Origin of the sequence: Flavobacterium oreochromis (assembly GCF_019565455.1) — a bacterium.
GTDB classification, from domain to species: Bacteria; Bacteroidota; Bacteroidia; order Flavobacteriales; family Flavobacteriaceae; genus Flavobacterium; species Flavobacterium oreochromis.
The window spans coordinates 2,024,414-2,139,756 of the sequence record NZ_CP067377.1 but is presented as its reverse complement, the minus strand read 5'-3'; the positions used below and the strand labels follow the sequence as shown (position 1 = coordinate 2,139,756).

The window sequence follows — 115,343 nt, the reverse complement described above, 5'->3', positions numbered from 1 at the left end:
GCTGTCGATTTAGGCTTTTGTTCTTTCTAGACTATTTCCTTTGGATAATACTAGCGCAATATCATTAAGCTAAGAAAGCAATGACTACCGAAGTAAGATCGTAATCTTGTTTCATGAGACCTAACCGATTTTAAAAACCTGTTAGGTCTGAAAAAGGAAAATAACATTTACTTTTACAAGAAAAAGGCATTGCTCTTAAAAACATCTTTTGAGGACTAAACAAGCTGGATATTAAGAAAGAATATTCAATTTTAATTGAGACAAGGAAAAATATAAAACATGTCATTAACAAAAGTTTCTTTAACAGAATTAGATATTAAAATTTTAAAAAAAAGGAAAAGAAGTAAAAACAAAATCAGGCTCTTAATCTTAATATTTTCAATATCTGTATTATCAATCATTCGTTATTATTCTCCAAATGAAACTTATGGGTTCACTAAAATTGCAATGTTAATTATATTTTCAGGATTAATTATAGGCTCTTTAATTGATACAAATATTGACAATGATTTAAAAGAAAGAATAAAACTGGTAGGAGATATCAAAATAAAAAAGAAAGAACATTATCATGATGCTGATAACAATAAAAATCATTTTATCATAACTTTTGATGATTGGAGAATTGGCGATCGAGAAGTAGAAGAAGAATTTTGGAATAAAACGAACGAAGGAGATGAATTTTATATAGAACAAGCCGCTAATTCAGGATATGTTTTGCAATTCAAAAAAGAAAGTATTGACATTTTGAATGAAATTTACAACTAACCTATTATATATTTAGTAGATCCTGGCATCAAATCTCCTTAACTTTAAAAGGTCTAGACTAAATATAAGATTAAGCGAATCGATATAACTTTTCATAATTAAACAAAACTTTTCAACCGCTTCTCTCCCCTTTTAAATAAAAGTTCACTAATCCTACACATTATAACTTCCAAGAATATAAATTTTGGCAAGATTATTGAACAAAAAAATTACTAAACTTAGAGATTATATTATGAAAAAAATTGCTTTTATTTTTCTAGCTACTGGAGCTTTATTTTTGACCAACTGCAAAAGAAACGAAACTGGCGTTTCTACCTCTACAGATACAGTAACTGCTGAAACCGATTTCATCGGTATGTATAGCGGAACTATACCTTGTGCTGACTGCATGGGTATTTACACTCACCTAACTTTCAAAAAAGATGGTAAAATAGCCAAAAGCACCCTGTATTTAGATAGCGATGGAACTTCCTTGAATGAATACGGTACTTGGACAAAAACCAACGATATCATAGAAGTAAAAATAGCAAATACACCTACTGAATATTATACTGTTAAACCCAACAACACTTTGGTCATGCTAGATTCGGATAAAAAAGAAATTACGGGCGAGTTAAGCAAAAACTATATTTTTGAAAAGACAGCAGTATATACAAGCGCACAATTAAATGGAACGTATCAAACAGAATCTTCTGGCAAAGGTTATAATCAAATTTTAGAATTAAAAGCGGATAACGATAGTATTTACAATGTAAAAGTTTCGTTTACAGGCGCATCTAAAGGTTGTACTTTTGAAGGAAAAGGTCAATTAATTAACAATCAAATTGACATTGAACTCAACAAAATAGAAAAAGACTTAAAAGGAACAATGACCATTGTATTCAAAGATCAAAATAAAATGGCTGAAATTTTCACTTCTAAGTTTGACGATCGCCTAGCATTGAATTACTTCTGCGGTGGCGGTGCTAGCTTAGCTGGTGATTATACTAAAAAGTAATTGTTTATAATTTAAGAGGCTGTCCTAAAAGTAAAAAATCAACACACAGTTTGTCACTCCTACGCAAGGAGGAGTCTCATAATCAGCACTATGTAATTTCTCCCTTTGGTAGAAATGACAAGATTTCGGACTTTTTGGAGAGCCTCTTAAAATTTTATTCTACTTAAGCACTACATGTTCAGGACAGTCCATTCTAATATCCGTTCTTTCTAAAGGTGTTTTGACAAGATTACAAAAATGTACTTCCTCTTTTTTTGAATAAAATTTACAACTAAAACACATTCGTTCTACTGAAACAACGTCTATTTGAGATAATTTAAAAATTAGTTTTGACAATAGTTCCCAAACAATTTCTTTATCGGGCATTTCTTGCTTTTCAAAAAAAAGCTTGCAATGGTTGAGCAAAATCTTCTGCTTTTAAAACCATTTCAACGCCATTCGTTGTTAATTTCATAGAATAACTTCTAGAATCATTAACATCTTGTATTTTTTTAATTAATCCTTTTTGCTCTAATATTTTTACTGCATCACTAATCGTTGGTTTTGTTACACCAAATTCTTTAGCCAAATAACTAACTGTAGAATATTTTTCGTTGTGATATTTAATAAAAATAAGGATCTGAATTTGAATAGGACTTAAAGCTAACTTTTTAGATTGTTCCCAAATTAGGTAACGGTGTACGGTAGCTAGCTTATCTAAACCTGCTACAATTTTATTGTCAATTGATAAATTTTGGAATTTAAGATTAAATGCACTTTTCATAAAAAAGTAAATCAGGAATTAGCCTTAGCTGGCAAAATTAGTAATACTATTTTTCTAACCATGTATAAAATGACAAAATAAATCCTTAAAACAAAAATAATCATTATTCAAAAACCCTCGGTTTTCTATATTTTTATTCGTTAAACAGGATTAACACATCAAATTTACTTAAACATTTGTTTTCTTTTCCTGTTTTTAACATTACGTAGATGATTTAGTCTACAACTCTTTATTTTTCTTACATCTAATTTTGGCTCTTAATAGTCATACTTTTTTATTAAGTATGTAACAAACCTTCTGATTTTTAAACTAATTTAAAGACGGATAGAATAAGAATATTTTGATACATTAGCTATAAAAAATATGATTGACAATAACCCTCATTTTAGAACCTTTAAAAGGTTATTTTAGATAATTAAATGGATAAAAGAACACACTATACTTTATCAAAAAAACAATGAAAATCAAGCAATTAAATAAAAAAGAACCATTTAAAATTAAAAAACAAACATACAATGAATTTAAAAAACATATTACTGTTATTTTTTACCCTGTATCATTCTATTCTTTTTAGTCAACAAAAATTTACTGTAAGTGGTACAATCTCAGAAGCAAAAACCAATGAAACGATAATAGGTGTGAACTTACAAATTGAAGGAACTTCCATAACCTCATCTACCAATGAATATGGTTTTTTTTCTATTACCTTACCTGAAGGGGCTTATAATCTAATAGCTCGTTCTGTTGGTTTTAAAACAGAGTATCAAAAATTTGAATTAAAAGGCGATATTAAACTTAATTTTCGATTAGAGGAAGAGAATAAGCAGCTAAAGGAAATTATAATAACGGATACTAAGCAAAAAGCTAATATTCGCAAGCCTGAAATGAGTGTTAATAAATTAAACATTCAAACAATTAAGCAAATGCCTGCTGTATTAGGAGAAGTTGATGTAATCAAATCACTCTTATCATTACCTGGCGTAACAAATGCAGGCGAAGGACAATCAGGTTTTAATGTTCGAGGTGGTGGAGCAGATCAGAACTTAGTTTTATTAGATGAAGCCACAGTATACAATGCGTCCCATGTTTTTGGATTCTTTTCAGTTTTTAATCCAGACGCTATTAAAGATTTAAAACTATACAAAGGAGGTATCCCTGCAAAATATGGTGGTAGAGCATCATCTGTATTAGACATTTATCAAAAGGATGGTAACAGTAATCGTTTTTCGGCTAATGGAGGGATTGGTCTTATTACAAGTAGACTTTTAGCAGAGGGACCTATTGTAAAAGAACGAGGCTCTTTCTTAGTAGGCGGACGATCTTCATATGCCCATTTATTTCTAAAATTAAGTGATAATAAAAATGCTGCTTATTTTTATGATTTAAATGCAAAATTAAATTATAAACTTAACAATAACAATAATCTATTTCTATCCAGTTATTTTGGTCGTGATGTGTTTGAATTTAGCAATACCTTTCATAATACATATGGAAATACAACTTTAAATATAAGATGGAACCATTTATTTTCAGATAAATTATTTTCGAATCTATCTTTAATATATAGTGATTATTATTATGGCCTTCGATTAGATTTTGTAGGCTTTAATTGGAATTCTGGTATCAAAAATTACAATATAAAATATGATTTTAAACATTACATAGCAGATAAGTTAAAATTAAATTATGGTTTAAATGCTATATATAGTGATTTTAACCCTGGCATTATTGAACCTACAGATGAAAAATCACCTATAACTTATAAAAAATTAGACAAAAAATATGCTTTTGAACCAGCTCTTTATCTAGATATTGAACAAAAAATAGGTCAAAAAATAGGTGTTTCTTATGGATTGCGCTATAGTCAATTTTATCGTTTAGGGAATTCTACTATTAATTTTTATAAAAATGATAATCCTGTGATTTTTGATGAAGAATCAAAAATTTATGAAAAAGCGACTCCTATTGGTCAAAAAACATATAGTTCTTTCCAAAAAATAGCTTTTCACAATTATTTAGAACCTCGCTTTGCAATCGCATACGAGTTAACTCCTGAACAGTCATTAAAACTAAGTTATAATCGTATGGTGCAATATTTACAACTAGTTTCTAATACTACTTCCCCGACTCCTCTTGATGTTTGGACTCCTAGTGACAATTATATTAAACCCCAAATTGCAGATCAGGTAGCTATGGGTTATTTTAACAATTTCAAAGAGGATATGTATACTCTAGAAATTGAAACTTTTTACAAGAAAATTCAGAATAGAATGGATTATATTGATGGAGCAGATCTAATAGCCAATGAAGCAATTGAGCGGGTTGTTTTAAATGGACAAATGCGCTCATATGGCTTAGAACTTTTACTCCGAAAAAACAGTGGTAATTTAACTGGCTGGTTATCCTATACTTTATCTCGATCTGAACAACAAACACCAGGAAGAAACAACCTAGAAACGGGTATTAATAATGGTAATTGGTACCGTTCAGCTTTTGATAAAACTCATAATTTAGTTTTTACAGGAGCTTATAAATTAAATGAAAAATGGAGTTTTGGAGCTAATTTTACAGTTCAATCAGGACAACCTATTACTTACCCAAATGCTCAATATGTATACCAAGATTTAGTTGTTCCTAGTTATGGAGTAAGAAACGAAAATAGGCTTCCTACCTATCATAGACTAGACGTATCTGCGACTTTAAAACCAAGAAAAAATCTTAATAGAAAATGGCAAGCAGAATGGGTTTTTAGCATTTATAATTTATACAGCAGAAGAAATGCTGCCTCAATAAGTTTTAGACAAAATAGAGATACCGGAATTAATGAAGCTGTTAGATTATCTATATTTGGCATTATTCCTTCTGTATCCTATAATTTTAAATTTTAAGCTAGATTTCAAATAACAGATAATTTAAAACTATTAAATCGTTTATTTCAAAAAATCATTATTTAACAAATGTGATTGTATACGCGATACTAAATTTATATATATATGAAAAAAATATTTTTATTCCTATATAGTGCGATCATAATATTATTCTTTACAAATTGTGAAGACGTAGTAAATATTCCACTAGAAACGGGTACTCCCAAACTAGTAATTGATGCTAATCTAAAATGGTTACCTAATACAACAGGACAAAATCAAACAATTAAACTGAGCTTAACGAATAATTTTTATTCTAATGAAATTGTACCCGCTCATAACGCTATCATTACAATACAAGACACTAATAATCAAATTTATAATTTCAATCAAGTAGGAAACACAACTGATTATGTTTGTAATAATTTCGCCCCTGTAATAGGACAAGCTTATACTTTAAAAATAATCTATCAAGGAGATACTTATATTGCTAGTAATACTTTACTTGCAACTCCAAAAATTATTGAAATTAAACAAGAAAATGAAAAAGGAATAAATGGTAAGGATCAAATACGAGTTAAGGGTTTTTTCCAAGATAATGGAAATGAAAAAAATTATTACTTATTAAAAATTGACAACAGTAAAATTGCTTTTCCTGAGTATCGATTATTAGATGACAAATTCTCTCAAGGAAACATCATGTCAGGTATTTTTTACAATCAGATAGAAACAAATGATAAAATAAAGATCAGCTTACAAAGTATTTCTGAAAAACATTTTTTCTACATGAATAAATTACTAAGTATTTCTGGACAAAATGGAGGGGGACCTTTCAGTACTCCTCCTGCTACTTTGCGTGGCAATATTATTAATCAAACGAATAATGATCATTTTCCTTTTGGATACTTTAATTTAAGTGAATTGTCTACTCAAGATTATACTGTAAAATAAAATTTACTGATTATTGCCCTACATTTTAATCAAAACCACCTTTTTATTTTATTAAAGGTGGTTTTTTTATAAATAATTTAAAATTATAATTACTCTAAAAGCTTGCTATGATCTCATTTAAAACTAGATGATCTATTGAGTGCTTGCCACAATAAGAGATTATTTTAAAACCTTGATTGGATAGTTCTTTTTTCAATTTTTCTTGCCGTTCAGACTTAAAAAATGGATCATTATTACCTATTACAAAAATTTTCTTTAGATGAGAAGTCTTATCATTAAAAACACTTTCTAATTCATTAGGAAAATCACTAGCCCATACAATGAGACCGTCTATTTTATTAAAAAATTGATAGGCAAAACGAATAGCTGTAGCTCCTCCTTGCGAAAAACCTAATAAAATAACTTTTTCAAATTTTTCTTTAAGTTTAAACTCGCTCCATACTTCTTCTAAATAGTCTAAGTTATCCTTAATATCAGTATTTCTTAACTCTTTAGTCATCCAAGAAGCTCCCACCTTCCCTGAGAAACCTTCTAAATAAAATCGATTTAAAGCTTCTGGTGCTAACCAAAATATCTTTGAATCTATTTGTATATTTTTCAAAAAAGTATTACTCATTTCTCCATACCCATGTAATACAACAACTGCTATTTTTGCTTGATGATTTCCTGCAATTATAATTCTAGCAGTTTTTTTTATTGGTATCAATCGTTCTTCCATTCTTTGTTTTTTTATCAAACCTACTAATTTATTGAGTGTTCTTTTTATTTTTGCAAAAAAAAATGTCCTCACATCATATTATTCGAGATGATCAAGAACCTGCTTTAATAATTGCTAATGGAGCAGAGTGTTCTCGTGAATTATTAGATGAATTACTTGAATGGTCTCCATTAGTAATTGTATTAGATTCTGCAATAGAACGAGTTATTGAACTAGGTATTAAAATAGATGTTTTATTAGGTGATTTTGATCGTGGCTTTTCCCCTGAATACTACAAAGAAAAACAATACCCTTTAGAAATAGTTCATACTCCCAACCAAGATAAAACAGATTTAGAAAAGGCTTTTGATTATTTAATAAGCAAAGGACATAAAGCCGTTAACGTTGTTTGGGCTACAGGCAAACGAGCAGATCATACGATAACTAATATAACGAACATTACTAGTTATAAAAAAGAATTAAAAATTGTAATTCTTGACGATTATTCAAAAATTTATTTACTTCCTAAAAAATTTGAAAAGTGGTATACTAAAAACACTATTATTTCACTTATCCCTATAGGAGAAGTTAAAGGTATTAAGTCTAAAAATTTATTTTATTCTTTAAATAATGATACTTTAACTTTGGGGGTTAGAACTGGCAGTAGTAACTTTGTAACAGAAGATGGAATTGTAATGATTGAACATGAAGAGGGAAATCTACTTTTAATGGAATGTTTTGATTGAATCCTATAAATTTTATATGTTTTTATGACCTTATTTATACAATTCCTTAACTTTAAATTTTGTAAATATAATTTTAATCTCCAATGAAATTCCAAGTTGTATCTAATTTTGCTCCTATGGGAGATCAACCTCAAGCTATAAAAAAATTGGCAGAGGGGATTCAAAATGATGAAAAATATCAAACGCTATTAGGTGTAACAGGATCTGGTAAAACTTTTACAGTGGCTAATGTTGTACAAGAAGTACAACGCCCTACTTTAGTACTTGCGCATAATAAAACATTAGCTGCTCAACTATATTCAGAATTTAAGCAATTCTTTCCTAATAATTCCGTACAATACTTTGTATCTTACTATGATTATTATCAACCAGAAGCTTATATTCCTGTAACAGGAACTTATATAGAAAAAGATTTATCTATTAATGATGAATTAGAAAAACTGCGTTTAAGTACAACTTCTGCTCTACTTTCAGGACGCAGAGATGTTTTAGTCGTAGCCTCTGTTTCATGCCTATACGGAATTGGGAACCCTATTGAATTTCAAAAAAATGTTATTTCAATTGAGCGAAATCAGGAAATTTCAAGAACAAAATTTTTACATCGTTTAGTTCAAAGTTTATATGCTCGGACCGAAGCTGATTTTAACCCTGGTAATTTTAGAATAAAAGGAGATACTGTTGAAGTTTTTCCTAGTTATGCCGATGATCCTTTTAGAATTCATTTTTTTGGTGATGAAATTGAAGAAATCGAAGCTTTTGATGCTAAAACATCTAAAGTAATAGAACGTTACGAAAAACTAAATATTTATCCTGCTAATATGTTTGTAACTTCACCAGACGTATTACAAAATGCTATTTGGAATATTCAACAAGACTTAGTTAAACAAGTAGATTATTTAAAAGAAATTGGCAAGCATTTAGAGGCAAAACGTTTAGAAGAAAGAACTAATTTTGATCTAGAAATGATACGTGAATTAGGTTATTGCTCTGGAATTGAAAATTACTCCAGATACCTAGATGGTCGTGAAGCAGGCACCCGCCCTTTCTGTCTATTAGATTATTTCCCAGATGATTTTTTAATGGTTGTAGACGAAAGCCATGTAACCATTTCGCAAGTACATGCTATGTATGGAGGAGATAGAAGTAGAAAAGAAAACTTAGTTGAATACGGCTTTAGATTACCTGCTGCTTTAGATAACCGTCCTCTTAAATTTGAAGAATTTGAAGCACTTCAAAATCAGGTGATTTATGTATCAGCTACGCCAGCTGATTATGAATTACAAAAATCAGAAGGAATTTATATAGAACAGGTAATTCGTCCAACAGGCTTATTAGATCCTATTATTGAAGTGCGTCCAAGTGCTAATCAAATAGATGATTTAATTGAAGAAATTCAACAACGTTGTGAGGTTGATGAACGAGTTTTAGTTACTACTTTAACTAAACGTATGGCAGAAGAATTAACTAAATACCTAACGAAGGTTTCTATACGTTGTCGTTATATTCATTCTGACGTGGACACATTAGAACGTGTCGAAATAATGCAAGATTTACGTAAAGGTATCTTTGATGTTTTAATTGGAGTTAATTTACTTCGTGAGGGCTTAGACTTACCAGAAGTATCTTTAGTAGCTATTTTAGATGCGGATAAAGAAGGTTTTTTACGTAGCCATCGGTCTTTAACACAAACTGTTGGTCGTGCTGCTCGTAATATTAACGGTAAAGCCATTATGTATGCTGATAAAATAACTGATTCTATGCAACGTACAATTAATGAAACCAATTACCGTCGTGAAAAACAAATCAATTTTAATACAACTCATAATTTAGTTCCAAAAGCTTTGAATAAAGCTATTGAAAATCATTTATCAAAAAATTCAGCAAATAATTATCAGCATGAAAATAGTATTTCTAAAGCTGCAGAACCAACAACAGAGTATCTAAGTAAACCTGAAATAGAAAAACGAATTCGTGATAAACGTAAAGCAATGGAAAAAGCGGCTAAAGATTTAGATTTTATGCAAGCAGCTAAATTGCGTGATGACATAAAAGCTTTACAAGAAAAATTAGTTTAATTTTTCTTGTTTTTTTTACTTATTCTCAACTTTTAACCCTTATTAAGAATATTTCTCATATAGTATATCTTTTTTTAAACAATATTTATTAATTTAATATCGTTAATTAACTAAAAAATGTAAGATGAAAAAAACTTTTTTAACAATTATTACTTTATTAGGCATTACAGCTACAAGTATAGCGCAAGAAAATGCAATAGGTATACGTCTTAATGAAAACAATGGTTTTGGAGCTGAAATTACGTATCAAAGGGACTTATCAAAAGAAAATAGAATAGAGGCTAATCTTGGATTTAAAAATCAAGGTTATTCAAGGTATGGAGCTTATAGCTATGATCAACGTGAAGTTAAACTAACAGGATTGTATCATTGGGTATTTGATATAAAAGATGGCTTCAGATGGTTCGTTGGACCTGGAGCGGGTATAGGATCTTGGAAGGCTTCCTCATATTATAATACAAATAATGGTAGATATGAAGACCGAAACGGATTGTATCTAATTGTTGCAGCTAATGGAGGTATTGAATACAACTTTGATTTCCCTTTAAGATTAGCTGTAGATGTAAGACCAGAACTTTATATTAGCTCTGAATACAAAGATATAACAGATAGAGGATTTGGTCCAAATGTAGGAGTAAGTGCTCGTTACCGTTTTTAATACAAGAGAGGCTGTCCTAAAAGTCTAAAATCTTATATCATTCCAACCAAAAGGAAGACCCAAGGGCTCTTCCCGAAGAAGTGAAGCAAATCACATAATATTGATAATACTCCTTCCATCAGTCGGAGTGATAAGCTGGAAGTAGATTTTACTTTTTGGACAACCTCTTTTTTTATTATTACATTCTTTCTGGAACTTGGATTCCTAATAAACTAAATGCCAATCGGATAGTATCTCCAACTAATTTAGCCAGCTGAACTCTAAAAATCTTTTTATTCAAATTTTCTTCACCCAAAATTGATACATTTTGATAGAAGGAATTAAATTCTTTTACTAAATCATATGTATAATTAGCTACTAAAGCAGGACTATGATTAATTGCTGCATTTTGGATAATTTCTGGAAATAAAGCAATTTGCTTGATTAACTCTTTCTCTTTTTCCTGTAATTCTTCTAAAATAATATCTGCTGAATAATCAAAATCTGCTTTTCTTAAAATAGATTGAATACGAGCATAGGTATACTGAATAAAAGGACCTGTGTTTCCATTAAAATCAACTGATTCTTCTGGATTAAACATCATTGTTTTTTTAGGATCAACTTTTAGCATATAATACTTAAGTGCTCCTAAACCAATTATTTTATATAAGTCGGTCTTTTCTTGATCAGTATAACCATCTAATTTCCCTAACTCTTCTGAAATAGATTGAGCAGTAGCTGTCATTTCAGCCATTAAATCATCCGCATCTACTACAGTTCCTTCTCTTGATTTCATTTTTCCTGAAGGTAATTCTACCATACCATAGGATAGATGGTACAATTGTTCTGCCCAATCGTAACCTAATTTTTTGAGAATTAAAAATAAAACTTTAAAATGATAGTCTTGTTCATTTCCTACTGTATAGACCATTCCTCCCACATCAGGATTATCTTTTACACGTTGGATAGCTGTTCCTATATCTTGTGTCATATAAACAGATGTTCCATCGGCACGTAAAACTAATTTTTCATCTAATCCTTCAGCAGTTAAATCAATCCAAACAGATCCGTCTTCTTTTTTATAAAAGACTCCTTTTTGCAGTCCTTCTTCTACCACGTCTTTTCCTAGCAAGTAGGTATTACTTTCATAATAATACGAATCAAAATCAACACCTAAATTTTTATAGGTAACACCAAAACCATCGTATACCCATTGGTTCATTTTTTTCCATAAAGCTACTACTTCTTCATCTCCTGATTCCCACTTACGAAGCATTTCTTGAGCATTTAAGATAGATGGTGCTATTTTTTTTGCTTCTTCTTCAGTATGACCTGCGGTGATTAATTCTTTTATTTCATTTTTATATTGTTTATCAAATTCAACATAAAAATTACCTACTAACTTATCTCCTTTCAAGCCTGTAGATTCAGGTGTTTGATCTTGTCCAGATTCTTGCCATGCTAACATAGATTTACAAATATGAATACCACGATCATTTACAATTTGTGTTTTATACACTTTTTTTCCTGATGCTTTTACTATCTCCGCTACTGCATATCCTAATAAATTATTACGAATATGACCTAAGTGTAATGGTTTATTCGTATTAGGTGAAGAATATTCTACCATAACAGCCTTATCATCAGGGGTAGATGTTTTAAAACCAAATTGTTCAATTTTTCTAGCTGTATTAAAAAAATCTACGTAATAACGATCTGTTACTACTAAGTTTAAGAAACCTTGTACAACGTTAAACTTTTCTATTTCGGCTACGTTTTGAACTAAATAATCACCTATCTTACTTCCTATTTCCACAGGATTTCCTTTTATTAATTTTAATAAAGGAAAAACTACCATGGTGATATCTCCTTCAAATTCCCTACGGGTAGCCTGAAATTCTACTTTATCAAGTGAAACCTCAAACAATTGCGCAACGGCAACTTTAATTTTTTCCGTAAGAATTTGTTGTAATGTCATAATTAATCTTTTTTAAGTGTACAAAGATACTATTTAAATAGAAATTCACTAAATTTATATAGCGAGTAGAATTCAAAGGGTTAAAAAAATAGTTCCAAAACAATTTAAACTATTAGGAAATGAATTAATCTTCTTTTTTAATCAGTTTTTTCTTATTTTTATTATGTTTACCGTCTCATTTAAAAGAATTGTACCATGCTTAAGAGATACCCACTTTTATTAGTCTTTTTTATAGGCTTTTATTCTAATGCTCAATTCATTTCAGTTGAAACAAATCGTACTTCAGATGATTTAGTACGCAATATCTTAACTCAATCAGTATGTATAAATGTATCTAATGTTAAGAGTTCTACTGGAACAAATTTTGGATCAACAAATGGAATTGGTTATTTTAAAAATACAAATCCATCTTTTCCCCTCAGTGAAGGGGTTATTTTGAGTACAGGAGATGCTATAAAATCTATAGGACCTAATACATCTAGGCTACAAGATGGTTCTGACACATGGCCTGGAGACAATGATTTAAGAACTATTTTTACGACAGATCCTGCCTTTCCTCCCAATTTTGTAAATGCAACAAAGTTAGAATTTGATTTTAGTACATTGAGTTCTTATGTAGAATTTCCTTTTGTATTTACTTCTGAGGAATATGGAACTTATCAATGTAATACTTACGACGGAGTTGCAATATTACTTACACATCCTGATGGTCGAGTAGAAAATCTTGCCGTAGTACCTAACACAAATACTCCTATTTCAGTAGAAAGCATTCGAAACAATTTATATAATTCCAGTTGTAATTCAGCTAACTCTACATTTTTTGGTAGTTTTAATGGAGGGATCAACTCTACTACTTCTGCAATCAATTATAACGGGCAAACGACATTATTAAAAGTTAGTAAAAATGATTTAATACCTGGAGCTACTTATCATCTTAAAGTCGTTATTGGAGATCGAAATGTAACCAGTGATGACTCTGCTATTTTTTTAGGGAAAGCTAATTTTACTTTAAATACTTCTCTTTTAGGACCAGATCTAACACTATGTACTAATGAGGGTGCAAACGAATCTTACACATTACAAACTGGATTAAATCCTTCTGCATATGATTTTGAATGGAAAGATCAAAACAACAACTCTATAGGAAGTAATTCACCTGATTTAACTGTAAATCAAGCAGGAACTTACCGTCTTACTTATTATATAAAATCCACTCCTTGTATTGCTGGACAAGATGATATTAAGATTAGTTATCAGTCATCTTTTTCTAGTATTACTCCTAAAAATTTATATAAATGTGATACAAATTCAAGTAATTATGATTTTGATCTAAGTTTTAACCAATCTTTATTAAACCCAACTGGAAATTTAAAAATTAGTTTTTATGAAAGTCAATCAGATGCCCAACAAAATATAAATCCTATACATAACAACTATAATGTTCCTACAAATATGCTTCCAAAGTCTATTTGGGTAAGAATTGAAAATCAAAATGGTTGTTATAATACAAAATCCTTTGACTTATTACTTACAGCTAGCCCTTCTTTAATACAGCCTGCAGATATTACAAAATGCGAAAATATTATGGGAACTGGAGAAACTTCTATTTCTAAACAAGAATTTTTAATTCTTACAAATAATTTACTTAATGGATTATCAAATTCTATTTATCAAATAAATTATCATTTAAAAGCTGATTTCAGCGATGCTCCCATAGATACTTCTACTTCTTTCTTTACAAAGAGCACTACTATTTATATAAAGTTATTTGTAAAAACAGAAACTAATTGTTTTGTATCTCAATCATTTAAAATAACTACAATTCCTAGACCTACATTAAAAATAATAAAGGATCAATATGTTTGTAGTCTATATACTTTACCCATAGAATCAAATGGTACGCAATATTGGTCAGGACCTAACCAAACTGGAACGAATTGGCCAGCAGGAACAGACATAACTGTTGACGGAACAGTGGTATATCAATATCTTAACAACAGTACCCTTAGTGATTGTTATTCTGAAAATTCTTTTATAGTACATATTGTAAAACCAAACCAGCTAACCCCTTTAGTTTTAACAAGCTGTGATAGCTACGTTGTTCCTGCTCCTAGAGTCCCTGGATCAAAATATTATTTAGACAGTGCATTAACTCAAGAAATATCACCAGGAACTAATATTACTACAATTGGGGAAACGACTTTATATGTTAGTTTTGCTTTTTCTGATCCTAGTTGTCCTCCTATTATTACTAATTTTAAAATAAATATCTCAAAAAGTCCAACAATGAGTAACAGTTTTACTAATTTATTTAGCTGTACTCCTATGGATAATCTACCTGTACTAACTACTGATATTGGAACAGCAAACTATTATACTTATGATAATCAAACTGCTACTTACACATTATTACATTTTCCTATTACACAAACAACTCATGTATATGCTTACGCTAGTAATAATAATTGTAAATCAAACATTTCTGATTTTTGGGTTTATATAGGAGATATTGGACTAAAAAACATTGATTCATGTAGTAAGTCTTATATTTTAGATAAACCTATTTTAGGTGAGTTTAGAGATGCTCCTAATGGAGGTGGTAACTTAATAAGTACTCCTAAAACTATTACCAAAAACACAACTATCTATCATTATATTGCAGGAGCAAATTGTACATATAATACTTCTTTTAATATTAATTTTCATCAACCCTTTTTAACAAGCCCTCCAGAAGTAAATGCTTGTATAAATTATATTTTACCTACAGAAAATCAAGGTGGAAGATATTTTATATTACAAGGAGGACCTAATACCCCTGGAAATATTGAATTATTCCCTAATAATGAAATAAAAACTAGCACAACACTTTGGATTTACAAAGAATCAAATACAGCTCCAAGTACATTAACTACTAAATGTTATAATGAAGTTCCTTGGAAAATTACTATATTTAGTAAACCTGCCATTGATGTTCGAGGTGATCAAATTACATGTTTTAAATATGAATTAACTCCTTTAAAAAATGGTAAATATTACCAAGATCCTAATGGTCAAAACCTTATTACTAATTTAACAATAGATAGTAGTGACCTAAGACCTGGTATAGAACAAACAACTAGAATAAAAACGATATATATATATTCAGTGAATCCTGTGGTATCAAATTGTTTTAGTGAAAGTTCATTTACTATAACTTTTGATAGCTTAGAAGTTCCTGCCCAAACAGATAAATTAGTTTGTAATTCATATACTCTTCCAAATCTTCCAACAAATATGCTATACTATGATAGTCCTATGGATCCTGCTCATCCAGAACTACCTCATCCTGGCAAGATGATTCCTCCTGGAACTACCTATAATGCTCTAAATGTTATAAGCCCTATTTATGTGTATACTAGTACAAACAATAAATTAAAATGTATAGATGAAAAGAGCTTTAAATTAACTATTATACCTCAACCTATAGCATCTAAAAATGTTAAGATGATACCTGCTTGTGATGAATTTCAAGATCCTTATGATGGCATATATGAATTTGATTTAAGCAAACTAAACTCACAAGTCTTAGGAAATAGTACTTCACCTAATGATTTAAAAGTTGAATATTTCAAAAGTTTCAATGAAGCAAATGATATAAATGCAATTGCTTTAAATACAACATATAAAAATGAAATTCCTTTTACCCAATCTATTTGGGCGAGATTATCAAGTACTAAAATAAAATCTTGTTTTGATGTTAGTAATGAAATAAAACTAATAGTTAATCCATTACCAAAATCTGATCTACAACCAGAATATATTATTTGTGAAGATCATGAGACAGGTACTTTATACAATCAGGCTGTTTTAGAAACAGGCTTATCATCTAATGATTATAAATTTCAATGGAGTTATAACGGTACTCCTTTAAGCAGTAAAACGTCCTCTATAACTACCTCTCAAGATGGCAATTACAGTGTAACAATAACCAATAACAATACAAATTGTACCAAAAATTATACGACAAAAGTAACGAAATACACTCCTTATTTAATCTTAGAATATAGTAATGCTTTTGAAACTCCATCTTATATTAGCGTAACGGTTTTAGGCAATGGTTCAGGCAATTATAGTTATCAACTAGATAACGGTAATTACCAAGATAGTAACCTATTCTATAATGTTAGTTCTGGAGAACATAGTATTAGTTCAAAAGATAATTTAGGACATTGTAGCCCTGCACCTATTACAATTTCAATAATTAATCACCCAAAATATTTTACTCCTAACGGTGATGGCTATAATGATTATTGGAATATTACTGACTTAAGAATAACAAATCCTACGGCTTCTATTCAAGTTTTTGATCGTTATGAAAAATTAATCCAACGTTTTACTCCCAATTCTAAAGGATGGGATGGAACATACGAAGGTATTCCTCTCCCTGCTGATGACTATTGGTTTACTGTAGAATACGATGAAAAAAACTACAGAAAAATCTTTAAATCTCATTTTACTTTAAAAAGATAATTATTTAATCCCGAAAAATTTCGGGATTTTTTTTATTGTAACAAAAAAGATATTTTACGTCTTATCTCATAGAATTGATTTTATTTCCAAAAGTACCTTGTTTTACATAGTATTTTTATATTAAATCCATTCAATCATCATCAATCAAAATTATTATCAAAATGAAAAGAAAAGCAATTTTAGTTTGCTTATTAGCCGCTATGACTACTATGCAAGCACAAACTCCAGTAGTTTCAACTAGTAATAACACTGCTATTAATACCAATACTACAGGAAGTATAACAGGTAAGGTAATTGATAAAAAAAACAATTCTCCACTTTCTTATGTTTCAATAGCCATAAAAAACGAAGGAAAAATAATATCTGGTACAATTACAAAAGAGAATGGTTTATTTACTATTTCTAATTTACCTATTAAAGATTTAGTGATAGAAGTTGCTTTTATGGGATATAAAAAACATACAACTACAATAGCATTAACTAAAGACAATAAAAATATCAATCTAAAAAATATTGTATTAGAAGAGGAATCGAAACAATTAGATGAGATAAGTATTACAAAAGAAAAATCTTCAATAGAACAGAAGATAGATAAAAAAGTAATTACAGTTGGTAAAGATTTACAAACAGCGGGAGCTACCGCAGCTGAATTAATGAATAATATTCCAACTGTGAGTGTTGATATACAAAATAACACGGTAAGTCTAAGAGGTAATGAAAATGTAAAAATTTTTATAGACGGAAAGCCTTCTAACCTTTCTGCTGCTCAGGTTTTACAACAAATACCTTCAACAGCTATAAAACAAGTAGAATTGATTACAAACCCCTCAGCTAAATACAATCCTGAAGGAATGAGTGGCATCATAAACATTGTACTCAATAAAAATTCTAATTTAGGCTTCAATGGAAATATAAGTACAGGAATAAACTTTGGAATTACTCCTAAATTTAATGGTTCTATCGACTTAAACTATAGAGCTAATAAGTTTAATTTTTATACTAATTATTCATTAAATCATGGTAAAAATACCAATCATGGATTTATAAATTGGGATAAATACAATAGTACAAAAGATTATGATCTTACATTTGATATAATTCAATTTAGAAAAAACAATTTCACTAAAATTGGAACTGATTTTTATATCAATGATAAAAACTCACTTTCTTTCTATACTATTCAAAATTTTGATAATAGAACTGTTGAATTTAAAAATGACATCAATTATTTAGATAATAATTTAAAAGATTCGCAAAAACAAGAATCTAATGGTTTGGAAAAGAATCAAACTTATAATCTTGCTTATAAACACAAATTTGACAAAGAAAACAAAACACTTGACATTGAATTAAATTATAACCTTAATGATGATCCAGAAAATAGTATTTTTAAAGATGGTAACTATACTATCAAATCTACTAATGGTATTCAAAAAAACGGAAAAAACTTTATTGGTAATATTGATTTTGTAAACCCTATAAACGAAACCTCTAAAATAGAACTAGGTTTAGAAACTCGATTGGATGATACTAATAATAAAATGGAAATTAATTCTGTTTTTGATGCAGATTTTAATTTTAAAAGAAATATTCATTCTGCTTATAGTAATTATAGTAAAGAATTAGGAAAATGGAATTATCAATTAGGTATTAGATTTGAAAGCTATGAAGCAAAAGGTTATTTTCAAAAAACAGGAAATGCAGACAAAACATTTTCGGATTATATTTTTACGGTATACCCTTCTGCATTTTTAACTTATAATCCATCAGAAAACAACTCATTTAATCTTAATTATTCTAGAAGAGTTGACAGACCTAATATGGAGCAAGTAAATGAAATCCGACAATGGAATGGTCTTACTATACAGCAAGTAGGAAACTCTAAACTAAAACCTGAATTTACTAATTCCATTGAATTAAATTATACCCGTAAATTAAAATTAGGCTCTATTACATCTGGTGGATTCGTACGTTTTATACAAAATCAAATTGATCAAATTATTACAACAAATCCTAATGAACCTACAAAACAACAATTAACCTTTACTAATTTTAATCACAATACTGAATATGGTATTGAATTATCAGGTAATCTTGATTTTAAAAAATGGTGGAATGTAAATTTTGGAACGGACAGTTATTTTACAAATTCAACAGGTATGATAGAAAAAAGGGATGGTAATGTATATACACAAAGTATAAATGCAATTCTTTTTAATAGTAGAATGAATCATACTTTTAAATTAACGAAAGATTTTCGCCTCATTTGGTTTACAATGTATAGAGCAGGTCAAAACGGCTTGCAATTCTCAAATCGAGATATGTGGAAAACAGATTTAGGAGCTCGATTAAATCTATTAAATGGCAAAGCTTCTTTAAGTATCCGATACAATGATATTTTTAATAAAATGAGAGCCCGTTTTTATAGTAATGAACCCGCTCAAATCAACGGAAATTTTAGATGGGAAAGTCAAACGATAAATATCAACTTCAATTATCGTTTTGGTAGTGGAAAAAATAAAGCCTTAGATAGAAAAGAAAGAAATAAAAATGAATCACAAGGAGGAGGAATATTCTAAAATCCTAAATTGATTAAGTTAAATGAGGCTGTCCTAAAAGTAAAAAATCAACACACAGTTTGTCACTCCTAAGTAAGGAGGAGTCTAATAATCAGTACTATGTAATTTCTCCCTTTGATCGAAATGACAAGATTTCGGACTTTTTGGACAGCCTCTACATAACTAAAACTTTTATTTGTAAAAGGGAGTACCTTAAAAGTCCTCAATCTTATCATCCTACCAAAATTGAAGACTTAAGAGTCCTTACTTGAACAAGAAGTATAAAATCACATAATATTAATTATAGAACTCCTCCTGTTTACATCAGATTGATAAATAACAGATTTTTTAACTTTCAAGACACTCTCTTTTATATTTTAACCCAGATTACGCTATAGACTTTATAATAAATATGAAAAAGAGCAGAAAGATAAAATGCACCAAAATTTTTTCTCGCAGCTGTAGTTTTACTACATCGAGGATAAAAAATGGAGTACTTTTTTAGATTCCAATTCATTTTTAGCTGTAATAAATTCCTAACGTTTCATTTGAGTTTTATCTATAAAATCATATTTAAAGTAAAATTAAAAAATGATTTTTAGTCCATTACGATTCAAAATCTTACCTATTTCTTATAAATTGTAATATTATCATTATTTACTTTTAACAAATAAGATCCTGTAGGCAAGTTAGACATATCAATTGTATTTGTGTTTATTACAACTAAATGAGTTAAATCTTGCCCTTGCAAATTATATAATTTAGTATTCATTAAATTCATTTGAACATTATCAACACGTACAACAGTACTCGTTGGATTAGGGTATGCAAAAATAGTTTTTGTAGAATTTTTATTATTTAAAGAAGTACCAATTCTTGGACTTGTTAAAGTTACCGTTTTTTTAAAAGTAGCTTCAATAGGTAAACCTTGTTTAGTTAAAAATCTAAATGTACTACTAGTTGAATTTGAAGATACTAATTGAATATTTTTATTAGACATCGATAAATTCCATTCTCCATCAAGTGTAATTTCGATAGGTTGAACTTTAAATGAATCAAAACTTCTTTTATCTGGAAGACCTAAATCGGGATTTGATAAACTCAATGTCATTTCTGAATTAGAATTTAAAGGCCCATACATTATCAAACAAGGTTGATCATTTGAAATAATACTTGTCCCTCCTGGAAGATGTGTATTAGCCTCAAAAGAGCAAAAGCATATATTCCTGATGCTGTATGCTTAATAATATGCGATTTACTATCCTTATTTAGTACCGTATAAGGCTTCGTATTAATATTTTGGAATAAATTAGCTAAAGATTGCATCTCTGAAACATTCGTATTAGGAATCACTACATACTCATATTGGGCATTACTAGGAGCTTTACCATGATCAATAAATCCAATAGCTGCTTCCGCAGTGGGATTTAAAATCATAGGGTTATTTTGATTATGCGATGGTGTTTGTTGATTCTTACGTTGAATTTTTAAATCATTATTTCCATTAACCAAATAAAATCCTGTATTAAAATTATCGAGAACCCAGTTTGCAGTGGTTCCTGAATAAGTTGATGTTACACCTGTTAAATTATATCCAGTATTATTTACAATAACATTCTTTGGAGATGTTACATTTTGATATAAAGAAGTAACAGTCGTATTATTACTATCATTATTAGTTATATTAGAACCTAAACAAATAATAAGATCATCAAAGAAAAATGAAGATTTCTTAAAGGTAAAAGAAGTATCATGTGTATTAGCCCCTGTTGGAGTACCTCCCCATCCTGTGTTATTTGCTTCTTTAAAATTCATAGCAAACATTCCGAATTTCCCAAAAACTTCACTTAGATATTCTTTATTTTGCAATTCATATTGCAAAGATCCCGAAAATCTTTCACTTGAATATTCATCTACTCTATGCCAAGGAACGATTAAATCACTCCAAGATAAAACTTTAGTAGTAGCCCCTGGATTATAATTCCAATTCCACTTTGTATTATCAAAACCATTTGTATTAGCTGTTCCTGGATATACGATATTCATCGCCCCATAACTCTGGTATCTACCATATCTATTACTATTACTAAAGGTTTCTGCTCCCCAAAGCTGGTTACTAAATCCTTTATTTACTATTACCGTATTCTTTGTTCTAAATATACCTGCACTTGCATGGTTATTTTGATAAAAACCATTATCAAAAAGAGCAATTGTAGTATAATTAAAAGAAGACTCCACTCCATACCTTTTATTATAGATACTTGCTAAAACAGGATCTGCTGTATTTAAACCTAAAATACTACCTCCAACAATAGCTAATTTTTTTATAGAGTTTTGATCTACTGATATCATTTCCCAATTACCACTTCTACCTGTCATAGATAACGGTATCCATCCAGCATCATTAGAAATTAATAATTTGTGCATAACAGCATCTCTAAACACTTTATAAGCAGGAGCATCTATTTGAAAACGAGTAGTACCAAATACATCAAGACAATAAATAAGTGTATTATAGGCATACATATACGTTTCATAATTATTCCAGTGATGATATCCGCTACCATCTGGTTTCAGACCGTCATAGGTTCCCTCTGTATACACAGAAGCAAATCGGGTTACAAATCGGCTCAAAGTTAACATATAACGGTACTGTTCCTCTTCAGTTGGGAAACATTTTATTAAAGGAATAAGCGCATCTAATTTATTATAAACATCATCTGTATTAATAACACCTTCTGTCGTTTGGGTCGTATAATTATAAGCTGGTTTCCAAAAAACATTCCAATCAGCAAACTCTTTTTCCATAATATAGAGAATTCTTTGCTTATTTTGAGTACTTAAATATTCTGTACAAAAAAATCCTTTTCTCGAAAAGTTCTTAAAGACATAGCCATGAGTATCAACCGACAAAGTCTTATTGCAAAGGTTTTCTGAAACCCACCATATTAAATTATTAACTCTTTCAATTACCGCAGTATCGCTAGGATTAAATTTTAAATGGTCAACAAATGTATTCAAAAATGTTAATCTATTATAATCCGTTATAGGATTACCTGTAATAGTAGTACCATTAACAACGATATTCAAATTATCATAAAGTTGGATAGCCGTATTTAAACTGCTTGTTGATGGTTGAGTCCCAGCTAATCTTTCATTTTTAGCTTTATCATAAATACTTTGAATTTCAGTTTTAATAGTTGCATCACTAGCATTTAAAGGTAAATCAGGAACAAAAGTAGGTAAACACTGAGCATCTATTCTTAGGAGGCTGAATAAGAATAGTACTGTCATTAAAATTTTTTTTTGTTTCATTAGTCTTTTGTTTTTATTAATATTAAGGCTATGCTTAATAGTATTAAATTAAGCGTTTAGCCACGATTAAGTTTTTTTATCTAATTTTCATAAAGTCTTAAATTTAACTCAATAACAATCCAAGCAACTAGTATAATTGCTACGAGAAGAGAGACATGAATAAAAATTAGATCAATTAGAAAAATTTAATATAATCTATTACCTATCTTTAAAATAAAATGGTAGAATAATGATGATTTCTAATCATCCGGCTCATTAGATTATCATCAATATATCGCTGATAAATTTCTACTGAAGTGATAGGTCTTAAGTCTAACAAGGCTAAAATATTTGCCTGTTTTACACAAATTTAGAGTTTTATTTTTAAATAAAATCTAATTCTATTTAAAATTTTTAATTTCATTAGCTTTATTTTTTCCGAAAAATGAATAATTCATTCAAGTATTGTCACTATATAAAGGTTTGTGAAGAAAAAAACTTTCAATTTAGGCCGTTTTTTTTTAGACAACGTGATTTCGACATCAAATTATTAAAAAAGTATTAGTTGTTTTGTCTACAAAATTATTTTTTAGTAATGGTTTTCTCTCTGTAAAATTATAAGCAATTAGAGCTGAAAATATGTTATTGAAGTAGTCTGTTTGAGAGTAATTTCTAGAATGCTCGACTTGAAAAATACTTTTTTAATGAGGCAGATATTCTTCCAATGATTGCTCTTTTTATAAGATGAAAAGCATCTTGAATTCGAGTTAATAATTTGATTTTTATATTCTTTTGTAACTTGGTCACAAGATGAATTCTGTTTTCAAAAAGTGATTGAAAAAGTTCTTTAGATAAATATCCTTTGTCTCCCAATAGTTTTCCGGGAAGTTTATCAATAAAACCTTTCATTTTTAGAGGATTTGTATCGTGTGCATTTGTTGGAGTAAGTGTGGGGTCTATAATTCCTCCACAATCGTTCGTTATAACATGGAGATTGAAACCCAAGAACTAATCAAGAGAGCATTGACCTCTTAGGACTATTTCTTTAAATGCTTATGTTGTCCAATTCTTCTTTTATCACATACTCTCAATGGGGTAAAATCAACAAATTTAATTCCTGTACAGTCTGCCAAACCTTTTGTTTTTAAGTAAATCATCATTGGCAATAAATAAAGATGATTTTAGTTCAACCATTCTATTATAACTCACTAAATTTAAAAATTCTTTTGTTAGAAATCTGCATACATATTCAAGATAAAATGTTTAAAATTTTTATATCCAGAAATGTAAAAAAACTTGAATTGCAATTATTTCTGAAAGAGATAAATTCGATTTTCTAATCCGTTTTTTTCATTAGAAATCATTTCATTTTTCCAGTTAGGAACAAAAAATAATTGATATTTTAGTTAGCGAAAGCATAAGCATTTTTTTTTATTCATTTAATAAACAACAACTTAAACATACCACCTTTTACTTTTTTATGCAACTATTTTATCATATTTATGTCGAACTCACGTTAATTAAGATTTCAAATGCAAGCTCCCCTTAATATCAGGAAATACATTTACTAAAATTGCATTATTTCCTTCACTTGAAAAATATCTACAAGAATGTATAAAACATAATATGGATTTGATACCTCATTCTAAGTTAAAATATTATAACGTGGCCAAATATAATTTAAGGGATTTAAGTTATATTCACTCAATGTCGAATGCACAGGAATCTGTATTTTATCCTCATTTTGATTTTTTGCTGCGGAGTAAGCTGGAGAGGTAACTTTTATTTTTTTAGTATGTTTATCTTTGGTTTTAAAGTTTTTTATTTTAACCATTCTTTCTTATAAAGAATAAAATAATTTTGATATTATAAAAATTAAATTAGCAAATTAGCTCTTGAGTCAATCTCCTAATAAAAAGTATAATGTGGTAATCTTTTTAATCAAGCTGTCCAAAAGGACTGCCTTTTTTTGGTTTTACTCAACTTTGTGGATACGGAAAAAATTCTGTCTTACAAAACAGCATTGTATTGAGATTACCGTAATAAAAAAATGAATAGCCTAAAAATATTTTACAAAGTTATTTATAAAAAAATTACTTCCTGCATATGGCGGTAATATTTTATTTTTAACTTTTTTTAAAAAAATCCATTTTTTTAATTTTTGATCGTATAGATATAAATCAGCAATAGAATTATCTTTTAAAAAAACACTTTCTATTGTACATCCATCCTTTGTATTTAAATAGTGTTTCTTTATGTGGAAAGAAAAAATAGTATATTTTTCTAATTTGTTTTTTAACAATTCAGAAATAATTTTATTTTCAGTAACCAAATCGTCATACTCATACTTATATTTGTTATGATATTCATTTTTCCAAAACCTTCTTATAGATGAACTTTTAGGTACAAAGTGTACCGTAAAGTAACCTTCTTTCTCACAATTTAAATAGCTGAATAGAGGATGATCTGATATGTTTGATTCATCTATACTTAAATTGTATCCATCAAAATATTTTTTATCAAAAAAATCAACTTTTGTTTCATTTTGTCCTAATTTTATTTCTGATAACTTGTTTTGAGCAATACTGCTTGACAAAACCAATAAAACTATTGTTTTTACGAGTAATTTTAATTTATTTAATTGATTTTCCATTTTTATCAAATTTTGTTTTCGTATAATTTTCAGGATTAACTCTTATGTTTCCCTAAAAAAAACTACGCACCTCAAAATCCCCTTACTGTGAACTATTCCGAACTAATATCCTTTCTAATATAAGAGTCTATTAATTATCCAATAAAAAAACTACAATATAATACTGTAGCTTTTTATTATGGCGTAAAGTGAGAGGAATTTACGTATCTAAACAGAAAAAACTATCTCCTATAATTTGCTAAACCAATAAATTAAAATAAACCAAAATCTTATTACTATCTCTCCATTTGATCCAATATTTCATTTTCATAGTAAGATTATTGATAAGAATCCATTCGTCATTTATCTGAAGAACTTCTATTTCATCATCAGAAGAAGGTTTTATATCTAAGGATTTTCCATTAATTGAATTGCTATAGTAAGTGGGTATGTTTTTTTTAAATTCTATACCTAAAACCTCATCTTTAATGAAATATTCCCAATCAAAATAAATTACTTTATCACTCTTTGGTAAGTAAACTACTTGTGATTGCTTAGCATAGATTTGATAATTATTTTTATCTTCTTCTAGACAATTCAAAAACAAAATACCATAATCTGTCTTATACAAGAAGGGAATAATATCTGTACCAATTAATATTTTTTTATCTATTGGTTTTGTACAATTACTATCTAAAAAAAATACAATTTCTTGAAGATTATTAATATTATTTATTCTTAGAAGCCCAGATCCAAGCTTATCTAAATATTCATCATTTTGATACTCTAAAACTTTTTTGTTAGTAGATCTATTTTTATTTACATCTACTTCTTTTTTTACTTCAAAAGATTGATGATCAGCTTTATTTATACAACTAACTAAAAATGTGAAAAATAAAAATGCAATTGTTTTTTTCATTTTATTATTAAAAAAGCTACTCTTAGGTAGCTTTAGTTTTATTCAAATTTATTTACTTTGTTTAATTCTATCCATTGATGAAAAGTCCCTTCTCCACCAATGCCTTTAATATAAAATTTTTCTCCTTCTTTTTTGATGGTGTAGTTAGAATTTACTCGTACACACCTTTCATCTTTATCTTGAATATAATAAAGTTCTAGCTTATTATCCTTCTCAATTCCTTTATAACTTCCACCGCAAAAGTCTCTATTAACCTCGTGTAAAGAAATTCCATGTTCCGAAATATCAATTTGATATTCATACATTTCCATACCATGATTTGTACTATCTCCTTCTACCGAAACTGTAAATTTACCTGTTAATTTTCCAGAAATAGATTTTACTAAATATTTATTTGTTTTGAGATAAATGTCATTTTCAATGGATTTTCTTAAATATAAATAATCCTTAGTATTACTTAAGCCATTAGGAGTCTTAGAATATGGAGCTATTTTACTCTTTTCAAATTGATATACAATCTGATTTCCACTAATAGAAGGGTTGATAAAATCATTAACTGAATAAACCTCAGAATCTGTTCTTGGTTCATTTATAAAAAAACTATTTGTAATCTTATCATCTTTAAAAATTAATGAATAATACCACGATGTCCCAATTTCAGATGTTGCTTCAATTAATATGTTATCTATATTTTTCTCTCGAAAAATTGAAATAACGAATCCTGGCCCTTCATACTCTTTACCATCAAAATCTATTTCAAATACTTTCTTATTTTTATAAATTCTTAATTTATTATTAAACTCTTTTATTTTATAATTTTCATAAATAAAAAAACCTTCTTCTTCTTTAAAATACTTAAATTTAACATTCTTAGCATCATTTTTCTCTAAATCTTGATTAGATAATAAACTATCTTTTTAATATTTTCATTTGTTGGCAAATCAATTTCATTAGTTTTTTTACAACTAATTCCAAAAAATAATATTAGAATATAAAGTGTTTTATCATTTTTATCGAAATATATATTCTGTAAATATAAATTAAATCAATCCAAACAATGCTTCAAGCAATTACCCTTGAATTCTTTCATCAAATTTTCATCTACTTTTTCAATAAAAGTTGGCTCAATATCATCTTTTGTTACATCCTTTAATAAATCCTTTTCTAAATCTATATGTAACCAAATAACTGTAGGATCATCTTTGTCTTTTGATGTAATTTTGACTGAGATTTCTTTTTTGTTGCTCTATCAATAAAAAAATCATATCCTGTTTGTTTAATATTTGGATAATTTAATTGCCATTTCCCTTTTCAATAATTTTGCCTACAATATCTACACATTGATTTTCATCATAATTAGATTGATTTGAATAAAAATTTGAAGTAAGATTATTGCTGTCAAAATCTACAGGAGAATCAACTTTTATTTTACCATTAGATAAATACACTATATTCCAGTTATTTTTAATTTTACTCTTATCTAAAAAAATATTTTCGTTTTTAAAATAAATAACTTGCGCATCTGAATCAATATATTTTATTTTTTTTAATTCCAATTCTTCGGATATACTAGCAATATAGCCATTTACATCATCAGCTATTGTATAAAAATCCTCGCCTTTTTCAGTTTTTAAAACATTAATTTCCTCTTCATTAGGTGACCAAATAATGACTGCATTTTTATCTAGTATTTTTAAAGTATCTTTTGGAGAATTTAAAATTTCGTCTTGTTTTAACTGTTTAATGTCTTGTTTTGAGCTATCATTTTCTTTACAACTAAATAATAAAAAAATGCTAATAAATTGGAATAAAAAATATTTCATAAAATTTAATTTTGCGATTCAAATTGAAAATAAATACTATTGAATTACCTGTATATGATAACAATTATTTTCAATCAAAATTTTATCTAATTCTTTTCTTTTTGACATTTCAGAATAAAAACTTTTTTTATCTGACAATTTTGAATAAGAAATGTCAAATGTATTAATAAAATTATAATCTGCAATATGTTTTGAAACAGTTGAAGGACCTAATTCTTTAATTTTATCCTCCATTAATTTAATTATTTGCGATTTAGACAATTTATCTTTTATACCTTTTGCATACACATCAATAACTTTATCCCCTGGATCTTTATATATCCCTTTTTGTGTATTAACTCCATTAGATTTTGAACAATTTTGATACATAATTCTAGCTTGATCATAAGTAGATCTTGCAGTACTAGTTATATAAATATCATAATTTTTACTCGCATTTCCAACTTCAACTAAAATCTTTTTTGTTTTTTCCGATAAAGAATTTTCAACTGCAGTTTTCCCTTCAAAATGTAATTTAACTTTTATTTCATTATTATTATTTTTTGCAATTTCAGAAAGTCCATTTTTATCAAAAGATCTTACAAAACGTGGAATAACTCCTTTCATTGATTCTCTATATGATTCTTGATTTTCTTTTTTTGTAGAATGCCAACGTGCCCAATTTCCATCATGTCTAATTATATAATCAACTAAATATAACATTGCTGCTAATACAGAAGGCATAACAACAAAATCTTTAGGTCTATCTTTAATTTGAGCATTACCTCCTTGTTTACTTATACCTTCGCCCTCATACAACGAAGTTATACCAAGTGGTTTAAATTTAGAATATTTATTAAAAAAAGTCTCCGACCAACCATAATAAGGAGCACTACCAAAAGCCTCCATTCCACCTGTACCTGCTAGTTTATATTGAGGAGATTTAAAATGATCTGTCTCGCTCCTAAAAATTTTCTCAATTATATTCGAAATATCCCCACCAAAATACTTATATATAAGAAATAATGCATTCTCTGCATCTTTTGGAGTATAATTTTTTTTAAAGGTTCTAGATAAAGTTTTATCATTATCCATCAAAAATTTTATAAAATCAATTTCTCCATTAATTCTTTCAAAACTATCCCACTTCGCTCCCACTTGCAACACCAGCGTTCTATTCTTAATATGCTTAGCAGAAAAACCTTCAATACCTGCAAAATACGTTTCGGCTTCGCCTTTTTTGAGTTGGTTAACATCTTTCATAGTAAAACCTAATTTTGCAATACCGTCTTGATTCACTTTTGCTGCAGAAAAGTCTTCTAGTGAAGAGTCTTCTCCTAATTTGTGCATCGTGAATTTTATTTCTTCCCCTGCCATATTTCGGGTATGAGCGACTAATGTTAAGGCTGTTTTTTTCTTAGCATCATACGGTACTTTATCTGTTTCTAATACTCTTCTGCCGTCGTATTCAAAGTATAAATCTAAAAGCTGTCTTTTGGTTGTTAATTTTATTTCAACATCTTTAGCACTGTATTCTGCTTCTTTGAAATTGTAAAATTGATTATCAATAAGTCCTACAAAACCAATTTTCAAAAAGGCATTTTCTCCATTGCCTAATCTAAATTCGCTTTTCAATCTATCATCAAAAACAATAGGCTTGTTAATATTTCCATTGGCATCAGTTGTCGTATCACTATAATACTCATGTGCTGCAGAATATACCTCATTAGCTGATTTTTTTACATAAAAGAAAACACGTACTTTTTGGTTACCAAAGTTGGGAATACTGGCTTTGATTATAGAAATTTCGCCTTTAAAACCTGTGGTTTCTTTTTTGTCTCCTTGGGCATCGGTCCAACTGGCTTCTGTAACTCTTGGGATTACCATTTCAATTTTATATGAATCTTTTGATTTCTTCTTATCAAAACAATAAGCATGTACAAAATATTTCCCTTCATTTTGTGGTATTTGGAAAGTGAATTTTTTCCCTTTTACAATATAGGGTTTTCCTGGTTCGTTAGCATCTGTAGTTAATTGTAATCCTTTAGGCACAATTGCACTTCCTTTTGCATTATATACTAACCATTTTACTTTAGCCACCTCATCAGGTGTAGGTGGTTCGATTTTAAATTTCTTAACGGCAAAAGTTACTTCTTGTGGCGTATCCGAATGCAAATACACATTATTAGGCTTCTTATTATTAATAATCTCAATAGCTTCTACATAGTTTTCAATGATTTTCCATTCTTTTTTGCAAGTAATCGTATATTGATCGTTACTGTTAACTAGTAAAATATAAGTTCCTAGTTGTGGCATTGCTAGATTAATCACACCATCATTAGGAAGTACTTTAGAATCAGTTATAGATATGCGTTTCTCTTTTATTTTATGTTCAATTTGATAACTTAAAACAACTGGTTGTAATGGTTTCGCTACTTTATTTTCTTTTAATTTTACCACAAATGGTTTTTCGGTCGTGAAAGGTCTTGCAAATTCTCCATTAATCGTTTGTGGTGCTGTAACTACTATTTCTTGATTAATGATGGTTACCTCTACAAAAGCAGCTGTTTTTTTAGACTTTAAAGCTCCCGATGATTTTCCATAAGCTTCAATAGTATACTTTCCAGGCTTTCCAAAATTATAACTCAAAGTGGTTCCATGATCGACAAATTTTCTATTATTCTTTTTGTTACCATCTTTATAAACTATCCAATTGATGTTTTCTTTAGCATTTTTTAGCTGATTGATAAAGGTTTCATGAATACCAAATTCTAAGGTTTCGCCCGCAATAAAAGATTTTACATCACTATTTTTAATATAAACGCCACCATGATTCACTCCTGCTCCTACATCATCATGTTTTTCACTCAATCTTTTTAAGAAAGTGTACACGGTTTGAGTCCCCAAATCAGCATACATATTATTTGGACTCAGATTAGGATAAACTTTGGTTTTTGTAAAGAAGGTGACTTTATTAGGTAATTCACTTAAGCCTTCTACCTCTTTGAGCAATAAAAACAACTCGTCATACTCCTCAAACAAGTTGGCTATATTTGTGTTAGGATCTTTTAATCTTGCTTTAATATTTGTCCAATATTGTTTTGAAGCGGCACTTATAGTTCCGCTTACTATTTTTGCTCAATAGCATTAATCATTTTTTTGCTAACTGAATCCCAATCAAAATTATATACCTCTTGTGTGGTCTGGGTAAGTGTTTTAAACAAATCAAATAATGGATGCTTCGCTATTGTATCATCTGTTAAGAGTGTGGCAACAGTGATTCCGCTTTCTATTTTACTTATAATACCATTCCAATAGGCTGTTGCCTGAGCATCATTATTTAAAATAGCTTCTTCACGTTTTTTCTTCACCGCTTCTAAAACTTTAGAATCCGTTGGTGTTGATACAGAGAGTGTTGCGGGTACTGGAATGGTTTCGTTACTCGTAATACTTGAATAAACCGAAGATTGGGCAGCTGCTGCCGTTGTATTTGCGGTTGTGGAGGTAAGGGTAGATGACGAATTAACCTGATCAGTTCCAGAGCTATTTTCAGAATCCGAATTTGAGGCTTCTGCGTCTGTAAAACCCTCTCCAGAAGTGGTAGTCCCAGTCGTAGAACTGTTAGTATTACTAGTACTAGCGTTAGTTTTACCCCCAGAAACACCCTCCATGCCCGAAGGAGTAGTGCTACCAGCAAATGATTTTTGCGCGCTTGAAGTGTTTGCGGTAGCGCCTCCTCCGGTTGAGGTTGAAGTTACTGTAGTATCTGATGATGATTCTTTGGCTAATTCTTTTAAATAAAGTGATTCTAATGATTCTTCATTTTCCCAAGTAGCAGCAATTTTTTCTAATCGTTGCATAATTGCTTCAGAAAATTCTTTAGAATCTTTGGAAGTATCAAAATGGTCTAACTGTATGGTTAAACTTTCTATATCTGTTTTTTTCATAGGTGTGAAATTTATTTGTTATAGGTCACATAGGGTATGCTTCGCCAGTTCGACTTCGTCTCGGTCGTTTTTATTTATAGGTATTTACTTACGTAAATTTCTAGTTTATGACGATTTCATCTGTCTATATTTTTTTTTATAATAGGAAAACACATCTACTTGAAGTGTTGTTTGTTTCAAAGTCTCAGAGTTACAAAATTTCGATGTTCTGCAAGTAAAAAGAAAAAACAAGACACTCAATATAGTGGTGCAGTTGTGAAACAAAAATCCTTTTGTATTTTCAAAAAATTAGAGACCCTATGACTTTTAGCTTGGGACTTCGGGGTAACTCTTACTGGTTTTAAAAAGCTATTTTTAGGAATAATTCTCGCTTCATTTTTTTGTTTATTTTCGGATGTAAAATTAACGGTTACTTATTAAAAAAATCCTCACAACCCTCTTATTTACAGTAGTTTCAGTAATTAAACCACTTACTGAAACTACTGTTTTGATAGCTTAAAAAATGATTTTATTTTCAATTCTTAAACTAATTTTACACTCTCAAAACAGTACTGTTACAACAATCAAAAAAAGCGAAATAACCAGCCTCATTTCGGCATTTATCCTTAATAAATAATTAGTGTAATTTTAAAAAATCTTCCTATGGAACATGTAAAAAAAGATTTGGGAGAAATAAGTAAAACCTTAGAAAATCCCATAGATCATGAAATGACAAAAGATAGCATTTATAAAAAAATTGTAATTCAAAATTTCAATTTTATAACGAATTCAAATAGATCAAACGAAAACATAAAAGATATTATTGAAAAAGAACGTAAAGACAGTAGTATTTAAAAAATAAAAAAAATGGAAAAAAACAAAGCATTAGAAAAATGGAAAGAAAAGGTGGGAAACATACTCAAATTCTCTACCTCTGATGAAATAGCTTATTGCCGTATTCCCACCTATGAAATATTTCTTGAATATCAAAAAAACTACAAAAATGATGTACATCAGGCCATACTAACCTTATTTAACCAATGCTTATTAACCGTTGATACCTATAGTGATGAATTTAGTCTATCCTCTGGTAATGCGTTGGTAGAAAAAATGCAACAGTATAGTGAATTCTCGATCAATCCAACTCCTTTTGAAGATGAATTTAAAAAATCAGCAGCCTTAATACGCTATATGTTTAAAGTAGATCCATATCAATTAAACATGGACGATTTTTATAAAATGCTAGAAGAAGCTCTTTGGCTACAAAAACACAATAATAACAAACTAGAAGACATCCTAAAACAAGTCATACCACAAAATTTGTATAACTATTAATACTTTAAACTATGGGTTTCAATATTGACATAAATGATATTTTAAACAACAAACAACGCGACTACAACGGAATTGATTACAGCACAACTGATTCTAAAGATTTTATAATAGATTCTAATGGTGGTGATTTTAATTTAAGAGTTTTTGCTCCCTTAATTTTTGAACCTTTAAATGAAAAAGGATATAATCTACCTAGTTTAAAAATAGATGCGGTAACGGTTAATTTGAGTCGATCCAAAGACATCAATAAACAACGAATTGAAGGGCGCGATTCTACCATAAAAGAACATATTACTAATGGTGATTTTAGTATTTCCATTGAAGGCTTAATAGCAAGTGATAATGGAGTAGAATATCCAAAAGATAAATTATTATTACTCCGAAAATTTTTAAATGCACCGTATAGCCTACGTGTAACACATGCGATCATGAATCGATTTGGAATTTATGAAATTGTGATTGATTCCTACTCTATTCCTTCTATTTCAAGCACTCGAAATATTCAAAAATTTTCGATTAGTGCTACCTCAGATGAAATTGTTGAATTAATAATTAGAGACAATGTTTAAATTAAATGCTAAAATAAAGGTTTATGAAACCTATAAACTGATACCTACTCCTAAATTTTACGAATTTAATTATGTAAAAAATGTAGAAATAGTAAGTGCTTATAATACGTTAACAGACACAGCTAAAATTGAAATGCCAAAAAGAGTTTTTAAAGACTCTAAAAACTTCAACCAAAGTGCTTTAGCTGATGTTACAGACTTTATGAAAAAAGACTCTATTCATGATTACCTAAAACTAGAAAGCTTTATAGAAATCTACCTAGGATACAACAATGAATATCGAGCAGCTTTTAGAGGTTATATAACAGGAGTTAGTGGCGATAATCCTGTAATTATTACTTGCGAAGATATTATGTATGCTCTAAAAAAAGTCAAAGCAGTAGATGATAAAGAAACCAAATCATCCAATAAAGATCAATGGAATATGATCAGTCCTAACCCTGCTATTAATATTCAGAATTTTAATCCTAAAACTTTCTTTGAAAAGAAAATAAATAAACTAAAACTTCCTATTAAGATTAACGCATTAGATGAAGACTTAGGAAATATTATGATCAACAGAAACCAATCATTAGCGCAGGTTTTTGAGATGCTCAAGGAAAAAGGAATACATACTTATTTCAAGATGGAAAAATTCAAACCTGTATTAACGATTACCAATAATCCTCAACAGCATACTGCTAAGGAAATTGGAGGATTTATTGACCGAAATTTTATAGCACATCCTATAGCTGGGCTTTTAACAAAAAAACTAGTTAACAAAGGACTTGATATTTTAGGGCCAAAACTTAATAATATAAATAAAGCCTTTAACACAGATGCTTTTTTAGGAAAAGCACGATTTAGATTTAGATATAATATTATTAACGATAATCTCACAGTAGTTCGAGAAATCACCAATAACTCAAGAATTCGTGTTGAAAAATATTTTAACGATTCGAATACACCTATCGCTGTCGAGTTAGGCGATTCTAATGGTCCTTTATTAAAAACCTATGTAATTCATAATGACGACAATAAAAACAATATATCAGAAACAAAAACACCTTTTAAAGAAAAGGTAGCCAAAATAACTGCCGAACTTTTTCAGTACGCAGCATTAAGGGCAATGGAAACAAAACCTTCTGGACTTGAAGGAACCTTTACCACATTCGGAGAACCCTTTGTTCGACCTACCGATAAAGTGATTCTAGAAAATGCAAAAGAAAAAGAAAAGAATGGTACCTTCCTAGTAAAAGCTGTAAAAAGAACTTTTGGTTCAAACGGATATAGACAAACCATCGAAATAGGCAGACGAGTAGAAGTAAATTAATCAAACAAATACTATGGGAAATATAACCAATTTAATAAAAGAAGTAGCCCGCAATAATCGAATTATAGAAACCTTTGCGGCCAAAGTGATCAAGATCAATTTAGAAAAAAATCACTACATAGTGATCAAGATGCCTATACTATTGATATTATGAGAAGCGATGGTGCAATTATCAATAATGTGCGTCTGAAAGCTGATATTCAAAACAAAGAACAAGGTATTTTGCTTATCCCTAAAAAAGACAGTTGGGTGTTAGCTTCTATCATCGAAGGCGTAGAAACAAGAGCTTTTATTTCGCAATATTCAGAAATTGAGCGAACTGTAGTCCGAATCAAAAAAGATGAAAAACAATACTTTGAAATGGAAACTGATGCTTCAAAATGCAATATTCTGTTCAAAGAAAAAAAAGATAAAAGCAATGATTCTGATACAAAACCAGAATATAATAAAAGAGCGCAATTTGAAATTGACGCTTCGACTGAAGATTCTAAAATAACCACTGCTTTTTATGATAAGGATGGAAAAGAGATTTCTAAAACGGTACAAACAGGAACACAACAACAAACGATCTTATCTACTGTAAATGGTAGTAATGTCAAAGAGCGTGTAAAATGCACACTTACCTCAGCAGGAACACCTAATTTAAGCATTCAGTTTAACGATCAAGATGCAAAAGAAAAACAAAAAGTTGTGATTGATGAAACTCATACTGAAATAACTGTTAAAGATGGTTATAAAGCAGAAATTACTAAAGACAACGTGACTTTCATGAATAATGATTTAACTTTTGAAATGAAAGATAAATTTAAAATTAAAGCTGGAGGTAAAGATTTACTATCACAATTAAATGCTTTAATTGAATTATTAAAACCTTTAACAACTAATCCAATGTCTATAGGTTCGACACCTCTTACTCCAGATAAATATAAAAAGTTCGATGAATTAAAAACCAATATCGGCAAAATATTAGAATAATAATCAACTTTAAAAAAAATCTAAAAATTAAAAAATGGCATTAAATGTAACATCATTAAAGAATAAAATTAAATCAGAATTAAAAAATTTAAAGGATGATTTAAATGACGGCAAAAATATTGATCCAACAGAGGTTTTTGCCGAAAAATTAGCTGAAGCAATTGACACTTATGTAAAATCAGCAACCGTAAATGTAACCGTGACAACAACAGGCAGTGCTAGTGCTCAAACTGGAACTGGAACTGGAACACTATCTTAAAAACAACTATTTAAAAACAATCATTATGACCGATTTTTTAAACTCAAATCTCAACTATTTATTATTAGGAATAATAGTGGTTGGTGGTTTATTCATAACCAAATATACACCTGATCTTAAAATCAAGGATAGTTATAAAATTTTATGCTCCTCTTTACTTTTTTCAATCATTTTCTATTTTTTAGATGGTTGTGGACAAAAATGTATTAACTCCTATTTGTTCACTTATTTATTTGCCACTTCATTTTATGAATTAATTGTTAAATATTGCATTGAAAAATTAAATTCAATCAATTTTGATTTTTTTAAACAATTAAAACGATAACGTTTTTTCTATAAATAAAAAACTGAAACTACTGATTACCAGACTTTAAAAATTTCTTTTTCAATTTAACCCATCGTACTTTTACACTCAGAAAAGGAATTTATTCTTTAGAATTACAAAAAGCGCACTTCAGCAATTTACGTTGCGTATCATCATTAGATTTTCCGATTCCATCTTTAATCGCTAATTTAAAAAATACAGCGACAAGATACTTTATTCATAAATCTATACAAACTAAAATCAATTTTATAACTTAACTAATATTGTATTATGATAGACATTTCAACATTAAAAAACTGGTTTAAGAAAGGCTTAAAACCAACACAAGAACAATTCTGGGAATGGATGGACTCTTACTGGCATAAAAAGAAAAAATTCCAATAGAAAAAATAGAAGGAATCGATCCTATTTTACAAACTATAAACACATTAAACGAACGTAATAATTTAATAATCAAAACAGGAGAATTACAAATATTTAAAGTCGCTCCAAATTCAAATAACAATATTTTAGAGATTGGTGACTTTGTTCAAGGATTTGTAGAGGAACAATTTATAAACGCAACGTATAATGGTGGTGATTCAACAAAATTAACAAGTTATGGAATATACAATTAAAAATAAATTTATGAAGCAATTAGTATTAAGTTGTATTGCGACTATCGTAATGATAGCAAATGCATATAGTCAGAGTGGTAATGAAAAAATAAACGCACAAATTTTTACAAAACCAATCAAACTTATGACAGTAGGAACAGGGGATATAAATGATAATTTATTAGTGCGTAGCTCAGATAATACAATCAAAGAGATATCAAGTAGTAGCATAGGTTGCATTAAAGAAGCGCCAGTTAACGGACAAAAATATGTAAGAAGTAATGGAAATTGGATTCTAGCACCGCAAGAAAATAATACGAATCTACAATCAGTAATCGCTGCTGGAAGAACCGTTATAGCTAATGATCTGTCCGATGACTCTTACTTTTCGTTTGATAACAACATAAGTGCAACCAGACAACATAAATTTAGAGCTGGTTATGATGGTTTAATCATAGGGGAGCCCTTCAATAACGGAAGGGAATCTTTTCTCAAACTAAGTCCTAGTACAGGTCTAGTATTTGGACTAGGAAATAACTTTCTTAGTATTAGAGCCGACACGTTAAACGTCCCACAAGGTTCTTATTTGTCAGTTTTTTTCCCTGCGGTAAGCGGAACAGTCGCTGTGATTAAAACCACTCCTCCAGAATCCTCTACGGCTAACGGTAGAATCGGGGAAATTAGAATTACCCCTGATTATGTATATATCTGTACAGCTACAAACAAATGGGTAAGATTTTCAGTAGCAACTTGGTAAAATTTAACATAAAAAATAATTTTAAAAACTAGAAAACAAGGTATATAGCTAGTATTTCTGTAATCTCTAATATTTTATTATTCGTAAATGATAAAACAAAATTAGTAGAATCTTTAACAGCTATTTTAATTCGTATAAACTGATTTTACCATGATGGATAGTACTAAATACGATCTAGAATGAGATTCTTTTAGTACTATTATTATCTATTTACAATCCTAAAAAATAAATACTACACAAAGATAAACCTAATGAATAGTTTCAAATAAATAATAATTTCAAAACTAAAACTCAACAAATTATTTAGTTCATTAAACAAAAGTTAAATTATAAAATCATATAAATAGATGAACATTTCTGCAAAGAACAAAAACAGTTACAGGAATATGAATGGTTTATAAGCAAACATTATTCACCTCCCCTAGCAGATTTAAAATAGGATTAATATCATTTAAAAATGATGTCTAAAATACAAAAGTTATTTTTTATCATCTTGAAATAAAAACTAGACTCCAGTCTTTGATCTAAATCTCTCTTTCAGAATAATCATCACTATCCGATATATAAAATAGCTATTTAAAAAATTTCACTTTCTAAAATCAAATTAATTTTAAAATGAAAATAACCAAAGAAAAATTAAAATCATATTTCAAAAAAGGTGACAAACCAACTGAAGATCAGTTCAGCCAATTAATAGATAGTATTTTTACAAAAGAAGAAGCTATCGAACTCTTTAAAAAAGAGGATGAGAACAAAGAGTATTCTTACCAAGAATTAAAAAATCTAATCGATACTAAAAATCTGATTGTTGGGAAAAAATATATTTTATCTGATTATCAAACAAAATATTATATCGAAGGGACAAATAGTTCTCCCATTGAAAAAACAATAACAAATCAATCAATTGTTTCCAATTATGGCTTCTTTTCTCCCCCTTTAACAGATTTAACAGATGGCTTTGAAATTGAAGTAGTAAGTCTTCCCAATAATTATATAGGAAATATACAAGTAGGAGATAAAACAACGGTAGCTTCAAATTATTCCCAAGGTTATTATTTAAAATTCTCTAATGGTCTTCATTCGATAATCGGTAGTACTTTTAAATACAAAAAACAGCGTTACAATTCAATCACTTCAAATCAAACTATTTTAGATTCAAACTTAAAAGCTATTATAAAACCAGGAGGAGTAATTAATACTGAGGTACATGATGGAACACCGTATATGCAAATGTCAGCTATTGAAAATCCAACAGTGCCTATTGAAAAAAATTTGCTTGACTGCAATTTCAAATAGCTCATTTTCTACTCAAGCTGAAAGTATAACTTTTCCTGGTGAATTTTTAGAATATGATTTTTCAAATTCAGATATTAAAAATGAAAATGATATAACGATCGGAACAAGAAATGGATTCATTACAAGACGCATTTCCAAAAACAAAAAAATTGACATTAACAAAGACTGGCGTGTACAACGATACAGACGTTATAAATTGTCTGATACTGATTGGTCAAATTATATTCTCAGTAATGCAACAGATCATTCCCTTTATAATTTAAACGATATCAATTCTTGCACCTTAGCAAACATAAAAATAACCGAATCACATAGATATATCGCTCCTTATATTGAAAATATTAACTTTTTCCAAGATTTCAGTAAATTAGGTAGCACTTTTAATCCTTTTTTAACTGGTTCTACAGCACCTAATTTCGTTTACGGAGCTATGATGGAAACTGTAGATAATAATATTTTCAAACATACTATCACTGTTTCTACTACAAATAATGGTAAAGATTTTTTTATTTTCCCTTTAGAACAATTAGAATCTATAAATTCTCTAAAAATAAACAACTTAGAAAATAGTATTTTTCTAAATCTAAATAGTCAGTATAATGAAAAAAATGCGATTGAGATTATAATCACTAATGGTATAAGTTTATCCACTTTTATGGCAGGAAGTACAATTTTATCTTCTTCAGAACATAAAATAGGTTTAATAAGAATAACTGCTATTGACAACCTTATTTTAAACAACAAAGGATTTGTTGATAGCTTACACATTCTAGCCACGTCAAAAATAAATAACAATGGTTATATGAATTGCGTAACAATTGGAGGAATGCCTTCTAATGCTACTCCTTTTGGAGTTACTTATATTAATCTAGATTTTGATCCTACTTGTCAAATTAGAAATACCATTTTTGGAGGAAAAAGAGCTGATAGGCTTTTTTTTCAACAATGTTCAAACAAATAAATGTCTTTTCTCTTTCAGTAGAGGTCAATATTTAAAATTTTCAAATAGCCTATTATACTTAACTGCATTTAAGTTTGGAGGAGATTTTTATTCGAATCTCTTATCATTAGATACAACGAAATTAAATACTAAAAAAAATAACTTAAGTGGCTATTTATATGAAGTTCCTGAAAATTTATCTGGACAAAAAATATTCACAAATACTAATAATGATTTAGTATATGAAAATTACATAACTGAAGCGAATGGTGCTTCTACTAATAAAATAATAACGTTATTAACACTTTCAAAATAATAATAACTAACGAAGAATTAATAAAATTAAATCAACTTCAAAGTGAATTAAAATCATATGAAGATCAAAACGTATTTGATAAAATGGGAATTAAAAAATTAGAAGAACTTTAAAATATTTTAATTAAATATAACTTATCAAAACAACTGAAACTACCGTTTCTTCCCTTCAAAAAACTTTAATAAACCCTTTTAAGAGATTATTTTTGTATAACAAAACCTTCAAAACGAGAGCGCTCTCAATTTTAAAACAAAACTTTAAATTCTATTAACATGAACGATTTCATTATAAACGATGATTTAAAAATTGCAGAAAACGATTTTTTAATTGATCAAGTAGAACAACAAAATATTGAATTTTTACTTCTTACTCAAAAAGGAAATTATAAAGAGTTCCCTATTCTAGGAGTTGGCATTAGTCAATATGTAAATAGTCCTGATACAACTTCAAGATTACGCTTAGAAAACGAAATTGACAAACAATTATCCTATGACAACTTCTATATCAAAACATTAGATATTAACAACTTAAACAACATTATCATAGATGGGCACTATTAGACCACAACAAAATCAAAATATTTTTGACATCGCATTACAAGAATATGGCAGCATAGAAACTACGTTTGATATCTTAGATGATAATGGTTTTTATAACATCACAAATGATTTATCTGAATATGAAGATCTCATAATTGGTCGTGAAGCTTTCAAAAAAGACATTGTTGATTATTATAAGTCTCGAAACATAAAGCCAGCAACAGGTAGTTCTAAAGAAGATGAAGACCTGATAAATGATCTGACTGGAATAAATTTCATGACTCTTGAAGATGATTTTTTTGTCTATTAACATCTTCCTTCCCTTTCTGATTAGCAAGTGCTAATCATCTATCTGATAAAAATAACGTAATAACTCATTACAGGCAAACTATACTTTGCTTGCAGGATAACTTTTAATTAAATTTTTAATATATGGCACGGACAATTGCTGAAATTCAGAATGAAATTCTAGAACAAAAAAAAGATACAATATCACTTAATAAACTTAATAACGAATCTAAAACAAGTATTTGGAAATTGTGGATTAATATAGTCGCTACTGCTATTTGGATACATGAAAAAATAGTTGAAAGAAATGCTTTAATCTCTAGACCTCATACCCTCAACTGGTATCGTGAGCAAGCATTAAACTATATACATGGTCAAAATCTGATTTGGAAAGATGGTTCTTATCAATTTGAAACGAATCCAGATAGCTTAAAAAGTGACATAGAATTACAAAAATCATCAAACACTGTGCAGTTAGTGAAGTAGAACTAGAAGCTTTAATTGGTAAAAATAACACACAACTTTTTGGTAATTCAAGTCATTTATATAACAATATAGGAGTTGTACACATGAAAGTAGCAACCGATATGGGTGAAAATATAAAGCCCATTTCAAACGATCAACTTTCTAACCTAAAAGAATATATATCAAGAATAAAAGATGCGGGGAATCAAATAATTATAGAATCATTACCTGGAGATATTTTATCATTAACACTTGATGTCTATGTTGATCCTTTAGTAATTAATGTAAGTGATGAAGATAAAATTCAAAATGACAATACAATTACAGAAAATACTCCTAAAGACCCAAAAATTGGCACCTTAATTAATTCCAATAAAAAACCTGTAGAAGATGCTATTAGAAATTATTTAAAAAACTTAGACTTTAATGGAGCATTTGTCAAAACATTCTTAATTGATGCTATACAAAAAGCAGAAGGAGTAAAAATTCCTATTCTAATAGAAGCTAGCTCAAAAGTAAATAAAACGGTAAACACAAGCGAAAATGATTCATTTAAAATTATCAAAGAAGATTTTGTAATACCTAAAGCAGGGTATTTTGACTTAGAAGATCTAAAAATGAACATTACATACAAACCTTACACTTTCTACCGAGAATATGAATCTAAATAATAAAAAATGAAGAAGTACACCACTATTGAATGGAAAAAAGCACTCCTATGGCTAATTCCTCCATTATTAAGAAAAAGAACACATTTTGACTGGTTAAACGTTTTATTAAGTCCTTTAAAAAAGATCTACGAAGAAACGCTTTACAAAATGCAACACACTGGGCAAGTTATCTATCTGGAAAAAGTTTTAAATGAAACATTTAACACATCTAAGACATATAACCCCAATTATTCTACTAAAATAAAAAAAGACAATGCTCTTATTTTTATAGATGAAACAATAAAACCTAAGCATCAATATATTTATTTACATTCTGAATACGAACAAAAAAAATATATCATTCCTCCAAAAATATATTTAAATGATGAACCTGAAAAAAATGAGCTTTTAAAACCACTATACCTTGTTCATAAAGATGACTCAAAAGTTAGATATGCGGACTTCAGAGTATTTATACCAAACAGTATCTCCTTTATGAAATCAAAATACAGAGACATTCTAGATTTTTACAAATTAGCGGGAAAAACATACGAATTCATTAAGTATACCCCAAAAAATCAATAATCAAACAATCCATACAATCCAATAGTTTTTATCATAAATTTTTTTAAACATGAAACAAATTAATTTTAATAATGCTGGAGGTTTTCCTCTAGAGCAAGAAACATTAAAATACCTCCAAACAGCCTATAGACATGAGTTATTTGAAGCAATTAAAGCTCATTTAAGCATAACTCCTGAAAATAATTACATCATTGCCGAAGACAAAAAAACAAATCAAGGTTGGCTAGTAATCCATCAAGAACTTCCTGATTTAGAAACGTCAATAAATCTTAATTCAAAAGAACCTATAAAAAAGAATATTCAAGGTATTTTATATCCTCTAAAATTAGGAAAAGGACTGAGTACTCCTACTCAATATATAAAAACTATCAGAACAACAACTCCATTAAATTTTGGTGATGGTAATTTAAAAGAAGTATATGTAGATTACCAAGCTGAATATATTATCAGTGAAAATATTGAAACTACAGAAATTCAAGAAAACAAAATAATAAATCTATATAACCTTAATAATTTTAAAAAAATAAAAGATATTAATAGTATTTCTAACGATATTTCAAATTTATTTTCCATTGTTAATACTCTTACAAACAAACTAGAAGACTTAAGACAAATTACGAATACTAAAGCAGATAAAAGCTATGTAGATCAGGTCGTAACTCAAATTAATCAATTAAACTTACAGTTCCAACAAGCAATTCAAAAACTTACTGATGAAAAAGCTGAAAAAATATTAGTAGACCAACTCATTAAAAGAATAGAAGCGTTAGAAAAACGTCCACAAGGCTCCGTTCCTATTGGCACCATCGCGTTATGGGATAAACCCGCAAATGAAATACCGCAAGGATGGATAGAATACACCCCACTACAAGGGAAAATGCCTATAGGTTTAGATGAAAAAAACAGTAATTTAAATACTCTTAATAGTAAAGGAGGTCTTTTTGAATATGAAATTACCAAACAAAATCTACCAAAAGTTGAATTATCATATTATTATCAGATACATGATGGAAATACAGATTCTTCTCCAGGAGGAGCTACTCCTTTTTATAGTACAAAGATTGGAAAAATTTTATTTGGAGAAGACAATCCAGAAAAAATAAAACTACTCCCCCTTATCGCGTAGTACATTTTATTCAATATATCGGAGGTACTGTAAAAATTGCTAATAAAACTATTAATCTTCCTATGGGACAATCTACTACTGGTGAAATAGAACTCATAGCAAGCGTTGATACTATTGTTTCACAATATGAATGGAGTTATGCAGATGGCTCTGCCTTGCCTAGCCATATCATCTCTAATCAAAATACATTAAAACTAAATGCTCTTACCGAAGGAATATATCATTATAAATTATCAGCAACCATCGGAAATGGAATTGTGATTTCTGGTACTACTAGTGTAACTGTTAAAAAAAATAATGCTCCTTCAATTTCTAACTTAGTACCGGCTAACGAAAGCATTACAGTTGATACAAATGGTATATATAAAGTCAATACATCCACCGTTGAATTTAATGCAACTCTTATTGATATAGATAATGAAACTCTTACATACAATTGGGCACAAATTCAAGGTCCAACAAACACAGGAGTTAATTTTACAGGAACAACCATTGCTAAATCTTCCAACATCATCAAACTAACAGTTAACAATCTAGAAATCAACGACTCACAAAACCCTTATATTTTTAGACTTTCAGTTACAGACCCATTTGGTAATAAAACTGAAAAAGACATAAAAATTATGATGAAAAGGTCTATAGTTAGTCAAATGATCAGTAATACTAATGGAATTTCTAATCATTTAATTACCATAACAGGTAAACCAAATGAAGAACTTGATATTGAAACAATTCTATCACTAAAAGTCACAAAAGGTATCAATAATATTCCTTATAATGCAACAATAAGTGGTCACAGTTCTCTTTACATTTCTCCTGATTTTATTCATAATCCTATTACAATATCAGCTATAGAAAAAAATAGTATATCAAAAAGTGTCAAAGAAAATGATAAAATTATAATTGGTCCTGACGGACATAAGAAATTAGAATGTATATTCTATACTGGAGCTAATTATATGAATGGAGCTTTATATCAGCCTTCGATTAATAAAGAAATATCAAAAGAAGAAGAGATGAATTTAACTTATATTCCTCCTATTGAAAACTCTATTTATGCTCTTTCAAAAGCTCTTTTTACTATTACAAATGATGGAACTAGTACTAATTTAGAATGTACATTTGATAGCAATATTTTATTAGATTAAAAAATAATATTTCTAAATTAACCCTTTTAAAAAGAGGCTGTACAAATCTATTAAACCCTATTCAGTAACTTTTCATAAAAGACAACTAGGAAAATCTAAAACTGCTTTATAATAATTTTAAAGAAGTCAACTTGGATTATACTTATCGTAAGTTAGTTCCTATTAATAATAACAAACTGAATATTATTTTTTGTACAGTCTCTCTCTTATTTCATACATCTATAAGCCCTATCATCATGCAATTATTTCAAAAAAAAATAAATTTAATAAATCTCTATAAAGAGTATTTCTTTTTTTAAATCTAAATAGTTTTTCATTTTTATCCTTCACTTATACCCTTGATCTAAAATCTAAATCTATTTTAAAAAATTACCTTCTTTCATTTGTAACTTTTTTAACAAAACATACGTACAACCTACGAATAGTTTGTAAAAATCTTTCTATAAGAAAAAAAATACATTTAACTCCAATAAATGGCAAAATTTTTGTAAGAGATTTTATCAGAAAAACTCAAGCTACTCTATTTAATAATAAGACCTTAGCATTTATTATTAATAAGATAACTTGTAAGCTAATTATTTTTTTTAAGTATTGCATTCTCACAAGAAAGAAAGATTATTTAGCCTATTTGCTTTTTAAGAATACCACTTATTTTGTATCCCCCCATAATACACTAAAGTATGATTAATAAAGCAAATTATTATATAAATGAAGTAAAAATACTACTTTACGGAGTAGTTCTTTATTTAGATTTAGATATTGAAATCGTAAAAGTGCTATTTTTTTTAATGGTTATAGATACCTTTTTAGGGATTATAAAAGCCATTGTATTAAATAATATATTTAGTTTTAAAAAATTAGCTTTAGGATTTGTATCTAAACTTGCTATTTTGTTGATTCCAGTAGCATTAGCCCTAATGAGTAAAGGTCTTAATTACGATTTTAAGTGGTTTGTAACCATAGTAATTGATTTATTAATAGTTAGTGATGGTATTTCTATTTTTAGTAATATAATTGCTATAAAAACTAAAAAAGAAATTGAAAATTTTGATGCTCTTACTCAACTATTAAAGGCAATTAGAAATTTGTTAATCAGATTTTTTAAAAAATTATTAAAATCACTTGACGCATACAAGGGACCTTGATTTTACTAAATTTTTGATTAAAACTTTAACTTATTTTTAGCCTTTTATAGATCTGGAATTAGTCGCATATAACGTTCTTAAAAAATATTTATAAAACAAACTGAACTATATAATAAAACCTTGAAACGTTTATTTAACATTAAAAAGAGAATAATTACATTGATATAAGTAACTCATGTCTTATGATCAATAATAGGCCTACACCTATGCCTTTTACATCAGAGGTATATAAAATAACTTTTAGTTCATTAGTCAATTCTCAAAAAAAATATGATCTATTTTTATGCTATGAAGAACTAATAGAGGAAGAAGAAATACAAAATTTAAAAAATAATTTAAATATTGAAATAACTGGGGATGGAAGCATTTTTGAAATTATTAATTTTACAGAAGACTTCTCTATTCAATTTGATTTAGAGGATAGTTTTTTTATAGAAAATGAATATACAAAAAACGGTTTAATTTATTTTAGAAAAACTAAAAGTTAAACCATTAGCACTTTAAAAAAGTATATACATTCATATTTTATGATACAATTGCTTCGGTTTTAATAAACCGAAGCAAAAACTAAGAAATAAACAAAATTTCTTATAGTTATAATTTAAAGCATCTTATACCAGACAAAATATAAACAGATACTCTTATTTGAGAAGAAATAAATCTTTAAATAATATTAGTTCATTTTTTTGAAGACCTAAAAAGATTTTCTAATTCATACACCTTACTCTCTAATTCATGTATTTTTTCATAAATACTAACAGGATCGGGCATTTGCTTAGAGGCATACATCTTAGCATACCATACTTCCAATACATCTTCAGCATTTATAGAATAAACAGGAAAGTTTCCATCTCGATTGTCTGATTTTAAAATCAACTTCCCACTTTCTTTTATTCTATTTAAAACTCTTTTACAACTACACCATCATACTTACTTACAATTACATAAATTCTACCATCTACTATATCCTCAAAATTTTCAACATACCTACCAAAAATATAATCCCCATCATGTATAGTAGTTGTCATAGAATTTCCTTTCACCTCAAAACACCTATACGTCCCTTCATTTAACATCGGCATACTAAAAGCAGGTAATTTCTCTATATATTCAGGATCAGCATATCCATTAAGATAGCCCGCACGAGCTTGAGCTCCAATTAAATTAATATTTTCTTTTCCATCTTCATTTATTGTAATCACTTTAGGCATTGATAAACCAAAAGTTCCATCCCCTATCACAAACATTTCATCACTCTTTTCAAATAAATAATCAGGATTAACATTACAATGCTCAACAATACTATTAATTAAATCGTAACCTGGTTTTGTTTTTTTACGTTCACCATTTTCTTGTAACCTTCCATTAGTTATACTATCTATTGTGGTGGTCGTAACTCCTATTAATTTAGCAAAGGAATTATTGTTCAGTTTCAAGGTATCAATAATCAATTTTATTTTTTCATGTATATCCATAACTAACACTTTTCATTAAGATCTTATACATATAAGAATATGTTTCAAATTTAAAACATTTTTTTTTAAAACACCCAAAATAGTTTTTATAGCATTGTTTTAAAAATGAACTACATACTTATAAAAAACGAAAAAAATAAAACATATTACTGAAATAACCGCAATATGTTGAAATTTTATTTTGAATATTAAAACATATGTAGTATATTTGTCTAACAAAATTACAACATATGATTTTAAAACATTTTTACAAAGAAAAGCTATCAATACTAAAAACGAGCTTAATAGCTTAACAAAAGAATCTCCAACGATTCATCTTTATACCGAAGATATTTTTAATAACGATATTACAACTCCTATTTTCATGTTCAAATATGACACCATAAAATGGGAATCTTCATCAGAAAAAACATATAAAGCAGATGTATTATTTAGTATCTCAATAGTTCTTCCTAAAACCCAAAATTTATTAGAAAACTATGAATTAGCATTTGATTATGCTCAAAAAATAGATACCGCTATTTTAACCAAAAATCACAACAACAAATTTATAGACAACCATTCAACCTTTAAAATAGAAGAAAAACAACATATTAACGCAAATCAAAGCCACTGGACAAAAGATAATTTTTTCATATGGGAAATAACCTATAAGACTACGTTAGTAGAAAACACATTAAAACGCAAATATATTTTAATTAACAATGGAACTTCAGATCAAGAAATCAATAATCTAGGATACACCTCTGACGATTTTATTCGTAATGAAAATCAATTAAAAATTGAACAAAACCTTGAAACTAATTCTAAAAAGAATAAATAATACCATATCTATTAAACTAAAAACAAAACTAAAAAATGAGAAGAAGTAAAACATTATTAGAAAAAAGAAGAGATTTTGTTATTGATTACTTAAATAAAAATCAAGCAAAACAAATGAAAGCAATTGTTGCTGAACTTTCTGAAACCTTATTCTTAACAGAACGAACAATCTATTCAATTATAAACGAAGGGCTTAATATTCAAACAACTGAAATCACTGATTACTAACATAGTAAAACAAAAAATATCAAAAAAAACGACTTACATTTGCCCTTATTTACCAGAAAAACAAACCTTAATAATAAAGCTTTACGCAGCTTATTTTAACACAAACTAACACTCAAAATTTATTTTTTAAAGGCAAAAAAAACAAGCTTACAAAACTTGTTAAAGTTCATCTATTGCCTTAACTGAACACGTATTTTTAACTATTAAATATTTATTTTATGAGTACATTAAACAATGTAGAAATTAACAAATTATCAGGTGGTTTAGGAAGAAGAATGCCTGAGCAAGACATGGTATCTGGTTTACTTTTTAACGGTGTAGAAACGGATAAATTAAAGCACGACACCTTATACCGTCTAGCCTCAGTAGAAGACGCAATAACATTAGGAATTACAGAAAATTATGATAAAGATGGCCAATCTGCTTTTTATCAAATCGATCAATTTTTCCGTATGAATACTTCGGGAGACTTATTTATCATGGTTGTTTCTAATACTGAAATCAAAAAAACAAATAATGTAGACTCCTCTTTTACAAGAACTTATGCAGATGTAGTAAAAAAAGCGAAATTCATGCAAGAAAAAACAAATGGAGCTATCCGCCAAATGGCAATCATCTTCAATAAAGTGAGTACTTCTTTTTCTGAAACAGAATTAGCAATTGATGAAGCACAAGTTCAAGCAAACCAATGCTTTAAAGATTTCATGCCTTTGGAAATCATTTTAGAAGGAAAAGGTTTTAATGTTAATACTGAAGATTTATCAAAATTAACAGACTTATCTACAAAAAAAGCTGAAAATGTGACCTTAGTAGTTGCTATGGATTTAGAAAAAGGACAAGAATACAACTATTCAAACACCGCAGCGGTAGGCGTATTTTTAGGCGCTGTATCTAAAGCTAAGGTTTCTGAAAATGTTGCTTGGATTGAAAAATTCAACTTAACAGGCAAAGGTTTTGCTAAAGCCGGGTTTGTAGGTGGAAAAGTTAACCGCACACAAGGAGACTTAAATACGTTAAACGAAAAACGTTATGTTTTTGCTAAAACACATACAGGCTTAGCTGGTATTTATTTTAACGATAGTCATACCTGTACTAAATCAACAGATGATTATGCCTATATAGAAAACAACCGTACCATTAACAAAGCTACTCGTTTATTACGTACGGCTTTATTACCCAAATTAGCTTCTCCCGTATTAGTAGATATTGATGGTAAATTACCACAATCGGTTTCTAAATCGTTTGAAGGCTTATGTAGAGCTGCCTTAGAAGGTATGTTAGCTAACCAAGAAATCTCTGCTTTTGATGTCTATGTAGATCCTAAACAAAACATCTTGGCTACCTCTGAATTAAAAGTAAAAGCAGAAGTTATTCCTGTAGGTACTGCTAGAAAAATTAAAGTTGACTTAGGTTTCAAAAACCCTTTCGGAATCGACAAAGCCTAAACTTCTAACAGTTACCCTTCTTCCCACGAATCCTAAAGGCTAAACAACAGCCTTTCTGAACACACAACGTTCTCAATTTCCATTCACGGAATCAACCCATTTTATCAGGACATATCGCCCCTTCGATGAAACTTTTCATCAGTTGGATGGACTACTTATGCCTTTTTTTTAACTAAATAAATTTTAAAAACCAATGAATAAATTACCATTAATTAACGGACAACAACACAGCTGGTCATCTATTGAAGTAAGCATTGCAGGAAATATTGTAACAGGTATTACTTCTATTAACTATAGCGACTCGGTTGCTAAAGAAAACCATTATGGTGCTGGCGACATGCCTGTACACCGCGGAAGAGGTAAGTACGAAGCCAAAGCATCTATTACCTTATACAACTACGAAGTTGAAGCTATCTTAGCCTCTTTACCAAAAGGGAAGCGTATGCAGGATGTTGCTCCTTTCAGTATCATTGTGAGCTACTTAGACGATAGCAACGAAGTGATTACACACACCGTTAGAAATTGTGAATTCAACTCAAACAGTAGAGCGGTTAGCCAAGGAGACACTAAAATTGCAGTTTCTTTTGACTTGATTTGTTCGCATATTGAGTGGAACTAAAAAACCATTTCCTATAAACAAACCAAACACTAACACCTTGCTAGGTCCGATTTGAAAGAGAAAAAACAATCTTCTAAGTTGCTAAACACAATAGTCCAACTGCAACATTTTTAAAATCGAGCTCTATACTAAATCTGACCTTGCAAGTGACAGAAGCTACTGCGAATCCACTGTCATTAAGTTAAGGAAAACAAATTACAATATTATTTTCTTTTCCAGGCCTAACAGGCTTTAGAAACCTGTTAGGTCTCACTTAACAGAGATTACTATCTTTTTTACAATTCTAGTTTCCTCAACACCCTACCATTGACAGCGAACCACTTTTATTCAAAGTAGCTTCTTTTTTACTACTACTTCACCACAAACCACACTTATAAAACACATTAGCCATGGCAACAGAAACACAAAGCACCCTAGAGGTAATAGACGGATCTATTACACTGGCTCAATTTAACCAGTGGAAATACAAACACAAAAAAATTATTAAACTAAGCTTACAAGATGAAGACGGCACAACCCTATTTGCTTATTTCAAAAAACCAGACATAGCCATACGCTCGGCCGTATTACAAGCTTCCAAGATGGATGAATTCAAAGCCTTAGAGGTACTCTTCAAAAACTGTTATCTGGGAGGCAACGCCGAAATAGAAACCGATGATGACTTACGATTAAACATAGCCACTTCGTTTTCGGATGCCATCCAGCCCAAACCCGTAAAAGTAGAAGTACTCTAACCCTAACAATCCGAGCGTTATGAAAAATTACACTTTGCGATTAAAAAACACTAGCGAAGCGGAATTACAACGCTTCGATCAGTTTATGCTTCAAATCCTGAGAGAAAATTATGAAAGGAAGAAAGCAAAAGCCGAACTGAATAAATTCACACCCAACTATGCGATAACCCAACACAAAACCGCTTCAAAAACCATCCAAAAAAAGGCACAACCAGCCATCCAAAAAATCAACAAAAGAGGATTTATTGTAGCCGAAAATGGCATTCGCCTACACCATACCCCTGCCGCTTACGATGCTCAATATATAAACAAAAAGGCAACTCCGCTAAGGTGTATAAACTAATGGATCGAGTAACAGTTGTACAACAAGAAGCACAAAACAAAGGCTGGTATAAGGTAAAAACGCTGGACAATCAATACGGCTATATCGAAAAAAGATACATACAAATAATCCCACATCATGCAGAATTAGATCGATACACCCGCACTTTTTTATACGTAAAAAGCAACTATACTTTTGAGAAAAACATAGCCAACTTTTTCTTCCCCAATTATCAGCATGAAACAGGTAACGACAAAAGAACGATAGCCGAAGCCTTTCATCTAATCAATACCGAAAGTCAACATAACCACGGCATCATCCTTCAAAACACCCTGCCTTCAATTGAGCTTGCCCATAAGGCAGCTGCTGACCCTAGTTTTGAAAAAGCAAGAACCTTATACGCACAACTACAACTTACCCAAGGACATATAGTACGTATTCCAACTTTAGCTTATATCAAATTACAGCAAAAAAAAGGCATTCTAAGCAAACGTTCTAAGCTCATGAATGCTACAATTAAAACAGGACGCATACTACAAGAATTTATTGACGGCGCACTTGGACTTATAGCGGGCATAATAGAAGGAATTGGAAGAGGTATTTATGATATGTTAGAAGGCCAACTTGACTCTATGAAACAAATCATTGATACCATTAAAGATCTTTTTACAGGAAAATTGTTTTCTAAGTTCACTGAAATGTACGAAAACATTCTCAATTTGTTTCAAACCATGACTCCTGAAAAAATCAAAAAACTTTTGATAGGAATGCTGGGTGGCATGGCGGAACAGGTCATGAAAACCATCAATAATTGGAGAAGTGCTTCTAGCTTTGAGAAAGGTAGAGTTGTAGGATTATTTTTAGGTAATATTTTATTAGAAGTGCTTTTGGGTATTTTTACAGGAGGCGCAGCAAACCTTACTAAATGGGTATCAAAGTTAGGAAAGTTAGGTAAAGTTATTTTAAAGGTGGTTGATTTCACCCATGACATCAAAGCAAAATTAAAAGCCAAACTTCCTAAAAAATACTTCCTAAAAGGTGATTATGATAGAGACCCTGACGATACCAAAAACTGGATGCGCTGGGCATTATTAACACAAGCTAGAGTTACAGCAAAAGCATTAGATGTAAAAGGCGCAAGCAAAGAAACTTTAATCGCAAGTTTAAAAGCACAGGCAAAAATTTACCCTAAACTAAAGGTTACATGGCAAGTTAAAGATGTTAAAGCAAACTCTTTTGATTTATACATGAAAGCCAGTGAGCCGAAAAAGGTGGTGGATGATTTTACACCAGGGAAAGTTTATAGAGCTGATGATTTTTACAAAAGTGGTGATATTGGTATAAAGCTTGGAGGAAAAGCAGATATAATGACCCCTTGGGAACATGTTAGAAGACCTAGTAAAGGAGAAACTTCACTTTTTACATCATTTTCTGAATTAAGAGGAAAGGTTTTGAAATTCACTAAGAAAGGAAAGGTTTATAGTATTGATTTTGAAGATCTTAAAAGATTAGAATTTGAAGGTTTAATTAAAATTCACACTCCAAATTCTGTAAAGCAAATGATGTTAAATAGCGCGAATAAGCGTTTATTAAAAGACGCAAATAATGTTTTTGAAATAATGAATAAAAACAAAGAAATTCTTATAGAAGGCTTAATACCACAATCAACAATAAAATAATTTGTATATTTAAAAAAAAATGACAAAATGATTTTAAAAGACGCAATGAATACATATAATCCTGCTTTAGAATTAATATTAAAAAAAGGATTTCAAATTAATATAATTGATTATGAAGAAAGCTTTGATTGGAAAGCTTCTAATGATAAAGTTGAATTAATAGCTTCAGATCCATTAAGATTATTAGCATTAATACATATTCATGAAATGAAAGGAGAAGAATGGAATGAGTATGATGAAAACTATTATGATAAAATATTGAAAGATTTTTACGGTGAATAGTTGTTTTCGTCGAAAAAAATAGTTTTTAATTTGTGTACCACACCCAGTTATTAGTTTTTAATGCTGGGTGTTTTTATTTTTGTCAAAAACAACAAAGACAAATTTGATTTTAACGGACTAGATAATGGTATTCCTGTTCATAAATACAGTAAAGAATTTAAAGAACTAGGCGGACATGGGAATCATCCAAAATACAGTGAATTAACTAAAGAGAGAATTTTGGAAATTAAGAAGAATAGTAGAATTAGTGGTGAATTTGACCAAGATTTATTTGAAAAAAATCTTCTCAAACACATCAGTGATACCCGTGAAAATATTATAATGCAGGTAATTGACGATAGCAAAAAAATAAATGATTTAATATTTTCAAAATAATGGAATTATATATATTAAAACCAAAATTTGACCCATATATTAACAGAGTAGAAACTATTTATCCTGAAGATATGGGTTGGGGAGAAAAAATTTCGTATAACCAAGAGGAGGATTTTACTGAAGGTATCAAGAAATTACAATTTAGATTAGCTTTAGATCATAATGATAAAAAGATAGGCACTATTAAATATAAAGGAACAGATTTTTATAATGGTCCTGATTTTCTAGAATCGTCAAAAGAAGGCGCGAGACATTGTTTGGATTTTTACACGGTTTCGCCTAAAATGAAAGAAACATTAGAACAGTTAAACTTACCCAAACATCGTTTTTATCCTATTATGTTAACTATAGATAAAGGAAAGGAATTACCTTATTTTATTTTGCAAATAGATTATAATATGACACCTTATATGGATTATTCTAAATCAATTTATTTTGGAGAGAATATTAAAACTGATGAGATAACTACTTATAAAATAGGAGAAATAAAAGAAGAAAATCAATTATTTAAATTTCTTAAGGATAGATTTTTTTTAAGAGAAAAGACATTGTACATCAATCAAGAATTAGATTGGGTCTATATGGCACCTTATTTTATAATTTCTGAAAAATCAAAAAAGTTATTTGAAGAACATAACCTCATCGATTTAGAAATGACTCCTTTTTATGAAATGGGTGCTGGTTTTTATAACGAATTAGGTTTTAGAAAAGAATATGGAGGTCGTGAAATCATCATCAATGGTCGTAGTACTATGGATGGTTTAGATAGCAATGATTTTGAAAAGAAAACGGAGTAAAACTCGTTTTTAATTTATGTACCACACCCAGTTATTAGTTTTTAATGCTGGGTGTTTTTATTTTTGTAAAAAACAACAAAGACAAATTTGATTTTAACGGACTAGATAATGGAATTCCTGTTCATAAATACAGTAAAGAATTTGAAGATTTAGGCGGACACGGTAATCATCCTGATTATAGTAAATTAACAAAAGCCAAAATTAAAGAAATCAAAGAAGTTAGTTTAGATAAAAATCGTCAATTTAGCCAATCACTTTTTGATAAAAATTTATTGAATCACATAAATAGAACTAGGCAGCAAATTATACAAGAAGTAATAGAAGATAGTAAAAAAATTAACAACTTAATTTTCAATGATTAATGGATTTATATGTATTAAAAGCAAAGTTTAAACCTTATTCAGATACTGTACAGGCAGTTTTTCCTGATGAAATAGGTGTTTTAAGAATTCCTTACAACAAAGAAGAAGATTTTACAGAGGATCTTAAGAAAATTAAAATTAGATTAGAATTAGATCATAACGATAAAAAATTTGCAAGCGTTAAATATATAGAGACTGATTTCTATAAAGGACCTAGTTTTATAAATAATGAAACAGGTGGATATAATTTGAGTTTTTATACTGTTTCACCTAAAATGAAAACGGTATTGGAACAACTTAATCTACCTAAACATCGTTTTTATCCTATTATGTTAACTATAGATAAAGGAAAAGAATTACCATATTTTATTTTGCAAATAGATAATAGTATGATTCCTTATACAGATGTTAGTAAATCAAGTTTTTATGGGTTAAATATTGATACAGATGAGATTTTACATTATGAAGAAGGATTATTTCAAACAAATGAAGAAATGTCTGAAAAAATACCTTCTGAAATTTTTGTTAGAGAAAAAAGTTTATACATCAATCAAGAATTAGACTGGGTCTATATGGTGCCTTTTTTTATGGTTACTGAAAAAGCTAAAAAGTTGTTTGAAGAAAATAATTTGATTGATTTAGATTTAAAACCATTGTATGAATTGAAATCCTTATTTTCAGATTTTAATGAGTTAGGTTTTAGAAAAGAATATGCAGGTCGTGAAATTATCATCAATGGTCGTAGTACTATGGATGGTTTAGATATCAACGATTTTGAAAAGAAAACAGAGTAAAACTCGTTTTTAATTTGTGTACCACACCCAGTTATTAGTTTTTAATACTGGGTGTTTTTATTTTTGTCAAAAACAACAAAGACAAATTTGATTTCAATGGTTTAGAGAATGGGATTCCAACTAAACTAATCCCACATCATGCAGAATTAGACCGATACACCCGCACCTTTTTATACGTAAAAAGCAACTATACTTTTGAGAAAAACATAGCCAACTTTTTCTTCCCCAATTATCAGCATGAAACAGGTAACGACAAAAGAACGATAGCCGAAGCCTTTCATCTAATCAATACCGAAAGTCAACATAACCACGGCATCATCCTTCAAAACACCCTGCCTTCAATTGAGCTTGCCCATAAGGCAGCTGCTGACCCTAGTTTTGAAAAAGCAAGAACCTTATACGCACAACTACAACTTACCCAAGGACATATAGTACGTATTCCAACTTTAGCTTATATCAAATTACAGCAAAAAAGAGGCATTCTAAGCAAACGTTCTAAGCTCATGAATGCTACAATTAAAACAGGACGCATACTACAAGAATTTATTGACGGCGCACTTGGACTTATAGCGGGCATAATAGAAGGAATTGGAAGAGGTATTTATGATATGTTAGAAGGTCAACTTGACTCTATGAAACAAATCATTGATACCATTAAAGATCTTTTTACAGGAAAATTGTTTTCTAAGTTCACTGAAATGTACGAAAACATTCTCAATTTGTTTCAAACCATGACTCCTGAAAAAATCAAAAAACTTTTGATAGGAATGCTGGGTGGCATGGCGGAACAGGTCATGAAAACCATCAATAATTGGAGAAGTGCTTCTAGCTTTGAGAAAGGTAGAGTTATAGGATTATTTTTAGGTAATATTTTATTAGAAATGCTTTTGGGTATTTTTACAGGAGGCGCAGCAAACCTTACTAAATGGGTATCAAAGTTAGGAAAGTTAGGTAAAGTTATTTTAAAGGTGGTTGATTTCACCCATGACATCAAAGCAAAATTAAAAGCCAAACTTCCTAAAAAATACTTCCAAAAGGAGATTATACCAATGACCCCGACGACACCAAAAACTGGATGCGCTGGGCATTGCTAGCAGAAGCTAAAATTACAGCCCAAAAACTAGACGCTAACGGTGCCACAAAAGAAGCCCTCCTAGCCAAACTAAAGCGACAAGCCAAAAAATACCCCTCCCTAAAAGTAAAATGGAATGCCAGACACACCCTTGGCAACACCTATGCGATAACCATGACTGCTAGTCCTACTAAAACGGTGGATGCGCAATTTACAAGTGGGAAGAAGGATCGGAAAAATAATAAGGAACAAACAGATCTTACAAAAGAAGAAATCGATAAAATTCAAAAAATTGATGGACAATACCCTATAAATTCTTTAGATTTTGCAGGAAGAACTTTTGATTTTAATCTTGACAAGAATCCTAGAATGAAAAAAATAATGGAAGAACGATGGAAAAAACAAGGTTTGTCAGTTGCAGAAAAAACAAAAGAATTTGAAAATTTGTTTAAAAAATATCCAATGGTCTTAAATTTACAGAGCAAGGATTCCTTGATTTAAATCCTTATGTTTTAAAATTTAAAGGAGAAAAAATACAGGTTACATTAGATAAATTAAATCCAAGAAAAGGAGGAAGTAAAAAGATATTAATGAGGCTATCAAAAAGTTTAAATTAAAAAAACCCGAATGGGTAGAACCTGAAGGATATACTTGGCATCATATTGAAAATTCAACAGAATTACAATTAGTGCCAAGAGATTTACACCGAATAGTTAAACATCATGGAGGAAGATCAACAATGAATTAAATATACATTAGTTATGCGAGGAAATATAATAGAAAAAATAGAAAGTGAGCTTCAAATTGTAATACCGGAAGATTATAAAACCTTTTTAAATAAAGGTTCCTTTATGATTGGAGGAAAATCTATTAAATATGGAGAAAATTGTGATAATGTTTGTTATGAAGATAAAAGTAATGAAGATGAGGATGTTCTTGATTTTGTAGCAATTCAAATTTTCTATGGCGATATTGATAGTGAAAGTAGCACTTGTGATTTATATAAAAATAATTTAATCGATTTTGGAAAAACTAGAATTCCCGAAGATTTTATAACTATTGGTTGTGATCAAGTCGATGACCAAATATGCTTAGGAGTAAAAGGAGAATATTCAGGAAAAGTTTATTTGTGGGAAATGGAGCAAGAGGCAGATTATGGTCAACCTTTTCCATATTATGGTAATATGACATTGATTACAAATAGTTTTCAAGAATTTTTAGATGGGTTATTTATTGATGAATAGAATAAAGTTTCTTTTTGAAAAGAAATCTAAATAGTATGTTTTTAATTTGTGTACAACACCCAGTTATTAGTTCTTAATACTGGGTGTTTTTATTTTTGTGAAATACTAGAAACAATTTTCAGAAATTAAATAGAAACGACTTTTTCAAAATATAGTTTTTTTTAGGGGACAGTATAAATGTTCCTCAGGTTTATATGCCTTGGCTAAATATGGAAAACGAGGTGCAAAAGTATTACGTGCTGCAGATGAAGCCGAGCTAGCTGCCCATCTAGAAAAACAAGCAGAAAATGCACTTGAAGAAATTGAAAGACGAAAAACAGTAACTACACCCGATAAAAATGCTAAATTTAACCCCGACCAACATAGTGAGTTCATTGACACAGAAAGAAATTTACCAGGGAGTAAGCAGTCTTTTTCTAATCCAGCAGATAAAGCAATTGAACTAAAAACAGAAAAAACAATACCAAAAGAGCATTTAGATGGGGACTTGTCTAAGGTAGCTGAGACTAATATCAAAAAAGAAAAAATTAAAACTATAGGATCTGCCGAAGATTACATAACAGATGTAGGTTTAAATACTCCCAAGATAACTCCTAAAGAATTACTAAATGTAAATAAATGGACTAAAAAAAGAATTAATTTTTTTAAAAAAATGGAGAACTGAAGATTTTACAAATATAAAAAATGAAACTTTGAAAGTATATTTAGAAAAAGCTAGAAATTCCGTAATTAAAAATCTAAAACCAGATGATTTAGCAGGTGCTATAAAAGAGCAAAGAGGAGCGCAAATTTTAGATGCTAGAGGAAGAATTTTTGATCATATCTCAGAAGTTGAAGGCGCATTGAATAGTATTGATAATGCAACTAATGAATTAAACAAACAAATTAGCTATTTTGCGAAATCAACTAAAAATATAAATAATGCAGAAATTAATAGACTTAGTAAACTAAGAGAAGAATTAACAACCCTAAAAGGTAGTTTTATAAATTCTTATAATCCACTAGGCAAAAACCCTATTAGATAATACAAATTTTAATTTATAATATTCCATAAATATGAATGAAACTGTAAAAAAACATATTGAAGATCTTCAATTGCTAAAAAACGATCAAGATGCTTTAGGAAATAAACTTATTGATTTAGGCAAAAGAACCGTTTTAACCTTTGAAGAAGAACAAATATTAGCCAAAGAGATTGAGCCATTTTTATATGATCCAAGAGAAATAATTAGAGAAGATGCAATAAAAGTTTTATTAAATTATTGGCGTATTGAAAAATACAAAGAGGTAGTTCTCGGTTTTTTTATGAATGAAAAAGAAAGTGATGATTTGAGATATGCAGCTTTATCTGGTTATGGAGCATTATATCTATTTAAAAATGACAAAAGAGTAATGCAGTTTATGTATTCTATTTTTAAAAACAAAAACTATTCTAGTAATATTAGATCTAAAGCTTATAAAGAAATCCTTTATATATCCTCATTAAATGCGTCAGAATACCCTTTTCTTTTTTTTAACAATTTAGATATAGATAAAGAAGCCGACATAGATTTAATTGAAAAATTGATTAAAAATGCTAAATAATTATCTAAATAAAGTTGAAACTACTCATTTGGAGCATATAAAACACAAAAATGGGAATTCTTAGTTGTAAGCCTTACTTATTAGATAAGGAAATACAAATAAGTTTGAGTAAGTCTTTTTACAAATATTAAAAAACAAAACGAGACAAGATTCGTTTTTAATTTGTGTACCACACCCAGTTATTAGTTTTTAATGCTGGGTGTTTTTATTTTTGTAAAAAAATACAAATTTGATTTCAATGGTTTAGATAATGGTATTCCTGTTCATAAATACAGTAAAGAATTTAAAGAACTAGGCGGACATGGGAATCATCTGGATTATAATGATATAAGCAAACTCGAAATTTTAGAAATCAAAAAACATAGTTTAGATGAAAATGGAATGTTTAGCCAAGTGATTTTTGATAAAAAATTAATGAATCATATTAATAAGACAAGAGAAGGAATAATCCAGCAAGTTATAAAAGAAAATAAAAAGGTTAATGATCTTGATATTTAAAAAATAATGAAACTATATATATTAAATGTAATAGTTAATATTTAATCTGACAGTTACCAATAAAAACTAAATTATGCAAACAAGAAGAATGCCTCATAAACTGAGAGTTGATACAGAAGATTTAAAATATACAAAAGGGAATGATTATTATGGAGTTGAATATGATTACCAAGGACAACCGTTTACTGGTTTTAAAATAAGTGGTTATTACAGGAATGGACAAATTGTAGGAGAATGTGAGTATGTTAACGGAGAACAAATAGGCTGGGATATACAGTTTTTTGAAAATGGTAATGTGGAAACAGAATCTTTGAGTTACGGTGCTACTAGTGTTTATTTTGCTAATTTTAATGAGGATGGCACTAAAATAGGCAGTCATTTTTTTGCTCCAGAATTACTAGAAAAAGTTTGTAAAATAACAGGTGAAGATCCTGAAAATGTTAGAAGAGCACACTTGGACAATTAAGCTAGTGAAAAAACATCTAAATACTTGATAGATTTTTGATTTATAACGAAACTATGTTTAGTTTTAGCTAATAGATGTTTTAAAAAAATATAATGAACGCATTTATAAACTATTTAGCAAAAGAATTAGATATAGAAATTATAGAATCACATAATTTCATACCATTTAAGAGTACATATGCTATAGATAATCAAGGAAATATTACCAATTTGTTCTTAGAAGCTTCTATGTCAGGAGATCCTATCATAAAAGATTTTGATTTATTGTTGCCCATAGCTGAACATTTAAAAAAGCTGAGTATAACAGGAGGTTATATTTCCAATATAAATTCTATAGACCAGTTTAAAAAATTAGAGTATTTAGATTTAGCTGGAAATCCCATTTCAGATTTTGATGCGATTAGTGAACTAACCAATCTTACTTACTTACGATTATTCGGAACCAATATAAGTTCAAATACCCAATTTGAGTTTTTGCATCCTTTAGAAAAGTTAGAACATTTAAATTTAAGTTCGACGGAAATTACTTCGATAATAAGGACTTGAAAAATTAAAAAATTTAAAAAAACTTAATATTGGTGATACATGTATTGTACATTTTGAAGATATTGAGATAATGCCCAATCTTACGGTTTTAGATATGCGTACATCTGTACTGTTTGATCCAGACAAGCTAACCTCTTTAAACAAATTTGAAAATTTGGAAGTTTTGAACTTAAATAATACTATTTTAGATAGTATTGAAGCCTTAGGAAATTTAACAAATTTAAAGACTCTTTCTCTTGATGAGACATATCTAGATCAAATTTCAGGATTAGATAAACTAAAAAAATTAGAGATTTTAAGTCTATTAGAGAATGATATTCCTGAAATAGAGGGATTAGAAGGCTTAACTAATCTTAGATATTTAAATTTATCCAAGAATCCCATCTCTAAAATTGAAGGTCTAGAGGGTTTAAAAAATATCGAAATTATTCATCTAGGATATACAGAGATAACTACTGTCGAAAAGGAGCATTTTAAAGGGATAGCAAAAGATTGTATTGTGAATTTTGGCGTTGGAGATGCCTTTAAATCTATAGACAAAGAGCTTCCTTCCAATATTACGATAGCTTATGAATATCATGAATATGGTAATTATTCTTGTGACACTGAAGAGGTGGATAAATTTATGGATGCTGCTAAAGCAAGACTAATTGAAGACATAAAAAAACAAGAAATGAGTTCTCAGCTGTAAATTTATTACTTTATAATACTTGGTTTGATTTTTGTTTACTATAAAAAACAAAGCGAAATAATTCGTTTTTAATTTGTGTACCACACCCAGTTATTAGTTTTTAATGCTGGGTGTTTTTATTTTTGTGAAAAGCTAAAAAAAATAAAATGCACCCACTTATAAAATATTTAGAAAAAGAAATTTATTTTGAAATCATTGAATCAAAAGAGGATTTAATGTTTCAAAGTACATATAAAACAGACCAACAAGGAAACATAATAGCATTATATTTAAGAGGGTCACAAGAAAAAGATATTAAAATAAATAATTTTGAATTGTTATTGCCTTTAGCAGAAAATCTTAAAGAATTATCAATTTCTAGTTGTGAAATTTCAAAAATAGATAACATAGGAAAATTTCAAAAATTAGAATATTTGGATTTAAGCTTTAACCCTATTTCAGATTTTAAAGAAATTAAGAAATTAATCAATCTCAAAAGACTAGAGTTGTATGGAACTAATTTAAACATAAATTCATCTTTAGATTTTTTACAGAGTTTAGAAAATTTAGAACATTTGAATATAGGATATACAGAGCTTACTTCAATTCAAGGAATAGAAAATTTAAATAAATTAAAAACTTTGATTTTAAGAGATTCTAAAATAAAATCTTTTAGAGACCTCCCAAAAATGCCTAATGTGACTTATTTAGATCTTTATAATTCAGATTTATTTTACGATTCTGGTCTTGAAAGTTTAGCTGTTTTTGAAAATCTTAAAGCTCTAAATTTATCGGGTTGCCCTATATTGACAACACAAGGTTTAGGTAAATTAACAAGATTAGAACAACTCTTTTTAGAAGACACACGTGTAGAAGAAGTGGTAAGTTTAGAATCGCTTAAAAATTTAAAATTACTAAGTTTAAGCAACACACATCTTTATACTATTCAAGGGTTAGAAGGCTTAGAAAACCTTCGCTTAATAAATCTAGCACATAACGATGTTATTACTGAAATAGAATGTCTTCAAGGTTTAAAAAATGTAGAAATTATTCATTTAGGATATACAGGAATAACAGCTGTGAAAAAAGAACATTTTAAGGGGATAGAAAAAGACTGTATTGTAAATTTTAGTTGTGAAGACAAGTTAAATTTTATCGATAAAGAGCTCCCATCAAATATTACAATAGCTTTTGAATTTCGCAAATATGGTAATTATACTCCTTACAATGAAGATGTAGATCAATTTATAGACAAGTCTAAAGCAAGGCTTATTGAGCATATAAAAGGTCAAGAAATAAGTTCTTAATTGTACGACCTTTTTACAAATATTAAAAAACAAAACGAGACAAGATTCGTTTTTAATACCTTCAACTAAAACATTTCTTCAAAACGTACAAAATTAAATTAATAATTTAAAAAGACTTTCAGCTATTAAACATAAATTTGCATCCGTTTTCAATCCATTTTTAATTTTATATGAACCTAGCTATAGATGTCTATTATCCAACCAATCAAGCAAAGGCTGTTGGTGTATTATTTAACTGGGAAGATGAAAAACCTACAAAAATAATTATTGAAACCATTCAAGATGTTCAAGAATATGAATCAGGACAATTTTATAAACGTGAATTACCTTGTATTTTAACTCTTTTAAAACAAGTTGATTTATTTCAAATTGACACAATAATCGTTGACGGACATGTATATGTTAATAATGATAAAAGTTTCGGATTAGGAGGTCATTTATTCCAATCTCTAGAAGAAAAAATACCCGTAATAGGTGTTGCTAAAAAATCTTTTATACATACTGATAAAGTATCTTTCCCTATCTTCAGAGGTGAAAGTAAAAATCCATTGTATATTTCTTCTATTGGAATCAATGTAGAATATGCTATTGAAAAAGTTCAAAATATGCGAGGAAACTATCGCATCCCTTCTATTTTTAAAGAATTAGATCAGATTACGAAAAGCGAATAATTATATAGTATCCTATTGCACAAGTACTCATTTTCCCCTCAAAAAAATTCACATAAGAAACAACGTATCATCTAATATCTTATGTGAATTTTTATTTAATGATTTTCTATCATTATTCCTGAAAATTACTTCATAATCTTTTTATCCTTCAAATAAAAAGGACTCAACAAAAAAACTGAAACTACTGTATTACAACACCATACAATTTTATTTCATCACCTTCTAATCGTATCTTTGTAAAGTATTGCAATACCATTTTCAACACTGAAAATGAAATTTCCTCTAAAATTATTTTCACAAAGTAATAACGAAAACTCGTTACTACAACCTCTTTATTATTATTAATTAAATTAAAAAAATTATGGACACAATCACTCAAAAAGGATTGAACAACTACACCCTAAAGTAAGGGAAGAAATGACCAAAATTATCAACGAATGCAATGCCGTACTAACAGGTAGGGCTCAAATTAGAATAACACAAGGTTTACGAACATTTGATGAACAAAATAGACTGTATGCTAAAGGGCGTACCGCTCCAGGTCCAAAAGTAACCAATGCTAAGGGGGAGAATCTATTCATAATTACGGTTTTGCTGTTGACATTTGCTTACTTATTGACAAAAAAGAAGTATCATGGGACATCACTAAAGATTGGGATGGTGATAAAATAGCCGATTGGAATGAATGTGTTAAAATATTTGATCAATATGGCTGGGATTGGGGTGGTAATTGGAAAACCTTTAAGGATTTTCCTCACTTCGAAAAAAGAGGATACACAGACTGGAAAAAACTTTACAAACTAAAAAAAATAAAAGAATATGTTATTATTTAAAAAAAGCTTACCTACAATTAAATACTACTTGATCTACTTTTTATCTATTTCATTATTCGTAGCCTGTAACACATTAAAAACAGCTCCTTTTGATATTTATTCATACCAAGAAACACTAAAAATTAAAGAAGAAACACTAAAATTAATTGAAACCTCTACAACATCTTCTTATACTGAACACGAACAAGAAATTTCAGAATTAACAAAAAAAAATTGAATATCTAAAAAACTACGAAAAAAATCGTTCTTATAACTCTACCACTATTGATATGTGGAATGAATTTGCCAGTAATGAAAAAAATTTAATAACTCATTATTTTTCTTTCTGGAAAAAGAAAAATAATGTATCTCCCATTTTTGCTAACGAATCAAAGAGACAAATATCAACGATCTTTGAAATCATACTGACTTATGAAGTTCAAAAAAAAAGATAAATTCAAATCATCTAAAACCTAGCCCTCTGGATAAAAAATTCACAAAAAAACTATGTAAACTTAATATGTATTTAACAAATTTAAAAGGACTCCTTTTAATCAATTGACTTAATCTAAAAAATTGAGGTTTCATACACATTCAATAAACAGTAATAAATTCTAAAAATCTCTTTAATTTTAACTATTATATAAATGAAAAAAGATGATATAATAAACGAACTAACAGAAGAAATCAAAAATCTAATTAACAATAAATACAAACAGATTAAACATCTATTGGATGATACTGTTTTAAGCATTTTAAATACAACAAAAGATCAGTTTGATAAATGGTACAATCTCTTAGAATCTAATGAAATATCAGAAGAGGAATTTTTATGGTTAGTAAAAACCCAACAAAATATAATTATTTTAAAAGCTTTACAAGGTAAAGGTATTTCAAAAATAAAACAGAAGTTAATCCTAGAAGATATAATACTAATTATAGGTAACGCTCTTATAAAATGGATTATTGATACAAAATAACATTCATAAAAAAGAGAAACTAAAGTTTCTCTTTTTTAGAGCCGATGGAGGGACTCGAACCCACGACCTGCTGATTACAAATCAGCTGCTCTAGCCAGCTGAGCTACACCGGCAAGGTGTATTTTCTATAAATTTATCTTAAGTTTATCTTTGACAAGACTTGAGCCGATGGAGGGACTCGAACCCACGACCTGCTGATTACAAATCAGCTGCTCTAGCCAGCTGAGCTACACCGGCAAAGTGTATCTTTAATAAATTTATTGTTAAGCTTATCTTTCGATAAAACTTGAGCCGATGGAGGGACTCGAACCCACGACCTGCTGATTACAAATCAGCTGCTCTAGCCAGCTGAGCTACACCGGCAAAGTGTATTTTCAATAAATCTATTTTATCTTATCTTTTTGATAAACTTGAGCCGATGGAGGGACTCGAACCCACGACCTGCTGATTACAAATCAGCTGCTCTAGCCAGCTGAGCTACACCGGCGACTCATTTACGGGTGCAAATATAGGAGAGTTTTTTTATTTCCCAAAGCTTTGCACCCTACTTTTTTATACTTTTTTTTACTACAAAGCATTAATCTTATCAACTAACTGGTTTGCAGCATTTTCCAATTCAACATTTATTTGTTTAAAGTATACTTTTTTATTTTCAACCTTTTTTGCATTCACTTTTACAATTAAATTATCAAAAATAACAAAAGCCTCTTCAATAATAGCATTAGTTGCATCAGTTGGTTTTCCTGTTGAAGTCATTTCATATAAATAAACCGCTTCAATAATTTCACCAATTACATAATTGATACTCTTTTTTAAATTCTTTACACTTGCCATTAGTATGTATTTTAAATTACGTTTGCAAAATTACAATTATTCTTCCGATATCTGTTAAGAAATTACAATTTCTAATAACTTAGACTTCCCTATTAGTTCATAATTTTTTAGAGCTGCAGGAATTAAAAAAGTATCTCCTTTACTAAATCCATACAATTCTTCATTTATTTTTAACTCTAAGCTCCCTTCTGTACACATATAAACCACAAAACTTTCTTCTTCACCTAGACTTTTATATCCCCCCTTTTAAATCTAATACTTTTACGGTAAAATAAGGACTTTCAACTACACTCACCGTTTGATTTTCTAGTAATGTATAATCTACTTTTACTTTTTTCTTTTTATAATCTATAGCATCTAATGCTAAATCTACGTGTAATTCACGCAAATTACCTTGTGCATCTTTACGATCAAAATCATAAATTCTATAGGTAATATCTGATGTTTGTTGTATTTCTGCAACTACTGTACCAGCACCTATAGCATGTACTGTACCTGTCTCTAAATAAAAAACATCTCCTCCTTTTACGGCATAAGCATCTAAAATTGAAGATACAGTTTTCTTTTTCAAATGTTCTAAATAAGCTTCTTTTGACGCATTTTCTTTAAAACCTACAATTAATTTTGCTTCAGGTTCTGCTTCAATCACGTACCACATTTCAGTCTTACCAAAAGAATTATGTCGTTCTTTTGCTAATAAATCATTAGGATGAACTTGAATAGAAAGATCTTCTCTAGCATCTAAAAATTTAAACAACAAAGGAAATTGTGTTCCAAAACGCTGATAAACGTTAGTTCCTAATATCTCAACGGGATATTTTTGAAGTAAATCTGTCAACAACATTCCTTTATAAGCCCCTTTACTCACTACACTGACATCTTGACCAATAGCAGCAAGCTCCCAACTTTCTCCAGTGGTATCAGAAGGGATTGACTTATTTAAAAGTGTTTTTAATCGTGTACCTCCCCAAATTCTATCTTTAAAAATAGGTTCAAATTGTAAAGGATATAATTCCATCGGCATTAAATCAAACTTTTTACTTTTTCTACTGTACGATCTAAATGATTTGTTGCATTCATATCTTCAAAAATCATCTGAACAACTCCTTCCTTATCTACTACATAAGTTACTCTTCCAGGTATTAATCCTAACATATTGGATTTTACTCCAAATAGGTTTCGCAATGTTTTATCAGGGTCAGAAAGTAGTATATAAGGCAAATCATATTTACTAGCAAATTTCTTATGTGCAGCAATACTATCTCCACTAATACCTATAACCTCCGCTCCTATTGTTTTAAACTCTTCATATTGATCTCTTAAAAAACAAGCTTGTTTGGTACAACCTGGAGTATCATCTTTTGGATAAAAATAAATTACCAACACTTTTTCACCAAGAACAGAATCTATATAGAAATCATTTCCATTTTGATCTTTTGCTCCAAAAAGAGGAAGTTTATCCCCTACTTTCAATCCTTTCTGCATAATTATATCATCCTTTATATGTAACAAAATTACGTGGTGTTTCAAACAGCGTAATCTCTAAATCATTGTTTTTTTCTATTCTTTTTCTTATTTTATTCCAAATAACAACTACTATATTTTCTGCTGTAGGTATTAAATCTTTAAATTCTGGAACATCTAGATTTAAATTCTTATGATCGAATAAAACTTCTACTTCTTCATAGATTATATCAGCTAAATCCTTAATATCAATCACATAACCTGTTTCTGGATTTATAGTTCCTGTAACACTCACTATCAACTCATAATTATGCCCATGAAAATTAGGATTATTACATTTACCAAAAACTTTTTGATTTTGTTCATCCGTCCAATCTTTTCTATACAAACGATGAGCTGCATTAAAATGAGCTTTTCTTGATACTGTTACTCTCATAATGTATGCGCTTCTAAATAATGATAAAATTCATCAAAAATAATTTTAAACCAAACTGTATATTGATCTGGATAAAGTTTTATATCTTCTTTTACAGCTTCAATAGACATCCATTTCCAACTTTCTACTTCATCTGGATTTACAGAAGGATCTTCATTAAAATACCCTATCATTACATGGTCTAACTCATGCTCTGTTAATCCATTATCAAAAGGAGCTTTATAGATAAAATGAAAAAGTTCTTTTAATTCTGTTGTAAACCCCATTTCTTCATATAAACGACGTTTTCCTGCCTCTATATTAGACTCTCCTTCTCGTTGATGACTACAGCAGGTATTAGTCCACAATAATGGCGAATGGTATTTATGATGAGCCCTTTGTTGCAGCATTATTTGCCCTTGATCATTCAGTATAAATACTGAAAAAGCTCTATGCAACAAAGCTTTTTCATGCGCTTCTAGCTTAGGCATCAACCCTATTACCTCATCTACTTCATTTACCAAAATTACTTTTTCTTCAATCATAGTTTTATTTTACGGGAGTAAAAGTACGAAAAGTCTATCAATTACTACTTAATCGCTTATTACCTTTCATTTAAAAGTCTTTGTACAAATAGTTAACTTAACAATGCTTCTGCTGCTTTTATAGCACATTTTTCTCCATCTATAGCTGCCGAAATAATCCCTCCTGCATACCCTGCTCCTTCCCCACAAGGATACAATCCTTTTATCTGCAAATGCTCTAATGTATAATTATCACGAGGAATTCTAACTGGTGATGAGGTTCTACTTTCTGGAGCATGCAAAATGGCTTCATTAGAAAAATAACCTTTCATTGATTTTCCAAACTGCACAAATCCTTCACGCATAATCTGGGTTAAAAAATCAGGAAAAACGGTTCCTAGCTCAACACTAGTAGTTCCTGGAACATAGGATGTTTTAGGAATATCTGTTGAAATTCTTTTTGCGAAAAATCCACCATTTTTTGAGCTGGAACTTTTTGTGTTTTACCCGCTATTTCCCAAGCTTTTTGTTCAATTGCTTTTTGAAATTCCATACCCGCTAAGGGACCAAATTTTGCATAAGGTTTAAAATCTTCTAATTTTAATTCTACCACGATTCCTGAATTAGCTGTAGCTTGATCTCTTTTAGATGGAGACCAACCATTTGTAACGACTTCTCCAGGACTTGTTGCACAAGGAGCTATAACACCACCTGGGCACATACAAAAGAATACATTCCTCGACCATTTACTTGCTTTACTACAGAGTAAGGGGCTGGAGGCAGAAAAGCTCCTCTAAAATCACACGAATATTGTATAGAATCTATTAAGCTTTGCGAATGTTCAGCTCGTACTCCCAAAGCAAAAGGTTTAGCTTCTATTAATACTTTTTTTCGATCTAATAATTCAAACACATCACGAGCTGAATGACCTGTAGCTAGAATTATTTTTTCAGCAGATATAACATCCCCTGATTGTGTAATAACTCCTTCAACCTCGTTATTTTTTATCAAAATATCAACTACTCGTGTTTCAAACAATACTTTCCCTCCGTATTCTTTAATTTTTTCTCTAATGTCCTGAATAATTTCAGGTAATTTATTAGTTCCTATATGAGGATGTGCTTCTACTAATATTTCGGGAGAAGCACCAAATGCGACTAATAATTTTAAAATACGATCTACATCACCACGTTTTTTTGAACGTGTATACAATTTCCCATCTGAATAAGTTCCTGCCCCTCCTTCTCCAAAACAATAATTAGAATCTTCATTTACTATATGATCTCTATTAATTGCTTTTAAATCTCTTCTTCTCCCTCTTACATCTTTTCCTCTTTCTAATACGATTGGCTTAATACCTAACTCTATTAACTGCAAAGCAGCAAACAAACCAGCTGGTCCCGCTCCTATAACAATCACTTCTGGAGATTTATTTACATCCTGATAATTTGGCAATGCCACTTGATCTTGAAGTATTTCTTCTCCTTGAAAATAAAGAATAACTTTCAAATTTATTTTAATTGTTTTTTGTCGAGCGTCAATAGATCTTTTAAGGATTACAATATGTTGTATCTCTACAATGGATACTTGTGTTAATTTTGCAAGATGATTCTTTAGCATTACTTCATTAGAAGCTACTTCAGGCGATACTTGAATTTGAAGTTCTTTTGGCATTATGAATTTTTTACATTGCAAAAATACTACTTATTTTCAAGTGAATCATTGTAAATTTGCATTTCAAACTTAAGAGAATATGCAAAGACAGATTAAACTTATTTGGGATTTTAGAGGCCCCGCAGCAGCTAAAACAGCTGAACACCACGAAATTCATTTAAAAGAGTATATAGAAATAGAACAATTTCCTATTAATATAACAGGTTTTTCTGTATTAAATGAGATGTATGCTATTGCTTGGATGGTTGTAAATGATCAAAACATGATTCAAGTCCGAGACGCTTTAAAACCTCATAGAGGTGAATTATTTGAATAAAAGAAGAATCTTATTTCATTCATAACAAATAGTTTATTAAATTTGGTTTTGAACTAATAAACTATGATTAACGAGATTACAAACTACTTTGAGACAATCCCTCCATCTCATCGATCCTCTATACTATTTGGGGGTATTGCTTTTTTTTGGATTTTAGAAAGCGGTTTTCCTCGTTTTCATTTTAAATACAATAAAACTCGACATGCTGTATTAAACCTTTTCTTTACTTTTACAACGATTGTTGTTAACTTTTTCCTAGCAATGATGCTTTTCAAAAGCTCAATTTGGAATACTAAAAATCATTTTGGAATTCTTTATTGGTTTAATATTACAAATATAGGATTACAATGTATAATTGGACTATTACTTATGGATTTTATAGGTGCTTATCTACCGCATTATTTACAACATAAGATAAAATTTTTATGGCGATTTCACTTAATTCATCATACTGATACTTGGCTAGATACAACCAGTGCTAATCGTCATCATCCTGGCGAAAGTGTTTTCCGATTTTTATTTACAGCTTTAGCAGTTGTAATAACAGGAGCACCTATTTGGCTTTTTTTCATGTATCAGTCCTGTTCTGTTCTTTTATCCCAATTTAATCATTCAAACATACAACTCCCAAAATGGCTAGACAATTGGTCATCTTTTATAATAATTACACCTAAAATACATCGTATACATCATCACTATAAACTCCCCTATACAGATAGTAATTATGGAAATATTTTCAGTTTCTGGGATCGTCTTTTAAAAACTTATCAAAAATTACCACAAGATCAAATTATTTTTGGCATAGATACACATATGTCTACGAATGAACATAATAATTTAACTAATTTATTAGCTATTCCTTTTCAAAAATATAGAGATCCAAAAACATGAAAGAATTTTAATAAGTCATTCCTTTTTATTAATATTGGTATAAGTATTGCAGAAAGTTTAATACAATTTTGTTTTTATAATTTAAATGAGAAAAATTAAAATCGCTGAATTAGACAGAGAAAATTTAGAAAGACTAATCAGCATGGCACAAGAAGAACGCAAACCCTTTGAATCTATTAAAGAAGAATTTGGTGTTAGCGAAAGCGATGTAACGGAATTAATGCGTAAACATCTATCAAAAGATCAATTTGAGCTTTGGAAGAAAAAAGCAACTGCTTCCAAACCCAAACCCAAACCTATTAAAAACAATGACTTTGATGATGATTTAGACGGAAAGTATTATCTTAAAAATAAATTTGATTAACCTACACTCCTGTTTCACAGGAGTTTTTTGTTAATTTTATCACAAAGATTACATTACAATTTAGTAAACCAATAACTTTAGCAACAAATTTCTCAAATCTTTATTAGTTATTAATGAAAAAAATATTTTTATCAGCTGCATTAACAATCTTTTTCTTTAATTGTAAAGCAGCTCCATTAAGTAATAGTTCTAAAACTCCTGAAGTAAATGTTACAATTGATTTAAACACAATACAAGATGATAAAATCATGGTAACAGTAATTCCTAGTCCTTCTAAAGAAGATGTTATTCTGTTTAGTATTCCTAAAACAGTCCCAGGAACTTACTCATCAGATAATTACGGTCGTTTTATTGAAAAAATAAAAGCTTATACTACCAAAGGAGAAAATTTACCTTTAGCTAAACTTGATGAAAATACGTATCGGATTACAGATGCTAAAAAATTAGGTAAAATAACTTATTGGGTAAATGATACTTATGATACTGAACAAGTTGGCGGTATAGGTGGCGATGATGTTTTTTCACCAGCAGGAACCAATATAGACTCGAACTGTTTTGTGCTAAACACACACGGTTTTATTGGTTATTTTAGTGATAAAAAAGAAGTTCCTTACACTTTAACTGTTCTTCATCCTGATCATTTATATGGAGCTACTTCCCTTACAGATCACAATCCTAGTAATACTATTGATATTTTTAAAACCAGTCGATATGCCACCCTTGTAGATCATCCTATAATGTATACAAAACCTGACATTGCTACTTTTAAGGTAGAAGATATGGATATTCTAATTAGTGTATATTCTCCAACGGGAAAATACAAAGCAGCTGATTTAGCTCCCAATATGGAGAAAATGATGAAAGCTCAAAAAAAATTTTTAGGTCCTATTAATAATACAAAAAAGTATTCTGTATTAATTTATCTTACAGATGTACAAAAACAAGATGCAAAAGGATTTGGTGCTTTAGAACATACGACTTCTACAACTGTTGTAATGCCTGAAATGATACCTTCAGATCAAATGGATGAACAATTAAAAGATATTGTATCACATGAATTCTTTCATATTGTAAGTCCTTTAGGTATTCACGCAGAAGAGATTCATTATTTTGATTTCAATGAGCCTAAAATGTCAAAACATTTATGGATGTATGAAGGAATAACAGAATATTTTGCAAATCTTTTTCAAATTAATCAAGGTTTAATAAATGAAGAGGAGTTTTATAATCGTATGAGTGATAAAATTAGACAAGCAGCTCATATGAATGATACAATCCCTTTTACAAAAATGAGTGCTAATGTATTAACTAAACCTTACAAAGATCAGTACCTTAATGTATATCAAAAAGGAGCTTTGATAGGTATGTGTATAGACATCATTATTCGTGAAAAGAGTAACGGCAAACGAGGGGTACTTGATTTAATGCAAAAATTAAACAATGAATATGGTATTGACAAACCATTTAAAGATGATGCTCTTTTTGATAAAATCATAACCTTTACTTATCCAGAGGTAGGCGATTTCTTAAAAAATTATGTAGACGGCCCTACTCCTATACCTTATGAAAAGTTTTTTGTCAAAATGGGAGTTACACAAGCGCAAACAAAAATACCAGGAAATGTTTTCATCAAGGAACAGACTCCTTATGTTACAATTAATCAAGCTACTAAAGAAATAGTAATTCTTCCAGGAATAGAGCTTCCCGAATTTTATACTAATTTAGGATTAAAAGGAGGTGACTGTATACTAGCTATAAATGATAAAAACTATAATCTAGACAATATTTATGATATGATTATGGCAAGTCAAAGCTGGAAAGAGAACGAAAATATTTCAGTTAAAATTAAAAGAGATCAGAAAGAAATGATACTAAAAGGAGTAGTAAAACTTCCTTTTGAAGAAGTAACTGGTTACAAAGCTACTGATGACACTAAAAAAGCATTAAAAGAAGCTTGGCTTAAAGGATAAATCATATTCCGTATAAATTTAAATCCTCAAAATACAGTTGAATTTTGAGGATTTTTTTTATTACATTGCGAGAAATTTATAATAAATATGTATAAAAAGGTTATCATAGCAATCTCTTTTGCTTTTTTTGCATCATGTGCAGATAAAGTACCTGCAAAAGATGAGGTAATAGTTACAGGAAATATAAAAGGATTAAAAAAAGGAAAATTATATATTCAAAAAGTACAGGATAGCAGCTTAGTAGCTTTAGACACTATTCAACTAAATGGATCCTCTAATTTTGAGAGTACTATAAAATTAGATTCTCCTGAAATGCTTTATTTATTTGTAGATAGAGGACAAACTAACTCTATGGATAATAATTTATTATTTTTTGCTGAACCTGGAAAAATAAATATAGATACAGATCTTGAATTCTTTTTTGCTAATGCAAAAATCACAGGTTCTAAAAACCATGATCTTTACAAGGAATACAAGGATATTATAGCTCAGTTTAATGAACAACAACTCCAATTACTTCAAGCTAAAATACTAGGAAATAAAGGCAGTAAAAATTACAATGAGCAAGAAAACCAAAATAAACAGAATCAATTATTAAAAAGAAATACTTATACTCTGCAAATTTTGCATTAACTCATGCAGATCATGAAATTGCTCCCTACATAGCTCTTACTGACATTTATGATATGCAACCTAAGTTTTTAGAAGAAATACAAAAAAAAATGTCCCCAGAAGTAGCGAACTCTAATTATGGTAAAAAATTCACAGAGTATTTAAAAAAATCAAAATAATACAAAAGCGACGATTAACTATTTTAATTGTCGCTTTTCATTTAAGACTTCTACTAATAAATTAAGCTGAATGAACACACAATCTGTTTATAATTTACCTTTTGATTTTTTTCAGAATAATCATTTTGACTGTGCTATTTATTTTTATAATGCACAACAATCTACTAAAAATATCCCTGTTACTTTTACCCACAATGTTCTTTGTTTCTTACTTAACGGACATAAAGAGGTAATCAGTAACCAAAATAATATTTCTATCCAAAATGATCAATTTTTCTTATTACAATCAGGAAATAGCTTAATGACAGAACGTTTAATAGGTGAATCTGGTTATAATAGTATTCTTTTTTTCTTTTCAGATCATTTTTTAAATGATATTTTATTCAAAAAACAAATTCAATTACCTAAAGCAACTCACTCAAATCAAGCTGTATTAGATCTTCACAAAGATGCTTATGTCTGTTTATTTGAAAAATCATTGATTTTACTAAAAAATGATTTTAATCAAGCTTTACATCTTACGCATATTAAATTAGAAGAAATTTTATTGTATTTACTAAATAAAGAACCCGAACGAATCAGTAGTTTTTTTCAGAATACATTAAGCCGTGATAAACATAAATCTATAAAAGATATTATACAACAACATGAGAACAATCATTTAACGATTGAAGAACTTGCTTTTTTATCAAATATGAGCATTTCTACTTTTAAGAGAAAATTTACAGAGATATACCAAATTTCTCCTAAAAAGTATTTTATTTCTAAAAAAATGGAAAAAGCACGAAACGAATTAATGCTTAACAAAAGGCCCTCTGATCTTTATCATGAATTAGGATATGAAAATTTATCTGCGTTTAGTAATGAGTTTAAAAAATACTATGGAGTATCCCCTAAAAATTTTAAAAATTAAAAAATGAACTAAAAGAACATCTTTTTGAGCTTCTAGCGCAATAAAACTGTCATAGTTAGTATTAAATTTGCATTATAAAACGATAAAAAAATGAAAAACTTTTTAACCTTACTTGCGTTTATTTCAATTTTTACAGCAAGTGCACAAACTTTTACTTTAAAAAGTAATGACTTAGGAGGTCAAGCAACTATGAAACAAGTTTTTAACGGATTTGGTTGTACAGGTGAAAATTTATCTCCTCAACTATTTTGGGAAAATGCTCCAAAAGAGACTAAAAGTTTTGCGGTGACAATACATGATGAGAATGCTCCTACAGGAAGTGGATGGTGGCATTGGCTTGCTTTTGATATTCCTGCTACAACTAAAGAGTTAAAAACAGGAGCTGGTGATCTTTCTAAAAACTTAATGCCTGTTGGTTCAGTACAAAGTATTACTGATTTTGGCAAGTCAGGTTACGGTGGTCCTTGTCCGCCTGAAGGTCATGGTTTTCATAAATATACTATTACTGTTTATGCTTTAAAAACAGACAAATTAGGTTTAGATAAAAACGCAAGTCCTGCCTTAGTTGGTTATTATTTAAACGGAAACACCATTGAAAAAGCTTCTATTATAATGTATTACAAAAGATAATACTACAACTCTATATTTTAATAAAAAGAAGGTGCCTAAAAATAAAAAATCAACGTAACATTTATGAGTCTGATACAAAAAATCTCATAATCAATATTATAAAATTCCCCTTTGATCAAAACAACAAGATTATAGCTTTTTTAGGACACCTTCTTTTTACTTCTTAGCTGCTTTATTTAATTCTTCACCTCCAGGCAAATTCATCCGTTTAGTTAAAAGTGAAATTTCATTTAATGAAAAATCGCCTGTTAAAGACATTAAAACAGTTTCTTTTCCTTCCATAAGAAGCAATAATTCAGATACATTAGTAGTTCCTGGAATAGTTTTTACATATATTTTAGAACTTTTTCCATTCTCATTTACGCGCATTAATTCCTCTAATTTATCACTATACTGCTCTACACTAGCACGTATCTCAGAAGTTGATTTTGGATGAGTTGTCCTAAAAACTTTTAGATAATCTAACTTCTTAATTAAATTTAAATAAGCCTGATCTTCTTTAGTTTCCATTTTTACTTTACTCATTAATTCAAACATCTTATCATTCACAATAACAGACGATATATTACTATTTCCTTCAAATTTATCAAAAGGGGTTTGTGCTATAGATAAATAAGAGGATAAAATACTAAAAACTAAAATTATTTTTTTTTTCATTTTCTATTTTTTAAAAATCTTCTGAGTAACATGTTCGTACTCTTTTAATGTATTAGCATTTTTTATGCCAGAATTTAATTGAATTGACACTAAACGTAAAGCCTTTTGTGTTTCTTTATAAGCTTCTTCGGGGGTTTCACAGGTTCCTAAAGACGTTTTAACAACTTTCCTATTTTGCTTTTCAAACCAACAATAGTAGCTTCCAAATGCCACTACTCCAACTATAAATGTTAAAAACCAAAATAAATTTCGATTTTTGATATTTTCTTTACGCATTTGAGATAAATTTGAGCTTATAAATTTACATCATATACCTATATAAATGAAAAAAAATACAATCAAGCTTTTGCTAATTTTCACTGTAGGTCTCGTTTGGAGCTGTACAGACCTAGATGATCAACCGCAATATGACCCCTCTGATGCGTATGATTTTGTATGGAAAGGACTAAATCAATATTATCTTTATCAAGAAAATGTAACGAATCTAGGCGATCGTCGTTTTAATTCACAAAATGATTTAGATCTTTTTCTAGCTAATTTTTCTAAACCTGAAACTTTATTTGAAAGTTTGATCTATGATCGAAAAAATACAGATAAATATAGCGTCCTTTTTTCAGATTATACTCAATTAGAACAAATTCTAACGGGTACAAATGATAGTAATGGCATGGAATATGGACTTACGACAAAATCTGGAAGTAGTACCGATTTTTTTGGTTGGGTAAAATATATTATGCCTACAAGTGATGCTAGCACAAAAGGCTTAAAACGTGGCGATCTTTTTTATGCCGTTAATGGCATTCCTCTCACCCGAAGTAATTACCGCGATTTACTTTCTAAAACTACATATACATTAAATCTAGCATCCTATGATGCAGGAACAATTAAGCCAAACGGGAAGTCTGTAGAACTAACTAAAAAAGCTTATTCTGAAAACCCTGTATTTATCACTAATATACTAGAAGAAGGAACCAAAAAAATAGGTTATTTAATGTATAATGGTTTCTACACGTCTTATGAATCAAAATTAAATCAAGCTTTTGGTGAACTAAAAGCTGCAGGAATTACAGACTTAGTTTTAGATTTGCGTTACAACTCAGGCGGATCAGTAGCTACTGCAACTCGTTTAGCTAGCATGATTACAGGTCAATTTACTGATCAAATTTTTGCTAGACAACAATGGAATTCTAAAATTACTTCTACAACGGATCCTAGCAAATTCATTAACAAATTTACCACACAACTGGATAATGGAAGTCCTATCAATTCATTAAATTTAAAAAAAGTATATATTTTAACCACTATTAACACAGCCTCTGCTAGTGAATTAGTTATTAACTGTTTAAAACCATATATACAAGTAATTCAAATTGGCGGTACTACAACGGGCAAAAATGTAGGATCTATAACCCTTTTTGATTCTCCTGATTATAAAAAAAGAAATCTAAATCCAACTCATAAATATGCAATGCAGCCTATTGTTTTAAAAATTGCCAATAAAGAGGGGTTTAGTGATTATCATACTGGAATTACACCTGATACTTCTAATATTTTAGCTGAAGATATAGCTAATTTAGGCGTTTTAGGAAATAGCTCTGAACCTTATTTAGCAAAAGCTATTAGCTTAATTAAATCAGGTGGCAAGGTAAGTAATCAAAAAACTCATTTTAAAATTTATAATGAATTTATAGATTTTTCTAAGCGTGATTTGAAATATGAAATGTATTTAAATTAAAGAATAATGTTGAAAAAGGTAGATAAAATTTTAAATCCTTATTAAGGTTTTAAACACTTATGATTTATAATTTGTACCCAGAACAGTGCGTTTTAAAACAATTATGGAAGGATTATTATATGAAAAGTCCTATTATTATAAACCAATAATAGGACTAAAAATCAGTTGTAAATCTATTTTAGAGACACTATCCTACAAAGTGTGTAAGTTAAAAAGTTTAGGCTTGGATTTTATAATCTGAGCCTTTTTTCAAATATAAGATTAAATTGGTTTAAAACAATACCCCAATTTTGTATTGGCATCGACCATTTTTTAGTTGCTTCTTTTAAGGCAAGGTAAACCGATTTTATTACCGCCTCATCTGTTGGAAACGACATTTTGTTTTTGGTGTACTTGCGAATTTTCCCATTAAGATTTTCAATTAAATTTGTGGTATAAATAATTTTGCGGATTTCTAACGGGAAGTCAAAAAGATGGTTAATTCGTCCCAATTTTCCCTCCAAGATTTGATAGCATATCCATATTTAGATTCCCATTTTTGAGCAAAATCTTCTAGAGCTAACTCGGCGGCTTGTTTTGTTGGTGCTGTATAGACTAGTTTCATGTCGGTTGTAAATTGCTTTTTATCTTTCCATACGACATATCTACAAGCATTTCTTATTTGGTGAACCACACAAATCTGTGTTTGTGATTCAGGAAAAACAGAACGTATGGTTTGAGTAAATCCGTTTAAATTATCGGTAGCCGTTATTAAAATATCTTCCACTCCGCGGGCTTTTAAATCGGTTAAAACACTCATCCAGAAGCTTGAACTTTCATTCTTACCTAACCACATACCAAGAACTTCTTTTCGTCCTTCATGATTAAGTCCTACTGCTAAATAGATAGTTTTATTGATTACTTTTGAGTTTTCACGAACTTTGAAAACAATTCCATCCATCCAAACAATTAAGTAAACTTCATCTAATGGTCTGTTTTGCCAGGTTACTATCTCACTTGCTACTGCATTAGTAATTCTTGAAATGGTAGAAGTTGAAATGTCAAAATTATACATTTCTTTGATTTGCTCTTCAATATCACTAACACTCATTCCTTTAGCATAAAATGAAATGATAACATTCTCTAAACCATCAATAATATTATGTCTTTTAGGGACTAAAACAGGTTCAAAACTACCTTCTCTATCTCTTGGGACTTTAATTTGATCTTCTCCAAAGGAAGTCTTAATCTTCTTGGTTCCATGACCATTACGATAATTGCCGTCAGAGGTTTTTTGATGTTTTTCGGTATCTAAGTGAGCATCTAGTTCGGCATTGAGCATGTGTTCTACTGCTCGTTTATGCATTTGCTTAAAAAAGGAAGATAAATCTTCTCCATTTTTAAAGGATTTAAAAAAATCCTTGTTGTTTAATAAGTCTTCTTTGTCTATCATAACTATGTAAATATATAAAACGTTAAAAAGTTATTTCCGAAAAATTTTAGCTCTTTTAAGCGAGCTAATTTTTCAGAATAACTTTTTAACTTACACAGTTTGTGTTATACTGCCATTTTAGAATTAAATATAAATATGTAAACTTTTTTAGGACGAGACATTTTGTTTGTGTATATCCGAGCGATCCTTTAGTTTTGTTCTTTGAAAAATTTGTGTAGCAATATCCGCTAAACTACCACCAAATTTGCCTGTCGCTTAATAAAAAGAAAATAATTAGTTTTTTTCTCTCTCAAAAATATGTAACGTATTATTGTGGTCTAGTACATATATTTTATCAGCACCATACTGTAAATCTCTAATAGCAGGAAATTTGCCTTTCACTTCTTCTATCTCACTGCTCCAAATAATTTCTTTTTTGTTCTACAAAAAATAGCAAAACGATTGTTGTCACTACCTTCGTATGAATAAATATACTCTTTATCAAATCCGCCTACATAATTTAAATTGAGTTGGTGTTTTTGTGAGGTTTCTTTAAAACTATAGCTATGAAAATAATCATTTTCAGATTTTAAATTATATTCTATATAAAAATGCTTGTTAAGATTAAAGATATGCCCACTCTCTTCATCTAAAACTGTATCATAGCCAAAATAACCGTTGAAATCTTCAAAATCACTTTCTCCTACTATCATTTTACCTTCTTTGATATAACGAGATTCTGCACCTATTTCTACATCTAATGCTAATAAAGCGCCACTATTTAACACCACCCAAAGTTCATTTTTGTAAACTCCTAAAAATTTAATGACTTCGGCTTGCTTTTCTATATCAGGTTCGTTTATATAATTAGCTCTTTGAAACCAATTGTATTTAGGTGAAAGATCATATTGCCAAATTGTTTTAGAACTATATACTTCGTTTGAGCATACAAAACTATCCTTTAATGAAAAAAAATATTATCATCGAATCCGAAAGGTTTAAAAAAGTTTTTTCAGATTCCCATATTTCTTTATTTTCTATTAAGTCTAATGCTTTTGTTAATCGGTTAGTATAATCTTTATTCCAATAACCAATCAATAATACTTTTTTAGATATAAATTCACCAATCTTTTCAGTTTTTATTTTGGAAAAATTATCTAAATCATAAATAAAAGTATCATTAGTACTATCTATTTCGACTAAAAAACTACTTTTAAATCTTTTAACATAATTAATATTTCCTGAAACTAACTCTTTATCGTTTTTTAATATTAAATTGTTACTCCAAATTATTGTATAGCTATTACTAATATCTATTTGATTTACACTTTTATATTTAATTTTTTCAATTAACATAAACCTAAAATTTAATTTGTTTTTATAAACTTTAAAGCATTATTTCTAAACGTTTCATTCATATTTAATAAATTTTTAAATTCTGTAGAATTATCAAACTTAAAATTACCAAATTCAAAAAGTTGTTTCATTTTTTCTTTTCCTAAACCACCTTGATTAATGGCTTTGAACATATCATCTGAATTACTTAATAAAAACTCTTTCATTCCATTTTTAGCTTCTTGCAAAGATAGTTTTGATTTATTAAATACATATTGTAGTTGTTCTAAATTTTCAACTTTAGTGATATAATTTAAAAATTGAGGTTTGCTTATTTTAGATGCATTTGCATAGCTTTTGTATTCTAAATATCGTAAATCTGTTGCGTTATTTGTATTTAACTCTACGTCAAATTTACACTTTATACATGGTAAATCATCCCCATCAAATTCCAAATCAAATGATTTAACTTTGTCTTTAGGTATGCCTCTGTTTTCTAAATCTTTCATCATGTGCCAAAAACCGTCTTGAACTGCAGGATTAGGGTTGTTTAGAGCATCTCGAATACTTTTATTAAAGCCATCTACTCCTTCATACGTGTTTGCTATGACTTTGAGCATTCGCATATGCTCTTCAAAAGAAAATTTGTTCCAGCCCCATTTAGAATTTTTGTGAGCAGTCATAAATTTTTTCAAAATATCATCTAATTCATCTCCTAAAATAGTAATCATAGATGGGTTGCTTATCACATCATTAAGTGCTTCAACAACAGCTTTTGTTCTTTTAATGTTTGGTCTTAAGTCATTTAACCATTGCCAAGCTTTACTAAAATCTTTTCCTGCTTTTACTAAATCTTGTAGGTCTGTGCTTTTTTCAATACCCTGATAAATGGAGTACAAGATTATAAAACAAAAAAGCAACTTCGCCATTGCGAGCATCGAAGCAAACGAGTTGCTTTTTTGTTATTTACTACTTACCACGCGAAAGGATTCGCGCGGGATCGGCGTTTTAAAACCCCATTATTTTTTATACTTACACAGTTAGTGAGATACTACCTCTAAATGATACAATAATCGTTGCAATCTTTTTAAATCGATTATTTTATCACTGAATAATATATACATATTTGATTTGTTTTTTATACATTCAATAATTAACTCATAAAAAGAGGCAAACCAATAAATTTTATTATCTAAGCCACCTACAAATAATTTATATTCATTTCCAAATATTTTTTTATTTTGAAACATTTCATTTTCAGAGAATCTAGATTTCCATTCTGTCTGCTCAGATGAAGGAACACTAATGTTTCGTTGAATCAATAGAGCTTCTAATTCATTTTTTAGATTTCTTTGAATTGTTTCTAAAGAGATTGGATTTATTTTAAATAATGATTTATTTTTTATAATATGAATCTTACTTTCCACTAAACTTAATAAGATTTTATAAAAATCAATATTCATGTCCGAGCCACTATTCTTAGCGGAAATAATTATTTCAAAGCTTGAATTGAAAATAAAAATATATTTTTTCATTATTTGTAAAAATTTACTATCACTTCCTCTGAGTTATTTGTAATAATTTCAACTTTATTGTAGCCATCAAGTTGGTATACTTTTCCAACTGGAGTTTCTAATGTAGCAGCTTGAGGAGTTAATCCTTCCTCAATTTTTTGTTTAAAAATTGTGAAATTTGTTGATTCTCCTGAGGCGTAATTTCCTGATGTTTTCCACAATCCTTTAATTTTAGTAAAACTATATTCCGTTTTTGCTGACCCATATATAGCTTTAAACACTCCTTGATTTTGTAAATTTTCAGGAATATTTACATAAAACTCTAGAACATTATTCCTTGTTAAAGAATATCCTACATCTACTACTTTCCCATCATTAAGTATTGCTTTATGTAGAGTTGCAGTTGAAACTCCTTCATAATAAACTGGATAAACTTCATCTATAGAGCTCCAAATTTTAGCCTTCTCCGCCCCTGTAGCACTTTCCAGTTCGCGCGGATTTACACAAAGATTTTCTCAGCGCAAACGGTTCGCGCAGATTTATAATCATAAGTGTTCGAAACCTTAAATTTTATAATTTTACAAGAAACTATGCAAGTTTCGGAAGTGTTAAATTATATTCCAAAAGAGGAATTAGAAAGATTATCATTAAAGTACAAGGTTGATTACCAAGTTAAAAAGCTCAATGGGCAAACGATGTTTCAACTTTTACTTTTTTCAATGCTAAATGTAAAAAATAATAGCCTGAGGGTTATGGAGGAATTTTATCATTCATTAGCATTTAAAAGTATTGCAAACAATAGTTTTGACGGAGTAAAATACAATTCGATAAGAGACCGATTAGTTACTATAAATCCGTGTTATTTCGAAGCAATTTTCAAAAGTTGCTTGAAACAATTTCAAAATAAATATCTTAATAAAAAGCACAACATCATTGCTTTCGACTCTACTTTAGTCAGTATTTCTTCTAAATTATTTGAAGAAGGAATGCAGATTAACAAACAAGGAGATAAAAGATTTGTGAAATTTAGTATGGCTTTTTCGAATGTTCCTATACACTCAAAGATATTTACAGAACAAGCTTTCGTTTCTGAAGATTTTGCTTTAAAAGATTTGATAAATGAATGTCCCCTAAGTCCAGAAAATATATTGGTCTTTGACCGCGGACTTCAGGCAAGAAGTGCATTTGAAAGTTTTAATAACCAGAATTTTATTTTTGTTACTCGTCTTAATAATTATACTCGATTTGATATAGTTGAGGAATTTAAAATAGTTCAAAATGAAACAGAAAGATTATATATTGAAAGAGATTTGAAGATCATATTGTTTGATAAACGAAATAAAAAAACAACTTCATTTTTAAGGTTAATCATTGCAAGAGAAAAGGAAAGTAATGAAATATTCTATTTTTTAAGTAATAGTAATGACCTGACTTCTAAAGAGATTGTCGATATTTACAAAAAGCGATGGGAGATTGAAGTGTTTTTTAAATTTATAAAACAAAACTTAAACTTTAGTCATTTGATTTCTAGGAATCTAAACGGAATAAAGGTTGTTATGTATATGACTTTGATAATGGCGATCCTTTTGACAGTTTATAAAAAACTAAACAATCTAAAAGGGTACAAAATACCAAAACTAAAATTTGCTAACGAGTTAGAAGTATTAATCATCAAAGATATTATGGAAAAATGCGGTGGAAACCCAAATCAAGTTGAGGATATTTTCAAACCAAAATAGGGTTTCGAACACTTATGAATGCAATTCTGCGCTAACGTTAGCGCTTAGATTTTGTTTGCACATATCTGAGCGATCGGGATGCAATTCTGCGCCAACGTTTGCGCTGAGACTCACTTTGTGTCATTCCTGCGCGATCGGGAATGCAATTCTGCGCCAACGTTTGCGCTGAGACTCACTTTGTGTCATTCCTGCGCGATCGGGATGCAATTCTGCGCCAACGTTTGCGCTGAGACTCACTTTGTGTCATTCCTGCGCGATCGGGACAGAAGGTAAAAGCAAAATGCTTGTCTTAAATAACGTAAGAAACAAACTTGTACACATTATATGTGCTTGTGTTAGAGAAAACAGACATTACCAAATAAGAGAAGTAGCATAAAAAACAATAAATAAATTTTTCTTTTGAAAGGAAAGAAGTAAAAAACTTCTTCCCCTTCGAAAGACTTATTGTGTTTTTCCAACATAAAGTTATTAAATTATTAGCAAAAAAGCATTGAAAATTTTAACAATTATTATTTGCTTTTATCATAGTAATCGTTTGCGTTGAGACTCACTTTGTACCATTCCTGCGCGATCGGGATATTATCAGCGCGTTTTATACCATTTTCAAAGATCGTTATGGCACCATCAGTCGTATAAACTTTTTTGCCTGTAACTTGAGCAAGTGCTTGGGCGCTAGCTAAATCATTACATGATAAAAGTACAATCTCTTTTTATTTGGATCGAGTTTTTTAGCTAATATTTCTGCTAATTCCTCTGGACTTACTTCTATATCATTCCATAAAAAATTGCCATTATCTAAAGCATGTAAACTTAAAGCTAGTTGATCTGATTCATAAATCCTTTACAATTCTGTGTTCTGGCTTTAGTATATCTACTATATCTTCATAGTAAACTACTTCACCATCAAACATTACACCATCCTCACAAAAATCATTTAATCCTAAGTTCTCAAACTCAAATTTGGTAGCACCGTATTCAAAGCATAGTTTTTTCAATTCTCTAAGAAAACTATTTAAACGAGGAGTATTTAAATAAGCTAGTTCAGAATTATCTATAAAGTAGTCTAAATGGCTACATTTTTTATTGTCTAATTCTAAATTAAAAATATCATTATCTAAATAACATAACAACTTAAATTTTCCTTCTCTTAAAAAAATTCAATTCTAACGGGAATTGACCCATGCGAATTTAATTTATCAAAGCTATTCTCTATCGCAATTAAAGGATCAATAGAAATTATCTTTTGAGCAATATCATCTTTAGTATTAACGAATAAATAGGTTGGATAATAATAATTACTTCCTATTTGATAAAGAGGATATAAGGTTATAGATTGAATATCTAAACTACTCAATCCATTAATAGGTACAGCTATTTTATATTTTTCAGAAATCTTAATATAATTACTAATGAAACTTAGTAATTCAGTTTGCGAATCAAATGTTTCCCATATAAAATGATAATATACTGATAATTCCCCCTCAAAATCCGACCAATACCTAACAGTATCTTCAACATTGTTATCATCTTTTTTCATTACCAATCAGTGTTTTTAATTACAAATCTACCTTGTGCATTTTCTACATGTAATTCTGAAATAGAATTAACGAGAGTGTTTTTATTAATCCCGCCTGCTTGGTCAAGTAAATCTGTTTTGATTTTATTTATAAACTGCTGCCTGTTTAGATTATAATAAGGATTAGATGTATTACTAATATTCAATTTTCCATAATGATTAGGGTATTGATTTTTGATACTTGAAGATAACCTAGATTCTTCAGTATACTTCCCCATAATACTTTTAATATTGTCTCTAACAGCATCTTCACCACCTGTAACATATTTACATTCCATCATAGCTTTTTTATTAATAAAGGTAACATCTACTTCATTCGGTATTTATTTTGAAATTGTTTCAAGCAACTTTTGAAAATTGCTTCGAAATAACACGGATTTATAGTAACTAATCGGTCTCTTATCGAATTGTATTTTACTGCGTCAAAACTATTGTTTTCAATACTTTTAAATGCTAATGAATGATAAAATTCCTCCATAACCCTCAGGCTATTATTTTTTACATTTAGCATTGAAAAAAGTAAAAGTTGAAACATCGTTTGCCCATTAAGCTTTTTAACTTGGTAATCAACCTTGTACTTTAATGATAATCTTTCTAATTCCTCTTTGGGAATATAATTTAACACTTCCGAAACTTGCATAGTTTCTTGTAAAATTATAAAATTTAAGGTTTCGAACACTTATGGCGAGACGCTCGCGCTAGCTGGGAAATATGCTCTCAAACGCTTCTGTTTTATTCAGTCCAAGGATTTTTTGTTAACCTATTATTTAATGGGAGTTCGTATAGTGGCAATTCTTTTCCTATAGGTGGTAACCATTGTAAACTCCTTTCATTTAATATAACAGAATTATTAGAAGGAATTAAAAGTTGCACAAATGCATCTATTGGATTATTAGCAATCCAAAAAAAATCAGGAATGAAAGTATGTACATAAAACCTACCATCTTCATCCATCATTAAAGTGTTATTTTCTTTTAATGTTGCTACAAAATAAACTTGCCTACCTATTAATACTGAATAATAATACTCGTCATTTTCATTACTAGTTATAATGTCTTCTGTTGGACTAAAAACATTTTCTTTTATATATTCTAAAACATTTGAATTATTAAAATAATCCACTCCAACAATACTAACTTCTTCAAAAAGATTATTACCACCTACTTTTAATCCTCCAAAATTTAAAATAAAATCAATTACTTTTTTGGGAAACAATTTATACAACTCTGTATCTTTAATTTGGGATTCGATACTTCGCTCTTCATTCCAACCAACTTCATAAAGAATTTCCATTATTTTATTTTGTTCTTTTGAAAAACTCATCTATTCAAATTTAATATTTATATTAACTTTGATTTCTTCTATACCAAAGTATTCTAAAAAAGGATTACAGCTCGTACATGCAATCTTTACATCACCTATTTCAGCAGAAATAATTTTACGCCCGTCACTCTTAACATATTTCGTAGTTGTTTCAAAAGCTATTGATTTAGTTCCCTTTAACGCATTTCTAGCATCAGTCATATTTTGAATTGCAATTTTAGTTTTTTGCTCATAATCATAAAGCCATTTTGATACAGCATCAGGTTCTGCGCATTTACCATGTGTCAATCTTTTTGTAAGTTCTTCTGCATTAATATTTGGATTCTGAAACCATTCTTTTACTAAAGGATGAAGTCCTTCTGGCAATTGACCTTCTGGCAACCCTGTTTTATTACTTACTGCCGAAGTAAACTTTGAATCTTTAACTAAAACACTTCCCGCTCCAGGTCTATCATTTTTAAACATACCGGCAACATCTTCAATTATTTTATTACCTTCAGTGTAGACTATAGAATTTTCTGTTGCTGTTAAACCGCTTATATTAGTAATCTTGGAACTTCCTAGCAATTTAATCTCATTCCCCGCATTATTCACTTTCTTCCCAATCACATACCCCTTCCATTTTTTTATCAAATCAGGATTACCGTTAGGAATATCTTTAATTGTAATTCTTACCTTGCCTTCTTCGGCTAGTTTGTTCCAAGTTTTAGGTCGGCCAGTGGTTGGGTCTTTAGGAATATTCCATTTCACTTGTTTGCCTTGTCCTTTTTGATTAAACCAAGGAATTACATCAGCTAATTCTCCATCAAAACCTAGGTCTTCTAGTATTTCAATTTCATAATAAAAAGTGTAATTTGATTCTGGAATGTTTAGTGCTCTTGAAGAGAAATCAAAAGGTTTATTGTCAATTATAGGACTGGTAAAATTACCTCCTAACAACGGCTCATTTATTCCATCCCAACTCCCTATTGGATTGGCATAACGATCATATTTTTGAAACTTTTGAAGAGATATACCACTTTCGATATTGTATCCGCCGTTGTATGGAGGCCAATTTCCATTGATTTTATACTCCTTAAAAATCTCCTCTAATCGCTGCCATAAATGCAATTTGTTCTCGTTATTGGCTTTCTTATAATATTGATAAGCTAACGATCTTAAATGTTTAGGAAGATTCGAAACATCAACTGTTTGTTCAAATTTTTGCTGACTATCTAAAAACAGGATAGGAACATTCTTTTCTTCGGTAGAAAGCTTGTCTATCCATTTTTGATACCCTCCAGCATTTTTTACTTCTTGAAAATTTTCGGCTACTATTTTAACTTCAGGCAGACTATTTCTTAAAGAAGGCTTTTCTTTATTTAACAAATACCAAGCATCAAATGCTTTAGCATCAGTTTTTACAAAATCTTTTAAAGCTGTATTACGAGAAAAGTCTTTTGCTAATTCAGAAAATGTACACTGAGCAAATCCTGATGTTACAAAGAATATGCTCCATAAAGCTATAACATAAAAATATATTTTTTTCATATCTAATTTATTTTTCTTCATAGCTCCAAACTCCAGCTATTTTACATACAAAACGATTTGGATTAGGCTCACCCAATCCAAAAACAATTAAAATTTTTTGTGAACAAAATTTACACTCTTCAGTGATATAACGTGAAGAATACAATGCGTTATCAACTACTAATTCACCTGTAGAATCCTTAACTAACATTTTCTGTTTCAAGATCTCCTCTTCCGTTAGTATCTGACTTTTTAATAATTCATCGGTATCTCTTGAAATTTGAAAAAAATCAATACTTACTGTATTTAATGTATGACAATTAGAACAGTAATAATTAAAAACGGCTGGCTTTTGATCGTGATTTTCAAACAACTTTATGTTTGTTTCCAATTTTGAAGAATTCTTATTTTAGCTTTCATTTATCGATCTATTTTGTACAAATTGGTAATTTTTTTTCAGTTAACAGTAACCAAGAATCTATAACATCATCTGCATCTGTTTTAATTAATTTAAGTATTTCTGGATTACTGGTAACATCTTTTATAAACATTTTAATTCCATCCTCAGAGATTCCTTTTGCCTTTAATTTTGACAAAACTTCTGATGAAAGTTCAAAAACTCCACCATTAATCTTATCAATCGCCTTTTCAATTTTACTTGCCAATGCTACATTATCCATTTTAGCAAAAACAGAGAGGTCTTTTTCTAATAATCCTACAATAACGGCACGGGTATCTTTAGATATCAAATTAAGCTGCTCTGTATTTAAATTTTTCAACACAAAATCAGCATACTCTTCGGTAGCCTTTTCAACTTTCCCTGCATCGGTAAGATATTCACCTTTTATGATGTCTTCAATTGGGGTTTTAATAAGGTTTTTTGAATTAATGACTAAATCTGTAGCTGAAATACCTCCTGTAATCAAACTTGTTTTATTAAAAAACTCTGCTAAAGCAGGATTTTGCTCTCTAAATGCAGTTCCAGCCATACTACTTACTGAACTAATTTTATCAGCATAAAATAAAACTCTACCAAGTTTTGTAAATTGGGTAGCTGGAATAGCAAGCGATAAAACGTCCAAACTTGTTTGAATAATATCCGATTGTGTTTGTAAGCTACCTACATCGCTACTATACAACATCAAAATTGCAGGAACTGGTATTGCTAATGGATTTTGATTTTTATCTAAAGAACTCTTAAAATCAGACAACAAATGTTGTTCTGAAATATTTTTGAAAAGAACAAATTCAAAAGGATTTAATTTTTCTGCATTTCCAAGTGGAATTTCGGTTGTAAGCCCATCCTTGATAGACTGCTTAACTTCAATCTTGTAAAAATCATCTGTTTTTACAACTTTTGAACCTATACTGAAAAATGAGGTTTCAGGATTAGCATAATTATAACAATAACCTATCGTTGGACTTGTGGCGATTTTTTTAATATCAGCCCAACCTCGTTTGAAAATATTTTGATAATCATAAGTATAGTTTTTAATACCATTTTTAGAATCATTTAAAATTTTGGTTAAATCCTCAGGCGTTTTAGCACCATATTTTTCGATAATTTTAGCTAATTCGTCTTGGTACCTCTGAGATTTAATAAAATTTTTATATAATATTTTCATCAGTTCCTTTCTATTATCTCCAGAAAAGAACATACTACTATCATTAATTTTATCATAAAGTAAAACCCAAATTGGTACTTCGTAATTATACAAACCAAAATAGACTTTATCATTTTCAACAAATTCTATGATTTCATTTGGTTTAAATCCCACATATTTGAATAAGTTTATAGCAATTTTCTCTTTATCATTAGTATTCAAAGTAGATCTAACTAATGATTTAAACAAATCCTTAGCTTTACTTACAGCTATCTTCTGATATTCAATCTCAGTAGCATATTTTAAGCATTCTAATTGCGCATCTGTTAATGCTTTATTTGAATCTGCATTGTCTAAGATATCCTTTAAGCAGTTGCCCAATTCGTTTCTCCTCTTTAGGACATAATCTTTAAGATTTAATAAATATTGCTCAAAATATTTTCTTTTATCATTTCCTAATAATTGCTTTAATTCGGTATATTTAATATATCCTGGTGAATCATAATTACTAGATTCGTAACTTCTCCAACCTTTTGAAAAATCAGGTTTGATTAAAAAACTATCGTACCAATTTTCCCAAATATTATCCTTTCTAAACTCTTCAAAGAATTGGGGATAAACATTTGCAATTTCGGCTATTTTATCTACATAAACCTGTTGAATTTTACTAATATTCCCACTCAAAAGTTTTAATGTTAACTCACTTCTACAATAAAGACATTCTTTGTAAATTTTATCGTCTAATAAAACTTTTTTATCTGACAAACCTACAGTATAAGGAGATATTAGTCTTAAATATTCTAACAGGACTAACTTATTTGGATTTTTACTGATTTTTTTTAATCCTTCAGCTCTGTCTACTGGGAGTTTATATAACCTCCATTTATTATCCTCACCCGACATCAAAAACAAAACACCGTCAATTCGACTACTGTCAGTTGTATCTTCATAAATATCGTTTTTATTAGAGAGATTTACATAACCAATGTTTGAGCTATAATTATATACTACATTTTTATCCCCTTTCTTTAATTCAATTTTTCTTAAACTCCCGTAGGGTAGATCTGGATCATAATTCATATAATCTTGTGAACCTGTAACAGCACCACTAATAAGATTATACCCTACTATTTCGGCTTTATTGAAACTTACTAATTCTGCATCTGGTGTTAAAAAGGTTACAGTTGCCCGATCTTTATTCAAGAAAATATCACTTAGCATACTATGTGCAATATTTTCCCCCTTCGTACTTCCATCCAACACATACACCCCAAACTTAGGATGGCTAATGCGCTGCCAGTGTACATACGGTAGTTTAGTACCTGCGGTATAATCCATTAACCAAGGCGTGTTACTATTTTTGTTACCTGTAGCATACTGTTCCCATGGGTGTTCTAGCTCGAATACGCCGTGCCCCAGTTCGTGTGCCATAACGGAGGTTATATTACTATTCGGTTTTGTTTCTTGGGCAGCTGTATCAGTAAATACGAATCCAAACTGGGAATGACGTGGCATAAAACCGGCTATAGGTCGGCTTGGGGTAATCCCCTTGGTTACAAAAATGTAAAATTCGTCTTTTTGTGGTTTATTATCTTTTGTATAACTTTTTACAAATGCATCTTGATCTTCTGATAGCTTTTCTAAAAGGGCATCTTTACCACATTCAAGAGTGTTTTTAGTTACGGTATACTCCTTAGCTTTGGTTACTTTAAAAGAAACCGCAGCATCCTTATAAAGTGCGTTTAATTGGGTTTCTATGTCTTCGGGTATAGCCGCTCCGTTTACGGGTATTAGGGTTAGGTTAACGGCAGGTAGCTGTTTTATAGGGATAATCTTACTTGCTCCTATGAGTTTGTTTTTACCATTAGCTTCTGTGCTTTTTATGATAGCCATGAGTTCTACAACAGTGGAAGAGTCAAAAACAGGTACTTCTAGGGTGACTCTGGTTTTGTTGCCTTCGGGTTGTGGCGTTCCTACTATTTTGGCTTGTACCCCGTTGCTATTAAAAACAATATCGCTTACTTTTATCTTACTGTCGTTAATTTCAATTAGTGCATCGATAAAATCGGTACTCTTGCTTCCTTTACCATCATTTACGATTCCTTTGTGATAAAACGCGTATGATGTATTACCATCATTTAGTTTTTTGTATAATTTTTGTATGGTATCATGGGCATTTGCGGGTGCGGTATCGTCGGCAAATTTACTTTGGCTGGAACGCATAAAATAAACCCGTGCTCTCGTAGATGAAAATGAAGTGACAGTACCGTTAGAAGCTACTCCTTCGGTATTAGAAGCATTAGGCACAAATCCTGCTCCTTCGGCTAGTTGGGTTACTTGTCCTTTTTCTGGGTCTATTGTATAGGTGTTTCCTTTAACATCTTTTATTATTACCAGTTCTCCTGGGTCATGCTCAAAGGTTTTGATTTGTCCATCAGGGCTAGTTATGGTAATAGCATTAGCTGTTACGGTTATATTTTTAGGATCTTCGATTAGAAAATCAACTGAAAAATTATGCTCTTCTACATCAGGGGAGAAACCATCAAAAACATTTTCTATTTGATCATAAATTGTTCCGACATCCAGAATGTTTTTCCATTGAGGATCGTAAAGTGCTTTGATTTCTCCTTTTATTAATTTAAAGTCGGTATTTAATACGATATCTTTAAATTCAACGCCTATTTTAACTGAAGAAAGGTAAGGAACGGTGGTATAGCCTTTTCCTGTGTAGGTACCGGTACCGGTTACTTCGGTTAGTTTTATGGCAAAATCACCTGCCATTATTACTTGATCATTAGGCAGTTCTTTGGTAAAGTTTGTTTGATTGGTTAGATTGATTTGGGGTTGAATTCCACAATTTATTGCAGCAGTATTGGTGGTAGGTTGCTTGAAGCTGGATGGGTTACTATACATGGTAACTCCTGCCATACAAATACCGCCTACTCTAAAATCATAGGTAGCTCCTGGTTCTAGATCGTATAGGGTGGCTTCTTGGTTATAGTGTGCTGTTTGAAACCATTGGGGGCTTCCTTTTTTTCTGTATTCAACTACGTAATCTAAATGTTTGGGGTCGTATTGCCAGGTTATCTTGGCTTGGGTGGCATTAGCAGAAGTCGCTAAAACGAATTTAGGGTACTCACAATCCCCTGGATATAGAAAATCAAATATCTCGCTATTACCGTTATTATTAAAAACGGCTTTGTCTCCAAAGCCTGGTTGTGAAAGGGCTTGTACACGCCAAGCGTATTTTCTGCCTTCTATAAGTTGTGGTAATGATGGATCATAATGTAAAACCGTATTAGTAGTTTGGGTGGAATATAACGGCTGTCCGATTAAAAAGGCTTGATTGGAGGGCGTTTGTGTATTTAATAGCTCTACTAATTCGAATTTATATTCTATATTGGTCGCATTGATATGACGCGGTGTCCAAGAAAAAATAATATTTTGAGGATTCTGAAATTGAACAATTTCATGATTGGTTGGACGATTTAGAAAAGGGGGTTCGTTGTAAATGAAATAGTAGAAAGTACATGATTTTTTTGAAATTTTCTGATTGGTTATAAAATCAAATACTTCCGCACAAAAGTTATAGCTCCCTTGGGGTAAAACTTCACTATAGCTCTGAGGGCTTATTCCTTGCAGGTTTTCTAAACGAAAGTAGGGTTCTAAATCAAGGTTGGTCAGGTTTAGGGTTTCGCCACCATTTAAAAATAAAGGCATAGCACCGTTTACCACCGGAGTGGATTGGGCTTTTATTCCATTACCTTCTATATATATTTTTAGTTTTACTTGTCGATTCACCACATTTAAATCAGCAGTAAATAAATTTAATAAGTATTTTGGACTGGTAGCTGTTCCATAAGCGGAAATGGTAGATGGATAAGGTGGTACCACGCTACTATTAAGCTGCACTGGATATACTTGGGCTAAAGACAATACACTTACTAGGAGTGCTATCAGATTTAAATAGGATTGTCTAATTTTCATTTTGTATCTTTTCTTAAGAGAACTTTGTCTTTTTTTGAGGTTTATCTTGTATTTTCTAAATTTATATCTCTATTCTTTTTCTATTTTTTTCTTATAAGCTTTTAAATAGTTATTTAAAAAAATAAATTGAAATTCGTTTGTCTGTCTTGATTTTTCAACTTTCTTAAGAAACTGTTCATAATAGAGCTTTTTATTTGTACGTGCTAATTCAGCTAATAAATCCTCAAATCTTGAACTTTCTAACATATTGCGTAGATTTATTTGTGATAGTATGAAATAGTCTTTTTTACTTAATTTAGCTTTTTTAGCAATGATATCTTCTTCAAATAAATGAAGGTCTTTTTCTGTTTTGTCTAATAAATTTGAATTTAAATGGTAACGAGAAACTAGGTACTGACTATTGAATTCTAGATTGTTTTTTTGTAAATCAAGTATTATTTTTTCTTTACTACTTTTTACTATTTTATCATATTGATCTGTAAAGGTTTCTAATTGGATAAATTCTTTTTCTAGACTCGCTACTTCTTGTTGTATTTGTTTTCCTAGTTGTATTTTTAAGTTTTTGATTTGTTAGAGAATCAAAAAGAGTTGTTTTTTTATTAAATTTTCTTTTTGTGATAGCCATTTTTTTTCTAATTCTGGTAGACCAACAAAGTTTGATTTTTGAGTCCAAGAATCTACTTGTAAACGTATGGATTTAGAATCTGCTTCAAGGGTAGTATCTTTAACTTGAATTTTTATTTTTTCTTTTTCTAGGGATGCAATAGGAATTCGTTTTTGATCTTCTTCTTTTTGTTTCTTTTTAGTCCCTGCAAAGTTGTAATTATAACCAAATGTAAGGGTAAAATCATGAAAGGAATTGGATGTAACTTGTTTTGTATTATTTGAATTAACAAATACTTGTGAAAGCATCATATTAAAATGATGTTCTTCGAATAATTTATAATTAGCATTTAATCTAAAATTAAAATTTTGAGTACTAGCATAATCTGCTTTAGTTGTATTAAAGGCAGTACCAAGCTGGGTTGCTAATTTATCTTTACACCATTTTTTACTAACACTAAGTACTGGCCCTAGTGTATAACTGGAAGCAATACCTAAATCATTATAAGTATAATTTAATGAGGTATTAAAACTCCATTTAGATTGAATGAAAAAATGAGAATAAAGTGCATTTATATTATGAAATGCTGTTTGTTGTCCTGGCTGAATTTTCCCACCTTGTTCATTAGCTACTTGATTAAATGAATAGTTCAAACTAGTATTTCTTTTTGTTTTTTTATTTTCAGCAAAAGCATAATTAAGCATTAGATTTGCATTTCGAGATAATTGTCTATAGTTTAACTGATCCAATTGGTTTAATTCTGGATTTAATTGATTAATACGTACAAATTGATCTGGATTTACATTAGATACAGTAGACTGGTTTGAAAAGGTAAAACTAGAATTAAATCGATCTGAAAATTTAATATTAGCATTTAGGGTTCCTACTAAACGTTGCGTAGTTTGTGCTTTTTTATTATCTAAATTATCACGTTGAATACCTGTATTAAGACTTAAAGTTACTTTATCATGAAATAAGGGTCGAGCCATGTTAAGCATTATATTTTGTAAATCATTTGCAAAGAAATAGGCTCCAAGGGTTAAATAGTTAGGATCTATTCGTTCATAACTAATACCTAAAATGGTTTTATCTATTTTATAATCAAATCCTAGTTTAAAAGCATTAAAATTTTGAGTAGAAGTATTTCCTTTTATAAAAATAGCTGCTAATCCTTTTTTTTGTCCGACTCCTAAAGCACGTGTATCTTGCACTAATGATGAATTTGAATAATCTAGATATAATTTAAAATCAGGTAATAATTGCCCTTCAAAATTAAGTCCTATCACGAAGTTTTCTTTTGGTGTAATATTTTTTGATAGGATGGGCATGTGTAAAGAGTTTTCTAAATCTTTAGCATAAAATCCGATAAGCCCGAATTTATAACGAGAAAGGTTGTATTCAACTTTTGATCCATATCCCCAACGTTCGTAAGACGGTATTGTATTAGGGTTTTGATCTTCTTCTACTGCTTTTAGAAAACGACCATACAGGGCTGTAAATTTAATAGGCCCTTCAGGTGTTAGTTCTACTCCTCCTCCTGTAAACTGGTGTCCTGATAAAGAGTAAGGAGAGAAGTTTAAAACGGTATCACCTATATAGACAGAAATCCATTTGTATCTAGGGTTTAAACTTAAACGATTAAAGTTAAATGGAACCTGATAACTTAATTTTCCTCCCATATTAGTAAAACTATAAGAAATAGGCATTGAAAATGAATAGAAAGACAAATTTAAATTACCTGTAAAGTTATATACAAAAGGATCTCTGTAGGATCTATTAGAGTTAAAATAGGTACTATTGAAGGCGACTCCTCCTCCTATTTTAAATGGATTTCCTGTAAAAGACCCGAAATCTATTGTTTGGGCAATAGTTATATGGCAAATAATAAAATGTAATAAACAATAAAATAAACGATTTTTACTCCTCACTTTTATAAACTTAATAGATTTTTGATTAAAATTCTGCTTTTACTTCTTTAAAAGCACTCATACTACCATCTTTGTAAAGTGCTCTAAGGTTATAATAATAAATATTTCCAATATTTAGAGAAGTATCTATAAATTGATTTTTTTTTGCTGAGGGGAATATTTTATATAATACATTTTGTTTTTCTTTTGTTCTTTTATAAAGTTGATATTCTACTATATCTTGATCTTTAGAGTTCCAGTAAAGTTCTATTGCTCGAGATGTTTTATCAACCATAACTGAAAATGAATTGATTGCAGGTCTTATAAGTTGAGGTAGTGATTCTAAAATAAGTGCATCAGATGGTTCTGTTTCATTTCCATCTTCATCTGTTGCGGTCATGGCATAATAATATTTACTTTTCCCATCTACTTGAGTATCTGTATAATTTGTATCTTTAGGATTTGTTGTTTCATAAATTATTTTCCATTCTTGTTCATTTTCTTTTCTCCTGTATAAAGTATGTTTTTTAACATCTTCTGATTCACTTTGTAAAAAATGAATTGTGATTTTCTTTTCTGCTATTTTATAATCAGACAGTACAGGTATAGAGGGAGCTATGTTATCTTTCTTTGTAATTATAAAAAAATCAGATAATTTGGACTCATTATAACGAATATCTAATGCTTTTAGACGATAAAAATACTTCTTATTCAACGCCTTCATATTAATTGAATCTTGAAAAGAGTTATTAATGATTATTTTATTTGTTAATTCAACATATTGACCATCTTGTGCATAACTTCTAAAAACTTTGTATCCCATGAAATCAGATTCAGTATTAGGTTTCCATCTTAATTTTACGATTCCTAGTGTATCAATGGTTCCTTGTATGCCTATAGGGGGGTAGGAGGTATTGAATCTATAGGTTGAACTAACATTGGATAGGATTCTTTATAGCCTCCTTTTTTGGCTACAGCTTGTACTTTAAAATAATTAGAAGGTTTTAGTTTTACTTTAAATATTATTTTTCTTGTTACAGGAGACAATTCCTTTTTTACCAACTGAAAATCACCACTTTCGGTATCTGCTTGTAAAATATTAAACCCATTAATTTTATTTTCTCCTTCTGCTGGAAAATCCCATTCTAAATTTACGGTTTCATCATCTAATGCTGCTTTTGCAGTTATTTGGGGTGAGTATTCTAAAAAGTCTACTCCTATTCCTGAAATAACTTTAGAAGGGGTACTAAAATCTCCAAATGTATCAATACCAATTATTCTATAATAATATTTTATATTATTTTCAGGTAATTTATCAGTAAATGTGGTATATGAGGAAGATTTATTTAACGTAGGAAAAATAGGTGTTTCATTTAATTTGATGAAGTTTTTTCCGTCTGTTGATCGTTCTATATTATAACAAGAATATAATTCTTTTTGAGAAACAAAATCCCAAAATAACATAACGGTTTGATTTCCAAAAATTGCTTCAGGTATTATAGGTGGTGTAGTATCTATTTTATCTGCTAAGCCTATATATACTGTTCCGTGATTAACTTCTTCTGCTTTTTGGCCTAACAGAGTAATGGTGTATACATATTTTTCATTGGGTTTTGCAGTTGTATCTTCATATCCCCAACCAGCAGCTTTTGTAGCTAAATAAGATTGCTCTGATGCCATTAATGAGAAACCGTATCTTTGTTGATTTTGATCATTAAGTAACATCATTTTTGCAATTCCTTTTTCATTTTGAGTGGTTTCAAAATCTTCTCCATAAATTGCTTGTGCTAATACAGCAGTTAGTGAATCTTGTTTAACAAGAGGTTCCCATTCTTTTAATGGCAGTGGCTTTAATACTTCTTTTAGTGTTATAACTTCATCTTTATTAATTGGTTCTCCATTACGTAACACGGTAGTACGTTGCAATTTGTATCCTGACTTTAGTGATTTTTTCCAAAAATAGGGATCGTTGACATTCCATTTTAACAAAATTTTCCCTTCTTTTATTTTTCCCTTAGCCATTACAGCGGGTTTTACATAAGTAGTATCTCCTTGTCCAAAAGTAGTTATGGTTATAAATAGAATACTAAATAGGATATAATTCTTTTTAATCTGATTATTCATTATTGTTTTATTCATTTTTTCTTCCAATTATTTTTTAAATCTTACTAATTGGTAGTATTTATGTTATAATTTTTAAAAGTATTGATGTATAAATAAGTTTGATATTTTTATTTATTAAAAACAAAGATTTACTTCCTAATAATTTTCTTCGCTTGTACTGCACCTTTTGTTTTCATAATAATATAATACGTTCCTGATGCGTAATTAAAATCTATACGTTCTTTATGTTTTTTACTAGCGGGTTTTTCTATTTGATTGATTAACGCGCCTGTTTCTATTCGATACAATGAAAGTGTTAAGGGTTGTTCAAAAGCTAACTCTACTTCTATCTGTAACTCGTGATCTGAAGTGGAAACTGGATTGGGATAAACCGTAAATTGTTTGACAAAAATAGCTTTTTCATCCCGTATGGGCTCTCCTTTATTTTCTTCTACTATAATCTCATTATACTCTTCTATATTACACCCTTGGGCATTATTACATTCTATACCTATTTTGTATTTACCTGTTTCATTGAATATAGCTACTACGTTTTCTGGGGTCTCTGATACAATTTTTGCACTTGGTGGAAGCTTCCATTTATAGTGGTTATCAGTATTATTACTAATATTTACAAAAACGATTTCTTCGTTCTTAAATGTTTGTGTGGCTACCATAAATTTGGCTTCTATCAATTGATCTTCTAATTTTACTTCTATTTCATCACTATAGACACAGCCATTAATGGTTATTACTTCTAATTTATAAATACCGCTTTGTGTGAATCTTACTTTTGATTCATTTGAACTAAATCCATTACTTGATGTCCAATTGTATCTTAATTTGCTATCATTTAATTGGGCATCTATTAGATGGCTTTGTCCTTTACATAATACTACGTCTTCTCCTAAATTTACAACTAAAGGGCTACTCCCATTTACTACTAATGAAAATGGTAAACGACAATTACTTCCTCTATCTATTAATGTTCCAATGTATGTTCTAGGGGATAAGTTAGTTAATGATAATCCTCTAAATGAACTATCGGCCCAATCAATTGTGTAATTACCGGTACCTCCTAAGGGGTTTATCAAAATACTTCCATTATTTGTCTCTCCACAACTTACATCTTTTACTGTTGCATTTAATTCTAACCCTCCACTGGAACCTACTTGCAATCCTGTAAGATCGATCTTACAGCCTTGAGCGTCAGTTATCGTTACGTTATAAACTCCTAATCCTATGTTTGTTAATTGATTAAATTTATCACTTGGGGTTACATTAGTCCCTGAATAATTCGTATTCCATTTGTAATGATAGGGTTGGCTACCTCCTTCTACATTTAACTGGATGCGTCCTCCTAATGGGTTTGCACAGGAAACAGGGGATACCGTATAGGTGGCTTTTAAGGCTTGGGGTTGTATTACTTGATACTGAGCCTGCTCAAGAGCTCCTTTGCTATCTTTTACCTCTACTTCATATAAACCTGCTCCTAATCTTTTAATTTCAGAAAATTCTGCATTAGAAATTAGGTTTCCATTTTTTTCCATTTATAAAAATAAGGGGCTACGCCTCCTATTGCATTAGCTTGTAAGGACACACTTGTATCTCCATAACATTTGATTACAGATTGTGTAGGATTGGCTACCTTTACTTGTAACAAATCGGGTTGAATGATTGTAATGGGTAAGTCGAGGCTGCAATTATTTGCATCTATAACATTTACCGTATAATTACCTGCTACTAATCCAGTAAAACTAGCCGAGCCCTGTGCTATGCCTCCATTAAGTACGTATTGATAAGGTGCTACGCCTCCCAATATATTTTTAACACTAATTTCGCCTGTAGCTTGACCGTATATGGTTACGTCTTTCTTTTCTAAGGTGGCTGCAAGTGGGCTAGGTTGTTTTATATCGATTGTTTCTATAACGAAACATCTTTTAGCATCGGTTATCTTACAACTGTAAATACCTGCTGGCTGATTGAGCAATTCTGAGGTTGTACCTACTACTGTATTTTTGTTATTTTCCCATTGATAACTATAAGGTGTTGTACCTCCTGTTACTATTGCCGTAATTTTTGCTGTTGATTCATTTGCACACAGTATCGTTTGACTCTGATTTAACTGCGCTTTTAAATTTGCTAAAGGTTGAACAATGGTATATTTTTTTTCAATGGTACTAGCTGGTGTATTATAATCTGTAACTTGAACTGTATAACTACCTGCCTTTAAATCTTGAATCGTTCCTGTGGTACCGATTTCTTCTTGGTTTTCATTTTTCCATTCTATTTTATAAAAAGGACTTGTTGGATTAGGACGACCTCCTTCTATTATGATACTTAATTTTCCATTGGAATCTCCATAACAATCTAAGATGTCTTTTGTTTTTACTGGATCTAATTTAACGGATAGGGGCTGAATGGTTTCTACTTTATAATTCTGAGTAAATCTACAACCTTTCGAATCTGTTATACTTAATTGATAATCACCATAACCTAGATTAACAAGATTACTATTGTTACCCATATCTGGGATCCATTGGTAACTATAAGGTGCTGTACCGCCTTGTGCGAATATACTGATTTTTCCATCATGGGTACTGCTATTGGTTACTGGATAGATGCTAGCCACAGCGGTAAGAGGATTAGGCTCGGTGATTTGCTGATCAGGAAAATTAATCCTACATCCTTTAGCATCTTGTACATAACAACTATAATTCCCTTTTGATTCGATTAGAATTTCGGATGTAGTAAATACTCTCCCGTTTATATAATAGGTGTACGGTTGTGTCCCCCCTTGTGTATCCATTTTTATTTTACCATTTTTAGCGCCATAACAGCTAATATCTTGAGTACTTATAGTCGCTTGTAAAGGTGCTACTAATTCTAGTGTTTGTTCATTACTGATACAATACGCATCCTGTAACGATTTTCTATCCCGAACTAACACTTTATAATTATTAGCCTTTAAATCGGAATGAACGGCTTGATTACTCCAACTTACACCATTATCAATGCTGTATTGATAATTACCATAACCTCCATTCGCTACGATAGTCAAGGTAGCTGTATCCGTTATTTGACACAGTGTATTTGAAAAACTAGCGGTAAAAGTAAGGGCTGATGATGGTGCTATTATTTCTACAGTGCTTGCTCCTTGTGGTGCAATACAATAACCTACATCTAGTGGATTGGCTACCTGAATAGCATAAGTCCCATGAGGTAAATTAGTAAAGGTATTGGCTGTTTGCCAATTTAATCCTCCGTCTTTACTATAAACATAGTTGGAATTTCCGCCTTGTGCATAAACTTCTATTTTCCCTGTACTTTCATTATAGCACGGAATATCTGTTTTAATTACATCATAGGTTATAACACTTGGCTCTGTTAATTCTATAGTTGCTGGATCACCTTGACATTTTTTTGTATCACGTATAGAAACCTGGTAAATACCTGCTGTTAGGTTATTAAAAAATGGGCTATTTTGCCATCTTACTTGATCTATACTATACTCATAAGGACCTGTGCCTCCCGATGGTTTTACTATGGTTATACTTCCTTTTCCTCCATGACATTGGATTCTACTTTTTTCAATTTCAAAGCTCAGTATCGCAGGTTGTAAAATAGAGATGGGTTGTGTTTGAATGTTACAAAAATTTTGATCTTGTACTTCTAGGGTATATGCTCCTGCGGAAAGGTTTCCAAAGACGTTTGTTGATTGCCAAGGTTTCCCTTTTAATCGGTACTGATAGTTCCCTACTCCACCTGTTGCTGTAACGGTAATACTACCGTTAGATTCGCCATTACATACCACATGTGTAGGTAGCACAGTTGCTATTTTCAACTCCTCGGGTTGTGTTAAAGTTACTCCTGTAGCAGTGGCATCATTTATACTCATTTCACAATTAGAGGCATCTTTAATTTTTATGCCATAAGTACCTGCAGTGAGATTATCAAAAACGGGGCTCGCAACCCAGTTTGCACCGTTGTCTTTACTATATAAGAAGGTTTCGCTCCCTCTTGTTGCTCTTACTGTAATTTTTCCTGTTGCTGAACTAAAACATTTTATGTTTTCTTTTTCTAAACTAACCGCTATAACGTTAGGTTCAGTGATTATTACATTGCCAATTTGACCTCCTGTTGGATTACTTACACTTGAAATCCTACAATTATTTTCATCTCTTAGTTCTATTTTATATTCCCCTTTTTTAATCCTGTTAAGGTAGTTGATGTTCCACGCGCTATTTCACCGGTAGCTATCACTTGATTACTGATAACATTGCTAATTGTATAGTTGTATTTACCTGTACCACCACCTGGGGTTAGCATAAATTGTCCATTGTTCCCTTCATAACAACTAACTGGTTGTATGGCTGTGGTGGTAAAAGAAAGCGCTTCGGGGGTGCCAACTATAATTGGATTAGACTCTAAGGGAATACTCCCATTATTATTCTTTATAACTTGATAATTCAAAATATAGGTATCCGAAGGGATTCCTTCCCATATATATTCCTGATTTTTATTGTTAAATTCCGAAGCAGAAACTGACCTTGTACCTAAAACCCCTCCTTTTGAATTCTTCAATATTAAATTTAATTTCTCATCCGCTGATTCGAGATCTCGATCAAACTTGAATCGTATACTACCATCAGAACCTCCTGCGCATTTAACCATATTAGGTAAGGATGATAATAATTTTAGAGAACACGAAGTAATTGTATAGGTTATAATATTAGTTTCGAAACTTGGTTGAGTGGGATCTAAAAAAATAGTTCCCAAAGGATATTTATTTTTAACTATTAAAACTCCTTTAAAATCAATATTTCCAATATAATTTGAAGGAATTTTTAAAATTTCAGAAATTTTAAAACCTTGATTTGCTTTATCAAATAAATTTTGAGGTAAATCTTCCCAATCCTGACCTTTAAGTCTGAATTTAAAATTAGTAACATTGGATTTATTTAACACAATATTATCTTCAATACATACTATTGATTTAAACGGTTGTTTTAATTCAAAATTTGATAAATATGCAGATCCATTATTACAAACATTTAGATTTATATTAGTAAATGAGTTAAATTCTTCTAAAGAGAAAATTTTATTAATATTGGGACCTAGTGGGCAATTAACTCCTCTTTCTAATGTCTGAGATAAGAACATCTTTAATGGAAATACTCTGGGCTCAACCTCAATCATGTCTACAATTATTGATTTTTTACTAATAACGTATGATTTGAAACCCAAATCAAAATAAAGTTCAGGAGTTATTTTTGGATTCTGATTTTTTAATACCACTAAAACTTTTCTAGTTTGCCCAATTAAAATTTGAGATAAGAACAGTAATATGAATAATAATTTATTTGTAATAATTCTATCTTTTCTCTTTTTTACAAATTGTCCCATCAATTTCTTTTTATTATTCTACTTCCTAATAATTTTCTTCGCTTGTACTGCACCTTTTGTTTTCATAATAATATAATACGTTCCTGATGCGTAATTAAAATCTATACGTTCTTTATGTTTTTTACTAGCGGGTTTTTCTATTTGATTGATTAACGCGCCTGTTTCTATTCGATACAATGAAAGTGTTAAAGGTTGTTCAAAAGCTAATTCTACTTCTACCTGTAACTCGTGATCTGAAGTGGAAACTGGATTGGGATAAACCGTAAATTGTTTCACAAAAATAGCTTTTTCATCCCGTATGGGCTCTCCTTTATTTTCTTCTACTATAATCTCATTATACTCTTCTATATTACACCCTTGGGCATTATTACATTCTATACCTATTTTGTATTTACCTGTTTCATTGAATATAGCTACTACGTTTTCTGGGGTCTCTGATACAATTTTTGCACTTGGTGGAAGCTTCCATTTATAGTGGTTATCAGTATTATTACTAATATTTACAAAAACAATTTCTTCGTTCTTAAATGTTTGTGTGGCTACCATAAATTTGGCTTCTATCAATTGATCTTCTAATTTTACTTCTATTTCATCACTATAGACACAGCCATTAATGGTTATTACTTCTAATTTATAAATACCGCTTTGTGTGAATCTTACTTTTGATTCATTTGAACTAAATCCATTACTTGATGTCCAATTGTATCTTAATTTGCTATCATTTAATTGGGCATCTATTAGATGGCTTTGTCCTTTACATAATACTACGTCTTCTCCTAAATTTACAACTAAAGGGCTACTCCCATTTACTACTAATGAAAATGGTAAACGACAATTACTTCCTCTATCTATTAATGTTCCAATGTATGTTCTAGGGGATAAGTTAGTTAATGATAATCCTGTAAATGAACTATCGGCCCAATCAATTGTGTAATTACCGGTACCTCCTAAGGGGTTTATCAAAATACTTCCATTATTTGTCTCTCCACAACTTACATCTTTTACTGTTGCATTTAATTCTAACCCTCCACTGGAACCTACTTGCAATCCTGTAAGATCGATCTTACAGCCTTGAGCATCAGTTATCGTTACGTTATAAACTCCTAATCCTATGTTTGTTAATTGATTAAATTTATCACTTGGGGTTACATTAGTCCCTGAATAATTCGTATTCCATTTGTAATGATAGGGTTGGCTACCTCCTTCTACATTTAACTGGATGCGTCCTCCTAATGGGTTTGCACAGGAAACAGGGGATACCGTATAGGTGGCTTTTAAGGCTTGGGGTTGTATTACTTGATACTGAGCCTGCTCAAGAGCTCCTTTGCTATCTTTTACCTCTACTTCATATAAACCTGCTCCTAATCCTTTAATTTCAGAAAATTCTGCATTAGAAATTAGGTTTCCATTTTTTTCCATTTATAAAAATAAGGGGCTACGCCTCCTATTGCATTAGCTTGTAAGGACACACTTGTATCTCCATAACATTTGATTACAGATTGTGTAGGATTGGCTACCTTTACTTGTAACAAATCGGGTTGAATGATTGTAATGGGTAAGTCGAGGCTGCAATTATTTGCATCTATAACATTTACCGTATAATTACCTGCTACTAATCCAGTAAAACTAGCCGAGCCCTGTGCTATGCCTCCATTAAGTACGTATTGATAAGGTGCTACGCCTCCCAATATATTTTTAACACTAATTTCGCCTGTAGCTTGACCGTATATGGTTACGTCTTTCTTTTCTAAGGTGGCTGCAAGTGGGCTAGGTTGTTTTATATCGATTGTTTCTATAACGAAACATCTTTTAGCATCGGTTATCTTACAACTGTAAATACCTGCTGGCTGATTGAGCAATTCTGAGGTTGTACCTACTACTGTATTTTTATTATTTTCCCATTGATAACTATAAGGTGTTGTACCTCCTGTTACTATTGCCGTAATTTTTGCTGTTGATTCATTTGCACACAGTATCGTTTGACTCTGATTTAACTGCGCTTTTAAATTTGCTAAAGGTTGAACAATGGTATATTTTTTTTCAATGGTACTAGCTGGTGTATTATAATCTGTAACTTGAACTGTATAACTACCTGCCTTTAAATCTTGAATCGTTCCTGTGGTACCGATTTCTTCTTGGTTTTCATTTTTCCATTCTATTTTATAAAAAGGACTTGTTGGATTAGGACGACCTCCTTCTATTATGATACTTAATTTCCCATTGGAATTTCCATTACAATCTAAGATGTCTTTTGTTTTTACTGGATCTAATTTAACGGATAGGGGCTGAATGGTTTCTACTTTATAATTCTGAGTAAATCTACAACCTTTCGAATCTGTTATACTTAATTGATAATCACCATAACCTAGATTAACAAGATTACTATTGTTACCCATATCTGGGATCCATTGGTAACTATAAGGTGCTGTACCGCCTTGTGCGGATATACTGATTTTTCCATCATGGGTACTGCTATTGGTTACTGGATAGATTGTAGCCGTAGCGGTAAGCAAATTGGGCTCGGTGATTTGCTGATCAGGAAAATTAATCCTACATCCTTTAGCATCTTGTACATAACAACTATAATTCCCTTTTGATTCGATTAGAATTTCGGATGTAGTAAATACTCTCCCGTTTATATAATAGGTGTACGGTTGTGTCCCCCCTTGTGTATCCATTTTTATTTTACCATTTTTAGCGCCATAACAGCTAATATCTTGAGTACTTATAGTCGCTTGTAAAGGTGCTACTAATTCTAGTGTTTGTCCATTACTGATACAATACGCATCCTGTAACGATTTTCTATCCCGAACTAACACTTTATAATTATTAGCCTTTAAATCGGAATGAACGGCTTGATTACTCCAACTTACACCATTATCAATGCTGTATTGATAATTACCATAACCTCCATTCGCTACGATAGTCAAGGTAGCTGTATCCGTTATTTGACACAGTGTATTTGAAAAACTAGCGGTAAAAGTAAGGGCTGATGATGGTGCTATTATTTCTACAGTGCTTGCTCCTTGTGGTGCAATACAATAACCTACATCTAGTGGATTGGCTACCTGAATAGCATAAGTCCCATGAGGTAAATTAGTAAAGGTATTGGCTGTTTGCCAATTTAATCCTCCGTCTTTACTATAAACATAGTTGGAATTTCCGCCTTGTGCATAAACTTCTATTTTCCCTGTACTTTCATTATAGCACGGAATATCTGTTTTAATTACATCATAGGTTATAACACTTGGCTCTGTTAATTCTATAGTTGCTGGATCACCTTGACATTTTTTTGTATCACGTATAGAAACCTGGTAAATACCTGCTGTTAGGTTATTAAAAAATGGGCTATTTTGCCATCTTACTTGATCTATACTATACTCATAAGGACCTGTGCCTCCCGATGGTTTTACTATGGTTATACTTCCTTTTCCTCCATGACATTGGATTCTACTTTTTTCAATTTCAAAGCTCAGTATCGCAGGTTGTAAAATAGAGATGGGTTGTGTTTGAATGTTACAAAAATTTTGATCTTGTACTTCTAGGGTATATGCTCCTGCGGAAAGGTTTCCAAAGACGTTTGTTGATTGCCAAGGTTTCCCTTTTAATCGGTACTGATAGTTCCCTACTCCACCTGTTGCTGTAACGGTAATACTACCGTTAGATTCGCCATTACATACCACATGTGTAGGTAGCACAGTTGCTATTTTCAACTCCTCGGGTTGTGTTAAAGTTACTCCTGTAGCAGTGGCATCATTTATACTCATTTCACAATTAGAGGCATCTTTAATTTTTATGCCATAAGTACCTGCAGTGAGATTATCAAAAACGGGGCTCGCAACCCAGTTTGCACCGTTGTCTTTACTATATAAGAAGGTTTCGCTCCCTCTTGTTGCTCTTACTGTAATTTTTCCTGTTGCTGAACTAAAACATTTTATGTTTTCTTTTTCTAAACTAACCGCTATAACGTTAGGTTCAGTGATTATTACATTGCCAATTTGACCTCCTGTTGGATTACTTACACTTGAAATCCTACAATTATTTTCATCTCTTAGTTCTATTTTATATTCCCCTTTTTTTTAATCCTGTTAAGGTAGTTGATGTTCCACGCGCTATTTCACCGGTAGCTATCACTTGATTACTGATAACATTGCTAATTGTATAGTTGTATTTACCTGTACCACCACCTGGGGTTAGCATAAATTGTCCATTGTTCCCTTCATAACAACTAACTGGTTGTATGGCTGTGGTGGTAAAAGAAAGCGCTTCGGGGGTACCAACTATAATTGGATTAGACTCTAAGGGAAGACGACTACTAGTATTAGTTATAACTTGATAATTCAAAATATAGGTATCCGAAGGGATTCCTTCCCATATATATTCCTGATTTTTATTGTTAAATTCCGAAGCAGAAACTGACCTTGTACCTAAAACCCCTCCTTTTGAATTCTTCAATATTAAATTTAATTTCTCATCCGCTGATCCGAGATCTCGATCAAACTTAAATTTTATACTACCATCAGAACCTCCTGCGCATTTAACAGCATTACCTTTAATATCTACTATCTGAATTGAACAAAGAAATATATCATTAATAACTATATTCGTTTCAAATTCATCAACATTTTTAGGAACTCCATTATTATATAATATAAATTGAGTACCTTTAGGTAATGCTAATAATTCTTCTTTTCTAATTAGCCCTTTAATTTTTATATTTCCAGAAAAACTATTACCAAATATTTTTTCTGGTTTAAAATTTAATCTAGTAATTTCATCATCAAAAAAAGTCAAATATTCCTTAGGAAATGGTTTCCAATTTAATTCATTATCTAAATAAAAGTAACTAGTTATCATCTTACCTTCTATACTTAAGGTTTCACAACTACCAATTACCGATTGTTTAGAATCCAATATAAAAGGAATGATTAAAATTCCTGCATCACATCCGACTAGCAAACGATTTTTTTTACTAATATAATCTTCATAACTCATCAAAGTTTTATCATTTCGAAGACAATCATCAGGTCCAATTCTTAAATTTTTATTAAAATTACTATAAAAACCTTTCACATAATGTCTAGATTCAAATCGTAGAGGAAAATCATTAATTGAAACCTCTAAAAGTTCATATTCTTTTGTCCTTGCGTCATAAATTAATTTATTAGTATTTGTAAAAACTTTTAAAGTAGGCCCTTCCCCTTTCAAGAGAATCTTACAATTTTGCGAAAATCCTAATAAACTAAAAAGGAGTAAAATACAATACAGTTTAGATGTTAAGCTAGTATTTTCTTTCATATTTCTTTTCTATTACACTTCTAAATTCATTTTCATTAAGACCATAACGTAATCTAATTTTATATTCTCCAATCTTCAATAATGGAAAAATTTCATCTATAACATATTTATATTTACTATACTTTTCCCAATTTACAGGAGTTGCTAAATATTTATTAACTAATTGATTCCTGATACTTAAAAAATCTTGTTTATATATTTTAGCAATACTATACTCATAAGGAAAACGTTGGTTAATATAAATTGAAGTAGGATTAATATTCATTTCCATTCTATAATAATTAATTATATCAATTGCCTTTATAGGAGGTACACCTAATTCGTTAATTACTCTATTTTTTATAGAAAACAATCCTGATTCTAAAGGGTAATTTTGATAAACTAAAGGATTTATTATTTCTTTAAAATAATCATCCTCTAAAACGGCTTCAACTGTTATTAAAGGCTTACCATTGGTATATTGATTCCCATAAAGTTCAGCCTCATTAAAAATTTCATATATATTAGTAGCCGTTTGTATTTTATGAGTATCAGCTGTATAAGGAATAAAAAAATCTTCTTTTGTTTTAATACTATTCATCTTTTCAACAAACGTATTATGCTTACTGGTTGTAAATTTATATTCCAAAAGGGATTTATTAGCATCCTTATTATTTTGTGCTGTTGCCGTGTTATTTGAAATGGTTTGCACACTATTATAATTAGTATCATTCCCCGTTACATTGGTAGCACTTCCTGAATTTTGAGTAATATCTATACTTGCAGTAGCAGCATTTTCAGAACCAGGCACATAGGCCATCAATTTTAGCTCATAGTTCCCTGAAGTGCTTACATTATCATAATTAAAACTTACTTTTTTAATTTCTGAATTGTAATTTAAAGATGCTGCATGTTTTATTTTCTCTCCTTGTCTTATCTCTCCTTTTAATATCCAATTCTTTACACTACCATCAAACAAATATTTCTGTCCTTGTTTTAACTTAACATATACTGTTTTATGTTCGTTAGGATAAAAATTATTCGTATTAGCTACAGGATAAGAGTACGCCACGTTTTCTAACGGGATATATTCAGGAGCATTACCCGTTTTAAAGCTAAAGGTTCTTTTTTCAGTGGCTGTACCATCGCCACCTTGAAGCGGAATCCAAGTTCCACCACTTTGTTGTTCAACCCCTACTTCAATTTCGGCCACGATCTCTTTTTGTGGAGGTAGTACCTCAAAAGAAACAAAATTTACTTTCGAATTATTATCCTGCCATTGCCATTCTCCATTTAGAGGCATATTATTTACCTTTAGATCATATTTTTTTAAATTAATACGTACCGTTTTACGATTCCCATCGGCATCCTCAGCGGAAAAAGGTTGCAACATCCCATAATTAAAAGCCACCTGCGGTTTTTTAAATACGTCAACGTTTTCTTCACCATCAGGGCTAAAACTAGAAATTAAAGGAGTAGATAAGGGGTTAGACATTCCTACAAATTCACATTTTTCACCTATTTCTGCTTTGTAACGGAATCTACCTTTAATAAGTCCTCCTAAGACATTGTAATAAACACCTATATAGCCTTCCATATGGGTTGGATTAGGGAATTCACCACGTAACATAGCAGCCACTCCTACTGCCAAAATCTTAATATCTTTTCTAAATCCAAAAACTTTAATACGCAATCCTGCTTCTCCATAAATATAAGCATACACTTGCCCCATAGAATACCAACCATCATTTCCAACTAAACCTGGTCGGCCTGCACAACGAACACCCGTTAATTTTCTATGTGTAATATCAAAACCTCCTCCTGCTTCTAAAAAGGCATAAAACCAACCAGCATCATAACCTATAGCAACACTAAAATTCAAACCAAAAGCAAAACCTTTAGCATCATTTAACAAACTTAGGTTTCTATTATCATTCATTATATCAGGACCTAATATTTCTAATACTCTAGGATGAGGAGGTACTTGTGATGGTATTACATCACCTGTCATAAAATAAGCTCCAACATTAATATCATACATTCCTATCTTAAAGATCGCACCTAATTTGTCTGTTGGGGTACCTACGTGTAGGTAATTTTTATTTGGACTTGAATACATGTGTACCATTCCAAATTTATTATTAGCTCCTGAACCTTTTATTCCTTCAAGATTTAAATACAATTCAAAAAGTCCATCAAAAGAATCATTTTTAAAATCTTTTTCAACACTAACAAAAACACCTATCTTTCCGTCTTTAGCTACTTCTGAAACAGGGTGTTTTCTTTTAGAAATTTCAAGCATATTCCCTTTAGATAGATATTCATTCATTTGATTTGCCTCGCCTCCTGAAAATATGGTATCATAACTGGCCCAAGTATCTCGTAAATTTCCTTCAGTATTTCCATCTTTTGCCATCATGGCTCCTTCTCCTAGAAAATAAATTCTATTCAAACCTCCATTATTATTGTATTGCATTTCAAGGAAAACCTTAGCTTTAAAAGATGATGACTCACCAAACTTAACTTTTACCCCTGCCCTAAATCCTAAACCAGAATCTGTATCAGGTTGAAAAACATTAGAGCCTATACTCGCTTTCATATTACCATCTATTCGTTTCATATGATAAGACAGTCCTCCTTCTATTCTTTCTAAGCCAAATTTTCCTCTAGAACCATTATTATCAATTTGAAAATCTACGAACCAATAAGAGAAATCTTTCTTAGCAAACATTCCTTTAGCCATTCCTCTCACATCTAGTTTCTTCAATTCAATTGCTAAATCTCCTTGAAAACCTTTTCCATAAATTGGATCATCTTCAAAAACACGTAAACCACCTTTTAAAGCAAAACCGCTTTTTTCTATGTCTATATTTATTTCGTCTATTTCTACTCCTTTAAATTTATAAGAATGAAATGTTTCGTCTGAAAACTTTCCTAAAATACGTAAACCTGCCTCAGCTGTAATAAATCCGCTATTATCGGAAGTAGATGATTTTCCTTCCATTAAATTTACCTTCATTTTGAAAGCAAGTCCTAGAATATCTTTAGAAGGTGTTATTAATTTAATATCACTAAAGCTAACATTAAAATTTCCAAAATCTTGGCCTACATTAGAAGGGTAACCAAAATAACTGGCTTCAACATAAGGTAAAGCAAAAGATTGTAATTTTAGATTTTGAAATACAATTCCTTTAAAATTATAAAAATCTTCATCTTTTTTTTGTAGATCAGAAGTAACTTGGTTTACTTTTTCATTTTCAATTTCTGTTAAAAATGAATCTGCTTGTTTTTTAAGAAATATTTTAACTTCATCAACCCCTAAGTCTACGTATTTTTTTAACTGTTCTACTCCGCTTTCCTTTGTATTTTCTCCTACAAAAGAAAAATTAGTATTCCAATAATTTAGAGCTTTATTTAGTACTTTAGTCCCTCCATTATCAATACTCTGATTCATTTCTTTTATAGTATCATCATAAGAATTTACTTGACCTACATTACGAGTAGGAGAAACTTCTTCAGATTTGTTTTTTAAAGCTCCTTTTAAAGATAATTTCCCATTTAAAAAAGCAGATGCTTTAAACTCATTTTCTTCATTATCCAACTCTAACTTTACCCATGAATTTTTTTCAAATATCATGCGCCCTTTAAACATTTTAAAGTCTGATTCTGTAACAGCAGCTTGAAAAAGGTACTTTTGTTCATTAAAAGATCCTGTAATTTCTAAAAAGGCATTAGTAGCCGAAGGCTTAATAGCTCCTACTATTTTAGCAGCTCTAATTCTACCTAATTCCAATCCAATTCCTACATAATCTATTTTATATTGCCATCCTGTTGCGCTTCCTTTATCTAGTAATTTATAACCAGCAAAGGTTCCACTTACCCCAAAACCATCTATGAGTAGATCTGTACTTTTTATTATTGTTCGTTCATTTGTCTTTTTATCATTAAATTGTTTTGGCATTGTAATTTCTACTTCCTTTGCAAAAAAGCCTCGCCATACATTTTTGTTCTCATTAGGAAAGAGATTATAGGTATAATAAGATTTAGGAAATTTTGTATCTAAAGAGGGATCGTTTTTAGAATCACTTAAATCAATTATAACATCTTTAATTTTAAATCCCCAATTTTTTAATTTAGCTACCTCAAAAGCGGGTAAATCTAACTTAATTAGCATATCATTCCATCCATTGGCTTGTAGTCCAATAACAGCACCTAGATATTTTGAATTTCCAACTGCTTTTTCTTTATCTGTATCAAGATCATTAGTATGTTCTATTCTTTTTCCACTATCATCTACAGGCACTACGATAGATCTTGCCAAACGAATATCTATTTTAAAAGAAAA

110 protein-coding genes, 4 tRNA genes and 5 pseudogenes (1 of these 119 cut by a window edge) are annotated in these 115,343 nt (G+C 29.9%); 66 read left to right on the top strand and 53 right to left on the bottom strand.

Going from position 1 to position 115,343, the window contains the following annotated elements:
• The first annotated feature begins 279 nt into the window (after positions 1-279).
• Complete coding sequence (locus JJC03_RS10270) at positions 280-765, top strand: hypothetical protein (protein WP_235873273.1); 486 nt, start codon at positions 280-282, stop codon at positions 763-765.
• Positions 766-997: 232 nt separating this feature from the next.
• Positions 998-1,762 carry a copper resistance protein NlpE gene (locus JJC03_RS10265; RefSeq protein WP_235873272.1) on the top strand — a complete coding sequence of 255 codons (765 nt, stop codon included), beginning with the start codon at positions 998-1,000 and terminating at the stop codon, positions 1,760-1,762.
• Positions 1,763-1,921: 159 nt separating this feature from the next.
• Here the strand turns inward: JJC03_RS10265 and JJC03_RS10260 are convergent, their stop codons facing one another.
• Together JJC03_RS10260 and JJC03_RS10255 are read right to left on the bottom strand one after the other, a co-directional pair.
• Complete coding sequence (locus tag JJC03_RS10260) at positions 1,922-2,128, bottom strand: hypothetical protein (RefSeq protein ID WP_235873271.1); 207 nt, start codon at positions 2,126-2,128, stop codon at positions 1,922-1,924.
• 10 nt (positions 2,129-2,138) lie between these two features.
• Entirely contained in the window at positions 2,139-2,525 is a 387-nt protein-coding gene (locus tag JJC03_RS10255) for a MarR family winged helix-turn-helix transcriptional regulator (RefSeq protein WP_235873270.1), read from the bottom strand.
• Positions 2,526-3,040: 515 nt separating this feature from the next.
• On the opposite strand from JJC03_RS10255, the gene JJC03_RS10250 reads away from it, so the two are divergent.
• Both JJC03_RS10250 and JJC03_RS10245 read left to right on the top strand, forming a co-directional pair.
• Positions 3,041-5,413, top strand: coding sequence for a TonB-dependent receptor (locus tag JJC03_RS10250; protein WP_235873269.1), 2,373 nt, complete (start codon positions 3,041-3,043; stop codon positions 5,411-5,413).
• 105 nt (positions 5,414-5,518) lie between these two features.
• Positions 5,519-6,343 carry a DUF4249 domain-containing protein gene (locus tag JJC03_RS10245; RefSeq protein ID WP_235873267.1) on the top strand — a complete coding sequence of 275 codons (825 nt, stop codon included), beginning with the start codon at positions 5,519-5,521 and terminating at the stop codon, positions 6,341-6,343.
• A 94-nt stretch (positions 6,344-6,437) separates the two neighbouring features.
• On the opposite strand, the gene JJC03_RS10240 is transcribed toward JJC03_RS10245, so the two are convergent.
• On the bottom strand, positions 6,438-7,061 hold the full coding sequence (locus JJC03_RS10240) for an alpha/beta hydrolase (protein WP_088397997.1): 624 nt from the start codon (positions 7,059-7,061) through the stop codon (positions 6,438-6,440).
• A 62-nt stretch (positions 7,062-7,123) separates the two neighbouring features.
• Here JJC03_RS10240 and JJC03_RS10235 point away from each other — a divergent pair, with 62 nt between their 5' ends.
• The 3 genes from JJC03_RS10235 to JJC03_RS10225 all read left to right on the top strand — a co-directional run bounded on the left by JJC03_RS10235 (position 7,124) and on the right by JJC03_RS10225 (position 10,519).
• Entirely contained in the window at positions 7,124-7,786 is a 663-nt protein-coding gene (locus tag JJC03_RS10235) for a thiamine diphosphokinase (RefSeq protein WP_088397996.1), read from the top strand.
• An 83-nt stretch (positions 7,787-7,869) separates the two neighbouring features.
• Positions 7,870-9,861: an excinuclease ABC subunit UvrB gene (uvrB, locus tag JJC03_RS10230; RefSeq protein ID WP_235873264.1), complete on the top strand. Its 1,992-nt coding sequence runs from the start codon at positions 7,870-7,872 to the stop codon at positions 9,859-9,861.
• Between the two features lie 124 nt (positions 9,862-9,985).
• Positions 9,986-10,519 carry a hypothetical protein gene (locus tag JJC03_RS10225; RefSeq protein ID WP_235873262.1) on the top strand — a complete coding sequence of 178 codons (534 nt, stop codon included), beginning with the start codon at positions 9,986-9,988 and terminating at the stop codon, positions 10,517-10,519.
• Positions 10,520-10,697: 178 nt separating this feature from the next.
• Here the strand turns inward: JJC03_RS10225 and argS are convergent, their stop codons facing one another.
• Positions 10,698-12,476, bottom strand: coding sequence for an arginine--tRNA ligase (argS, locus tag JJC03_RS10220; RefSeq protein WP_088445122.1), 1,779 nt, complete (start codon positions 12,474-12,476; stop codon positions 10,698-10,700).
• A 195-nt stretch (positions 12,477-12,671) separates the two neighbouring features.
• On the opposite strand from argS, the gene JJC03_RS10215 reads away from it, so the two are divergent.
• Together JJC03_RS10215 and JJC03_RS10210 are read left to right on the top strand one after the other, a co-directional pair.
• Entirely contained in the window at positions 12,672-16,985 is a 4,314-nt protein-coding gene (locus tag JJC03_RS10215) for a T9SS type B sorting domain-containing protein (RefSeq protein WP_235873261.1), read from the top strand.
• A gap of 161 nt (positions 16,986-17,146) precedes the next feature.
• Positions 17,147-19,564, top strand: a complete 2,418-nt coding sequence (locus JJC03_RS10210; protein ID WP_235873260.1) for a TonB-dependent receptor — start codon at positions 17,147-17,149, stop codon at positions 19,562-19,564.
• Positions 19,565-20,168: 604 nt separating this feature from the next.
• Here the strand turns inward: JJC03_RS10210 and JJC03_RS10205 are convergent.
• The 9 genes and pseudogenes from JJC03_RS10205 to JJC03_RS10165 form a co-directional block, all read right to left on the bottom strand.
• Entirely contained in the window at positions 20,169-20,684 is a 516-nt protein-coding gene (locus JJC03_RS10205) for a T9SS type A sorting domain-containing protein (protein WP_235873258.1), read from the bottom strand.
• A 2-nt stretch (positions 20,685-20,686) separates the two neighbouring features.
• Positions 20,687-22,837, bottom strand: a complete 2,151-nt coding sequence (locus JJC03_RS10200; RefSeq protein WP_235873256.1) for a polysaccharide lyase family 8 super-sandwich domain-containing protein — start codon at positions 22,835-22,837, stop codon at positions 20,687-20,689.
• A 550-nt stretch (positions 22,838-23,387) separates the two neighbouring features.
• Positions 23,388-24,225: pseudogene (locus tag JJC03_RS19420) on the bottom strand (IS982 family transposase); the annotation flags it as partial.
• Positions 24,226-24,896: 671 nt separating this feature from the next.
• Positions 24,897-25,490: a hypothetical protein gene (locus JJC03_RS10190; protein WP_235873254.1), complete on the bottom strand. Its 594-nt coding sequence runs from the start codon at positions 25,488-25,490 to the stop codon at positions 24,897-24,899.
• Between the two features lie 238 nt (positions 25,491-25,728).
• Positions 25,729-26,388 carry a hypothetical protein gene (locus JJC03_RS10185; RefSeq protein WP_235873252.1) on the bottom strand — a complete coding sequence of 220 codons (660 nt, stop codon included), beginning with the start codon at positions 26,386-26,388 and terminating at the stop codon, positions 25,729-25,731.
• A gap of 38 nt (positions 26,389-26,426) precedes the next feature.
• On the bottom strand, positions 26,427-26,693 hold the full coding sequence (locus tag JJC03_RS10180; protein WP_235873250.1) for a hypothetical protein: 267 nt from the start codon (positions 26,691-26,693) through the stop codon (positions 26,427-26,429).
• 987 nt (positions 26,694-27,680) lie between these two features.
• Positions 27,681-28,211: a hypothetical protein gene (locus JJC03_RS10175; protein WP_235873244.1), complete on the bottom strand. Its 531-nt coding sequence runs from the start codon at positions 28,209-28,211 to the stop codon at positions 27,681-27,683.
• A gap of 36 nt (positions 28,212-28,247) precedes the next feature.
• Positions 28,248-31,232 carry a hypothetical protein gene (locus JJC03_RS10170; RefSeq protein ID WP_235873243.1) on the bottom strand — a complete coding sequence of 995 codons (2,985 nt, stop codon included), beginning with the start codon at positions 31,230-31,232 and terminating at the stop codon, positions 28,248-28,250.
• Between the two features lie 86 nt (positions 31,233-31,318).
• Entirely contained in the window at positions 31,319-32,137 is an 819-nt protein-coding gene (locus JJC03_RS10165) for a hypothetical protein (RefSeq protein ID WP_235873242.1), read from the bottom strand.
• Positions 32,138-32,779: 642 nt separating this feature from the next.
• On the opposite strand from JJC03_RS10165, the gene JJC03_RS10160 reads away from it, so the two are divergent.
• From JJC03_RS10160 to JJC03_RS10070, 20 genes are all read left to right on the top strand, one after another.
• The gene (locus JJC03_RS10160) at positions 32,780-32,971 is read left to right on the top strand and encodes a hypothetical protein (RefSeq protein ID WP_088397761.1); all 192 of its coding nucleotides are present in this window, start codon (positions 32,780-32,782) and stop codon (positions 32,969-32,971) included.
• 12 nt (positions 32,972-32,983) lie between these two features.
• Positions 32,984-33,451: a hypothetical protein gene (locus JJC03_RS10155; protein WP_088397760.1), complete on the top strand. Its 468-nt coding sequence runs from the start codon at positions 32,984-32,986 to the stop codon at positions 33,449-33,451.
• A gap of 11 nt (positions 33,452-33,462) precedes the next feature.
• Positions 33,463-34,020 (top strand): DUF6046 domain-containing protein, encoded by a 558-nt coding sequence (locus tag JJC03_RS10150; protein WP_088397759.1) that lies wholly within the window; start codon positions 33,463-33,465, stop codon positions 34,018-34,020.
• Positions 34,013-35,332, top strand: a complete 1,320-nt coding sequence (locus JJC03_RS10145; protein WP_103715116.1) for a hypothetical protein — start codon at positions 34,013-34,015, stop codon at positions 35,330-35,332. The genes JJC03_RS10150 and JJC03_RS10145 overlap by 8 nt, the downstream gene beginning before the upstream one ends.
• Positions 35,333-35,482: 150 nt before the next feature.
• Positions 35,483-36,307 (top strand): hypothetical protein, encoded by an 825-nt coding sequence (locus tag JJC03_RS10140; protein WP_235873241.1) that lies wholly within the window; start codon positions 35,483-35,485, stop codon positions 36,305-36,307.
• Positions 36,308-36,341: 34 nt separating this feature from the next.
• Positions 36,342-36,566: a hypothetical protein gene (locus JJC03_RS10135; RefSeq protein WP_088397756.1), complete on the top strand. Its 225-nt coding sequence runs from the start codon at positions 36,342-36,344 to the stop codon at positions 36,564-36,566.
• Between the two features lie 25 nt (positions 36,567-36,591).
• Positions 36,592-36,891, top strand: coding sequence for a hypothetical protein (locus JJC03_RS10130; RefSeq protein WP_088397755.1), 300 nt, complete (start codon positions 36,592-36,594; stop codon positions 36,889-36,891).
• Between the two features lie 600 nt (positions 36,892-37,491).
• On the top strand, positions 37,492-38,244 hold the full coding sequence (locus tag JJC03_RS10125) for a hypothetical protein (RefSeq protein ID WP_088445170.1): 753 nt from the start codon (positions 37,492-37,494) through the stop codon (positions 38,242-38,244).
• A gap of 615 nt (positions 38,245-38,859) precedes the next feature.
• On the top strand, positions 38,860-39,540 hold the full coding sequence (locus JJC03_RS10120; RefSeq protein WP_235873240.1) for a hypothetical protein: 681 nt from the start codon (positions 38,860-38,862) through the stop codon (positions 39,538-39,540).
• A complete protein-coding gene (locus JJC03_RS10115) occupies positions 39,521-40,501 on the top strand; it encodes a hypothetical protein (RefSeq protein ID WP_235873239.1) in 981 nt (326 codons plus the stop codon). Before JJC03_RS10120 ends, JJC03_RS10115 begins: the two co-directional genes overlap by 20 nt.
• Positions 40,449-40,796: a hypothetical protein gene (locus JJC03_RS10110; protein WP_235873238.1), complete on the top strand. Its 348-nt coding sequence runs from the start codon at positions 40,449-40,451 to the stop codon at positions 40,794-40,796. Before JJC03_RS10115 ends, JJC03_RS10110 begins: the two co-directional genes overlap by 53 nt.
• 272 nt (positions 40,797-41,068) lie before the next feature.
• On the top strand, positions 41,069-41,356 hold the full coding sequence (locus tag JJC03_RS10105; RefSeq protein ID WP_088397751.1) for a hypothetical protein: 288 nt from the start codon (positions 41,069-41,071) through the stop codon (positions 41,354-41,356).
• Positions 41,343-41,645, top strand: coding sequence for a hypothetical protein (locus JJC03_RS10100; RefSeq protein ID WP_088397750.1), 303 nt, complete (start codon positions 41,343-41,345; stop codon positions 41,643-41,645). Before JJC03_RS10105 ends, JJC03_RS10100 begins: the two co-directional genes overlap by 14 nt.
• Before the next feature lie 122 nt (positions 41,646-41,767).
• Entirely contained in the window at positions 41,768-42,109 is a 342-nt protein-coding gene (locus JJC03_RS17835; RefSeq protein WP_258930728.1) for a hypothetical protein, read from the top strand.
• Positions 42,110-42,192: 83 nt separating this feature from the next.
• On the top strand, positions 42,193-42,759 hold the full coding sequence (locus JJC03_RS17830) for a hypothetical protein (RefSeq protein WP_258930718.1): 567 nt from the start codon (positions 42,193-42,195) through the stop codon (positions 42,757-42,759).
• 6 nt (positions 42,760-42,765) lie between these two features.
• The gene (locus JJC03_RS10090; RefSeq protein WP_088397748.1) at positions 42,766-43,323 is read left to right on the top strand and encodes a hypothetical protein; all 558 of its coding nucleotides are present in this window, start codon (positions 42,766-42,768) and stop codon (positions 43,321-43,323) included.
• A 49-nt stretch (positions 43,324-43,372) separates the two neighbouring features.
• Entirely contained in the window at positions 43,373-44,449 is a 1,077-nt protein-coding gene (locus JJC03_RS10085; RefSeq protein WP_235873236.1) for a YiiG family protein, read from the top strand.
• A gap of 62 nt (positions 44,450-44,511) precedes the next feature.
• Positions 44,512-45,597 carry a PKD domain-containing protein gene (locus JJC03_RS10080; protein WP_235873235.1) on the top strand — a complete coding sequence of 362 codons (1,086 nt, stop codon included), beginning with the start codon at positions 44,512-44,514 and terminating at the stop codon, positions 45,595-45,597.
• A gap of 680 nt (positions 45,598-46,277) precedes the next feature.
• Entirely contained in the window at positions 46,278-46,742 is a 465-nt protein-coding gene (locus tag JJC03_RS10075; RefSeq protein WP_103715104.1) for a phage holin family protein, read from the top strand.
• A 182-nt stretch (positions 46,743-46,924) separates the two neighbouring features.
• A complete protein-coding gene (locus JJC03_RS10070; protein ID WP_088397744.1) occupies positions 46,925-47,230 on the top strand; it encodes a hypothetical protein in 306 nt (101 codons plus the stop codon).
• Positions 47,231-47,420: 190 nt separating this feature from the next.
• Here JJC03_RS10070 and JJC03_RS17825 read toward each other — a convergent pair whose 3' ends face one another.
• Both JJC03_RS17825 and JJC03_RS10065 read right to left on the bottom strand, forming a co-directional pair.
• Positions 47,421-47,618 (bottom strand): hypothetical protein, encoded by a 198-nt coding sequence (locus JJC03_RS17825; protein WP_258930697.1) that lies wholly within the window; start codon positions 47,616-47,618, stop codon positions 47,421-47,423.
• Positions 47,619-47,641: 23 nt separating this feature from the next.
• On the bottom strand, positions 47,642-48,217 hold the full coding sequence (locus tag JJC03_RS10065) for an XRE family transcriptional regulator (RefSeq protein WP_258930695.1): 576 nt from the start codon (positions 48,215-48,217) through the stop codon (positions 47,642-47,644).
• Between the two features lie 208 nt (positions 48,218-48,425).
• Between JJC03_RS10065 and JJC03_RS10060 the strand changes: the two genes are divergently transcribed.
• The 28 genes and pseudogenes from JJC03_RS10060 (at position 48,426) to JJC03_RS09925 (ending at position 66,525) form a co-directional block, all read left to right on the top strand.
• Entirely contained in the window at positions 48,426-49,040 is a 615-nt protein-coding gene (locus tag JJC03_RS10060; protein ID WP_235873233.1) for a hypothetical protein, read from the top strand.
• 35 nt (positions 49,041-49,075) lie between these two features.
• Positions 49,076-49,267, top strand: coding sequence for a hypothetical protein (locus JJC03_RS10055; protein WP_088397741.1), 192 nt, complete (start codon positions 49,076-49,078; stop codon positions 49,265-49,267).
• A 218-nt stretch (positions 49,268-49,485) separates the two neighbouring features.
• The gene (locus tag JJC03_RS10050; protein ID WP_088445164.1) at positions 49,486-50,712 is read left to right on the top strand and encodes a DUF2586 domain-containing protein; all 1,227 of its coding nucleotides are present in this window, start codon (positions 49,486-49,488) and stop codon (positions 50,710-50,712) included.
• A gap of 193 nt (positions 50,713-50,905) precedes the next feature.
• Positions 50,906-51,331 (top strand): hypothetical protein, encoded by a 426-nt coding sequence (locus tag JJC03_RS10045; RefSeq protein WP_088397739.1) that lies wholly within the window; start codon positions 50,906-50,908, stop codon positions 51,329-51,331.
• 389 nt (positions 51,332-51,720) lie between these two features.
• The gene (locus tag JJC03_RS10040; RefSeq protein WP_235873232.1) at positions 51,721-52,065 is read left to right on the top strand and encodes a hypothetical protein; all 345 of its coding nucleotides are present in this window, start codon (positions 51,721-51,723) and stop codon (positions 52,063-52,065) included.
• 19 nt (positions 52,066-52,084) lie between these two features.
• The gene (locus JJC03_RS10035; RefSeq protein ID WP_235873231.1) at positions 52,085-52,408 is read left to right on the top strand and encodes a hypothetical protein; all 324 of its coding nucleotides are present in this window, start codon (positions 52,085-52,087) and stop codon (positions 52,406-52,408) included.
• Positions 52,408-54,066, top strand: a complete 1,659-nt coding sequence (locus tag JJC03_RS10030) for an SH3 domain-containing protein (protein WP_235873230.1) — start codon at positions 52,408-52,410, stop codon at positions 54,064-54,066. Before JJC03_RS10035 ends, JJC03_RS10030 begins: the two co-directional genes overlap by 1 nt.
• Positions 54,067-54,093: 27 nt before the next feature.
• Positions 54,094-54,348, top strand: a complete 255-nt coding sequence (locus JJC03_RS10025) for a hypothetical protein (RefSeq protein WP_103715671.1) — start codon at positions 54,094-54,096, stop codon at positions 54,346-54,348.
• A 60-nt stretch (positions 54,349-54,408) separates the two neighbouring features.
• On the top strand, positions 54,409-54,723 hold the full coding sequence (locus JJC03_RS10020) for an AHH domain-containing protein (protein ID WP_103715672.1): 315 nt from the start codon (positions 54,409-54,411) through the stop codon (positions 54,721-54,723).
• On the top strand, positions 54,723-55,520 hold the full coding sequence (locus JJC03_RS10015; RefSeq protein ID WP_235873229.1) for a hypothetical protein: 798 nt from the start codon (positions 54,723-54,725) through the stop codon (positions 55,518-55,520). The genes JJC03_RS10020 and JJC03_RS10015 overlap by 1 nt, the downstream gene beginning before the upstream one ends.
• Before the next feature lie 44 nt (positions 55,521-55,564).
• Positions 55,565-55,882: an AHH domain-containing protein gene (locus JJC03_RS10010; RefSeq protein WP_235873228.1), complete on the top strand. Its 318-nt coding sequence runs from the start codon at positions 55,565-55,567 to the stop codon at positions 55,880-55,882.
• Entirely contained in the window at positions 55,882-56,676 is a 795-nt protein-coding gene (locus JJC03_RS10005) for a hypothetical protein (protein ID WP_235873227.1), read from the top strand. The genes JJC03_RS10010 and JJC03_RS10005 overlap by 1 nt, the downstream gene beginning before the upstream one ends.
• A gap of 503 nt (positions 56,677-57,179) precedes the next feature.
• The gene (locus JJC03_RS10000; protein ID WP_235873225.1) at positions 57,180-57,770 is read left to right on the top strand and encodes a hypothetical protein; all 591 of its coding nucleotides are present in this window, start codon (positions 57,180-57,182) and stop codon (positions 57,768-57,770) included.
• The gene (locus JJC03_RS09995) at positions 57,752-58,249 is read left to right on the top strand and encodes a hypothetical protein (RefSeq protein WP_235873224.1); all 498 of its coding nucleotides are present in this window, start codon (positions 57,752-57,754) and stop codon (positions 58,247-58,249) included. Before JJC03_RS10000 ends, JJC03_RS09995 begins: the two co-directional genes overlap by 19 nt.
• An 85-nt stretch (positions 58,250-58,334) precedes the next feature.
• Entirely contained in the window at positions 58,335-58,496 is a 162-nt protein-coding gene (locus JJC03_RS19205) for an HNH endonuclease signature motif containing protein (RefSeq protein WP_235874373.1), read from the top strand.
• A 13-nt stretch (positions 58,497-58,509) separates the two neighbouring features.
• Positions 58,510-58,992 (top strand): SMI1/KNR4 family protein, encoded by a 483-nt coding sequence (locus JJC03_RS09985; RefSeq protein WP_103715764.1) that lies wholly within the window; start codon positions 58,510-58,512, stop codon positions 58,990-58,992.
• Positions 58,993-59,191: 199 nt separating this feature from the next.
• On the top strand, positions 59,192-59,656 hold the full coding sequence (locus JJC03_RS09980; RefSeq protein ID WP_235873222.1) for a hypothetical protein: 465 nt from the start codon (positions 59,192-59,194) through the stop codon (positions 59,654-59,656).
• A gap of 28 nt (positions 59,657-59,684) precedes the next feature.
• Positions 59,685-60,017: a polymorphic toxin type 28 domain-containing protein gene (locus JJC03_RS09975; protein ID WP_103715675.1), complete on the top strand. Its 333-nt coding sequence runs from the start codon at positions 59,685-59,687 to the stop codon at positions 60,015-60,017.
• 31 nt (positions 60,018-60,048) lie between these two features.
• Positions 60,049-60,576: a hypothetical protein gene (locus JJC03_RS09970; protein ID WP_103715676.1), complete on the top strand. Its 528-nt coding sequence runs from the start codon at positions 60,049-60,051 to the stop codon at positions 60,574-60,576.
• 192 nt (positions 60,577-60,768) lie between these two features.
• A complete protein-coding gene (locus tag JJC03_RS09965; protein WP_235873221.1) occupies positions 60,769-61,074 on the top strand; it encodes a hypothetical protein in 306 nt (101 codons plus the stop codon).
• A gap of 73 nt (positions 61,075-61,147) precedes the next feature.
• On the top strand, positions 61,148-61,540 hold the full coding sequence (locus JJC03_RS09960; protein WP_235873219.1) for a toxin-antitoxin system YwqK family antitoxin: 393 nt from the start codon (positions 61,148-61,150) through the stop codon (positions 61,538-61,540).
• 92 nt (positions 61,541-61,632) lie between these two features.
• Complete coding sequence (locus tag JJC03_RS09955; RefSeq protein ID WP_235873216.1) at positions 61,633-62,085, top strand: leucine-rich repeat domain-containing protein; 453 nt, start codon at positions 61,633-61,635, stop codon at positions 62,083-62,085.
• Positions 62,086-62,155: 70 nt separating this feature from the next.
• Entirely contained in the window at positions 62,156-62,776 is a 621-nt protein-coding gene (locus tag JJC03_RS09950; RefSeq protein ID WP_235873214.1) for a leucine-rich repeat domain-containing protein, read from the top strand.
• 146 nt (positions 62,777-62,922) lie between these two features.
• Positions 62,923-64,062 (top strand): leucine-rich repeat domain-containing protein, encoded by a 1,140-nt coding sequence (locus JJC03_RS09945; RefSeq protein ID WP_088397734.1) that lies wholly within the window; start codon positions 62,923-62,925, stop codon positions 64,060-64,062.
• Positions 64,063-64,232: 170 nt separating this feature from the next.
• Entirely contained in the window at positions 64,233-64,733 is a 501-nt protein-coding gene (locus JJC03_RS09940; protein WP_088397733.1) for an endonuclease V, read from the top strand.
• Between the two features lie 361 nt (positions 64,734-65,094).
• A pseudogene (locus JJC03_RS09935) lies at positions 65,095-65,566 on the top strand (M15 family metallopeptidase).
• Positions 65,553-65,783 carry a hypothetical protein gene (locus JJC03_RS09930; RefSeq protein ID WP_235873213.1) on the top strand — a complete coding sequence of 77 codons (231 nt, stop codon included), beginning with the start codon at positions 65,553-65,555 and terminating at the stop codon, positions 65,781-65,783. The pseudogene JJC03_RS09935 and the gene JJC03_RS09930 overlap by 14 nt, the downstream one beginning before the upstream one ends.
• Before the next feature lie 409 nt (positions 65,784-66,192).
• Positions 66,193-66,525 carry a hypothetical protein gene (locus JJC03_RS09925; RefSeq protein WP_088397730.1) on the top strand — a complete coding sequence of 111 codons (333 nt, stop codon included), beginning with the start codon at positions 66,193-66,195 and terminating at the stop codon, positions 66,523-66,525.
• A 39-nt stretch (positions 66,526-66,564) separates the two neighbouring features.
• On the opposite strand, the gene JJC03_RS09920 is transcribed toward JJC03_RS09925, so the two are convergent.
• From JJC03_RS09920 to JJC03_RS19195, 11 genes and pseudogenes are all read right to left on the bottom strand, one after another.
• Positions 66,565-66,638: transfer RNA gene (locus JJC03_RS09920), tRNA-Thr, on the bottom strand.
• A gap of 50 nt (positions 66,639-66,688) precedes the next feature.
• Positions 66,689-66,762: transfer RNA gene (locus tag JJC03_RS09915), tRNA-Thr, on the bottom strand.
• A gap of 52 nt (positions 66,763-66,814) precedes the next feature.
• Positions 66,815-66,888: transfer RNA gene (locus tag JJC03_RS09910), tRNA-Thr, on the bottom strand.
• A 50-nt stretch (positions 66,889-66,938) separates the two neighbouring features.
• Positions 66,939-67,012 (bottom strand) — tRNA-Thr (locus JJC03_RS09905).
• 80 nt (positions 67,013-67,092) lie between these two features.
• A complete protein-coding gene (locus JJC03_RS09900) occupies positions 67,093-67,359 on the bottom strand; it encodes a hypothetical protein (RefSeq protein WP_088400903.1) in 267 nt (88 codons plus the stop codon).
• Between the two features lie 54 nt (positions 67,360-67,413).
• Positions 67,414-68,383: pseudogene (locus JJC03_RS09895) on the bottom strand (type I phosphomannose isomerase catalytic subunit).
• A complete protein-coding gene (locus tag JJC03_RS09890; protein ID WP_088400908.1) occupies positions 68,383-68,844 on the bottom strand; it encodes a peroxiredoxin in 462 nt (153 codons plus the stop codon). Before JJC03_RS09890 ends, JJC03_RS09895 begins: the two are co-directional and overlap by 1 nt.
• A 7-nt stretch (positions 68,845-68,851) precedes the next feature.
• Complete coding sequence (locus JJC03_RS09885; protein ID WP_088400910.1) at positions 68,852-69,259, bottom strand: 6-pyruvoyl trahydropterin synthase family protein; 408 nt, start codon at positions 69,257-69,259, stop codon at positions 68,852-68,854.
• A complete protein-coding gene (idi, locus tag JJC03_RS09880; protein ID WP_088400912.1) occupies positions 69,256-69,783 on the bottom strand; it encodes an isopentenyl-diphosphate Delta-isomerase in 528 nt (175 codons plus the stop codon). Before idi ends, JJC03_RS09885 begins: the two co-directional genes overlap by 4 nt.
• A 92-nt stretch (positions 69,784-69,875) precedes the next feature.
• Positions 69,876-70,483, bottom strand: a pseudogene (locus JJC03_RS19200) (NAD(P)/FAD-dependent oxidoreductase).
• Entirely contained in the window at positions 70,462-71,436 is a 975-nt protein-coding gene (locus tag JJC03_RS19195) for an NAD(P)/FAD-dependent oxidoreductase (protein WP_374226223.1), read from the bottom strand. The pseudogene JJC03_RS19200 and the gene JJC03_RS19195 overlap by 22 nt, the downstream one beginning before the upstream one ends.
• A 79-nt stretch (positions 71,437-71,515) precedes the next feature.
• Here JJC03_RS19195 and JJC03_RS09870 point away from each other — a divergent pair, with 79 nt between their 5' ends.
• The 7 genes from JJC03_RS09870 to JJC03_RS09840 all read left to right on the top strand — a co-directional run bounded on the left by JJC03_RS09870 (position 71,516) and on the right by JJC03_RS09840 (position 77,311).
• A complete protein-coding gene (locus JJC03_RS09870; protein WP_088400916.1) occupies positions 71,516-71,752 on the top strand; it encodes a hypothetical protein in 237 nt (78 codons plus the stop codon).
• A gap of 66 nt (positions 71,753-71,818) precedes the next feature.
• A complete protein-coding gene (locus tag JJC03_RS09865; protein WP_165624390.1) occupies positions 71,819-72,643 on the top strand; it encodes a sterol desaturase family protein in 825 nt (274 codons plus the stop codon).
• Between the two features lie 85 nt (positions 72,644-72,728).
• A complete protein-coding gene (locus JJC03_RS09860; RefSeq protein WP_088400920.1) occupies positions 72,729-73,007 on the top strand; it encodes a TIGR03643 family protein in 279 nt (92 codons plus the stop codon).
• 113 nt (positions 73,008-73,120) lie between these two features.
• A complete protein-coding gene (locus JJC03_RS09855; RefSeq protein ID WP_103715412.1) occupies positions 73,121-74,977 on the top strand; it encodes a M61 family metallopeptidase in 1,857 nt (618 codons plus the stop codon).
• Between the two features lie 87 nt (positions 74,978-75,064).
• A complete protein-coding gene (locus JJC03_RS09850; RefSeq protein WP_258930624.1) occupies positions 75,065-75,610 on the top strand; it encodes a DUF4369 domain-containing protein in 546 nt (181 codons plus the stop codon).
• 228 nt (positions 75,611-75,838) lie between these two features.
• Positions 75,839-76,681, top strand: coding sequence for a helix-turn-helix domain-containing protein (locus JJC03_RS09845; RefSeq protein WP_088400926.1), 843 nt, complete (start codon positions 75,839-75,841; stop codon positions 76,679-76,681).
• A gap of 90 nt (positions 76,682-76,771) precedes the next feature.
• Positions 76,772-77,311 carry a YbhB/YbcL family Raf kinase inhibitor-like protein gene (locus JJC03_RS09840; RefSeq protein ID WP_088400928.1) on the top strand — a complete coding sequence of 180 codons (540 nt, stop codon included), beginning with the start codon at positions 76,772-76,774 and terminating at the stop codon, positions 77,309-77,311.
• Positions 77,312-77,467: 156 nt separating this feature from the next.
• Here JJC03_RS09840 and JJC03_RS09835 read toward each other — a convergent pair whose 3' ends face one another.
• Positions 77,468-77,968, bottom strand: coding sequence for a GFO_1090 family protein (locus tag JJC03_RS09835; RefSeq protein ID WP_088400930.1), 501 nt, complete (start codon positions 77,966-77,968; stop codon positions 77,468-77,470).
• 3 nt (positions 77,969-77,971) lie between these two features.
• Positions 77,972-78,244, bottom strand: a complete 273-nt coding sequence (locus tag JJC03_RS09830; protein ID WP_088400932.1) for a hypothetical protein — start codon at positions 78,242-78,244, stop codon at positions 77,972-77,974.
• A gap of 46 nt (positions 78,245-78,290) precedes the next feature.
• On the opposite strand from JJC03_RS09830, the gene JJC03_RS09825 reads away from it, so the two are divergent.
• Complete coding sequence (locus JJC03_RS09825; protein WP_235873211.1) at positions 78,291-79,703, top strand: GFO_1087 family putative carboxy terminal peptidase; 1,413 nt, start codon at positions 78,291-78,293, stop codon at positions 79,701-79,703.
• Positions 79,704-79,933: 230 nt separating this feature from the next.
• On the opposite strand, the pseudogene JJC03_RS09820 reads toward JJC03_RS09825, so the two are convergent.
• The 6 genes and pseudogenes from JJC03_RS09820 to JJC03_RS09795 all read right to left on the bottom strand — a co-directional run bounded on the left by JJC03_RS09820 (position 79,934) and on the right by JJC03_RS09795 (position 84,244).
• Positions 79,934-81,135, bottom strand: a pseudogene (locus tag JJC03_RS09820) (IS256 family transposase).
• 386 nt (positions 81,136-81,521) lie between these two features.
• The gene (locus JJC03_RS09815) at positions 81,522-81,905 is read right to left on the bottom strand and encodes a hypothetical protein (RefSeq protein ID WP_235873210.1); all 384 of its coding nucleotides are present in this window, start codon (positions 81,903-81,905) and stop codon (positions 81,522-81,524) included.
• Between the two features lie 163 nt (positions 81,906-82,068).
• Positions 82,069-82,470 carry a hypothetical protein gene (locus JJC03_RS09810; protein WP_235873209.1) on the bottom strand — a complete coding sequence of 134 codons (402 nt, stop codon included), beginning with the start codon at positions 82,468-82,470 and terminating at the stop codon, positions 82,069-82,071.
• Between the two features lie 11 nt (positions 82,471-82,481).
• Entirely contained in the window at positions 82,482-83,378 is an 897-nt protein-coding gene (locus tag JJC03_RS09805) for a hypothetical protein (RefSeq protein ID WP_235873208.1), read from the bottom strand.
• A 111-nt stretch (positions 83,379-83,489) separates the two neighbouring features.
• Positions 83,490-83,984 (bottom strand): hypothetical protein, encoded by a 495-nt coding sequence (locus JJC03_RS09800; protein WP_235873207.1) that lies wholly within the window; start codon positions 83,982-83,984, stop codon positions 83,490-83,492.
• Positions 83,984-84,244, bottom strand: coding sequence for a hypothetical protein (locus JJC03_RS09795; RefSeq protein WP_235873206.1), 261 nt, complete (start codon positions 84,242-84,244; stop codon positions 83,984-83,986). Before JJC03_RS09795 ends, JJC03_RS09800 begins: the two co-directional genes overlap by 1 nt.
• Positions 84,245-84,553: 309 nt before the next feature.
• Between JJC03_RS09795 and JJC03_RS09790 the strand changes: the two genes are divergently transcribed.
• Complete coding sequence (locus tag JJC03_RS09790; protein ID WP_235873205.1) at positions 84,554-85,702, top strand: IS4 family transposase; 1,149 nt, start codon at positions 84,554-84,556, stop codon at positions 85,700-85,702.
• 830 nt (positions 85,703-86,532) lie between these two features.
• On the opposite strand, the gene JJC03_RS09785 is transcribed toward JJC03_RS09790, so the two are convergent.
• From JJC03_RS09785 to JJC03_RS09695, 19 genes are all read right to left on the bottom strand, one after another.
• Complete coding sequence (locus tag JJC03_RS09785) at positions 86,533-86,832, bottom strand: hypothetical protein (RefSeq protein ID WP_235873203.1); 300 nt, start codon at positions 86,830-86,832, stop codon at positions 86,533-86,535.
• A 17-nt stretch (positions 86,833-86,849) separates the two neighbouring features.
• On the bottom strand, positions 86,850-87,239 hold the full coding sequence (locus JJC03_RS09780; protein WP_235873201.1) for a hypothetical protein: 390 nt from the start codon (positions 87,237-87,239) through the stop codon (positions 86,850-86,852).
• On the bottom strand, positions 87,239-87,559 hold the full coding sequence (locus JJC03_RS09775; protein WP_235873200.1) for a hypothetical protein: 321 nt from the start codon (positions 87,557-87,559) through the stop codon (positions 87,239-87,241). Before JJC03_RS09775 ends, JJC03_RS09780 begins: the two co-directional genes overlap by 1 nt.
• Before the next feature lie 26 nt (positions 87,560-87,585).
• A complete protein-coding gene (locus tag JJC03_RS09770) occupies positions 87,586-87,918 on the bottom strand; it encodes a DUF4372 domain-containing protein (protein WP_235873199.1) in 333 nt (110 codons plus the stop codon).
• A 92-nt stretch (positions 87,919-88,010) separates the two neighbouring features.
• Positions 88,011-88,601 (bottom strand): SUKH-3 domain-containing protein, encoded by a 591-nt coding sequence (locus JJC03_RS09765; RefSeq protein ID WP_103715658.1) that lies wholly within the window; start codon positions 88,599-88,601, stop codon positions 88,011-88,013.
• The gene (locus tag JJC03_RS09760; RefSeq protein ID WP_235873196.1) at positions 88,602-90,131 is read right to left on the bottom strand and encodes a YwqJ-related putative deaminase; all 1,530 of its coding nucleotides are present in this window, start codon (positions 90,129-90,131) and stop codon (positions 88,602-88,604) included.
• Between the two features lie 7 nt (positions 90,132-90,138).
• Positions 90,139-90,501, bottom strand: coding sequence for a hypothetical protein (locus JJC03_RS09755; protein ID WP_235873194.1), 363 nt, complete (start codon positions 90,499-90,501; stop codon positions 90,139-90,141).
• A 37-nt stretch (positions 90,502-90,538) separates the two neighbouring features.
• Positions 90,539-95,701, bottom strand: coding sequence for a fibronectin type III domain-containing protein (locus JJC03_RS09750; protein ID WP_235873193.1), 5,163 nt, complete (start codon positions 95,699-95,701; stop codon positions 90,539-90,541).
• A gap of 69 nt (positions 95,702-95,770) precedes the next feature.
• Complete coding sequence (locus JJC03_RS09745; protein WP_165624426.1) at positions 95,771-95,947, bottom strand: hypothetical protein; 177 nt, start codon at positions 95,945-95,947, stop codon at positions 95,771-95,773.
• 324 nt (positions 95,948-96,271) lie between these two features.
• Positions 96,272-98,233 (bottom strand): hypothetical protein, encoded by a 1,962-nt coding sequence (locus JJC03_RS09740; RefSeq protein WP_235873192.1) that lies wholly within the window; start codon positions 98,231-98,233, stop codon positions 96,272-96,274.
• Positions 98,234-98,258: 25 nt separating this feature from the next.
• Positions 98,259-99,035, bottom strand: coding sequence for a fibronectin type III domain-containing protein (locus tag JJC03_RS09735; RefSeq protein ID WP_235873191.1), 777 nt, complete (start codon positions 99,033-99,035; stop codon positions 98,259-98,261).
• Between the two features lie 71 nt (positions 99,036-99,106).
• Positions 99,107-100,351: a fibronectin type III domain-containing protein gene (locus tag JJC03_RS09730; RefSeq protein ID WP_235873190.1), complete on the bottom strand. Its 1,245-nt coding sequence runs from the start codon at positions 100,349-100,351 to the stop codon at positions 99,107-99,109.
• A 113-nt stretch (positions 100,352-100,464) separates the two neighbouring features.
• A complete protein-coding gene (locus JJC03_RS09725) occupies positions 100,465-101,865 on the bottom strand; it encodes a T9SS type A sorting domain-containing protein (protein WP_235873189.1) in 1,401 nt (466 codons plus the stop codon).
• The gene (locus JJC03_RS09720) at positions 101,844-104,213 is read right to left on the bottom strand and encodes a SprB repeat-containing protein (RefSeq protein WP_235873188.1); all 2,370 of its coding nucleotides are present in this window, start codon (positions 104,211-104,213) and stop codon (positions 101,844-101,846) included. Before JJC03_RS09720 ends, JJC03_RS09725 begins: the two co-directional genes overlap by 22 nt.
• A 290-nt stretch (positions 104,214-104,503) precedes the next feature.
• Positions 104,504-105,721: a SprB repeat-containing protein gene (locus JJC03_RS09715; protein WP_235873187.1), complete on the bottom strand. Its 1,218-nt coding sequence runs from the start codon at positions 105,719-105,721 to the stop codon at positions 104,504-104,506.
• Between the two features lie 18 nt (positions 105,722-105,739).
• Complete coding sequence (locus JJC03_RS09710) at positions 105,740-107,140, bottom strand: T9SS type A sorting domain-containing protein (protein WP_235873185.1); 1,401 nt, start codon at positions 107,138-107,140, stop codon at positions 105,740-105,742.
• Positions 107,119-109,488 carry a SprB repeat-containing protein gene (locus tag JJC03_RS09705; RefSeq protein ID WP_235873184.1) on the bottom strand — a complete coding sequence of 790 codons (2,370 nt, stop codon included), beginning with the start codon at positions 109,486-109,488 and terminating at the stop codon, positions 107,119-107,121. Before JJC03_RS09705 ends, JJC03_RS09710 begins: the two co-directional genes overlap by 22 nt.
• Positions 109,489-109,783: 295 nt before the next feature.
• Positions 109,784-110,929, bottom strand: a complete 1,146-nt coding sequence (locus tag JJC03_RS09700) for a SprB repeat-containing protein (RefSeq protein ID WP_235873183.1) — start codon at positions 110,927-110,929, stop codon at positions 109,784-109,786.
• 73 nt (positions 110,930-111,002) lie between these two features.
• Positions 111,003-115,343 carry the 3' portion of a hypothetical protein gene (locus JJC03_RS09695; protein WP_235873182.1) on the bottom strand. The gene runs 690 nt beyond the window's last position, so 4,341 of the gene's 5,031 nt are visible here — the last part of the coding sequence; its start codon lies off the right edge, out of view; it ends in the stop codon at positions 111,003-111,005.

Bases quoted from the DNA above. Each gene is read 5' to 3' on its own strand.
- JJC03_RS10270 (WP_235873273.1), top strand. From the start codon at position 280: ATGTCATTAACAAAAGTTTCTTTAACAGAATTAGATATTAAAATTTTA.
- JJC03_RS10265 (WP_235873272.1), top strand. From the start codon at position 998: ATGAAAAAAATTGCTTTTATTTTTCTAGCTACTGGAGCTTTATTTTTG.
- JJC03_RS10260 (WP_235873271.1), bottom strand. From the start codon at position 2,128: ATGCCCGATAAAGAAATTGTTTGGGAACTATTGTCAAAACTAATTTTT.
- JJC03_RS10255 (WP_235873270.1), bottom strand. From the start codon at position 2,525: ATGAAAAGTGCATTTAATCTTAAATTCCAAAATTTATCAATTGACAAT.
- JJC03_RS10250 (WP_235873269.1), top strand. From the start codon at position 3,041: ATGAATTTAAAAAACATATTACTGTTATTTTTTACCCTGTATCATTCT.
- JJC03_RS10245 (WP_235873267.1), top strand. From the start codon at position 5,519: ATGAAAAAAATATTTTTATTCCTATATAGTGCGATCATAATATTATTC.
- JJC03_RS10240 (WP_088397997.1), bottom strand. From the start codon at position 7,061: ATGGAAGAACGATTGATACCAATAAAAAAAACTGCTAGAATTATAATT.
- JJC03_RS10235 (WP_088397996.1), top strand. From the start codon at position 7,124: ATGTCCTCACATCATATTATTCGAGATGATCAAGAACCTGCTTTAATA.
- uvrB (WP_235873264.1), top strand. From the start codon at position 7,870: ATGAAATTCCAAGTTGTATCTAATTTTGCTCCTATGGGAGATCAACCT.
- JJC03_RS10225 (WP_235873262.1), top strand. From the start codon at position 9,986: ATGAAAAAAACTTTTTTAACAATTATTACTTTATTAGGCATTACAGCT.
- argS (WP_088445122.1), bottom strand. From the start codon at position 12,476: ATGACATTACAACAAATTCTTACGGAAAAAATTAAAGTTGCCGTTGCG.
- JJC03_RS10215 (WP_235873261.1), top strand. From the start codon at position 12,672: ATGCTTAAGAGATACCCACTTTTATTAGTCTTTTTTATAGGCTTTTAT.
- JJC03_RS10210 (WP_235873260.1), top strand. From the start codon at position 17,147: ATGAAAAGAAAAGCAATTTTAGTTTGCTTATTAGCCGCTATGACTACT.
- JJC03_RS10205 (WP_235873258.1), bottom strand. From the start codon at position 20,684: ATGTATGGGCCTTTAAATTCTAATTCAGAAATGACATTGAGTTTATCA.
- JJC03_RS10200 (WP_235873256.1), bottom strand. From the start codon at position 22,837: ATGACAGTACTATTCTTATTCAGCCTCCTAAGAATAGATGCTCAGTGT.
- JJC03_RS10190 (WP_235873254.1), bottom strand. From the start codon at position 25,490: ATGGAAAATCAATTAAATAAATTAAAATTACTCGTAAAAACAATAGTT.
- JJC03_RS10185 (WP_235873252.1), bottom strand. From the start codon at position 26,388: ATGAAAAAAACAATTGCATTTTTATTTTTCACATTTTTAGTTAGTTGT.
- JJC03_RS10180 (WP_235873250.1), bottom strand. From the start codon at position 26,693: ATGTATGAATATCAAATTGATATTTCGGAACATGGAATTTCTTTACAC.
- JJC03_RS10175 (WP_235873244.1), bottom strand. From the start codon at position 28,211: ATGAAATATTTTTTATTCCAATTTATTAGCATTTTTTTATTATTTAGT.
- JJC03_RS10165 (WP_235873242.1), bottom strand. From the start codon at position 32,137: ATGAAAAAAACAGATATAGAAAGTTTAACCATACAGTTAGACCATTTT.
- JJC03_RS10160 (WP_088397761.1), top strand. From the start codon at position 32,780: ATGGAACATGTAAAAAAAGATTTGGGAGAAATAAGTAAAACCTTAGAA.
- JJC03_RS10155 (WP_088397760.1), top strand. From the start codon at position 32,984: ATGGAAAAAAACAAAGCATTAGAAAAATGGAAAGAAAAGGTGGGAAAC.
- JJC03_RS10150 (WP_088397759.1), top strand. From the start codon at position 33,463: ATGGGTTTCAATATTGACATAAATGATATTTTAAACAACAAACAACGC.
- JJC03_RS10145 (WP_103715116.1), top strand. From the start codon at position 34,013: ATGTTTAAATTAAATGCTAAAATAAAGGTTTATGAAACCTATAAACTG.
- JJC03_RS10140 (WP_235873241.1), top strand. From the start codon at position 35,483: ATGAGAAGCGATGGTGCAATTATCAATAATGTGCGTCTGAAAGCTGAT.
- JJC03_RS10135 (WP_088397756.1), top strand. From the start codon at position 36,342: ATGGCATTAAATGTAACATCATTAAAGAATAAAATTAAATCAGAATTA.
- JJC03_RS10130 (WP_088397755.1), top strand. From the start codon at position 36,592: ATGACCGATTTTTTAAACTCAAATCTCAACTATTTATTATTAGGAATA.
- JJC03_RS10125 (WP_088445170.1), top strand. From the start codon at position 37,492: ATGGAATATACAATTAAAAATAAATTTATGAAGCAATTAGTATTAAGT.
- JJC03_RS10120 (WP_235873240.1), top strand. From the start codon at position 38,860: ATGAAAATAACCAAAGAAAAATTAAAATCATATTTCAAAAAAGGTGAC.
- JJC03_RS10105 (WP_088397751.1), top strand. From the start codon at position 41,069: ATGAACGATTTCATTATAAACGATGATTTAAAAATTGCAGAAAACGAT.
- JJC03_RS10100 (WP_088397750.1), top strand. From the start codon at position 41,343: ATGGGCACTATTAGACCACAACAAAATCAAAATATTTTTGACATCGCA.
- JJC03_RS17835 (WP_258930728.1), top strand. From the start codon at position 41,768: ATGGCACGGACAATTGCTGAAATTCAGAATGAAATTCTAGAACAAAAA.
- JJC03_RS17830 (WP_258930718.1), top strand. From the start codon at position 42,193: ATGAAAGTAGCAACCGATATGGGTGAAAATATAAAGCCCATTTCAAAC.
- JJC03_RS10090 (WP_088397748.1), top strand. From the start codon at position 42,766: ATGAAGAAGTACACCACTATTGAATGGAAAAAAGCACTCCTATGGCTA.
- JJC03_RS10085 (WP_235873236.1), top strand. From the start codon at position 43,373: ATGAAACAAATTAATTTTAATAATGCTGGAGGTTTTCCTCTAGAGCAA.
- JJC03_RS10080 (WP_235873235.1), top strand. From the start codon at position 44,512: ATGGGACAATCTACTACTGGTGAAATAGAACTCATAGCAAGCGTTGAT.
- JJC03_RS10075 (WP_103715104.1), top strand. From the start codon at position 46,278: ATGATTAATAAAGCAAATTATTATATAAATGAAGTAAAAATACTACTT.
- JJC03_RS10070 (WP_088397744.1), top strand. From the start codon at position 46,925: ATGATCAATAATAGGCCTACACCTATGCCTTTTACATCAGAGGTATAT.
- JJC03_RS10065 (WP_258930695.1), bottom strand. From the start codon at position 48,217: ATGGATATACATGAAAAAATAAAATTGATTATTGATACCTTGAAACTG.
- JJC03_RS10055 (WP_088397741.1), top strand. From the start codon at position 49,076: ATGAGAAGAAGTAAAACATTATTAGAAAAAAGAAGAGATTTTGTTATT.
- JJC03_RS10050 (WP_088445164.1), top strand. From the start codon at position 49,486: ATGAGTACATTAAACAATGTAGAAATTAACAAATTATCAGGTGGTTTA.
- JJC03_RS10045 (WP_088397739.1), top strand. From the start codon at position 50,906: ATGAATAAATTACCATTAATTAACGGACAACAACACAGCTGGTCATCT.
- JJC03_RS10040 (WP_235873232.1), top strand. From the start codon at position 51,721: ATGGCAACAGAAACACAAAGCACCCTAGAGGTAATAGACGGATCTATT.
- JJC03_RS10035 (WP_235873231.1), top strand. From the start codon at position 52,085: ATGAAAAATTACACTTTGCGATTAAAAAACACTAGCGAAGCGGAATTA.
- JJC03_RS10030 (WP_235873230.1), top strand. From the start codon at position 52,408: ATGGATCGAGTAACAGTTGTACAACAAGAAGCACAAAACAAAGGCTGG.
- JJC03_RS10025 (WP_103715671.1), top strand. From the start codon at position 54,094: ATGATTTTAAAAGACGCAATGAATACATATAATCCTGCTTTAGAATTA.
- JJC03_RS10020 (WP_103715672.1), top strand. From the start codon at position 54,409: ATGCTGGGTGTTTTTATTTTTGTCAAAAACAACAAAGACAAATTTGAT.
- JJC03_RS10015 (WP_235873229.1), top strand. From the start codon at position 54,723: ATGGAATTATATATATTAAAACCAAAATTTGACCCATATATTAACAGA.
- JJC03_RS10010 (WP_235873228.1), top strand. From the start codon at position 55,565: ATGCTGGGTGTTTTTATTTTTGTAAAAAACAACAAAGACAAATTTGAT.
- JJC03_RS10005 (WP_235873227.1), top strand. From the start codon at position 55,882: ATGGATTTATATGTATTAAAAGCAAAGTTTAAACCTTATTCAGATACT.
- JJC03_RS10000 (WP_235873225.1), top strand. From the start codon at position 57,180: ATGAATGCTACAATTAAAACAGGACGCATACTACAAGAATTTATTGAC.
- JJC03_RS09995 (WP_235873224.1), top strand. From the start codon at position 57,752: ATGCGCTGGGCATTGCTAGCAGAAGCTAAAATTACAGCCCAAAAACTA.
- JJC03_RS09985 (WP_103715764.1), top strand. From the start codon at position 58,510: ATGCGAGGAAATATAATAGAAAAAATAGAAAGTGAGCTTCAAATTGTA.
- JJC03_RS09970 (WP_103715676.1), top strand. From the start codon at position 60,049: ATGAATGAAACTGTAAAAAAACATATTGAAGATCTTCAATTGCTAAAA.
- JJC03_RS09965 (WP_235873221.1), top strand. From the start codon at position 60,769: ATGCTGGGTGTTTTTATTTTTGTAAAAAAATACAAATTTGATTTCAAT.
- JJC03_RS09960 (WP_235873219.1), top strand. From the start codon at position 61,148: ATGCAAACAAGAAGAATGCCTCATAAACTGAGAGTTGATACAGAAGAT.
- JJC03_RS09955 (WP_235873216.1), top strand. From the start codon at position 61,633: ATGAACGCATTTATAAACTATTTAGCAAAAGAATTAGATATAGAAATT.
- JJC03_RS09950 (WP_235873214.1), top strand. From the start codon at position 62,156: ATGCCCAATCTTACGGTTTTAGATATGCGTACATCTGTACTGTTTGAT.
- JJC03_RS09945 (WP_088397734.1), top strand. From the start codon at position 62,923: ATGCACCCACTTATAAAATATTTAGAAAAAGAAATTTATTTTGAAATC.
- JJC03_RS09940 (WP_088397733.1), top strand. From the start codon at position 64,233: ATGAACCTAGCTATAGATGTCTATTATCCAACCAATCAAGCAAAGGCT.
- JJC03_RS09930 (WP_235873213.1), top strand. From the start codon at position 65,553: ATGTTATTATTTAAAAAAAGCTTACCTACAATTAAATACTACTTGATC.
- JJC03_RS09925 (WP_088397730.1), top strand. From the start codon at position 66,193: ATGAAAAAAGATGATATAATAAACGAACTAACAGAAGAAATCAAAAAT.
- JJC03_RS09900 (WP_088400903.1), bottom strand. From the start codon at position 67,359: ATGGCAAGTGTAAAGAATTTAAAAAAGAGTATCAATTATGTAATTGGT.
- JJC03_RS09890 (WP_088400908.1), bottom strand. From the start codon at position 68,844: ATGCAGAAAGGATTGAAAGTAGGGGATAAACTTCCTCTTTTTGGAGCA.
- JJC03_RS09885 (WP_088400910.1), bottom strand. From the start codon at position 69,259: ATGAGAGTAACAGTATCAAGAAAAGCTCATTTTAATGCAGCTCATCGT.
- idi (WP_088400912.1), bottom strand. From the start codon at position 69,783: ATGATTGAAGAAAAAGTAATTTTGGTAAATGAAGTAGATGAGGTAATA.
- JJC03_RS19195 (WP_374226223.1), bottom strand. From the start codon at position 71,436: ATGCCAAAAGAACTTCAAATTCAAGTATCGCCTGAAGTAGCTTCTAAT.
- JJC03_RS09870 (WP_088400916.1), top strand. From the start codon at position 71,516: ATGCAAAGACAGATTAAACTTATTTGGGATTTTAGAGGCCCCGCAGCA.
- JJC03_RS09860 (WP_088400920.1), top strand. From the start codon at position 72,729: ATGAGAAAAATTAAAATCGCTGAATTAGACAGAGAAAATTTAGAAAGA.
- JJC03_RS09855 (WP_103715412.1), top strand. From the start codon at position 73,121: ATGAAAAAAATATTTTTATCAGCTGCATTAACAATCTTTTTCTTTAAT.
- JJC03_RS09850 (WP_258930624.1), top strand. From the start codon at position 75,065: ATGTATAAAAAGGTTATCATAGCAATCTCTTTTGCTTTTTTTGCATCA.
- JJC03_RS09845 (WP_088400926.1), top strand. From the start codon at position 75,839: ATGAACACACAATCTGTTTATAATTTACCTTTTGATTTTTTTCAGAAT.
- JJC03_RS09840 (WP_088400928.1), top strand. From the start codon at position 76,772: ATGAAAAACTTTTTAACCTTACTTGCGTTTATTTCAATTTTTACAGCA.
- JJC03_RS09835 (WP_088400930.1), bottom strand. From the start codon at position 77,968: ATGAAAAAAAAAATAATTTTAGTTTTTAGTATTTTATCCTCTTATTTA.
- JJC03_RS09830 (WP_088400932.1), bottom strand. From the start codon at position 78,244: ATGCGTAAAGAAAATATCAAAAATCGAAATTTATTTTGGTTTTTAACA.
- JJC03_RS09825 (WP_235873211.1), top strand. From the start codon at position 78,291: ATGAAAAAAAATACAATCAAGCTTTTGCTAATTTTCACTGTAGGTCTC.
- JJC03_RS09810 (WP_235873209.1), bottom strand. From the start codon at position 82,470: ATGTTAATTGAAAAAATTAAATATAAAAGTGTAAATCAAATAGATATT.
- JJC03_RS09805 (WP_235873208.1), bottom strand. From the start codon at position 83,378: ATGGCGAAGTTGCTTTTTTGTTTTATAATCTTGTACTCCATTTATCAG.
- JJC03_RS09800 (WP_235873207.1), bottom strand. From the start codon at position 83,984: ATGAAAAAATATATTTTTATTTTCAATTCAAGCTTTGAAATAATTATT.
- JJC03_RS09790 (WP_235873205.1), top strand. From the start codon at position 84,554: ATGCAAGTTTCGGAAGTGTTAAATTATATTCCAAAAGAGGAATTAGAA.
- JJC03_RS09780 (WP_235873201.1), bottom strand. From the start codon at position 87,239: ATGAAAAAAGATGATAACAATGTTGAAGATACTGTTAGGTATTGGTCG.
- JJC03_RS09775 (WP_235873200.1), bottom strand. From the start codon at position 87,559: ATGATGGAATGTAAATATGTTACAGGTGGTGAAGATGCTGTTAGAGAC.
- JJC03_RS09770 (WP_235873199.1), bottom strand. From the start codon at position 87,918: ATGCAAGTTTCGGAAGTGTTAAATTATATTCCCAAAGAGGAATTAGAA.
- JJC03_RS09765 (WP_103715658.1), bottom strand. From the start codon at position 88,601: ATGAGTTTTTCAAAAGAACAAAATAAAATAATGGAAATTCTTTATGAA.
- JJC03_RS09760 (WP_235873196.1), bottom strand. From the start codon at position 90,131: ATGAAAAAAATATATTTTTATGTTATAGCTTTATGGAGCATATTCTTT.
- JJC03_RS09750 (WP_235873193.1), bottom strand. From the start codon at position 95,701: ATGAAAATTAGACAATCCTATTTAAATCTGATAGCACTCCTAGTAAGT.
- JJC03_RS09745 (WP_165624426.1), bottom strand. From the start codon at position 95,947: ATGTTAGAAAGTTCAAGATTTGAGGATTTATTAGCTGAATTAGCACGT.
- JJC03_RS09735 (WP_235873191.1), bottom strand. From the start codon at position 99,035: ATGGGATACAAAGTTTTTAGAAGTTATGCACAAGATGGTCAATATGTT.
- JJC03_RS09730 (WP_235873190.1), bottom strand. From the start codon at position 100,351: ATGAATAAAACAATAATGAATAATCAGATTAAAAAGAATTATATCCTA.
- JJC03_RS09725 (WP_235873189.1), bottom strand. From the start codon at position 101,865: ATGGAAAAAAATGGAAACCTAATTTCTAATGCAGAATTTTCTGAAATT.
- JJC03_RS09720 (WP_235873188.1), bottom strand. From the start codon at position 104,213: ATGAGTATAAATGATGCCACTGCTACAGGAGTAACTTTAACACAACCC.
- JJC03_RS09715 (WP_235873187.1), bottom strand. From the start codon at position 105,721: ATGGGACAATTTGTAAAAAAGAGAAAAGATAGAATTATTACAAATAAA.
- JJC03_RS09710 (WP_235873185.1), bottom strand. From the start codon at position 107,140: ATGGAAAAAAATGGAAACCTAATTTCTAATGCAGAATTTTCTGAAATT.
- JJC03_RS09705 (WP_235873184.1), bottom strand. From the start codon at position 109,488: ATGAGTATAAATGATGCCACTGCTACAGGAGTAACTTTAACACAACCC.